We start from the raw sequence: 115343 nt of genomic DNA, 5'->3' as shown, positions 1-115343 counted from the left end.
TGCTCCTGCAGGTTGACCCGGTTCTGCGGGTCGAGCCCGGTGGACGGCTCGTCGAGGAACAGCACCCGCGGCGACTGCACCAGCCCGATCGCGACGTCGAGACGCCGGCGCTGGCCGCCGGAGAGCGTGGAGACGGGGCGGCCGGCCTGCTCGGTGAGGTCGAACGCCTCGAGCAGCTCCTCGGCGCGGGAGCGGGCGGCCGACCGGGACATGCCGAAGGCCCGGGCCTGGCTGACCAGCTCGTCGCGTCCGCGCTGCTGGTGGCCGGCGCCGTTGCCCTGGCCGACGTACCCGATGCTGCGGCGTACGTCGCGGCGGTCGCGGACGACGTCGTACCCCGCCACCTCGGCGGTGCCGGACGTCGGGGCGATCAGGGTGGTGAGCATGCGCAGCGTCGTCGACTTGCCGGCGCCGTTGGGGCCGAGGAGGGCGACGAGCTCGCCGTCGGTGACGTCGAGGTCGAGGCCGCGCACGGCTTCGACCGTCTGCTGGTGACGCGTGAAGTGGCGGGTCAGTCCGCGGGTTCGGATCATCATGAGAGCCACGCTAGAAAGCAATCAGGTCAGTTTCTGGCCGCAATCGGAACTAACCTGGCGTCATGACCACCAGCGCCCGGATGCTCCGGCTGCTCTCGCTCCTGCAGACCCACCGCTACTGGCCCGGCGGCGAGCTGTCGGAGCGGCTCGACGTCAGCCCCCGCACCCTGCGTCGCGACATCGACCGGCTCCGCGAGCTCGGGTACTCCGTCGACGCGGTCCGCGGGGTGTCCGGCGGCTACCAGCTGCGGGCGGGCGGCCAGCTGCCGCCGCTGCTGCTCGAGGACGAGGAGGCCGTCGCGATCGCGGTCGGGCTCCGGACGGCCGCCGCCGGCGCGGTCGCCGGCATGGAGGAGACCTCCGTGCAGGCGCTCACCAAGGTGATCGCGCTGATGCCGCCGCGACTGCGCCGCCAGCTCGACGCGCTGCGCACCCAGACCGAGAACTTCACCTGGGGCGGCGGGCCGGTCGTGGACGCCACGGTGCTGACCACGCTGGCGCAGGGGTGCCGCGACGACGAGCCGCTGCGCTTCGGCTACACCGCCCGCGACGCCGAGCCCACCGAGCGCTGGGTGGAGCCGCACCGGCTGGTCTCGCTCGGCCGGCGGTGGTACCTCGTCGCCTACGACCGCGACCGCCAGGACTGGCGCAGCTTCCGGGTCGACCGGATCTCCGGCCCCCAGCTGTCCGGCGGCCGGTTCCGCCCGCGCGAGCTGCCCGCCCAGGACGCGCTGACCTTCGTGCAGTCGGGGATCCGCCGGATGCCGCAGCGGTACGCCGTCCGGGTGCGCGTCCAGGCGCCGACCGAGGTCGTGCAGCGGGTGGTCCAGCAGTGGGGCACGACCACGCCCGACGAGGACGGCTGCCTGCTGGAGATGAACGTCGACGACCTGCGCTGGCCGCTGATGGTGCTCGCCCAGGTCGGCGCGGACTTCACGATCGAGGGCCCATCCGAGCTCCGGGACAAGGTCGCCGACGCGGCCGAGCGGTTCAGCCGCGCGGCGCGCTGACCAACGGCCCGACGGCGAGCGGCCCGGCCAGCAGGCAGTCCTGCCCGTGGACCCGGCCCGAGGGCAGCAGGTCCTCGAGATGGTCGGGATGGACCCGGACGAACCGGTCCCCGGCCGGCGAGGCGCCCGGCGCCAGCAGCAGTACGGCGTACTCGGCCGCCAGGCCCTCGAGCACGTCGACCGGCAGCTGCTCGACCCGGAGCCTCAGCGCCCACGGGACGGGCGCCGCCAGGGAGCGACGGGCGCCGGCGACGACCGCGCGCTCGAGCCCGCCGGCGTCGACCCGCACGCAGAACGACCCGGGGGTCTCGCCCAGGAGCTCGTCGAGGGCCGGACTCCCGACACCGGCCTCGAGGACGACGTCCCAGTCGAGCGCGCCCCGGGCCCGGCGCCACAGGGTCGTCCGCGCGTCCTCGGTGCGGAGGCTGGTGGCGAGGGTGCTCATCGCGTGAGCGTAGGCAGGGTCCGTGAACGACGGGTGAATGCCGGCGCCGCCGGTGGTGCACCCGAGATGGCAGCTCGACCTCAGCCGGCTCACGCCGCCACCACCCACTCGACCGGCCGCGGGACGGACCGCACCGACCGGGCCAGCGTCGGGATGAGTGCGACGACCGCGGTCAGGACGGCCAGGACCGCGATCGCGCCGGGGCCGCCGAGGGACTCCAGGAGCACTCCGCCGAGGAGCGGCGCGAGCGGGAGCATCGACATCGACACGAACTGCGAGGCCGACTGCACGCGGCCCTGCAGCTCGGTCGGCGTGACCGCGACCCGGTAGGAGCCGATCCCGGCATTGCCGGCGGGGTTGAGGAACAGCCCGACGGAGAGGGCGACGGCGACCACGAGCGGGCTGTTCCAGAAGAGCATCGGCACCAGCAGCGGGACGAAGCTCCAGGCGACCGCCACCGTCAGCCGGCCGGTCGGCACCCGGTCGATCAGCCAGGGCGCCACGATCGCGCCTGCGATCCCGCAGGCACCGGCGGCGACCTCGACGAGCGCGATCTGCAGGGGCGGGAAGCCGGCCTCGATCAGCCGCAGCACCGCCACCAGGAAGAGCGCGTTGACGACCAGGTTGGTGCACGCGGCCCACCCGGTCAGCACCCGGAAGAACGGGCTGTCGGCGATGAACCGGAGTCCCGCGGAGAGGTCGCGCCGGGGGTTGCGCGGCGTGCTCGACCGGGGCGGGCGCAGGTCCGCGCGGATCCGGCCCAGCAGCACCCACGAGACGGCGAACGTCACGGCGTCCGCCGCGAACGGCAGCCAGCGGGCCACCCCGTAGAGCGCGCCGCCGAGCGGTGCGCCCAGCAGGACGGCGACGTGCTGGCGGGCCTGCTGCTGGCTGAGCGCCGTCGGCAGGTCCTCGGTCGGTACGACGGCCCGCACGGCCGCCATCTCGGCCGGCGCGAACACGCCGGCCGCCGCCCCGGTGAGCAGCGCGACGGTCAACAGGTGGGGGAGCGTCAGGGCGTCGTACCAGCCGGCGAGCGCGAGCGAGGCGTAGAGCAGCACGCCCGCGGCACTGGCCCAGCGCATCATCGCGCGCCGGTCCACGCGGTCGGCGACGACGCCGGCCGGCAGCAGGGCTGCGGCCATCCCGAGCAGGTGCACCGCCTCGACGAGGGCGGCGAGCAGGGCCGAGCCGGTGAGGGCGTAGGCGAGGAGCGGGAAGACGAACAGGCTCGTGCGGGTGCCGAGCTCGCTGATCGTCTGGCCGATCCAGAGGGCGGTGAAGTCGTGGTTGCCGAGCAGGCGGCGGTATCCGGTCATGTTCCGCAACATATATTGCGCACGTAATGTTGCGCAATAGTGCGTGCGCAACTTGCTAGGATGGCCGCGTGTCAGAGTCACGCCCCGTCCACGACCCCAAGGTGCTGCGCGCGATCGCCCACCCGGTCCGCAACCGGATCCTCGCCGAGCTCGATGCGGCCGGGTCGTTGCGCGCGGCCGACATCGCCCGCGAGCTCGGCATCCCCGCCAACCAGGCGAGCTTCCACCTGCGTCAGCTCGCGAAGTACGGCCTGGTCGAGGAGGACCCGGAGGCCGCGCGGGACCGCCGCGACCGGGTCTGGCGGTCGAGTGTCGCCGGCGGGCTCGCCCTCGACCTGGGCGAGCTCGAGAAGGCACCCGGCGGTCGCGCCGCCGCGGCGGTCTTCCGCCGCTCGAAGGGCGACTGGGCCCACCAGGTCGTCGATGTCGCGCTCCGGGGCGAGCGCGAGGAGGGCACCTACCGGTCGGTGACCGACGCGGCGTTCCGGCTGACCAAGGAGGAGGCCGCCGCGCTCTCGGAGGAGCTGGGTGAGGTGCTGGCCGCCTGGGGGGAGCGCACCCGCGGGCGGTCCGACGACGCCACGCGGACCTACCTCTACTTCTCGGTGCTGCTGCCCCACCCGGAGCTCGGGGAGACCGACTGATGGCCGCCCGACTGCGCCCCGCGGATCCGGCCGACGTGGCCGCCGCCCTCGCCCGGGTCGCCGCCGACACCGCCGAGCGCGGTGACCTCCGGCTCCTGGTCAAGCACTTCCTCGCCGTCCTGGAGGACCGCGCGCCCGGGCACTCCGTCGAGGTGCGGATCCCGCCGTACGCCGCCGTCCAGGTCATCCCCGGCGTGCGGCACACCCGCGGCACCCCGCCGGCCGTCGTCGAGACCGACGCCGCCACCTGGATCGCGCTCGCCACCGGGGAGCTGCCCTGGGCCGAGGCCGAGCACTCCGCCCGGGTCCGCGCCAGCGGCCAGCGGGCCGACCTGGCGCCGTACCTGCCGCTGGACGGCCGTTAGGGTCGAGCGCATGAGCGACGATCTCCGCGGCAGGGTCCAGGCAGTGCTCCCCTCGGTCCGAGCAGACCTCGAGGACCTCGTCCGGATCCAGTCGGTCAGCGCCGACCCCGAGCGCCTCCCGGAGGTCGAGCGGAGCGCGCAGCGCACCGCCGAGCTCTTCGCGGCCGAGGGGGTCGACGTCGAGATCGTGCGCGCGTTCGACGGCGCCCCGCCCGCGGTCGTCGGGGAGAAGAAGGGGCCCCAGGGCGCCCCGACCGTGCTGCTGTACGCCCACCACGACGTGCAGCCCGAGAACGACCACGCCGACTGGGACTCCCCGCCGTGGGAGCCCACCGAGCGCGACGGCCGCCTCTACGGCCGCGGCGCCGCCGACGACAAGGCCGGGATCATGGCCCACGTCGGCGCCCTCCGCGCACTCGGCGACGACCTGCCCGTCACCGTCCGGCTGTTCATCGAGGGCGAGGAGGAGGTCGCGAGCGCGACGCTGCCCCAGCTGCTCGAGCAGTACCAGGACCGGCTGAGAGCCGACGTCATCGTGATCGCCGACTCCGGCAACTGGGACATCGGCGTACCCGCCCTGACCACCAGTCTGCGCGGCCTGATCCGCGTCGACGTCGAGCTGCGCACGCTCACCCACGCCGTCCACTCCGGCATGTGGGGCGGCCTCGCCCCCGACGCGATCATGGCGCTGATCCGGCTGCTCGACTCGCTGTGGACCGAGGACGGCGCCCCCGCCGTCGCCGGCCTGGCGAGCGGCCCGGCGGCCGACGTGGAGTACCCCGAGGAGCGCCTGCGCGCCGAGTCCGGCGCCATCGACGGCCTCTCGTGGGTCGGCCAGGGCTCCGCCGTGGAGCGGCTCTGGACACAGCCGGCCATCACCGTCACCGGCTTCGACGCTCCCAAGGTCGCCGGCGCCTCCAACACCCTCAGCCCGGTCGCCCGCGCCCGCGTCACCATCCGGATAGCCCCGGGCGACACCGCCGAGAATGCCGTCGCCCGGCTCGAGGAGCACCTGCGCGCGCACGTGCCGTGGGGCGCGTCGCTGTCGACCACCGTCGTCGACACGGGCGAGCCGATCGCGCTCCCGGCCCAGGGTCCGGCGTACGACGCCGCGCGCGCCGCCTTCGCCGAGGCCTGGGACGGCACCGCCCCGGTCGACATGGGCGTCGGCGGCTCGATCCCCTTCATCGCGGAGTTCCTCGAGGCGTTCCCCGAGGCCAGCGTGCTGGTCACCGGCGTCGAGGACCCCGACACCCGCGCCCACGGGGCGAACGAGGGTCTGCACCTGGCCGAGTTCGAGCGGGTCGTCCTCGCCGAGGCGTTCCTGCTGCGGAACCTGGCTCGGTAGCCGCTTCCGCCGTGGTCCAGGCCCGGACCTGCCCTCCCGGCGCAGCCGCAGGCGAGCACCCGACCGCCCCCGACGGGCCCAGGAAGCCGGACAGCCCCCCGCGGGAGCGGAAGCCTAGGCGGCCGGGAGGAACACGCGGAACGTGCTCCCCTTGCCGAGCTCGGACTCGACGGCGATGCGGCCGCCGTGGCGCCGGACGATCCGGCTGACGATGGCGAGGCCGAGGCCGGTGCCGGGCTGGGCGACGGCAGCGGGGTTGGAGGAGCGGAAGAACTCGGTGAAGAGCTGGTCCTGGTCCTCGGGGGAGATGCCGAGCCCCTCGTCGGTGCAGACCAGCTCGACCTGGTCGTCGGTGCGGGTGACGGAGACGGAGATGTGGCCGCCCTCGGGGGTGTACTTCAGGGCGTTGCTGACCAGGTTGGACACGACCCGGTCGAGCTCGACCGCGTCGCCGCTGGCCAGCACCTGCTCGGCGCCGGCGAGGACCTCCACGCTCAGCTGGCGTCGCTCGGCCTCGACCGCGGTCAGCTCGACGACGTCCTCGACGATCGTGCGGAGGTCGACGGGGCGGGCGACGACGAGGTTGTCGGGGTCGCCGACCTGGGCGAGCAGCAGCAGGTCGTCGACGACCCGGCCGAGGCGGCGGGCGCCCCGCTCCATCGCGGTCAGCGAGGTCCGGACCGGGCCGGGGAGCCCGTCGACGGACTCGAGGATCTCCAGGTGGCCCAGCACGGAGGTGAGGGGGTTCTTCAGCTCGTGGGAGACGGTCGCGATCAGCTGGCTGCGGTAGGTGTCGAGCTCCTGCAGCTGCTTGACCAGCTGGTGCTCGCGCTCGTAGGCGCGGACGTTGAGGATGGCACCGCCGAGGTCGCGGCCGACGTCGAGGGCGGCGGCCGCCTCGGTCTCGGTCCAGTCGGGTGCGTAGAGCGGGCGGGTCAGCACCAGGTTGCCGAGGCACTCGTGGCCGGCGCCGAGCGGGACGAAGAGGATGGAGCCGACGTCGATGGAGGTCAGGAAGTCGACGATCATGCGCCCCTGCTGCGGGGTGAGGGGGCCGAGCGGCCGACCCTCGGCGATCACCGTGACCTGCTGCTCGGTCCACAGACCCCGGGCGGCGGTCTCGGCGATCGTCACCAGCTCGTCGGGCAGCACGACCACGGTGCCGTCGGCGGAGTAGATGCTGCCCTTGCCGAGGCCGTCCTCGTCGAAGGTCTGGATCCACATGCCGAGGGCGCGGAAGCCCTCGACCAGGGCCGGGCGGGAGGTCTCCAGGATGTGCTCGAGGGACCGCTGGCCCGAGGCCTGGCGCACGATCCGTCGGGCGGTGTCGGCCAGGCGGACCTGGGCGGCGAGCTCCTCGCGCTCCAGGGCGGTGAGTACGGCGCGGGCGGCCTGCTCGGCGTACGCCTCGAGGACCCGACGCTGGTCGGGGCCGGGGCGGCGCCCGTCGGCGGGGAGGTCGATGGAGAGGCTGCCGCGCAGGGTGCCGTCCTGGTCGCGCAGCGGGGCGACCAGGAGGTCCATCGGGTGCCAGGCGTCCGGGACGTCGAGCGGCTCGATGTCGGGCACCCAGCCCCACTCGCCCTCGCCGAGGTCCAGGCGCTCGTGGGGGACGAACTTCAGCATCCCCCAGTCGTCGGCCTTCTCGAGCTCGTTCAGCAGCTTCTCGGTCGGGGTGCGGATCCCCTCCAGCTGGCGGCGGGCGTCCTCGCTGCCCGCGACCGCCATCACCTGCATCTGGCCGTCGTCGCGCACGACACTGATGGCCGCGACACCCCAGCCGGCGATCGCGGTGACCCCCTCGGCGATCAGCTGGAGCGCGTCGTCGCCGGACCCGGAACGGGTGACGACACGTGCCGCTGGTTCAGGGGCTGGCACGAGGCCTCCAGAGGTGCCGGGAAGGGAGCAGGGTCGATGGTACGGCCAACCCTCGGGCGCGGGGAGTGACTCCGGTGACCTTCGACACCGCGAAGCGGGATCTGGGGGGCCGCGTCGGTACAGTAATGGCGTGCCGTACCTCAGCAGCAGTGGCAGCTCACGCAGGGGAGGGGACGGCCGGCTCACCGCCGCCCTCGATCCCCAGGACCAGGGCCCGCAGGACGCCTGCGGCGTCTTCGGTGTGTGGGCGCCGGGGGAGGACGTCGCCAAGCTGACCTACTTCGGGCTCTACGCGCTGCAGCACCGCGGCCAGGAGTCGGCGGGCATCGCGGTCTCCAACGGCCGCCAGATCCTGGTCTACAAGGACATGGGCCTGGTCTCCCAGGTGTTCGACGAGACCACGCTGGCCTCGCTCAACGGCCACCTGGCGATCGGCCACTCGCGCTACTCCACGACCGGCGCGAGCACCTGGCAGAACGCCCAGCCGACCTTCCGCCCGACCGCGGACGGCTCCATCGCGCTCGGTCACAACGGCAACCTGATCAACACCCACGAGCTGTCGCAGATGGTCGAGGAGCTCCCCGGCCCGAAGGACGAGCTCGACCTGCACACGCGGCCGCAGGAGTCCTCCACCAACGACACCGGCCTGGTCACCGCCCTGCTCGCCCACCACCCCGACACCTCGCTGGAGCAGCGGGCGCTCGAGGTGCTGCCGCTGCTGCGTGGCGCGTTCTGCTTCGTGTGGATGAACGAGAACACCCTGTACGCCGCCCGCGACCCCCAAGGCATCCGGCCGCTGGTCCTGGGCCGGCTGGACCGCGGCTGGGTGGTGGCCTCCGAGGACGCCGCCCTCGCCACCATCGGCGCCAGCGTCGTCCGCGAGGTCGAGCCGGGCGAGATGCTCGTCATCGACGAGAACGGCCTGCGCTCCCACAAGTTCGCCGAGCCCGACCGCAAGGGCTGCGTGTTCGAGTACGTCTACCTCGCCCGCCCCGACGCCACCATCAGCGGTCGCAGCGTCCACGAGTCGCGGGTCGAGATGGGCCGCCAGCTGGCCCGCGAGTTCCCGGTCGAGGCCGACCTGGTCATCCCGGTCCCCGAGTCCGGCACGCCGGCCGCGGCCGGGTACGCCGAGGAGTCGGGCATCCCGTTCGGTCAGGGCTTCGTCAAGAACGCCTACGTCGGCCGCACCTTCATCCAGCCGAGCCAGACCCTGCGCCAGCTCGGCATCCGGCTCAAGCTCAACGCGCTGGACCACATGATCCGGGGCAAGCGGATCGTGGTCGTCGACGACTCCATCGTCCGCGGCAACACCCAGCGCGCCCAGGTCCGGATGCTCCGCGAGGCCGGCGCCCTCGAGGTCCACGTGCGCATCTCGAGTCCGCCGGTGAAGTGGCCGTGCTTCTACGGCATCGACTTCGCCACCCGGGCCGAGCTGATCGCCAACGGCCTGACCCCCGCGGAGATCGCCGCCAGTGTCGGCGCCGACAGCCTCGGCTACATCTCCCTCGACGGGATGGTCGACTCGACCCGCCAGCCGAAGGACTCGCTGTGCCGGGCCTGCTTCACCGGCGAGTACCCCGTCGAGCTGCCCGACGAGTCGCTGCTCGGCAAGCACCTCCTCGAGGCCACCTTGAAGTCGCCGACCCACGGTCGCGCGCTGCCCGTGCTCAACAACCCGTGAGACACCCCCGGACGAAGGACAACCCGTGAACCAGGACGCCCCCACCCCCGGGTCCAACGCGTACGCCGAGGCGGGTGTCGACATCCACGCCGCCGACCGGGCGATCGACCTGATGAAGGGCTGGGTCGAGAAGGCCCGCCGCCCCGAGATGATCGGCGGCCTCGGCGGGTTCGCCGGGCTCTTCGACGCCTCGGCCCTGCTCGCCTACAAGCGCCCGCTGCTGGCGACCTCGACCGACGGCGTCGGGACGAAGGTCGCGATCGCCCAGGCGATGGACGTCCACGACACGATCGGCTTCGATTTGGTCGGCATGGTCGTCGACGACCTGGTCGTCTGCGGCGCCGAGCCGCTGTTCATGACCGACTACATCGCCACCGGCAAGGTCGTCCCCGAGCGGATCGCGGCCATCGTCAAGGGGATCGCCGAGGCCTGTGTCGAGGCCGGCTGCGCGCTGGTCGGCGGCGAGACCGCCGAGCACCCCGGCCTGCTGGCCCCCGACGAGTACGACGTCGCCGGCGCGACCACCGGCGTGGTCGAGGCGGACCGGCTGCTCGGCCCCGGCCGGGTCCGACCGGGCGACGTGGTGGTGGCGATGGCGGCCAGCGGGCTGCACTCCAACGGCTACTCCCTGGTGCGCCACGTGCTGCTCGAGAAGGCCGGCTGGGCCCTGGACCGCAACGTCCCGGAGCTGGGCGGCTCGCTGGGCGAGGAGCTGCTGACGCCGACCCGGATCTACGCCAAGGCCTGCCTGGCGCTCGCCGACCGGACGGCGACCCACGCGATGTCGCACATCACCGGAGGCGGCCTCGCGGCCAACCTGGAGCGGGTGCTGCCGGTCGAGCTGACCGCGACCCTGGACCGCACCACCTGGACGCCTCAGCCGATCTTCGACCTGGTCCGCCAGGTCGGCAACGTCTCGCAGCCCGACCTCGAGATGACGCTCAACTGCGGGGTGGGGATGGTCGCGATGATGCCGGCCGAGGACGTCGACGCCGCGGTTGCGCTGCTCGACGGGTTCGGGATCCGGGCCTGGGCGGCCGGCGAGGTGAGCGTCTCCGACACCGACGGAGGCCGGGTCCGGCTCATCGGTCAACACTCCGGTTGGTGATTTCCGTCCGGTCGCGCGGCGATTCGGGAGGCTCGGTGTGCGGGAACAGCCAGCGAGCAGGTAGCGTTCCCCCCACGAGCAAATCTTCAGGACCAGCCCGGGAGCCACTGTGCCCCGGCCAACGTGCGAGGGGGCTGACCCTATGGGGCGCGGCCGAGCGAAGGCAAAGCAGACGAAGGTCGCACGCGACCTGAAGTACCGCACTCACGAGACGGACTTCGGGAAGTTGGCGCAGGAGCTGCACGGCGGTGAGAACCACGCCGAATCCGACCCGGTGGACCCTGAGGTCCTCGAGAAGTGGTCGGACTACTCAGAACCCCAGCGCGACTGACTCGCACCCGTCGAGGCGGTCCGCGCGAGCGGACCGCCTCGCGGTGGGAGTCAGCTGATCCAGATCCCTCGCAACCGGCCCACGTCGCGCATCCGCGCCTCGGCGAGCCGGTCGGCGGCGAGGGCAGGAGACACGCTGTCGCGGACGGCGAGCGCGAGCACGTCGCGGGTCGTGTCGTAGATGCGGCTGGCGCGCTGCTGGGCACGGTCGAACCGGAAGCCGGCAGGATCGAGCTCGTCGGCGACCTGGATGAGGCCGCCGGCGTTCACGCAGTAGTCGGGCGCGTAGAGGATCCCGCGGTCGGCGAGCGACTTCTCGATCCCCGGGTGGGCGAGCTGGTTGTTCGCCGCGCCGCAGACGACGCGGGCCGTGAGCGCTTCGACCACCTCGTCGGTGAGCGCACCGCCGAGCGCGCACGGCGCGTACACGTCGAGGGGGCCCGCGACCAGGGCCTGCGTCGACGAGGCGACCCGGACACCGGGGTGCTCCTCGAGCACCCGGTCGAGCGCGGGCTGCCAGGTGTCGGTGACGACGACGTCCGCCCCCTCCTCGACCAGGTGGCCCACCAGGTGCCGACCGACCTTGCCGACGCCCGCCACCCCGATCGTGCGGCCGGCCAGCGAGGTGCTGCCCCAGGCGGCCTCGGCCGCGGCGCGCATGCCTTCGAAGACGCCGTACGCCGTCAGCACGGAGCTGTCGCCCGCCCCGCCGTGTGCCGTCGTACGACCGGTGACGAAGGCGCACTCGCGGGCGATGTGGTCCATGTCGTCGCTGTCGGTCCCGACGTCGCAGGCCGTGCGGTAGCGCCCACCGAGGGACCGCACGAACCGGCCGTACGCGCGCAGCAGCGCCTCGGACTTCAGGGTGCGCGGGTCGCCGATGATGACGGCCTTGCCGCCGCCGAGGTCGAGCCCGGCGAGCGCGGCCTTGTAGGACATCCCGCGGGAGAGGTCCAGGACGTCGCGGAGGGCGGCGTCGGTCGACGGATACGGGTGGAAGCGGGTGCCGCCGAGGGCCGGCCCGAGGGCCGTCGAGTGGATCGCGACGATCGCTCGCAGGCCGCTGGCCGGGTCGTTCGCGAAGACGACCTGCTCGTGCTCGGGGCCGAGCTCGAAGGGGTCACTGGAGGGAACGGTCATGGTGGTGTCCGCCTGTTCGGTTGTGGCCACGAGGTGGTGTGGCGTGGGCTGGCCCGCAGGGGTGGCGCGGGTCACAACCAGGTTAGGACATGCTCGTCGGAGCTCAGCGGAGGGCCGCGGTGACGGCGTACGCCGCGGCGAACGCGCCGCCCAGGACAAGCAGCAGGAGCAGGATGAACGCCGGGGTCAGCGCCCCGGTCGGCCGCGGCTCGGGCGCCGGCGGTTCGGTGATCCGGGTCGGCGGGGTCGGCTCCTCGACGGCGGCGCGGAGCGCGTCGACGAAGGACGGGATGTCGGGCCAGCGGTCCTCCGGGTCCGGCTGGAGGGCCCGCAGCAGCACGGCGTCGATGGCCGGGGACGCCTCGACGAGCGAGGACGGGGGCTCCGGGAGGGTCGCGTCCAGGAGCTCGCTGAGGGTGGTGCTGCGCGCCGGCCGCCCGGTGAGCAGCTGGTAGGCGACCGCGCCGAGCGCGTGCACGTCGGCCCGCCGGTCGATGCCGATGCCGCTCACCTGCTCCGGCGCCATGTACGCCGGCGTGCCGACCACCTGGGTGAGGCCGCTGGCGTGCAGCATCGCCTTCGCGACCCCGAGGTCGGCCACCAGCACCCGGTCACCGCCACTCCCGCCGCTGCGCAGCAGCAGGTTCTGCGGCTTCACGTCGCGGTGCACGATGCCCAGCTCGTGCAGCACGGCCAGCCCCGCGCCGGCCTGGGCCACCAGGTCGGCGACTCGGCCCGCGGGGAGCGGCCGGCCGGCCTCCGTCAGGGTCGCCAGGGTGCCGCGGTCGGCGTAGGTCATCACGAAGTACGGCGTCGCGTCGACCTCGCCGACGTCGTACACGCGGACGATGTGGTCGGAGTCGGCACGGCGCAGGATGCGCGCCTCCTCCAGGAACCGCTCGCGGACGTCGAGGCGCTGCGCCCAGTTGTCAGCGAGCGCCTTCACGGCGACGTCGGAGTCCAGCTCGGTGTCGCGGTAGAGCCAGACCGTCGCGAACCCGCCGGCCCCGATCCGCTCGACCCGCTCCAGGCGGCCGAGACGCTCGGGGAGGGACACGGTGGGTATTGTGCCGCAGGCCAGTGGACAACCGGACGACTCTCGGAGGTCGACACGTGAGCGAGGCCCTCGGAGCCGACGAGCTCGACGAGCTCGCGCTGCGGGCCGCCGGCGGTGACCGCGCCGCGCTGGAGGAGCTGCTGGCCCAGGTGCAGCCGCGGGTCCGGCGTACCTGCGGGCGGATGCTGCTCTACCCCGAGGACGCCGAGGAGGCGACCCAGGACGCGCTGCTGCTCGTGGCGACGAAGATCGGTCAGTTCGGCGGGCGCAGCCGGTTCACCACCTGGCTGCACGCGGTCGCGTCCAACAGTGCGCGCTCGACGTACCGCACGCTGCGGCGGCGGGCCGCCGAGCGGCTCAGCGACGAGCTCCCCACCGCGCCCGACCCGCGCACCACGAGCGTGATCGCCGGCAGCCGCCTCGACCTGCTGGACGCGCTCGACGTCGTCGGCAGCTCCCACCCGGAGCTCATCGAGCCCCTGGTGCTGCGCGACGTGCAGGAGCTGGAGTACGCCGAGATCGCGGCGCTGCTCGACATCCCGCTCGGCACCGTGAAGTCGCGCATCCACGCCGCCCGCACCGCCGTCCGCCCCCTCCTCGCCGTCACCGACTAACGGTCGAGTCGTGTCCCCTGACCGTTGAGTCGTGTCCCCTGACGGTTGAGTCGGCGGCGGGCCCGGAACTCCGGACTCAACCGTCAGGGGACACGACTCAACGGGTGGAGCGCATCAGGATGACGTCGCCGTGGGTGCCGTAGCCGGCGATCCGGCCGCCGTACCCCTGGCCGTTGAACGCGATCATCAGCCAGCCGTCGTCGACGGGGACGACGCTCGGCCAGGGGAGGTTCGTGGGGTACGGCGCGTCGAGGCGGCCGGTCTGGGTGAGGGAGAGGTCGTAGACGGGGTACTCGCCACGGCGGTCGCTCGCCAGCACCTGCCAGGCGCCCGAGACCGGGTCGCGGTGCAGCGTGGTCCCCTCGCACGCTCGGCGCGACTCGTCGGCGCCGAGCAGCCGCAGCTCGTCGAGGGTCGGCCCGCCGGCCAGGACCGGGTGGAAGCGGAAGTAGCGGCGGGCGCTGACGTACCCGACCAGCCAGCCGTCGTCGATGCGGACCAGGTGCGGGTCCCAGACCGCGACCGAGGTGAGCCCGTCGGTGGGCAGCGCCAGCACCTCGGTGTCGAGGACGTGCACCCCCGTCGACAGGTCGGCCGTCGACGACGCCAGCAGCACCCGCACCGGGCGCGACTTGTCGAAGTCGCCCCAGCTGCTGGTGGCGACCAGCCAGCGGCCCTCGTCGCGGACCAGGTGCGTGGCGTGGTCGCCGAACACGCCGGGGGCGTCGGGCCGGCGGAAGAACAGGTCGGCACGGTGCGCCAGCTCCAGGGTGTCCGGGTCGAGCGACCACACCGAGGTGTGCGCGGTCGCGAAGAAGCCCGGCCCCGCGCTGGTGGCGGTCAGCAGCAGCACCCGGCCGAGGCGGTACGGCGAGCCGTCGGCGTGGGTCACCAGCCGCAGGTCGCGCAGCCCCAGCTGTCCGAACCGGCCCGCGGTGCCGCCGGTGGCGCTCAGCCCGGCCAGCCACTCCTCGTCACGCGTGTCGACCCGGCCCTCCAGGTCGACCCGGGCGCGGGCGACCCAGCGGTCGTCCTCCCGGGTGAGCAGCGTCGCCTGGGTGCCGGTCAGCGTCAGGCCCAGTGCGTCGACGGGGGCGGTCGCTCGGCCGTGTCGCCGGGCGCGGTGTCGGGTCGGGCGTCGCGCTCCGGTGTCCACGCTGAGCCAGCCGCGGCCGTCGTACCCGGCGGTGATCTGGACCGCGCCACTGGTGAGGGTGAGCGGGCCATCGGTTCCGGTGACGGCGGCGTACGGCGCGGGCGGCAGGTCGCCGGGCAGCACCAGGTCGACCGGTCGGCGCCGGGCGACGACCTCGAACCGGGTCGTGAGCAGGCTCAAGACGTCGCGTTCCGGAGCGCCGTGACGGCTCGGCCGACCTCGCGGTGCAGCTCGGCCATCAGCGGCTCGGTCCGGTCGGTGCGGCCGGCCTCGGCGTGCACCTCCAGGGCGGCCGCGGCGGCGGCGACGAGGGGGAGGCCGAGGTTGAGCGCGCTGCCCTTCACCAGGTGGGAGGAGGTGAAGACCCGGTTGGCGTCGCCGGCCTCGATCGCCTCCTGGATGGCGCGCACCTGCTCGTCGATGCGGCCGATGAAGGAGGCGGCCGTGCGATCGAAGAAGCTGACGCCGTCCTTGCGGAGCTCGTCGAGCATCCGGACCCGGGCGGGGTCGAGGACCATCCCCGAGGCAGGAGCCGCGGCTGCCGCGGCTGCCGGGGCGGTCACGGCGGTCGCGGGCAGCGGCTGCGGCTCGACCTGCGGGCCGGTCCAGCGACGCAGCACCCGCTCGAGCGCGCTGGCGTCGACGGGCTTGGTGAGGAAGTCGTCCATGCCGGCGGCCAGGCAGCGCTCGCGCTCGCCCTCCAGCGCCGAGGCGGTCATCGCGATGATGGGGACCCGGCCGCCGTCGGGCTCGGCGGCCCGGATGGCGCGGGTCGCGTCGAAGCCGTCCATGCGCGGCAGCCGGCAGTCCATGAGCACGGCGTCGAAGCCGTGCGGGTGGGCCAGCTGCGAGGTGGCCTCCACGCCGTCGGAGGCCACGACGACGGAGGCGCCGAGGTGCTCCAGCAGGCCGGTGGCGACCAGCTGGTTGACCGGGTTGTCCTCGACCACGAGCACCCGGATGTCGAGCGTCGGCGCGCTCGTCGACGGCTGGGATCCGGGTCCGTCGGGCACCTCGGCGGCGAGGGTCGAGACCAGGGCGTCGTACAGCTCGGAGTGCTGAACGGGCTTGCTCAGCGAGCCGTCGGCGCCGCACTCCGCCGCGGCGCGGCGTCCGACGTGGTGGTCGGAGGAGAGCAGCAGCAACCGGAGGTCTTCGAGGTCGGCGTCGGCGCGGATCCGGCGGGTCAGCTCGAGACCGCCGGTGCCGGGCATCATCACGTCGAGGATCGCCAGGGCGTAGGGGCGGTTGCTGCGCAGGCCTTCGCGCAGCGTCGCGAACGCCTCGTCGGACGAGGCGACGGCGACCGGCTCCAGCCCCCAGGCCCGGAGCTGCTCGGTGAGGACGAACCGGTTGGTCTCGTTGTCGTCGACCACCAGCACCCGCCCGCCGCGGGGCAGCTCGGGGGTGCCCCGGTGCCCCAGGGGCACGTGGTGGGGGTGGCCGAAGCGGGCCGTGAAGGAGAACGTGCTGCCCAGGGCGGGCCTGCTCCGGACCTCGATGCGGCCCCCGAGCGCCTCGACGAGCTGCTGGGAGATGGCCAGCCCGAGCCCGGTGCCGCCGTGCCGCCGGGTCGTGGACAGGTCGGCCTGCGTGAAGGCGTCGAACAGCGTCGGGACCGCCTCGGGGGCGATCCCGACCCCGGTGTCGATGACCTCGACCCGCAGCACCACGTCGTCGTCGGTCGAGGACGCCACCGTCGCCTGGATGACGACCTCGCCCCGGGCGGTGAACTTCACGGCGTTGGAGCCGAGGTTGGTGATCACCTGGCCGAACCGGGTGACGTCGCCACGCAGGAACGCGGGTACGTCGGGGTGGCAGGCCACGACGAGCTCGAGGCCCTTCTCGTGGGCCGGTCCACCGAGGGCGCCCGCGATCCGGTCGAAGACGTCGCGGACGGCGAAGTCGGCCTCCTCGAGCTCCAGCTTCCCGGCCTCGATCTTGGAGAGGTCGAGGATGTCGTTGATGATCGCCAGCAGGTTCAGCCCGGCGCTCTGGAGACCGTCGGCGAGCCGACGCTGGTGGTGGTCGAGATCGGTCCGCAGCAACAGCTCGTTGAGCCCGATCACGCCGTTCATCGGAGTCCGGATCTCGTGGCTCATGGTCGCCAGGAACTCCGACTTCAACCGGGACGCCTCCATGGCCTGGTCGCGTGCCTCGGCCAGCTCGGCGGCGCTGTTCTCCCGCTCGGCGACCATGGACATCTGAGCGGCGATCTGGGCCATCAGCTCGTGGGAGTTCTCGTCGGGGGGCACCTCGTCGGCCAGCAGCACGATCACTGCGGCGACCACGGTGCCGACGGCGACGGGGAGGGCGATCAGGCTGTGGGTCTCGGCGTCGCGCTCGGGAGCACCGACCACGACCCGGCCCTCGCGGCGGGCGGCGGCGACCAGGTCGAGGTCGCGCGGGACCCGGGACTCGTCGTACACGGCGACCGGGGCGAGGTTGTCGTCGCTCGCGGCGTAGAGGGCGACGACCCGCCAGCCGGGTGCGTTGGCGGGCAGTCCGACCGCGGCCAGGCCGACGGCCTCGACCAGCGTGCCGGCGCGGTTCGCGACCTCGGCCATCTGCTGCAGCAGGTGCAGCCGACGGGTCGCCGCACTCGCGTGCTCGCCGGCGGTCTTGAGATCGGTGATGTCCTGGACGGTGCCGCTCATCCGGACCGCTGTCCCGTCGGGCGCCCGCTCGACGATCCCGAGACCCCGGATCCAGCGCTGCTCGCCGCTCGGCAGCATCCGGCGGCCGGTCCAGGCGAAGTCGTCGTCGCCACCGTCGATCGCCTCGGCGACCACTCGGCGGACCTGGTCGCGGTCGTCGGGGTGGATGGCCTCCAGGAAGGTCGCCCGGGTCACGGCGAAGATGGCGGGGTCGAGGTCGAAGATCCGGTACAGCTGGTCGGACCAGGTCGCGACATCGGCACCGAGATCGAGGTCCCAGCTGCCGAGCCGGGCGATCTCCTGGGCGTGGGCGAGCTGCTGCTCGCGCAGCTGCAGGGTCGCGACCAGGGCCCGCCGGTCGGTGTGCGGCGTGACCCGGTGCAGCCAGCCCAGCAGCCGGCCGTCGTCGTCGCGCACGGCGCTGTGGCTGGCCAGGGCCCAGACGACGGTGCCGTCCGGGCGGCGGAAGGAGGTCTCGACGTTCTCGAGCACGTCGCCGGTGGACTCCAGGTGCTGCATGCGCCGGGCCAGCTCGGCGCTGCCCTCGTCGTCGAGGACGGCGTCGATGGTGCGCCCGACGAGCTCCTCGGGCGTGCGGGTGACGAACGCCGCCATCCGGTCGTTCGCGTAGATGGTCCGGCCGGCGGGGTCGACGAGCCACAGCCCGTCGCTACTGGCCTCGACCATCCGCAGGAACAGGTCGGGGGATCCGTGCATCCACGCCTCCTCTGCCACCCATTGTCCACGCCATCGGGACGCGACGAGTGGGTTCTCCCGGTCTGGACAGGTGGCCTCCCGGGTTCCCCGGGTGGCGACGGGCGCGGGCCCGGCGGGAGGATGCCGTCGTGACCCTCAGCGCGCAGCAGCACCAGCAGCACCGGCAGTACGTCGACGAGCTCGCGCGCGCCACCTCGGTCGAGGCCCTGGTCGCGGTCGTCCGGACCGCCGCGCGCCGGAGGCTGGACGCCGACGGCGCGACGTTCGTGCTGCGCGACGGTGACCAGTGCTTCTACGCCGACGAGGACGCCATCACCCCGCTGTGGAAGGGGCAGCGATTCTCGATGGACCACTGCATCAGCGGGTGGGCGATGCGCCACGGTGCCCAGGCGTCGGTGCCCGACATCCGGCGGGACGCCCGGATCCCGCTGAACGCCTACTTGCCGACCTTCGTGCGGAGCCTGGCGATGACGCCGGTCGGGGTGCCGCCGGTGGGAGCGCTCGGCGTGTACTGGGCGGTCAACCACCAGCCCACGCCGGCGGAGCTGGACCTGCTGAACACGCTGGTCGCCGGAGCCTGGGACGCCATGCAGCGGCTCGCGCCGGTCGACGCCGACTGGCCTCGGCTCGTCACGGCGCGATGACAGGCGGAGGCTCGTGTCCGACCGACCGCTGAACCTGCGGCCCAGCACCCGTCCGACCCTGGTCCGGTGGCTGGTCTGGGTCACCGTGTCCGGGTGTGCGCTGGTGCTGCTCGGCGCACCGGTGTGGTTCTTCATGCACGGCGCGGCCACCGGCTGGCAGCAGGAGCACCGGGTGACCGCGACGGTCGGGCCCGACGCGGAGTGTCGCACCGGCCCGCCGCCCGGCTCGCCGCGCACCTGCGAGGCGAGCTGGCCCGGTGGCTCGGGCGACGTCAGCGACCGGTACGGCGGCCCGCGGCCCGAGCCCGGCGAGCAGGTGCGGGCGAGGGTCGTCGGGGACGACCTGGCCCTGACCGGCTACCGCCCGATCCTGCTGCGCTGGGCGCTGGCGGCGCCGTACCTCACGGGCGCGGGGCTGGTGCTCGGTCTCGGCGCGGGCGCCGTCCTGGTCCGGCTCGACCCCCGGTGGTGGGGTCGGCGCACCGATCTGGGCTAGGCGACTCCTGGTGTCGCGGGTTGGAAGTTGTTGACCGGTTGGCGTGCTCAGAGTGGGTGGCTCGCCAGGCGCCGGCGCGACGTCGTACTCGTTCGTCCTGCGAGCGTCGGCAACGCCGCGAGGTGCGTGCTCTGGGTGCGCGAAGCGCACAAGAACTTCTGACCCGCGGCACTAGGACGGCCTCTTGACGCGGCTCGTCCCGGGAGGCAGCGTGCCGCCATGCGACGCCCTCCGCACGAGAACGTGGCGACCGTCCTGGTCGACCCGGTCGTGCTGCGCGAGCTCGAGGTGCACCTGATGGGCCTGGACCTGCGGCTGTGGCCGATCGCGACCGCCCCGGTCTACGAGGACGGGCCCCGAGCGGCGTTCCAGATCCGCCGGCGGCTGCTGATGTCCCGCCGTGGCGCCTGGGACGACGCGGCCGCGTGGACGCCGGTGTGGATCGCCTTCGGCGACACCTGGTACGACGGAGCCGAGCCGCTGCCCTGGTCGGCCCACGAGACGCTCTGGCAGACCCTCGAGCTGTACGCCGGGCACGTGCGCTACCGGCTCGGACTCGGCGGCATCCCGCGCCTCGACATCCCGCGCGAGCAAACGGTCTGAGGCCGACCCGTCACTTTCTCGGTGCTTTTCGCGGCGTGTCGCGGCCGGATTGACGGGTCGGTGAGCGGACGCCGTACGGCGCTCATCGAACCGTCAATGCTGCGACGACACACCGCAGAAACCGCCGAGAAAGTGACGGGTCGCGCTCAGGGTCAGCGGCTCAGGCTTGGGTCAGCGTGGTGGTCGTTCCCAGGGGGTCGACGGCCAGCAGCGAGCGGGCCGAGCGGAGCAGCTCCCGGGTGATCGTGGCCGGCCGCGCGTCGTGCTCGGCCGCGGCCTGCTCCGAGGCCCAGCTCATGACGGCACCGGCACCCGGGGCGGGTCGCACCCAGCCGCCGGACAGCTCGACCAGGAGCGGGCCGGCGGTGCTGGTGCAGAGCTCGTCGCGGTGGTTCCACCACAGCCCGACCGCAGAGCCGGCCTCGGCGAGGTGCCGCGCCGCGAGGCTCGCCTCGAGGGACGAGATAGTCGGCAGCCCGGCGAGCGCCGACTCGGACGACCACGCCCAGGGCAGGTCGATCGCGTCCGCGACGGCGGAGGTCGCCGCCGGCGACGGCAGGGGTGTGACCCGGGTCCAGGGCGCGCCGTACCCCCGCCGCCCGGCGTCGTACGGCGCGCCACCGCTCACCTCGACCGTGGCGCCGACCGAGCCCGGCTCCAGCGCCGTCCAGGGCACCTCGTCCCACCGGATCCCGAGCACGTCGAACGTCCGCCGGGCCTGGTCGCGCTCGAACGCGACAGCGTCGGGGACGACGGGCAGGACCACCCGGTAGCCACCGCCGAGGAAGGACGTGGCCGCGGCGGCCCAGTCGGCCTCCGCGACCTCGACGCTGTCGCACCAGGACCGGCTCGAGAGACCGGTCACGCAGGCACCACCGTCACGGCCATGAAGCGGCCGCACGGCCGCTGGGCGCGGTCGGAGAAGAACGTGTCGGTGCTGGTGCGGGTGTCGACGGCCATCCGGTGCACGGTGCCGACGCCGAGGTCGGCGAGCTGCCGCTCGACCGCCCCGCCGACGTCGAGGTAGCGGTGCCCGGGCCGGCTGGCCTTCGTGAAGCCCGGCAGTACGGCGTCGAGCGCGTCGGCCTCGGTGTCGCCGACCTCGTAGCTGTCGTAGCCGACGCACGGGCCGACGCCCGCGACCAGGGCGGCCGGGTCGCTGCCGAACTCCGACCGCAGCCGCGCGACGGTCGCCGCCAGCACCCCGCGGACGACGCCCGGCCGACCCGCGTGGGCGGCCCCGACCGCGCGGTGCTCGGGGTCCCAGAACAGCACCGGGGCGCAGTCGGCGACCAGGATCGCCAGCGCGACCCCGGGCACGTCGGTGACCAGGGCGTCCGTGGCCGGGAAGGCGGTCCGGGACGACACGAGCCCGACGTGCCCGAGTCCCGCGAGCTCCGCGGTCACGACCGCGCAGGTCGCGCCGTGCTGCTGGTCGGCGACGGTGAGCGCGGGCACCCCGAGGGCCGCGGCCACCAGGTCCCGGTTGCGACGCACCGCCGCGGGGTCGTCCCCGACGTGGTCGCCGAGGTTGAGGCTGGCGTACACGCCGCCGCTGGTGCCGCCGTCCCGGGTGGTGACGACCGCGCGCACGTGGGCGCCGTCGTACGGGAACGGACGCATCATCACGCCAGCGCCCGCATCGCCGCGGTGAACACCTCGGCCCGCTCGGCGTAGTCGCGGAAGACGCCGAAGCTCGGCGCCGCCGGAGACAGCAGTACGACGCCGTCGGGCTTCGCCCAGGCGTGCCCGGCCCCGACGGCCTCGGCCAGGTCGACGCACTCGCGGACCCACACCGTCGGCGCCGCCGCGCGGATCGTGGCCGCGATCCGGGGGCCGTTGTCGGGCAGGGTCAGCACCAGCACCCGGTCGCCGAACGCGGCCAGCCCCTCGGCGAGCGGCGTGTAGTCGATCCCGCGGTCCTGGCCGCCGACCAGCAGCGCGACCCGGCGGCCGGGGAAGGAGTCCACCGCCGCGAGCGTCGGCAGCGTGTTGGTGCTCAGGCTGTCGTCGACGAACTCCACGTCGCCGACCCGGCCCACCCGGGTGAGCCGGCTCGGCAGCGGCTCGTACGCCGGCGCGGCCGCCGCGAGCGCGGCCTCGTCGTCGGCGCCCGGCACCCCGAGCGCGACCAGGACCTCGCGGGCGAGCAGCGCGTTGCGCAGGTTGTGCCGGCCGATGAGCCCCAGCCCGGAAGCCCAGCCGGCGTCGTTCTCGACCACGCGCTGGACGTGCGGGCCGAGCAGGTCGGCGTACCGCTCCAGCTCGGGATCGGCCGCCGGCGCGACGACGGTCTCGACGCCGGGCCGGGTGCACAGCGAGAGCTTGTCGCGGACGTAGGTGTCGTAGCCGTGGTGCCAGGTCAGGTGGTCCTGGCTGAGCGAGGTGACGGCGACGACCCGCGGGCCGGCCGTCACGTCGTGGGCCTGGTAGCTCGACGTCTCGATCAGGTACAGGTCGGCCGGCGCGACGTCCGGCTCCCACGGCGCCCGGCCGATGTTGCCGCCGACGAACACGTCCTGCCCGAGGCCGCGGGCCAGGGCGCCGGCGATCGCGGTCGCGGTGCTCTTGCCCTTGGTGCCGGTCAGGCAGGCGACCCGGTCGCGCGGGGCGTCCTCCAGCCACAGGCCGAGGCCGCCCGCGAGCTGTACGCCGGCCGCGGCGAGGGTGGTCGCGGGCTCGTCGTACGGGCTGATGCCGGGGCTCTTGACCACGACGTCGCAGGCCAGCAGCCGGTCCAGGCCGCCCTCGTCGAGTGCGAGCACCTGCTGGCCCACCGCCGAGCCGGCGGCCCGATCCACGACGGCGTACGGCGCGACGCCGTCGGCCGCCAGCCGGCGCAGGCTGGCCGAGCCCTCGACGCCGACCCCCCAGACGCCGACCCGCAGGCCGGTCAGGCCGGACCAGCCGGTCACCGGCGGCTCATCGGGTGTCGTCCGCCGGGAGGAAGTGCGGACCCTGCCGGCGGAGGAGCGCCTCCGGCGTGGGGACCGGCTTGCCGGCCGCCTCGAGGGTGGCGACGTGCGCGGCGAGCGCGGCGAGCAGCGGGGTGTCGGTCCGGTCGGGTCGCGCGACCGCGAGGGTGACCGCCGTACGGCACTCGCCCTCGTCGCCGACGCACTCCAGCGGCTTGTCGAGCCCCGGCTGGCCCAGCAGTGACTCGAAGACCGGCGCGAGGGTCTCGTCGCGCAGCGGCTCCGCGCCGCGGAAGATCGCGTCCAGCTCCGCCGGGGAGAGGTACGGGCTGAGGATCAGGTCGATGAAGCAGCACTTGTCGCAGCGGCCGCACCAGGTCGCGTGCCGGCTGTCGGCGTCGACGAAGAAGGCCTTGTTGCAGCTGCGGAAGACCGGGTGGTAATCGGTCAGCTCGGCGAACCGCTCGGCCACCCACAGCTCGCTGTAGGGCCGCAGTGCGGAGTAGTAGTCGACGCCCGTGACGTTCTCGGCGAGCACCTCGCGGAAGGCCCGCTCGAAGTCGAGGCCCTTGCTCCACTGGTGGTTGACCGGGACGCCGTTGGCGACCAGGTCGGTCGGCTCGCTCGCGGAGTGCTCGTTCGACATCACGACCCGGTCGTGGCCGTGGGCGACCGCGCAGAGCACCGCCGCGGCCGACAGCACGCCGGTCACGGGCACGTGGCCGTTGAGGTAGCCGCGCTCCTTCGACGCCAGCACCTTCGGGTCGAGGTGGCGGCGTACCCGGCGAACCGGGAGGCCGGTGATCGCGGCGCTGTCCTCGATCGGCTCGAAGGGCACGTCGGAGGTGTTGGCGACGAACAGGGCGGCCCCCTCGCGGGTCGAGGTGGCGCCGTCGACCACGACGATCGAGTCGATGCCGCCGCCGAACGGCACCAGCGGGCCCCGTCGTACGTCGGCCGCGGCCGGCGCGGGCGTGCGCGGCGCGGCCTCGATCCGCAGGTCGCTGATGTCGACCCCGCTGCGGTAGGAGAACTCCGCCAGGCCGTGCAGGTGGAAGTCGCGCAGGAAGTCGGCCTCGAGCGGGCTGAGCCCGTCGGCCGGACCGACGACCAGCGGCGGGGCGCCGGTCTTGTAGTAGGAGATCCCGGCCAGCAGGAAGACCACCCGGGCCGCCCCCTGGGCGGCCGGCGACGTGAAGTCGGCGCCGTCACCTGCCTCGAAGGCGAACCGCTCGGTGAAGGTCTCGTCGTCGAGCGCGTAGGTGCAGGTCAGCTCACCGTCGGCCGTCAGCTCGAACCGCTCGTAGGAGAAGACCTGGCCCCGCTGCCTCGCCACTTCACTCACCGGCCCAGCCTACCGAGCCGCCGGGGAGCCGACGGCCACCGCTGATGCCTACTCGGCGAGAGGGTCAGCGCTGCTCGGTTGCGCACCACCACGTGGTACGTCCGCCGACGGTGCCGCGGACCATCTCGGCGCCGCAGCGGGGGCAGCGCCCGCCCGGGCGCCGGTGCTCGATGATCTCGCCGGTGTGGACGCCGCCGTACCGGACGGCGCTGCGGATCGCGGCCCGCAGCTCGCGCCGCAGGAGGTCGAGGTCCTCGGTGGTCAGAGTGTCGACGGTGCGGCGCGGATCGAGCGCGCTGCGCCACAGGGTCTCGTCGGCCAGCAGGTTCCCGACCCCGGCCAGCGCGGACTGGTCGAGGAGCCGGGCCTTCAGCGGTGCCCGGCCGCGACCGACGCGGCGCCGGAACTCCGCGCGGTCGATCTCCTCGGCGTCGGGGCCGAGCGCGTCGAGGTCGGGGTCGAGGCGGACCCGGCCGAGCCGCCTCTTGTCGTGCAGGCGCAGCGCGCCGCCGTCCTCGAAGTGGAGCGTGAAGCGGTACCAGGCCGTCGCGCCGGGCCGCGTGGGGCCGTCGCCCCAGTAGTCCCCGCCCGCGTCGGGCTCGGCGTCCGTCCCGGCCGGCGGCGTGACGACGATCCGCCCGGCCATCCCGAGGTGCAGGCCGAGGAGCGGTCCGCCGTCGGTCTCGCACCACATCGACTTGCCGCGCCGGCGGGCGGCCACCAGCCGGTGTCCCACCAGGGCGGACCGGATCTCTCCCGGTGCGTGCGGTCGGCACACGAAGCTGTCGCTGTCGTCGACGTCCGCGACGATCCGGCCCAGGGCGGAGCGCTCGATCGCGGCGCGCGCGGTCTCGACCTCGGGCAGCTCGGGCATGCCCTACACGTGGCCCGAGAGCTGGGCCATCCGCGCCTCGAGGCGGGCCAGGTAGGCGTCGCGGGTCGCGCGGTCGACCCCGCTGGCCTCCTCCAGGTGGCTGCACGCGGGCAGTACGTCGACCGACAGCTTCGCGGCACCGGCCAGCGCGCGCAGCTCGTCGACGCGGTTCCCGAACGGGGTGCCGCTGCCGGGGGAGTAGGACCGGACCACCTCGTCGATCGAGTCGGCGTACAGGTCGGCCTTGGTCACCACGATCACCAGCCAGGTCGGGCGCTCCCGGCGTACCGCCATCGAGGCGATCCGGTGCGCGGTGACCGTCCAGTCCTCCAGCTCGCGGGCGAGCTGCTGCTCGCGGTCGACGAGCGCGCTGCCGGTGGTGCCGGCCGGTCGGCGCCCGGTCGCCAGCCCGTTGGCGACGACGTGCAGTACGCCGTCGACCGGGTCGTCGTGGAAGACCTCGTCGAGCGCGCCGAGCCGGGTGGCGGCGTTCTCGCCGGGCACCACGCGGAAGCGGAAGCCCCGGAGGCGGCGGTCGCGGCGGACCCGGCGCTCCATCACCGCCGAGCCCGACTCGACGGTGGCGCCCGTGTCGGGTCGCCCGCACAGATGGTCGACCAGCTCGGTCTTGCCGACGCCGGTCATGCCGGTGACCGCGACGGTCGGGTAGCGGTGCTGCCACAGGCCCACCAAGCGGTCGCGGCCGCGCTGCACCGGTCGGGTGAGGGAGCGGGGTGGGCGGAGCTCGGGCACGGGACCTCCGGTGGTCCGTCAGGGGCGGGCAGCCCTGACGGTACCCAGGGGGCTTCGACCGGGTGTCCGAGGGAGCGCACCCGGTCGGGCCCGGCCCGGCGAGCCGGGTAGCGTGGGCCCGCGACAAAGGAGGACGGCATGCTCGCGCCCTGGGCGGTCGAGATCACGGATCGGGTCGATCTGGAGGCGCTCCGCGAGCGCGTCGTGCACAGCGACGTCGAGGCGGCCTTCCCCGACCGGGCCGGCACCGAGCCGTTCATCTCCACCCTCCGCGCCAGCGTCGAGGAGAACCTGTCCCTGCTCCGCGCGGTGCTGAACGGCTCGCTCCTCCTCGAGGACGTGCAGCTGCACCAGCCGCTGGTGCTCGGGGCGCTCCAGGCGCAGCTGCGGATCCCGCAGGCGGCGATGCAGCGCTCCTACCGGGTCGGGTTCACGGTCATGTGGGAGGAGTGGACGACGGCACTCGTGGAGCGGGCCCCGGCGGAGGCGGACCCCGACCTGTCCAGCCAGGTCGTCGAGCTGACCCGCCTGATCCTGGCCTACCAGGACCACGTGGCCATCCAGGTCGCCGACCGGCTGAGCGCCGAGGAGCAGGCGCTCAACATGTCCCGGGCGCACGTGCGCCACCGGTTGATCGAGGACGTGCTGGCCAATCCGCACACCCTCCTGTCGCCGGCGGACCTCACGACGATCGGCTACTCCCTCGACCTGCACCACCTCGCGGTGCTGCTGCCGGCGATGGCGGAGGGGGCGGCCAGCCGGTTCGCGGTCGGGATGGCGGACGCCGCCGGCACCCGGCACTCGCTCACCCTGCCCCGGGAGCTGAGCGCCAGCGTGGTCTGGCTCGGTCGGGCGACGGCCTGGACGACGGCGGCGCGCCAGGCGGTCCGCGCCTGCCTGGAGGCGGTCGGTACGACGGCGACGCTCGGCGAGCCGGGCCGGGGGATCGACGGCTTCCGCGAGAGCCTGGCGCAGGCCGAGGAGGCCGAGGTCATCCGCAGGGCGGCGGGTGCCTCGCTGGTCTCCCCGGTGCTCGAGCATGCCGAGGTAGGCCTGGAGATCCTGCTGATGCGCGACCGGCAGCGGGCCGTCCGGTTCGTCCGCGACGAGCTGGGGGCGCTGGCGGGGGACACGCAGGAGGCCGCCCGGCTGCGGGAGACGCTCGAGACGTCGTACCGGCTGGGCAGCCACGTGGCGACCGCGGCACACCTGCACGTGCACGAGCACACGGTCCGCAACCGGCTGCGCAAGGTCGAGGAGGTGCTGGCGCACCCCCTGACCCAGCGCAGCACCGAGGTGCAGGTGGCGCTACGCCTCGCGCGTCTGCTGTGAGCCGCGGACCAGCTCCTCGAAGACGGCGGCGGTGTCGAGGTCGCCTCGGCCGTCCTCCAGCATCGTCCGGTACAGCCGCGCGCACTCGGTGAGCAGCGGCACCGGGGAGTCGAGCCGCGTGGCGTGCTCCTCGATGATGTCGAGGTCCTTGACGAAGTTGTCGACCCGCATCGTGGCGGTGTACTCGCCCCGGGCCATCAGGGGTCCGCGCACCTGCAGCATCCGGGAGCTGCCGGCCCCGTCGCTCACGGCGTCGATCACGGTCGGCAGGTCCAGCCCGGCCCGGGCGGCCAGCAGCAGCGCCTCGGCCGCGGCCACGTTGTGGATCGCGACGAGATGGTTGGCCACCAGCTTCATCCTGGTCCCGTTGCCGAGCCGACCCAGCTGGTACTGGGCCCGGGTGAAGGTGCCGATGACGGGCAGCGCGGCGCTGCAGTCCTCGGGGGACCCGCTGACGTAGGCGATGAGGTCCCGGGTGGCGGCCTGCTGGCTGGTCCCGGACAGCGGCGCGTCGACCATGCCGAGTCCGGCGGCGGCCAGGGTCGCGGCGGCTCGTTCCTTGTCCTCGACCGAGAGGGTGCTGGTCTCGATGACCCCACCCGGCACGAGCCGGTCACCCGCCACGACCTCGGCGACCACGGCGTGCAGCGCGCTCGCGGTCGGCAGGGAGGTGACGATCCACCGGCTCCGGCCCGCGAGGCCGGCGATGTCGGTGACCGCCTCCGCGCCGCGAGCGACGAGCGTCGAGACCCGGGCCGGGTCGAGGTCGTGGACGAGCACCTCCAGCCCGGCCTCCAGCGCGTGCCGGCTGAGCTGGGAGCCCATGGCGCCCAGCCCCACGAAGCCGACGGTCCCGGTCGGGGTCAGCACGGGTGGGCCCGGACGTGGTCGGCGATGGCGGCGGCGGCCTGTTGAGGCAGCTCGAGCAGGCTCGCGTGGTGCCCGCCGCGCAGCCAGGTGACGCCCGTGCCGGGCGCGAGCCGCTCGGCCAGCAGGGCGCTGCCGGTCAGGAACGGCGGCGCGTCCTGGTCCCCGCACAGCACGAGCGTCGGAGCCTCGATCGCGTCGAGGGCGGCCGAGGTGTCCGCATCTCGCAGCCCCAGGCAGGCCCGGGCGTACGACGCGGGGTCGGTCGCCAGCACCTGCTCGCGGCACTGGTCCTCGAGCTGCGCGGAGCGGTCCGGGTCGGCGCCGTACCAGGTCGTGAGCGTCGCGCCCAGGATCGACCCGGTGCCGTGGGCCCGGACGTCCTGGGCCCGCTGGGCCCACATGTCCCGCATCGGCGGGGGATAGCTCACCAGGGTGTCGGCGAGGACCAGGTGCGAGACCAGTGCAGGATGCGTGCTCGCGAGGTGCTGGGCGACCAGCCCGCCGAGCGAGACGCCGACGAGCACCGCGGGGCCGCCGAGGGTCGACGCGAGCGCCACCGCCAGCCCCTCCGCCACCTCGGGCAGCGTGGGACAGGCCTCGGTCGGGTTCACGTCGGCGGTCCAGGCCTCGAGCTCGAGCCGGCCGGGCAGCTGGCCGACCAGCTGGTCGAGCAGCGGGCCGAAGAACCGGGCGTCCGCACCGAGCGGAGGCAGCAGGACGAGCGGGGGCCCGGAGCCCTCGCGCTGGCGGAGGAGCACGCTCACTCGCCGATCGCGCCGTTGATCCGGGGCATGACCTCGGTGGCCATCAGCTCCATCGAGCGCCGCCCCAGTCGCTCGTCGGCCCAGTCGAGCCCGGCGTACACCAGCTCACCGAACGGGCCGGTCTCCTCCCGGAACGCGAGCAGCTTCTCGGCGACCTCGTCGGCGGTCCCGGCCACGACCAGCCTGTCGAGCACGTAGTCGAGCGTGATCTCGTCGTCGGGCTGGTCGCGGTGGGTCTTGAACAGCTCGACCCGCCCGAGCTTCTTCATCTTGGTCAGCATCTGCTGGTAGTAGAAGCGGTAGGGGCTGCCCTCGTCGGCCCCGGCGTAGCGGCGGGCGGTCGCGCTGTCGTCGGCCACGAAGATGGTCCGGGCCACCCGCCAGTCCGCGACCTCGGCGACCTGGCCGACCGACTCCTTGCCCTGGACGTAGTTGCCCCAGTGCGTCGCCACCCACTGCGGCAGCAGGAAGTTCGCCGAGAGCGGGTGGAAGTCCCGGGCCCCCATTGCGATGACCCCCTTGGAGAAGGGGGCCACGACCGTGCCGACGATCTCGGGGCGCGGCTGCTGGAGGGGCCTGCCGACCATGCCGACGCCGAGGTTCTCGTCGTACGTCGTGCGGGTGGTCACCGGCCAGCGACTGCCCTCGCCGCCGATGTCGTACGGCGGCTCCTCCGACCACAGGGAGGTGATGACGTCGATCGCCTCGGCGAACATCGCGTTGCGGTCCTGGTCCAGGAGCCCGAGCAGCTCGGCGTCCGAGGACAGGGCACCCGGGCTGACGCCGAGGATGAACCGCCCGCCGCTCAGGTGGTCGAACATGGCGGAGTTCACCGCGACCAGCGCGGGGTGGGTGTGGGAGAGGTTGGTGGTCCCCGTGGCCAGGCGGATCTGCTCGGTGGCGGGGATCAGGGTGGCCAGGAACAACAGGGCGTTGGTGATGTTCTCGTGCCGGTCCGTCAGGTGCTCGCCGATGAAGGCGTCGTGGTAGCCGAGCCGGTCGGCCAGGATCACCGCCTCGCGGTCCTCCCGCAGCGTGTCGGTCCAGGTCCGACCGGCCGGGTGGAGGGGCATGGCGAAGTAGCCGAGTCTCACGAGGGGGGCTCCTAGGTACGACGGGGCCGGCGGACGGCCCGCCAACGGGATCCATCCGACGCCACGGACCGGGAGGCTCGCACTGGCGGCGACCAGCATGGGCGTCGGGCGGGATTCACAGGATCCGTGACACCCCCGGCAACACGCCTGTTACCTGCCCGACCTCTTCACGGGATCTGCTAGCGCGGACCGGCGAGATTCTCGGATCACGCCAGTGCTCTCGGCGCGCCCTCTGACTTCACTGCTGTCACTGCACTCGGTGTTCTGCTGCGTGCCCGCCGTGATCGAACCCAGGAGAGCGATGACGACCGACACCCACGGGCTGCCACCGTCGCCCGCGCCACCCGCGCCCAGCCAGATCGACTCGGAGGGGTTCCGCGCCGTCGCGGGGCACCTGGCCAGCGGCGTGGCGGTGATCACCACCGAGGCCGGCGGCACCCGCTTCGGGATGACGGCCAGCTCGGTCACCTCGCTGTCGCTCGATCCGCCGCTGATGCTCGTCTGCCTCCACTCCGCGATGCCCACGGCGCAGGCCGTGGCGCAGGCCGGGGCGTACGCCGTCAACGTCCTCGACCGTCAGTCGGCGCACCTCGCCCACCGGTTCGCGAGTGCGCAGGACGACAAGTTCGCGGGCGTGGCGACCAGCCCCGGCGCGACCACGGCCCCCACGCTCGACGGCGCACTCGCGCACATCGAGTGCGAGGTGGTCGAGGAGATCACGGGCGGGACGCACACCATCTTCATCGGCCGCGTCGTCGGGGCGACCGCGCGCGACGGTGAGCCGCTCACCTACTTCCGGGGTGGCTTCGGCCGCTTCGAGCTGGAGCGGGACGAGCGGGTCTACCTCACCCTGCGCACCCACCTCGTCCAGCGCCGGTGGGAGGCGGACAGCGCCCTCGACGTCGACCAGGTGGCGTTCGAGCTCGCGCTGGCCCGGTCCAGCTGCTTCTACGCGATGACCCGACTGAGCGCCGAGGGCATGCTGCGGCGCGAGCAGGGACGGGGCTACGTCGTGGTGCCCTTCGACCTCGCCGACTCCGACCAGGCCTTCGATGCCCGGAGCGCGATCGAGGTCGGCGCCCTCCACCTCGTCGCCCTGCCGCTCGCGCCGGCGACCCAGCGCGAGCTGCACTCGCTCTTCGACGTCATGGCACGGTTCCTCGTCGAGGACCGCTTCGTGGACTTCGACGGCTACCTCGACGCCAACTACGCCTTCCACCGGGCCCTGGTCGCGCTGGCCGGCTCGGCCGCGCTCTCCGCCGCCTTCGAGCAGATCGGCCTGCGCTCGGTCATGGCGTCCAGCTTCGGCGCCACCCCGGGGACGTCCCAGCGGTTCGTCGAGGTGCAGCGCGAGATCCTGCAGGCCCTCGACGCCGGTGACCGCGAGGGCGCCCAGGGCGGCGTACTGACCTACACCGCCCTGGCGAAGCAACGCGCCCGGGAGATCCTCGAGCGCACCGGCGGGGTCCTCTGACCCTGGCCGACGGCACCCCCCCGCTCCAGCCGACTCCGTCTCCGCACCGCATCGATCGAGAGGAACCCTCCTTTTCATGAGCAGCGCACGCACCGTCCACCACGTCCCCGGCGCCGACTTCCCCGCCTGGTATCCCAGCAGCTCCGTCGTCACGGCCGGGCCGTTCGCGTTCTCGGCCTCGATGAGCGCCGTGGACTTCGAGAGGGGCGGCGTCGTGCCGGAGGCGAAGCCGTTGCCGGGGCTGCCGTACTCCAGCGGCCACCCGGTGAAGCTGCAGGTGCGCGAGACCTACCGCCGGCTGGAGGCCGCGCTGACGCAGGCCGGCTCCAGCCTCGAGGGCGGGGTCTCGATCAACCAGTGGCAGCCGAGCTACCACGGTGAGGTCGAGCGGCACGAGCCGCTGCGCGACGCCTACGACCTGTTCTGGGAGGACTGGCGTCGCGTCGCCCACGCCTACATCCAGAGCCGGGACGAGTTCCTGCTCGCGGACCGGCCCGCGAGCTGCCTGATGCCCATCGACCGGCTGGTATCCCCGGAGCAGCACATCGAGGTCCAGCTGGTCTCGCTCCTGGACGACTCCGGCATCACCAAGCGGGCCTACGCCCACGACGTGCACAGTCCCCTCGGCGGCTACTCCGTCGGCGTGGAGGCGGGCCCGTGGGTCTTCAGCGCCGGCTTCATCGCCACCGACTTCGAGTCCGGGCTGCATCCGAACGCCCGGGTCCCGCAGCACATCTGGTACGGCAACCAGGTCGCCCAGGAGACCGAGGAGACCCTCCGGCAGGTCCGCGTCACCATGGAGGCCGCCGGGGCGCACTGGTCCGACGTCGTGAAGGTGGTGCTCTACCTGACCCCCGAGGGGATCCGGAACATGCCGGCCGTCGAGGAGGTCTGGGCGGCGCAGTGGCCCGAGAACCCGCCCGCGCGCGCCGTCGTACCGTGCTCGGGCATCGGCGGCGTCAAGCACGGGAACGTCGAGATCTACGTCATCGTCGCCCGGTCCTCCGAGGGCGGCGAGCGCGACGTCGTCCACACCGACCGGGCGCTCGCGCCGCTGGGCCACAGCGTCCAGGCGATGCGCAGCGGCCCGCTGCTCTTCCTCTCGACCCAGCTCGGCCGGGACGAGAACGGGCTGTCGGCGCAGGCCGTCGCCCTGCGCGACGGCCTCCCGCAGGCCCGCCGGCACATCCACGACCAGGTACGCCGCATCCACGAGGACGTGGCCGCCATCTGCGAGGCCGCCGGGACCTCGATCGACCAGACGGTGAAGGTCGACGCGTTCCTCTCCGACTTCGTCGACCTCTCGACCTTCTTCGAGGCGTGGGCGGACCCGTTCACCGACGGGCTCCCGGCCAGCGGCTTCTTCGAGGTGCCGCCGCGCTCCCACGAGATCCCCGCCTGCGACATCAGCGTCGACCTCGTCGTGGCCGTCCCGGAGGGCCGATGACCGTGACGGCGCAGGAGCTGTCCGGGGTGCCGGTCGACCACCGCGACGGGATGCGGATCCTGTGGGACGTCCCGGTCACCATGGACGACGGCAACGTGCTGCGCGCCGACGTCTTCCTGCCCGCCGCGGACGGCGCCTACCCGACGCTGCTCAGCTACGGGCCCTACGCCAAGGGGCTCGCCTTCCAGGAGGGCTACCCCTCGGCGTGGGAGACGATGGCGACCCAGCACCCCGACGTCGTCGAGGGGTCGACCAACGCCTACCAGAACTGGGAGGTCGTCGACCCCGAGAAGTGGACGGTGCACGGCTACGCGATCGTGCGGGTGGACTCCCGCGGCTGCGGTCGCTCGCCCGGGTTCGTCGACCACTTCTCGCGGCGTGAGACCCAGGACTTCCACGACTGCATCGAGTGGGCCGCCGCCGAGCCGTGGTCGGACGGGAACGTCGGCCTCTCAGGGGTGTCGTACTTCGGCATGAACCAGTGGCTGGTCGCGGCGACCCAGCCGCCTCACCTCCGGGCGATCTGCGTGTGGGAGGGCGCGAGCGACTTCTACCGCGACGCCTCCCACCACGGCGGCATCCTGTCGACGTTCTGGCAGCACTGGTACGACAAGCAGGTCAAGTCGGTCCAGTACGGGCTGGGAGAGCGCGGACCGCGGCACCCGGTGACCGGCCAGCTGGTCTGCGGGGACGAGACCCTCTCCGACGAGGAGCTCGCCGCCAACCGGATCGACTTCGGGGCCGAGGTGCGGGCCCACCCGTTCATCGACGACTACCACCGCGACCGCACGCCCGACTGGGACCGGATCACGGTGCCGCTGCTGACCGCGGGCAACTGGGGCGGCCAGGGGCTGCACCTGCGCGGCAACGTCGAGGGCTTCCTGCAGGCCGGCTCCGAGCAGAAGTGGCTCGAGATGCACGGCCTGGAGCACTGGACGACGTACTACATGGACTACGGCCGCGAGATCCAGCTGCAGTTCTTCGACCACGTCCTGAAGGGGCGCGACAACGGGTGGGCCGGGCGCCCCGCCGTCCAGCTCCAGGTGCGGCACCTCGACGACACGTACGAGGAGCGGTGGGAGGAGGCCTGGCCGGTGCCCGCGACCCGCTGGACGGACCTGCACCTGGACCTGACGGCCCGGTCCCTGGCGGCCGAGCCGGCCGCGGAGCCGGGCAGCCTGTCCTACGACGCCATGTCCGCCGGCGTCGCCTTCCGCACCGAGCCGTTCGCCGAGGCCACCGAGCTCACCGGCCCGGTCGCGGCCGAGCTGCGGGTCTCCACGACCGCGGCCGACGCCGACCTGTTCCTCACGCTGCGGGCGATCGACCCGGACGGCAACCACCGCTCGTTCGTCGGCGCGGTGGATCCGCACATCCCGGCCACCCAGGGCTGGCTGCGGCTCTCGCACCGCGAGCTCGACCCGGAGCGGAGCACGCCGTACCGCCCGGTGCACTCGCACACCGCGGCCGCCGACGTCGTGCCCGGTACGACGTACGACGTGCAGGTCGAGCTGTGGCCGACCAGCCTGGTCCTGCCGGCCGGGTCCCGGCTGGAGCTGATCGTCGGCGGCCGTGACTACGCGGACACCTCGCTGCCACCGATCACCATGTCCAACTTCAAGAACCAGATGACCGGGTGCGGGCCGTTCCTGCATGACGACCCCGAGGACCGTCCGGAGTCGAGGTTCGGGGGCACGGTGACGCTGCACGCCGGCGCGGGGTCCGCGTGTCTGCTGCGCCTGCCCGTCGTGCCGCGGACCACGTGAGGAGCGCCGGTGGCTGACCGACTGAGCCGGCTCACGCCCTCTGGGCTCGACGCCGAGCAGGCCGCGCTGTACGACGCGATCGCCGGCGGCCCGCGCGCGAGCGGGCCCCAGCACTTCGCGCTGGCGGACCGGACGGGGGCGCTCGAGGGGCCGTTCGGCCTGATGCTGCACGCCCCCGGCGTCGGGGCTCCGTTGCAGGAGCTCGGGGCGGCGATCCGCTATCGGACGTCGCTGTCCGACCGGCACCGAGAGGTCGCGATCCTGCTGGTCGCCGTCGCGACGGCGAGCGACTTCGAGTGGTTCGCGCACGTGCGCGTCGGCCTCGCCGCGGGCCTCAGCACCGCCGAGCTGTCCGACCTCGCGGCGGGCTCGTTCGTCCCCGCCGACCCGGAGGAGGCCGCCGTGGTCGCGGTGTGCCGCGCCGTCCTCGACGACGCCGGGCCCGGCGAGGAGGAGTACGCCGCCCACCGGGCGTCGCTCGGTGAGCAGACCCTGCTCGAGCTCGTCGTCCTGGTCGGCTACTACCGGACCCTGGCCTCGATGCTCGCGTTCTTCACCGTCGCGACACCGGTCGACGAGCGCTCCGCCGAGCTCCCGGCGCTGCGCCCGTGAGCGCCCGCGTCGTACCCCGCCGGCTCGCGCTGTGGGGAAGCGTCACTCTCGGCTCCCGGCACTCACGGCCGGCGTGAGTGCCGCGACCCCCCTCGGACGTGTTCGGTTGACCCAGGTGAAGGAGGCCGGTCGCGACGGCGCAGTCGTGGCCACCGCGGTCTCCCGAGAAACCCGCTCCATTCCTTTCTCCAGATGAATACGCCGTTCCAAGTTGGGGCGTTCTCGGGTCCGCCCTAGTGAGACGCGGTGGCTCTCAGACGATGCCTAGCCACCCCTGCACCGCCAGCCACGATCACGGGCGACAGCCCGAAGGAGACGACATGAAGAAGGCACTGGCCCCGAGCCGCACCCGATCGACCACGAGCGCGAGGCGACGCGCCGCCGTACTGGGCGGGTCGGCGCTGCTGCTCCCCGTCCTCCTCGCTGCCTGCGGCGGCGAGGAGGAGACCGCGGCGGCCTCCGAGGACTGCGGCTCGACCGAGAAGGTCACCATCATGATGGGCACCAGCGACATGGACATCTCCTACGCGCCCTACGCCTCGCTCGCCGACGAGCTCGGCTACTTCGCCGAGGAGTGCCTCGACGTCACGGTCACCACCACCGGTGGCTCGACCACGACGCCCCAGGCCGTGATGGGCGGGGTCGCCGACATCGCGATCCAGACGCCCGACAGCCTGATCGCCGCCGCCGAGACCGACCGGCTGCCGATCAAGATCTTCTACAACCTGCTGCCGCGCTCGTCGTACGAGATCGTCACCGCGCCGGGCAGCTCGATCAAGTCCGACGCCGACCTCGACGGCAAGGTCGTCGGGTTCCCGCAGGTCTCGGACTCCAACGTCGGCTACCTGAGCACCCGGATGAAGGAGGCGGGGGTCGACCCCGCCAGCGTCAAGCAGGTCTCGACCGGGTACGGCGCCACCTCGGCCGAGTCGCTCAAGAAGGGCGAGATCGACGCGTTCGTGGGCTGGCCCGGGCTCTGGGCGTCCTTCGAGAACGCGGGCTACGAGATCGACGTGCTGCCCGCTCCGGCCTGGCAGAACGACTTCTACGGCATCGGCCTCGGGGCGACCGACGAGTACATCGCGGAGAACCCCGACGTCATCGAGGGCGTGAGCCGGGCGGTGGCCCGCTCGACGGTGTTCCTGAAGGAGAACCCGGACGCCGCGGTCGAGCTCTTCTGGGAGGAGTACCCCCAGCGCGCGCCCCTCCCGGGTGACGACGAGGACGAGGCCTTCGAGCAGACCCGCAAGGTGCTCCAGGCGACCATCGACACGATGCGGCTCGAGGACTTCGAGCTCGACAACACCTGGGGCGCGCAGTCCGAGGAGCTGTGGGCGGGGCAGGTGGCCTACAACCTCGCGGCCGGCCTGATCTCCCAGGAGCTCGACCCCACGCAGTTCTTCACCGACGAGTTCAACGAGGCCGCGAACGACTTCGACCGCGCCGAGGTCGTCGACCAGGCGAAGGAGGGCGCGTGACCGCGGCGCCCGTGGCTGAGCTTCCGGGGCTGCCCGGCGTCGCCCACGGCGAGTCCATCACCATCGACGGGGCGGCGAAGTTCTTCCGCACCCGGGACGGCCAGGGGATCCACGCCCTGGCGCCCACGGACCTGGAGATCGAGGCCGGCAGCTTCGTCTCGGTGCTCGGCCCCAGCGGCTGCGGCAAGTCCACCCTGATGCGCATCGTCGCCGGCCTGACCACGACGACCAGCGGCCAGGTGCGCATCGGTCAGGACGTCGTCGACGGTCCCAGCCCCAAGATCGGGATCGCGTTCCAGCAGGCGGTGCTGCTGCCCTGGTACACGGTCGAGCAGAACGTCCAGATGCCGGCGCTGCTGAACCGCGTCCGCAGCAAGGCCGAGATCACGCAGCGCTGCGCCGACCTCCTGGAGATGGTCCGCCTCGACGGGTTCGGCAAGAAGTACCCGACCGAGCTCTCCGGAGGCATGCAGCAGCGGGTCGCGATCGCGCGCTCGCTGATCAACTCGCCGCCGATCATCTTGATGGACGAGCCGTTCGGCGCCCTCGACGCCCTCACCCGCGAGGTGATGAACGACGAGCTGCTGCGGATCTGGGAGCACACCGGGGCGACCGTCGTGTTCATCACCCACGACATCGGGGAGGCCGTCTACCTCTCCGACCGCGTCCTCACCATGTCGCCGCGGCCCGGCCGCATCATCAGCGACGTCCAGGTCGAGCTCCCGCGTCCGCGCGGCGAGGAGACCCGCTCGCACCCTCGCTACGTGGAGCTGACCTCCATGTTGCGGTCGCTGATCTCGCACTGACCGACCCGCCGACCTCGCACGGAGCAGGAGCAGAGCCCATGACCACCACCAGCCAGCTTCCCGACACCCATCCGGGGGCCGACGAGCCGGTGATCCCCCCGGGATCCTCGGGCCCGCCGCCGCGGTCCCCACGACGGGCCGCCCGGCGCGCCCTGGGCCAGATCGCCTTCGTCGTCGCGGAGTTCGTCGCCGCCATCGCGCTCTGGCAGCTCCTCGTCACCGTGACCGGCGTGAGCCACCAGGTCGTCCCCGGACCACAGGCCGTCTGGGAGAGCCTGTGGTCGCTCATCCGGTCGGGCTTCCTGCTCGACGCCGGCATCGTCACCATGCAGGAGACCCTGCTCGGCTTCGCCGTCGGCGCCGCGCTCGGCATCGGTCTCGCGGTCGTGATGACCGAGGTGCCGCTCCTCTACAAGGTGCTGAACCCGTTCGTCGTCGCCTTCCAGGCGATGCCGAAGATCGCGGTGGCGCCGCTGCTGCTGATCTGGTTCGGCTTCGGGATCAGCTCGAAGGTGGTGCTGGTGGTGGTGATGGTGTTCTTCCCGATCCTGGTCAACACCTACACCGGCCTGAACAGCGTCCGTCAGGAGCAGCTGGACCTGATGCGGGCCTGCCGGGCCAGCCGCTGGGAGACCTTCCGGCGGCTCCGGTTCTACGCCGCGCTGCCGTTCATCCTCGCCTCGTTCGAGGTGTCGTTCGTCCTCGCCCTGACCGCCGCGGTCGTCGCGGAGATCCTCGGGTCGGGCACCACGGTCGGGCTCGGCACCCTGCTTCAGCTGTTCAACGCGCGCATCGACATGCCCGGCATGTTCGCCACGGTCGTCGTGCTGTCCGTGCTCGGGATGCTGCTGTACGGCTCGGTGAAGCTGCTCTCGCGCTACCTGCTGCGCTGGAACCAGCCGAACGCCGACTGAGGCGTCCTCCACCCCCTCCATCGAAAGGAATCCCATGGCCACCGGACTCAAGCAGCGCGGCCGCGCCGACTTCAACTTCCTCGCCGACCTCGCCCGCTGGTCGGGCATGAGCCTCCAAGGCGCCGCCGAGGAGGACTTCGACCGGCTGATCGACACCGACACGCTGCCCGAGGGCGTCCAGAGCCAGATCCGCGCCGTCACCAAGGTGATGGAGGCGGAGTCGAAGGTCTACCAGTGGGACCGCTTCTACACCCGCTTCTGCGCCGAGCAGCAGTTCCGCTCGGCCCTGCTGGCCTACGAGGACGGGGAGGCGGAGATCCTGGCGGAGTACGAGAAGTACGCCGACCAGGGCGGCACCCTGCACCTGAACCCGGACGTCGAGGCGCCGTCGTACTGGTCCGAGACGGAGTTCCACCTGGCCCCCGGCGGCTGGGAGGGCCACCCGCGGATGGGCTTCATGATCCACGACTACGTCTACGACCTGATCTTCTCCACCGGCGGCGTCGGCGCCGTCCGGGCCGGCGAGAAGTTCACCGACGCCCGCGTCACGACCGCCCGGGGCGGCCTGAAGGACCACTACGACGACATCCTGTCCCTGGGTGTCGGAACCGGCCGCTCGGCGGTGTCGATCCAGGAGGTCTACCCGGACGCCAGGATCACCGGTGTCGAGCTCGGCCGGACCGAGCTGGAGCACGCCAAGGTGGTCGCGGCGCGACACGGCCACGAGTGGGAGCTCTACCAGGCGGCGGCGGAGAACCTGCCGTTCGAGGACGACAGCTTCGACCTGGTCACCGCGTTCATCCTCTTCCACGAGGTGCCCGTCCCGGCGGCGAAGCAGATCCTCGCGGAGGCCTACCGGGTCTGCAGGCCCGGCGGCGAGGTGCTGATCGGCGACGTGGCGCCGTACAAGGACCAGGCCTCGCTGTTCCGCTGCATGGTCCTGGACTGGGAGACCGAGCACCGCGAGGAGCCGTTCTGGCGCGGCTCGCTCCTCGCCGACCGGCCCGGACTGGTCAGCGCGGCCGGCTTCGAGCAGGTCGAGGAGTTCGGGGCGTCGTACCCCTGGGTCACCCGCGGCGTCAAGCCGTCCCGATGAGCAGCACCGACGAGAGGAAGACGACGATGGAGACCCCCCAGTACCTGCACGCGTCCAGCACCGACGACCTGGCCCGGATGATCACCGGGCTCACCGAGGAGCTGTGGGTGCTGCGCGACCGGGTGATGCTGCTCGAGCGCGCCGTCGTGGACGCGGGCGTCCTGGCCGCGGACACGGTCGACGAGCTGGTGCCCGACGCCGAGCTGGGCGAACGGCTCGCGACCGAGCGGATGCGCCTGATCCGGCGGGTCCTCGGAGCACCGCTGGACGCCCGTGTCTGATCGGAGCGCCACTCGGGTCCTCCTGCAGCCGTCGTGGGTGCTGCTCCCGGACGGCTCGGTCGCCAGGGACACCGCGGTCCTGGTCGCCGGTCCTCGGATCGAGGCGGTGCTGCCCGCTGCGGCGGCCGCCGGGGTCGACGCCGAGCGCGTCGACCTGCCGGGCCACCTGCTGATCCCCGGGCTGGTGAACCTGCACACCCACGTCGGGGCCGGGCCGATCGGACGGGCCGTGTCGGAGGACTTCCCGCTGCCCGCCGGGATGCCGTTCTACGTCCCGCTCTCGCGCCTGTGGCAGCACGCGTACGACGAGTCCGTGGTCGAGCGGTACCGCTCGATCGTCGAGTGGGACCTGCTCGGGATGCTCCGGACCGGGACGACCACGGTCCTCAACCACGCCTCGACGGACACCGAGGGCTACCTCGAGCTCGCGGTGCGCTCCGGCGTGCGGACCTTCGCGGGACCCACGGTGCCGATGGACGTCGCGCACCGGCTCGGCCGCCTCGAGGGCGGGGCGACGCGGCGCGACGACTCGACGGCGTCCGAGGTCCAGGCGACCCAGCTGGCCGGGTTCCGGGAGCTGGCCCAGCGCTGGGAGGGCCGCGCGGACCGGATCACCCTGGTGCTCGGCCCCGCCGCGGTGCACGCCGTCGACTACGCGGTCCTCGAGGCCGTCGCCGAGATCTCGGCCGAGCTCGGCAGCCGGGTGACCACCCACCTGTGCCAGGCCCCCGGCGAGCTGGCCGAGACCGACCGGCGCTACGGGCTCACCCCGCTCCGGGTGCTGGAGAAGGTCGGGCTGGCCAACGAGCGGCTGGTCGCCGCCCACGGCACCTACCTGCCGGAGCAGGACCTGGAGCTGGCTGCGAGCAGCGGGATCACCGTCGTCCACTGCGCGTCGCGCAAGGCCAAGGAGGCCGTCGTCTCGCCGTCGGTCGCGTTCCGGGAGGCCGGGATCCGGGTCGGGCTCGGCACCGACGGCTTCAGCTGCGACATGGTCGAGGAGCTCAAGTTCGCGGCGGTGCTGGGGAAGATCGGGACCGGCCGCACCGACACCCCCACCGCGGCCGACGTGCTCCGTACGGCGACCGCCACCAACGCCGACGCGCTCGGCCGGGACGACCTGGGCCGGATCCGGGCGGGTGCGCTGGCGGACCTCGTCGCGGTCGACCTGCGCGGCCCGGCCGTCGCTCCGGTGCTCGACCCGGTGCAGTCGCTGGTCTACTACGGCAACGGGCGGGACGTGAGCTTCTCCATGGTCCACGGCGAGCCGGTGGTCCGCGACGGGCGGGTCCGTACCCTCGACCAGGACCGCGTGGCCACGGCGGCCGCGGACGCCCTGGGCTCGATCTGGACCGAGGCGATCGAGCGCGGCCTGCTCGACGACGTGCTCCAGGCCCCCTCGGGCCTGGCCCTGCCGATGGAGCCTCGTGCCTGACCTCCTCGCCAAGCTCGTGGAGCACGGCGTACGCCGCCCGGAGCAGGTGGCTCTTGTCGATCCCGCCGGCAGGGCGACCACCTGGGCCGAGCTCGACCGCCTCGTCCAGGGACTCGCGGGTGGATTCGTCGACCGGGGCTGCCGGCCGGGGCAGGGCGTCCTCCTCGGTGTCTACGAGGGCGCCCTCCCGGTGCTCGGTTACCTGGCCGCCCAGGCAGCGGGCCTGGTGCCGGTGGTGGTGGGCCCGGGGGCGGGACCGGTGCTGCCGGCGATCGTCTCCAGCCTCGACGTGGTCGAGGCCGTGGTCGGTCCCGAGCTGGCCGAAGACGCGGCGCGGACGCCCGTCCGGGTGCTGACGCCCGACGCCTTCGCCGAGCTCGTCGCGGCACCGATGATCCGGAACGCCCCCCGACCGGACCGACAGGTGAGCGCCGTCCAGTTCTCGACGGGCAGCACCGGCGTGCCCAAGGGCATCGTGCGCACCGTGGCGGGCGAGCACGCCGACGCGGTCGGCCGGGTGCTCTCGATGGGGCTGCGGCCGGGGGACACCTGGCTCTCGCTCGCGTCCACCAACACCAACATCGCGATCGGGGCGCTGCGCTGCGTGCTCCTGCTCGGCGGAACCCTGGCGCTGACCGAGCGCACCGACCCGGCATCGCTCGTCGCCGCCTCGACGGCGGGAGTCCAGGTGCTCGCGCTGCAGCCGCACGACTGGCGCGAGGCGCTCGCGCGCGGTGCGGTCGAGACCCTGGTGGCGCGCGGGCTCCGAGTGGCCGTCATGACCGGGGGGCACGGCGACCCGGAGACGCTCCGGAGCCTGGAGACGGCGCTGGCGGGGCACGGCGACGTGCTCAACATCTACGGCCTCACCGAGGTGGGCAACGTCGCCGTGGCCTCGGCAGCGACCAGGCGGGAGGCCGGACCCTGCCACGTCGGCGTGCCGCATCCCCTGCTCGACGTCAACGTCGAGGGCGGCGCCCGCGGCGAGGTGCTCGTGCGCGGCGCGGCCGTGGCCGAGCAGTACCTCGTCGCCGAGGCCGGCGGCCTGCGCAGCGTGCCGACCCTCCGGGACGGGTGGCTGCCCACCGGCGACCTCGGCTCGTTCGACGGCCGTGGGGGACTGGAGCTCTTCGGACGCCTGCGCGACGTGGTGCCGGTCGGCGGCCGCCAGCTCGTCCCCCGCGAGCTGGAGCTGGCCGTGACCGCCGCCACCGGCCTCCCGGAGGCGGTCGTGCTGCCGGGAGCCGACGACACCGCGGCCCGCCTGGTGCTGCCCGTGCCCGGGCTCGACCCCGAGACGTTGTCTCGCGTCCGCACCGCGCTCGCCGCCGTGCCCGCGGTCTGGGAGGTCGTGGCGTGCCCGACGTTCCCCCGCAACTACGGCGGCAAGACCGACCGCTCCCGACTCGCCGATGCGGCCCACGCCGCCGACTCCGCGATCCTCGACCTCCGCACCCCCACCGGACCACCGTCCCCGACGAAACAGGAACAGCCATGACCTCCTTTGTCCCCGCCGACCAGCACGCGGCCCTGGGCAGCGCCCTGGGCCTCACCGGCCGCACGGTCGTCGTCACCGGCGCCACCAGCGGCATCGGCCAGGCGATCGCCCTCGGCCTGGGCCGCCTGGGCATGCGCGTCGCCGGGGTCGGTCGCCGTGCCGACGCCCTGGAGAAGACGGGCGCCCTGGCGGCCGAGCAGGGGGTGACCTTCAGCGCCCACGTGGCCGACGTGACCGACGAGGACGCCATGGTCGCCGTCATGGCGGACGTGGCGGGCACTCACGGCCGCCTGGACGCGGTCGTCGCCAACGCCGGCATCGCCCACGTCGAGCCGGCGGTCGACCTGCCGGTCGCCGCGTTCCGGGCAGTGCTGGACACCAACGTGACCGGTGCGTTCATCACCGCCCGGGCGGCCCGCCGGCACCTGGGTCGCGGGGGTGCCGTGGTGTTCACCAGCTCCAGCTTCGCCCGGCGCGGCTTCACCGACTGGTCGCCGTACAACGCGAGCAAGGCCGCGGTCGGCATGCTCGTCGAGACCCTCGCCCAGGAGTGGGCGGGCCAGGGCGTGCGGGTCAACGCCCTCGCCCCGGCCGCCACCCTCACCGACGTGAACCGCGGCCTCTTCGACGACCCGGAGTTCACGGCCGGAGTGGTCGCCGGGATCCCCGGCGGCCGGATCATGGACACCGAGGAGTTCGTCCTCCCGGCGGCGTTCCTGCTCAGCCCGCACAACGAGATGCTGCTGGGCCAGACGCTGTTCGTGGACGGCGGGCAGTCCCTCTGAACCGGTCCGGGTCCCGGTGCCGACCGGTGGCGCCGAGGAGGAGCGAGTGATGGTGGAACCGGACGTCGACCTGGTCGTCGCGGGCGCCGGTGGCGGACTCGTCGGGGCGCTCAGGGCGGCCCGCCAGGGTCTCGAGGTGCTGCTCGTCGAGGCGAGCGAGCACTATCGGCAGGGCAACAACACCTCGATGTCGACGGCCATGATCCCCGGCACCGGCACCCGGTGGCAGCGCGAGCAGGGGGTCGAGGACTCGCCCGAGACCTTCGTCGGCGACGTCGCGGCGAAGACCAAGGGCACCGGCGACCTGGCGCTCGCGCGGGCGCTGGCCGAGGCCAGCCCGCGGATGCTCGAGTGGCTGGCCGACGACCTCGGCGTACCCCTCTCGCTCGTGACCGACTTCGGGTATCCGGGGCACTCGGAGTATCGGTGCCACACCGTGCCGGACCGACACGGCTCCACCCTCCTCGGGCACCTGGTCCGGGCAGCGGCGGCCGAGCCGCGGATCCACCAGCTGGTCCCGGCCCGGGTGAGCGGCGTCGAGCTCGACGACAGCGGCCGCGCGGCGATCGTCACCGTGACCCGGCCGGACGGCGAGCTGGAGCAGGTCAGCGCCGGTGCGGTCCTGCTGGCCACGAACGGGTTCGGTGCCGACCGCACCCTGGTCGCCCGGCACCTCCCGGAGATCGCCGACGCCGTCTACCACGGCAGCGAGGCCTCGCGGGGGGACGCGCTGCGCATCGGCGGCGAGCTGGGGGCGGCCACGGCGTTCCTGGACGCCTACCAGGGCCACGCCGCGCTGAGCGAGCGCGGCGCGACCCTGGTCGGCTGGGCGACGGTGATGCACGGCGCGGTGCTGGTCGACCTCGACGGGGTGCGGTTCGGCGACGAGACGGTCGGCTACTCCGAGTACGCCGCCGCCCTCGCGTCGCGTCGCGGCGCCAGCGGCTGGCTCGTGTACGACGAGCGGGTCCACGAGGCGTGCCTGCCGTTCAAGGACTACCGCCAGAGCGTCGAGGTGGGCTCGCTGGTGCGCGGTGCCGACGTCGCCGAGCTGGCCTCGCGCACCGGACTGCCCGAGGCGGCCCTGGCCGCGACGCTCGCGGCGGCCGGCGCCGCGGCCTCGGGCCGCGTCCCCGACCCCTGGGGCCGGCAGCACTTCGAGGCGCCGCTCGACCCGCCGTACGTCGCCGTGCGCGTGGTGCCGGCGCTGTTCCACACCCAGGGCGGCCTGGTCGTCGACGGCGACGCTCGGGTGCTCCGCGCCGACGGCACCCCGATCGACGGTCTCTACGCGTCGGGCGGCGCGGCCGCGGGGATCTCCGGCCACGGGGCATCGGGCTACCTCGCCGGGAACGGGCTGCTGACCGCGCTCGGACTCGCCTTCCTGGCTGCGGAGCACGTGGCTGCGCAGCGGCCGGCGGAGATCGTCTCCTGACGGGCGCGCGGGCGGGCTCACCCAGTGCGCTCAGCCGGCGGACCAGCCGAGCGCGGGCGCGACCTCCCGGGCCAGGTCCCTGAGCAGGCGGACGTTGTCGGGCAGCGCGAAGGCCGGCGGTAGGAACAGCACCAGCTCGTCGGCCGCGGCGAGGCCGGGGTCGTCGAGGACGGCCGCGGCGACCTGGTCCGGCGTGCCGTGGTGCACCGGGCTCACCCGCATCCCGGCCGGCAGGTCGGCCGAGACGACGGGCGTCAGCGCGCCGGCCGGTCGGGAGGCCGCCATGCCCTGCGTACGCCGCTGCTCGTCGTACGACGCGTAGCGCTCGCGCAGGTCGGGCGTGGTGCCGGGCAGCACGGAGGCGGCGACGGCGACCGGCGGCGGCTCGGTGCCCTGCACGGCCTGCCAGCGCGCGCGGAACGCCGCGATCACCCGGGCCTGGTACGCCGGGAACGTCTCGCCCTCGGCCAGGCCGTGCAGGACCGTGCCGCAGATGATCCCGAGGCCGAGCTCGGCGGCGTGCTCGGCGGAGCCGACGCTGGCCACCCCCTGGCGCACCCGCGAGCGCAGGCCCGGACTGTGCGGCGTGACGGCGAGCGGGGTGCCGACCGGCGCGCCCTGGTCCGGACCGTCGACGACGTGCAGGGCCTCGCCGGAGACCGCGCCGAGGAACCGGCGCAGCCGCCGCTGGGCCTCGGTGCGGGCGTCCGTGTCGACGGCACCGAAGACCGCGTCGAAGGCGGCGGTCGCCCCGGCCGACAGGGCCAGCTGGAGCCGCTCGCCGACGAGCAGGTCGGTGACGCCGGCGGCCTCGGCCAGCAGCACCGGCTCCTGGTAGCGCATCGGGAGTACGGCGGTGCCGAGCGCGATCCGCTCCGTGTGCTGGCCGACGGCGGAGAGGAACGGCAGCGGCGAGGACAGGTAGTGGTCGAAGTGCCGCTGGTAGACCCAGCCGGACTGGTAGCCGAGCGCCTCCGCGGCCCGGAACAGCTCGATCCCGTCACGCAGGCCGGCCGCCGGCCCGCGCAGGTCGTCGTACGACACCCGGGTGTTGAAGCCCAGCCGCTGCTTGCTGCGCACGGGGGCCGGTGCCGACGAGACGGCGGCCGTGGTGGTCATGGCTTCTCCGTCGTGCCGGGGATCGAGTCGAGCAGCGTGCGGGTGTAGTCCTCGCGCGGGGTGTCGAAGATCTGCGCGACGGTGCCCTCCTCGACGACCCGGCCGCGCCGGACCACGCTGACCGTGTGCGCGAGCTGCCGGATCAGGGCGAGGTCGTGCGAGACGAAGACGTAGGTGAGCCCGAGCTCGGCCTGCAGACTCAGCAGCACCTGGACGATGTCGGCCTGCACGCTCACGTCGAGCGCGGAGGTCGGCTCGTCGAGCACGATCACGTCGGGCCGCAGCACCAGCGCCCGGGCGATCGCGACCCGCTGCCGCTGCCCGCCGGAGAGCGCGTCGGGCCGGCGGGTCAGCAGGGCGGGGTCGAGTCCGACGGCGTCCAGGGCCCAGCGCACCCGGTCGCGCTGCTCCTCGCGGGTGCCGATCCGGAAGCGGTCCAGGGGCTCGCGGACCAGCCGCTCGACCTTCCAGGTGGGGTCGAGCGAGGTGAACGGGTTCTGGTAGACGAACTGCAGGTGCCGGCGTACCGACCTCAGCGCGGCGTGCGAGCGGCCGTCGACGCGCTCGCCGGCCACGACGATCTCGCCGGAGTCGGGCGTCTCCAGGCCCAGCAGCAGCCGGATCGTCGTGGTCTTGCCCGAGCCGGACTCGCCGACGATGGCGTGCGTGGTGCCGGCCGGCACGGCGAACGACAGGTCGTCGACGGCCGTCAGCCGGCTCCGGTCGACGGTGAACGACTTGGTCACCCCGCGGACCACGATCTTCGGCTCCTCGCCGGCCGCGAGCGCGCGCCGGGCCTCGCCGACGTCGCGCAGCTCGGCGTACCGGTCCGGGTTGAGGGAGGGGACGTCGGCGTGCAACTGACGTGCGTACGCCGAGGTCGGGGCCGTCGAGACCTGCTCGGTCGGACCGGCCTCCTGGACCCGCCCGTCCTTGAGCACGACGAGGGAGTTGGCGCGCTCGGCGGCGATGGCCAGGTCGTGGGTGATCAGCAGCAGGCTGATGTCGAGGGAGTCGCGCAGCTCGCCGAGCAGGTCGAGGATCCGCTTCTGGATCGTCGCGTCGAGGGCCGAGGTCGGCTCGTCGGCGATCAGCAGCGCCGGCTGCGGCAGCACCGCGAGGCCGATCAGCACCCGCTGCAGCATGCCCCCCGACAGCTGGTGGGGGTACGACGCCAGCACCCGCTCCGGGTCGTCCAGCCCGACCCGGGTGAGGATGTCGACGACGGCCTGGCGTCGCTGGGCCGGGGACGGGTCCCCCGGGAGCAGGGCGGCCGCCTCCTTCGCCTGCGACCCGATGGTCCGGACCGGGTTGAGCGAGCTGGCGGGGTCCTGCGGGACGAAGCCGATGGTGCCGCCGCGCAACGGGCGGAAGTGCCGCTCGGGCAGCGAGAGCACCTCCTGGCCCTGCACCTCGATCCGTCCGGTCGCGTGCCCGACCCCGGGCGGCAGCAGCCTCAGCAGGGAGCGGGCGATCGTCGACTTGCCCGAGCCCGACTCGCCGATCAGGGCCAGGCTGTGGCCGCGGGGCAGGTCGAAGGAGACGTCGGAGACCACCTGGTGCCCGCCGTAGGAGACCGAGAGCCCCTCGACCCGGAGCAGGCCGTCGGTGCGCTCGGCGACCGGGCTCTCGAGGGTGGCCGTGGTGCCGGTCAGTCGGTCTTGCGGAGCCATCGGCTGATCCTGTTCGCAGAGAGGACGGTGGCGATCGTGACGAGGGCCGGCGCGTAGACCAGCCAGGGGGCGAGCGGGTAGTCCTTGCCGCTGGAGACCAGCAGGCCCCAGTCCGACGCCGGCGGCGGGTCGCCGTACCCCAGGAAGGCCAGGCCGGCGATCACCAGGATCGACAGCCCGAACTGCAGGACGGCCAGGTTGAGCACCGAGCGCGAGGCGTTGGGCAGCACGTGCCGCAGCAGCACGTGCCACCGCGAGCCACCGAGCAGCAGCGACGCCTCCACGAAGACGGCGCGCCTCGTCTTGAGCACCTCCGCGCGCATCACCCGGGCGAAGACGGCGACGGCCGAGACGCCGGTGGCGATGGCGGCGTTGATGGTCTCGAAGCCGAGCGCGCTGACGACCACGACCGCCAGCAGGAAGCTGGGGATGGCCAGCAGCACGTCGACGACCCGGGCCAGGACCACATCGACGCGACCGCCGAGGAACCCGCCGACCAGGCCGACGAGCCCGCCCACCAGCACCCCGATGGCCACGGCGACCAGCGCGCTCGTCACCGAGGACGCCGAGCCGTGGACCACGCGGGAGAACTCGTCGCGGCCGAGATGGTCGGTGCCGAACCAGTGCGCGAGGCTCGGACCCTGGAACGCGTCGGCGGGTACGCCGCGCGCCGGGTCCTGGCCGGTGAACAGGCCCGGGGCCAGCGACCACCCGACCACGAGGGCCAGCATGACCAGCGAGAGCAGGACGCCGACCGGGACCCGGCCCCGGGTCCGGCCGCGGCGCAGGGCGGACGGGCGCCACCCGCCCGAGGTTCGGGGGGCGCGGCCCTGGCTCACGGTGGTGATGCTCATGCCGGGGTCCCCTCGGAGGCGCGAGCGAAGCGAGTGGCTTCGTGGGGAAGGTTCATGCTGTGACCTCCTCGGCGACGGGGCGCAGCCGGCGGGTGGCGCCGCGCAGGTCGACCCGGGGGTCGAGCAGCGGGTAGACGAGGTCGACGACGAGGTTGACCACGACGAAGGTGACGGCCGAGAGCGCCACCACCGCCTGCAGCACCGGGAGGTCCTGGGTGGTGACCGAGCGCTGGACCAGGCTGCCGATGCCGGTGCGACCGAAGATGGTCTCGGTGATCAGGGCACCGCCGAGCAGCTCGCCGACGGTCAGGGCGATCACGGTCACCACGGGCAGCGACGACGGCTTGAGCAGGTGCCGCCAGAACAGCTGCGAGCGTCTCAGGCCCCGGGAGGTGGCGAAGGTGGCGTACTCCTGACGGGCCTCGTGGTCGAGGTTGGCGATCAGCACCTCCGCCACCTGGGCGGAGACCGGGATCCCGAGGGCCACGGCGGCGAAGAAGGTCCCAGCCAGGCCCTCCGAGTCGGTCACCTGCAGGACACCAAGCTGGAAGGCGAAGATGTTGATCAGCAGCAGCCCGATGACGAAGTTCGGGACCGACAGGAACAGCGAGGGGAAGGCCCGCAGCACCCGGGCCGCGGGGGCCGGCAGGTTGCGGGTGCCGTACGCGATGGCGAAGGCCAGCACCAGGGCGACCACCAGCGCGCTGGCGGCCAGCAGGAGCGTGGATCCCAGCACGTCCCCGACCAGCCTCGTCACCGGCAGGTTCGAGCGCAGCGAGACCCCGAGGTCCCCGGTCAGGAACCGCGACAGCGACTCCCACAGCTGCACCCACACCGGCTGGTCGAGCCCGTAGTAGGCGATGATCCGATCGACCTCGGCCTCGGTGAAGTTGTTCTGCGGATCGCGCAGCGTGCTGCTGACCGGGTCGCCGGGCAGCACGCTGATCACCAGGAAGGTGAACACGTAGGCGAGCAGCACGACGACGACCGCCTGGGCGACCCGCTGCAGCGCGTAGACCGCGTAGGGCCGGGACACGGCGACCTCAGCCCTCGAGGTAGGCGGTGAAGAAGTTCGCGTACGCCACGCCGTTGTAGCTGACGCCCTTCAGCTTCGGCGACTGGAGGTAGAGCCGCTGCACGATCTGGGTCAGGGGCACGAAGTAGGCCTGCTCCAGCACGTGGCTCTGGAGCGTGTCGAGCACCGTGTTGCGCGCGTCGACGTCGACCGCTCCGGCGACCTGTCCGGCGAGGTCGCTGAGCTCGGCGTCGCTGTCGCCCAGATTGAACCAGTCCTCACCGGAACCGACCAGCACGCCGCCGACGGTGCCCGCGTCGATGAAGCTGCGGGTGACCTCGTACGCCGGGACGGCGTCGCTGCCGACCGCCACGCGCTCGCCGTACGTCACGACGTCGTAGGCCTGGATCTCGATGTCGAAGCCCAGGTCGCCGAGCTGCTGGGCGACGAGTTCGTCGACGGCCTGCGAGGTGGCCAGGTAGGGGTTCGGGTAGAGCGTCAGGGCCAGCTTCTTGCCGTCCTTGGCGCGGATCCCGTCGCCGCCGGCCTTCCATCCGGCCTCGTCGAGCAGGCGCTTGGCCTCCTCGACGTCGAAGGCGAACTCGTCGCTGTGGTCGGTCGCGCCCGGCACGTTGCTCTGGATGAAGGACTCGGCGGGCAGCCAGTCGTCGGTGTAGACCGTGGAGAGGATCTCCTCGCGGTCGATGCCGTGCTGCACCGCCTGGCGCACCGCGACGTCGTCGAACGGCGCCACCTGGGTGTTGAGCGCGTAGCCGTTGACGAAGCCGAGGTAGCGCGGTGCAGCGACGGTGAAGCCCTGCTTCTTGAAGGGGTCGAGCTCCTGCGGCGAGGGGTTGTAGGCCACGTCGGCCTGGCCGGACTGCACCGCGGCGGTGCGCACCGACGGCTCGGCGACCAGCTTGTAGGTGACCGAGTCCAGGGTGGCGGGACCCTCGTGGTCGAGGGCCTCCGGTCCCCAGTCGTAGTCGTCGCGCTTCTCGAGGACGACGCTGTCGCCCTCCTTCCACGAGGCGACGGTGAACGGTCCGCTGCCGATGTCGTTGCCGAGGTCGGCCTGCTTCTCGGCGGGCAGCTCGAGCGTCTTCGGCGAGATCAGGATCGACCCGTGGTAGCCGAGGGTCGGGATGAAGCCCAGGGTGGGCGCGGTGAAGGAGACCTTCACGGTGCTCGCGTCGACGGCCTGCGAGCTGTCGTACGTCGTCGGGAAGAGCCCGATCGGGTTGATCCCGTCGTCGGGTCGGCCGTCGGCCCAGATCTCCAGGTTCGCGACCACCGCCTCGGCGTCCACGGGGCTGCCGTCGGAGAAGGTCACGCCGCCCTTCAGGTGCAGCGTGAACTCGGTGGCGTCGTCGTTCTGCTCCCAGGTCTCCGCGACCCAGGGGCTCACCTCGCCCTCCTCGTCGACGTAGACGAGCTTGTCGGTCACGTGGCCCCAGATGTGGCCCTGGAAGCTGGAGATGGCGCTGTTGTTGGGGATCCAGGAGTCGCCGAGGGAGTCGATGAGGAAGGTGACGTCCCCGCCCGCCTTCTTCGTGCCGTCGCCCTGCTCGCTGCCGTTGCCGGAGGCAGCGCAGCCCGCGGCGAGGGCGAGCACGGCGGCGGCGGCGGTCACGGTCCGCAGCTGTCGCGAGCGGAGCGCTCGAGACGCGGCACGGAAGGTCTTCATGGGGGTTCTCCTCGGTGGTCACCCGCGGCCCGGGAAAGTCTTCTCAGGCCGGTAAGTCAATCAGAATACTCATGTTTGAAGGCGCGAGTCTGCGCCGTCCACGACTGTAGGTGGGGGGATCTGCGGGGGTCCAAGAGTAGAAGTGGATGAGAACCCATCGACGAGTGTGATCGCCCTCGGCGCCCGCCCGGCCCCCGGGTGGGACGGTGGCGCGCTAGCGTCGGTCGGCATGATCCGGACCACGGAGACCAGCGCGCACTGGGGCTCGTACCTGGTCGACGTCGACGACGCCGACCGGGTGGTGGCCGTGCGGCCGCACGCCGACGACGAGGCCTCCCCGGCGATGGGCAACGTCGCCGGCGGGCACCGGCACGCCTCGCGGGTCGCGCGGCCGAGCATCCGGCGCGGCTGGCTCGAGCGCGGGCCCGGTCCGGACGGGACCCGGGGCGCGGTCGACGAGGAGTACGTCGAGGTGGACTGGCACACCGCCCTCGACCTGGTCGCGGCCGAGCTGGAACGGGTGCGCACGACCTTCGGCAACCGGGCGGTGTTCGGCGGGTCGTACGGCTGGGGGAGCGCGGGCCGGCTGCACCACGCCCAGAGCCAGGTGCACCGGTTCCTCAACGGCATCGGCGGCTACGTGCGCTCGGTCAACGACTACAGCCGCGGCGCGAGCCTGGTGCTGCTGCCGCACCTGGTCGGCGCCCCGGCCGCCGCGGACGTCCGGCTGCGGCCGGTGTCCTGGCCGCAAGTCGCCGAGCACACCGACCTGCTGGTCACCTTCGGCGGCGTACGCCGGTCCAACGGCTGGGTGGTGCCCGGCGGGCACGCGCGGCACTCCGCCGCCGCGCTCGCCCGCTCGGCCGCGACGACGACGCGGGTCGTCTCCCTCTCGGCCCAGCGCGACGATGCGATGGACGGGCTCGACGCGGAGTGGATCGGGGTGATGCCCGGCACCGACACGGCCGTGATGCTGGCCCTGGTGCACGTCCTGGTCGTCGACGGGCTGGCCGACGAGGCGTTCCTCGCGCGCCACACCGTCGGCGCGGACCGGGTCCGCGCCTACGTCCTCGGGGAGACCGACGGGGTCCCGAAGACGCCGGAGTGGGCGGAGCGGATCTCCCGCGCCCCGGCTGCCCGGATCCGCGAGCTCGCCCACGAGATGGCGGCCGGCCGCACGCTGGTCAACGTCGTCTACGCCCTGCAGCGGGGCGAGCGCGGGGAGCAGCCGGTCTTCGCCGGGCTGACGCTGGCCGCCTTCCTCGGTCAGGTCGGTCTGCCCGGCGGCGGCTTCACGCACGGACTGGGCTCGATGGGCGACTACGGCGGCGGCCGGGTGAGCCCCCGGCTGCCGACCTTCCCCCAGGGTTCGAACCCGGTGGCCGAGCACATCCCGTGCGCTCGGATCGCCGACCTCCTCCTGCACCCCGGCGCCGAGCTGCCGTACGACGGCGGCGTGCTGCGCCTGCCCGACGTGCGGCTGGCCTACTGGGCGGGCGGCAACCCGTTCCACCACCACCAGGACCTGCGCCGCCTGCGCACCGCGCTCGCCCGGCTGGACACGCTGGTGGTGCACGAGACCCATTGGACCGCGACCGCCAAGCACGCCGACGTGGTGCTGCCGGTCGCGAGCAGCCTCGAGCGCGACGACGTGGCGGCCGGCCCCGGCGACACCCGGCTGCGGGCCTCGCCCGCCGCGAGTGCGCCGTACGCCGAGGCGCGCGAGGAGCTGTGGATCTTCGGTCGCCTGGCCGAGCGGCTGGGCTCGGACCACGACGAGGGGCTCGATGCCCGGGCCTGGCTCGAGCGGCTCTACGAGGAGTGGCGTACGGCGCCGGGCGCGCCGCCGGCCCCGCCCTTCGCCGACTTCTGGCGCGACGGCGGGGTCGACCTGGCCGCCGGGCACTACCCGGACCCGGTCTTCACCGCGTTCCGCGCGGACCCGGTCGCCCACCCGCTCGCCACGCCCAGCGGCCGCATCGAGCTGTGGTCGCAGAGCATCGCGGACGCCGCTCTGCCCGACCTGGGCCCGCACGCCGAGTGGCGCGAGCCGCGTCGCTGGTGGCGCTCGCCCGACGCGCACGAGTACGACCTGCACCTGCTGTGCAACCAGCCGTCGACCCGGCTGCACAGCCAGCTCGACATGGGTGCGGCCAGTCGCGCGACCAAGGTCGCCGGGCGCGAGCCGATCCGGCTGCACCCGGACGACGCGGCGGCCCGCGGCCTGCGCGACGGCGACGTCGTCCGCGTCACCGGCGCCCACGGCAGCCTGCTGGCCGGCGTGGTGGTCAGCGACGCGCTGCTCACCGGTGTCGCCCAGATGCACACCGGCGCCTGGTACGACCCCTCCGCGCCGGAGGTCGCCGACTGCGTCCACGGCAACGTCAACGTGCTGACCCCCGACGAGCCCACGTCGTCGTTCTCGCAGGCCACCAGCGGTGCGCACGTGCTCGTCCGCATCGAGCGGTACGACGGCCCGCTCCCGCCGGTGCGCGCCCACGAGCCGCCGCCGCTCGTCCGGCCCGCGGGCCGGTGAGATGCAGAACGCCCCCGCCGGGATCCGGCGGGGGCGTTCTTCGCAGGTCAGAGCCCTGCGTTGCTCGTGGGCAGGGGCGGGGTCGAACCGCCGACCTATCACTTTTCAGGCGATCGCTCGTACCAACTGAGCTACCTGCCCGAGCGACCGATACCTTACATGCGCCGGGCGGGGTGCGCCGAATCAGCGCCGACGCGGGTGAGGTGGGGCCGTCTTGGGACCTCCGCGGCGGCGACCTTATGCTGTGCGAGCAGTCCAGGCCCCCATCGTCTAGCGGCCCAGGACCCCGCCCTTTCACGGCGGTAGCACGGGTTCGAATCCCGTTGGGGGTGCCATCCAGGCGTGTGATCGCCGTCGATTGTGACGGGCCAGCGCGTCTGGGTTAGAGTTCCACCGCTTCGCCGCGCAGAACTGGTGAAGACAATCTGGCCCCGTAGCGCAGTTGGTTAGCGCGCCGCCCTGTCACGGCGGAGGCCGCGGGTTCGAGTCCCGTCGGGGTCGCCGACCAGAAGCCCGGATCATCACGATCCGGGCTTCTGTCATTTCCCTCCCCAGCCGGGGCCGGGCAGACTGTCGCGGTGCCGATCGAGATGGACCCCGAGCGCTTCGACGAGCTCGTCGACGCCGCCCTCGACGACATCCCCGACGAGCTCGCCCGACTGGTGCGCAACGTCGTCGTCCTCGTCGAGGACGAGCCGCCCGAGGGGGAGCCCGACGACCTGCTGGGCCTGTACGACGGCGTCGCGCTGACCGAGCGCGACAGCGGCATGCTGGCGAACCTGCCCGACCGGATCTTCATCTTCCGCGGCCCGCTGCTCGACATGTGCGAGAGCGAGGAGGAGCTGGTCGAGGAGGTCCGGATCACCGTCGTCCACGAGGTCGCGCACCACTTCGGCATCGACGACGACCGGCTCCACGAGCTCGGCTACGCCTAGAAGAGCCGGCTGCCCGCCCAGAACCCCAGGGCGCAGGCCCCGACCGCGAGCACCGTGGTCGCCAGCAGGTACGCCGCGCCCCGCCGCGGGCCGAGCCCGTGCGCCTGGACCGCGAACGCGGAGTACGTCGTGAACCCGCCGCAGAACCCGACGCCGAGCAGCGCCGCCGTGTGGCCGGAGACCGACATTGCGGCCAACAGGCCGAGGAGCAGCGAGCCGAGCACGTTGACCGCGAGGGTGCCGCGCGGGACTCGGCCGTCCCAGCGCTGTGCGACGACGTACCGCAGCGGCGAGCCGACGGCGGCGCCCAGGGCGACCAGCAGGCCGGTCATCCGCGTGACCCGAGCCGGCTCCCGACGGCCACCGCGGCGACGCAGACCAGCGCCGTGCCGACCAGGTAGGCCAGCGCGGTCGCGAGCTGACCGTCGGCGAGCAGGGAACGGGACTGCTCGGCCAGCGCCGAGAGCGTCGTGTAGCCACCGAGGACCCCGGACCCCAGCCCGGCCAGCAGCACCGGGCGGCGGCGTACCGCACCGAGGCCGAGCGCGAGCGCCAGCAGGAAGGAGCCCGACACGTTGATCGCGAAGGTCGTCCAGGGGAAGCCGGAGCCGTCGGGGGCGACCTCGCCGAGACTCCAGCGCAGCACCGCCCCCAGCGCACCACCGAGCGCCACCGCGCCGACGGCGCGGGGGTCGGGGCGGCTCACGACGCCGTGCTCTGCCGACTCGAGGAGGTGGCGGCGTCGGCCCAGGAGAGGGGTGGCTCGCCCCGGCCCTGGCGGACGAACTCGCCGAGGTACCACTGCTGGAAGTCGCGCTGCTCCTCGGTGCGGGCCAGCGACAGCAGCCGCTGCTGGCGGCAGAACTCGTCGGCCAGGTCGAGCATCTCGATGAACCGCTCCATGGTGCGGGTGCTCGCGCGGGAGGTGATCATGTCGACCTCGGTCTCGGACACGCCCGACGCCGCCGCGTTCTCGAGCTGGTCGAGGCCGATCCCCTCGCGCAGCTGCCGCTCGAGGGAGGCGAACAGCTCGGAGAGGTCCTTGGCGAGCGGGTAGTCGCTCTCGTGCGCGAGGGCCAGCAGCCGCACCTCGCGCCGCAGCTCACGGAAGTGCCGCTGGAAGGCGAGGTACAGGTCGACCGGCACGCCGCGGATCTGCACGCCGACGGGGTCCTCGGGGCTGACGGCCGGCGGGTCCTCGTCGCCGGTGATCAGACCCAGCACGCCGTCGTCCTCGGCGAAGCTCCGCGCCGGGGCGAACCAGACGGTCTTGCCGTCCACCTCGATCTCCGCACCCCAGGCGTCGGAGCAGCGGGCGACGATGCTGAGTCCCCGGCCGAAGGTCAGCAGCAGGTCGTTGTCCTCGTCCTGGTCGGTCGTCGGCAGCATCGGGCGATCTCGCGAGCCGTCGCGGACCTCGACGCGCGGGTGCTCGCGGGTGCCGCGCACCCGCACCTGGATCGGGGGAGCCGCGTGCAGCAGCGCGTTGGTGACCAGCTCCGAGACGCCCAGCTCGGCGCACTCGGCCAGCTCGGATCGGCCGATGTCGTGGCACGTGTCGACGACCCACCGCCGTGCGTCCTGCACGCCACGGGGGCCAGCGCCCAGCGACAGGGCAGGCCGGTTCAGCGGCACGGGCGGGGCTCCAGGTTCAGGCCGAGACACGGATAGGGCAGGACGCACCATTCTCGGCTGGTTTACCCCCGATCTGCGCCAACCAAACGCAAAGTTTAAGGATGAACTTCTGGGGGTTCTCGACCGTCCGGCCGCCGGTGAACGACGAGATCGATGGGTACGGCGGTGGTGGTCGTGTGACGAACCACACCTGGTGGACCTACCCGTCGGGGCACCGGGTTGGGGTAAGCGTCTCGGCAGCGTGACAATGGCAGCACCGGATCGGCCGGCTGGGCGCGATCCATCTCGATCGACACGCAGGAAGGCTCGTCATGGCAGCGCCTGACCACCCCCGCGACACCCAGGAGCACGCCGACCGGCACCGGGTCGTCGTGGTCGGCTCCGGCTTCGGTGGCCTCTTCGGGACCAAGGCCCTGCGTCGCTCCGACGTCGACATCACGATGGTCGCGAAGACGACGCACCACCTCTTCCAGCCGCTGCTCTACCAGGTCGCCACCGGCATCCTGTCCGAGGGCGAGATCGCGCCGCCGACTCGCGAGATCCTCTCGGGGCAGTCCAACGCCCAGGTGCTGCTCGGCGAGGTCACCGCCATCGACCTCGAGAAGCGGATCGTGACCTCGCACGTCCTCGGCCGCGAGAACGTCACGCCGTACGACTCCCTGATCGTGGCGGCCGGCGCGGGTCAGTCCTACTTCGGCAACGACCACTTCGCCGAGTTCGCGCCCGGCATGAAGAGCATCGACGACGCCCTCGAGCTCCGGGGCCGGATCTTCGGCGCCTTCGAGATGGCCGAGCTCGGCGCCCAGCGCGGCGAGAACGTCGACCACCTGCTCACCTTCGTAGTCGTCGGCGCCGGCCCGACCGGTGTCGAGATGGCCGGTCAGATCGCCGAGCTCGCCCACCGCACCCTCAAGCGCGACTTCCGCGCCATCAACACCCGCACCGCGCGGGTGGTGCTGGTCGACGCCGCGCCGCAGGTGCTGCCGCCGTTCGGCGAGAAGCTGGGCGGCCGGGCCAAGCGCGAGCTGGAGAAGCTCGGCGTGGAGGTCGTCCTCGGCGCGATGGTGACCGACGTCGACGAGCGCGGCATCGAGATGAAGTTCAAGGACGGCCGCGTCGAGCGGATCAACACCGTGACCAAGATCTGGGCGGCCGGCGTCCAGGCCAACCCGCTCAGCCGGACCCTCGCCGAGCAGACCGGTGCGCCGCTCGACCGGGCCGGCCGGATCGGCGTCAACCCCGACCTCACGCTCCCGGGCCACCCCGAGGTCTTCGTCGTCGGCGACATGATCGCCCTCGACAACCTGCCGGGGGTCGCGCAGGTCGCGATCCAGGGCTCGAAGTACGCCGCCAAGGAGATCGACGGCCGGCTGCGGGGCAAGGCGCCGCAGCCGCCGTTCAAGTACTTCGACAAGGGCTCGATGGCGATCATCAGCCGCTTCCGCGCGGTGGCCATGGTCGGCCGGCTGCGCATCTCGGGGGTGGTGGCCTGGCTGATGTGGCTGGGCCTGCACCTCGTCTACATCACCGGCTTCAAGAGCCGGGTCACCGCGCTGATCCGCTGGGCGGTCTCGTTCATCGGCCGGGGCCGCTCGGAGCGGACCACCACCGAGCAGCAGATCTTCGCCCGCACTGCGCTCGCGCGGCTCAAGCGCGGGGCGACCGACCTGGTCTCCCAGCCCGGGGCGTACGACGCCGCGCGCGAGCTGCTGGAGACCTCGCGGCGTGAGGAGCTGGAGGCGCAGGCGGCCGAGGAGGCCCGGCTCACCGACTCCGGCCAGCGGGGCGCCAACCTCGGCGAGCGGACCGGCTGAGCGCTACTCGAAGTACGACGGCGTCGGCTGCTCGGCGTCCTGGTCGGCGATCGCCTGGCGCGCCCAGCGCGGCAGGATGAAGACGCCCTCCGCCTCGACGGTGACCCCCTCGGGTCCGATGATGTGGCCCTTCGCCCAGGTCTTCACGCCGTCGACGCGGTCGATCCAGGCCTCGGCGCGCAGGTCGCCGAGGGGCGTGCCCTGCCGGTAGGTGAGCGTCAGGGTGCCGGTCATGCCGGGCTTCCCGCCGGCCCCGGCGGCCTCGCCGAGCAGCTGGTCGAGGATCATCGCGGAGACGCCGCCGTGCACCAGGCTCGGCGGCCCCTCGTAGGCCGCACCGAGGTGGAAGTCGGACCAGGCGCGGCCGCTGGGGTCGTGGTCGACGACCAGGGGCGGCGCCGCCGGGTTGCGCAGGCCGACCACCGTGTTGCCCCAGGGGCGACCGCGGCCGGCCGGGCCGAAGCGGACGCCGTACGGCCCGTCGAGCTGCTGCTCGCGCAGCCGGTCGGTGATCGCCTCGATCTCGGCCTGCGCCCGCCGGATCTCGTCGTCGTCGACGAGGGTTCTGATCGTGGCGTCGACCAGCTCGCGCACGGCCTGGGTGAAGGGCCCGTAGAGCGCACGCTGGCGCTCGAGCTCCGATTCGGAGATGTCGTCCTGCACGTAGCCACTCACGGGCGGAGTGTAGAACACGTTCCCATTCGGTTCGGGCGGACGGTGCGCCCGCGGCCGCCCCCCACTGCTGACCGGCTCGAACCACGGACGTCGCCGACCCGACCTGATTGGATGGGCCGGACCGGCCGCGCCGTCTCCTCGCGCGACCGAACAGACCCCCCATCCTCCGGAGTGCTCTTGACCGATCAGGCCGTGTCCGCGCACACCCCGGCGTACGCCGCCGCGGACCTGACCAACTGCGACCGCGAGCCGATCCACCTTCCCGGGGCGATCCAGCCGCACGGCGTGCTGCTCGCGGTCGACGCCGAGCGGTGGCAGGTCGTGATGGCCTCGGACAACGTCGCGACGATGCTGGGCGTCGACCTGACGACGGTGCTGGGTTCCTCACTGGCGTCGCTGCTGGGGACCGAGGCCGAGGACGCGATCCGCGCGTCGGTCGAGGGGGAGCGGGCCGAGGTGCTCAACCTGCACCTCGACGCGTTGGCGACCCGCGGGGCGCGGCTGCCGGCGTACGTCGACGCCGCGGTGCACCGCTCCGGCGACCGGGTGGTCGTCGAGCTGGAGGGGGCCGATCGCCAGGCCGCGGCGCTGCTCTCCTACCGGGCCGCACGGGGCGCGATGCAGCGCCTGGCCCGGACCGGCTCGGTGGTCGAGCTCTCCGAGGGCCTGGTCGCCGAGATCGCCGAGCTGACGGGCTTCGACCGGGTGATGGTCTACCGCTTCGACGAGGACTGGAACGGTGAGGTGATCGCGGAGCGGCGCCGGTCCGACCTCAACGCGTTCGTCGGGCTGCACTACCCGGCCACCGACATCCCGGCCCAGGCGCGCCGGCTCTACACCGCCAACTGGATCCGGCTGATCGCCGACATCTCCTATACCCCGGTCCCGATCGTGCCGGTGCTCGACCCGGGCACGGGCAGTCCCCTCGACCTGTCCCACTCGACGCTGCGCAGCGTCTCCCCGATCCACCTCGAGTACCTCTCCAACATGGGGGTGACGGCGTCGATGTCGGTCTCCCTGGTCGTCGACGGCCAGCTGTGGGGGCTGATCGCCTGCCACCACTACTCGGGGGCACACGCCTTGAGCCTCGATGTCCGGGCGGCGTCGGAGTTCCTCGGCCAGGTCGCCTCGCAGCTGGTCGCCGAGCGGGAGCGGGCCGACGCCCGTGACGACGTGCGCCGGGCCGAGGAGCTACTCGCGGAGGTGCAGGCGGCGACCTCGTCGTCCCCGGCACCCCTGAAGGCGCTGATGGAGACCGCGGAGCTGGCGGAGCTGATGGGCGCCGGAGGCGTGGCGCTGTGCTTCGACGGGCGGGTGACCACGCTCGGCACGGTGCCGGACGAGGCGTCGGTGCGCCGGATCGCCGAGCTGCTGCGGCGGCCCGAGAGCCTTCCGGGGGGCAGCGCGCACCTCGCTGCCCTGGACCCGGAGCTGGCGGCGGTGGCCGAGACGGCAGCCGGGGCGCTGGTGATCGGCTCCGCGCCGGACCGCTGGCTGTGCTGGGTGCGGCCCGAGCTCCCCGAGGTCGTCGACTGGGGCGGCGACCCGACGAACAAGCAGCTCGCCCTGGCCGCGGATCCGCAGGTCCGGCTCAGCCCGCGGAAGTCCTTCGAGAAGTGGCAGCAGGTGGTGCGCGGGCACAGCGCGGGCTGGCGGCCCTGGCACCTCGACAACGCCGTCGCGCTCGCCAGCCACCTGGCGAGCCTGCTGTACGTCAACTCCCGCGAGCAGGTCGGCTTGGCCGAGTCGCTGCAGCGCAGCGTGATCCCGGCCGAGCCGCCCCGGGTCCCCGGTCTGGAGCTCGCGGCCCGCTACCTACCGGCATCGACGTTCCAGCTGGGTGGCGACTGGTGGGACGCCTTCGAGCTGCCCGGCGGCCGGATGGCCTTCGTGGTCGGGGACGTCGCCGGCCACGGCGTCGCGGCCGCGACGACGATGACCCAGCTGCGAGCCGCGGTCCGGGCCCACCTGTTCGGCGACGAGTCGCCGGCGGTCGTCCTGGACCGCACCGATCGCTTCATGGACGGTCTGTTCGAGCAGATCATCGCCACCGCGATCGTCGGCACCGTCGAGCCCGCGACCGGCCGGATGGTCCTCGCCGCGGCCGGTCACCCCCCGCCGTTCCTGATCGTGGACGGGGTGGCGAGCGAGCTGCACGTCGCCACCCGTCCGGTGCTCGGCCTCGGGGTCTCGGGTGCGGTCGAGACCGAGCTGGTCCTCGCGCCCGGTTCGACGCTGCTGCTCTACACCGACGGGCTCATCGAGCGGCGCGGGGTCGACCTCGGGACCTCCCTGGCCATGCTCGCCGACCTCGCCGGCGGGGGCCCGGACGGCGCCGGCATGGAGGCGTGGGTCGACGGCATGCTGCTCGCCGCCCCGGGTGCCCGCGACGACGACACGACCGTGCTGGCGATCAGGCTCGGTCCGGCAGGCTGACGATCGCGCCCTGGTCGGTGGTGTCCAGGCCGCGGGCGATGACGAGGCGCTGGATCTGGTTGGTGCCCTCGAAGATCTGCATGACCTTGGCCTCGCGCATGTAGCGCTCGAGGGGGAAGTCCTTGGTGTAGCCCGCGCCGCCGAGGACCTGGACGGCGTCGGTGGTGACCTTCATCGCCTGGTCGGTGGCGATCAGCTTGGCGATGGAGGCCTCGCGGGAGAACGGCAGGCCGGTGTCCTTGAGGCGGGCGGCGTGCAGGGTGGTGGCGCGGGCGGAGGCGACGGCGGCCTCCATGTCGGCGAGCAGGAAGCCCAGGCCCTGGTGGTCGATGATGCGCTTGCCGAAGGTGGTGCGCTGCTGGGCGTAGGCGATGGCGGCGTCCAGGGCGCCCTGGGCCAGGCCGGTGGCGACGGCGGCGATGCCGAGACGGCCGGAGTCGAGGCCGGCCAGGGCGATCCGGAGGCCCTCGCCCTCGGCGCCGAGGCGTCGCTCGACCGGGACGCGGACGCCGTCGAAGCGCATGGTGGCGGTCGTGGAGCCGGTCAGCCCCATCTTGTCCTCGGGCCGGTCGGCGGTGAGGCCGGTGCTGTCGGCCGGGACGAGGAAGCAGGAGATGCCGTCGCGGCCGCCGGGGCTGGCGGAGGTGCGGGCCATGACCTTGTAGAAGTCGGCCTCGCCGCCGTGGGTGGTCCAGGCCTTGGCTCCGGAGATGACGTACTCGTCGCCGATCAGGCGGGCGGTGGTGGTCATCGCGGCCGGGTCGGATCCGGCGTGCGGCTCGGAGAGGCAGTAGGCGCCGAGCAGGTCGCCGCCGAGCATCTCGGGCAGCCAGCGCAGTCGCTGCTCCTCGGTGCCCCGGGTGGCGAGCCCGAAGCAGGACAGGGCGTGCACGGAGACCCCGACGCCGACGCTGGCCCACACCGCGCCGATCTCCTCCAGCACCTGCAGGTAGACCTCGTACGACAGGCCGCCACCGCCGTACTCCTCGGGGTAGGGCAGGCCGAGCAGCCCGGTCCGGCCGAGCATCCGGAAGACCTCGCGGGGGAACTCGCCGGCGGCCTCGGCCGCGGCGGCGCGTGGGGCGAGCTCGTCGGCGGCGATCCGGCGCACCAGCCGGACCAGGTCGACGGCCTCCTCGGACGGCAGCACACGACGAGCGCTCACGGGTCTTCCCTTCGATCGGTGATCCAGGCCACAGGATGCGCCTCCGTGCCGCGGCAGTCACATCGGCGTCGCGAGGAACCGGTGGCTACCGGTCGCGCACGCGGGCGACCAGGTCGGCGGCGGCCGCGGACCAGTCGGGGTGCTCGAACTCGAACCCGGTCGCCAGCAGCCGGGTCGGTACGACGCGCCGGCTCTTCAGCAGCAGCTCGGTGTCGGTGCGCAGCGCCCAGGCGCCGAGCTCGGCCATCGCGCGGGTCGCGGGCAGCCCCGGGCGGTGTCCCCAGGCCCGTCGCAGGACGCGCATCAGCTCGCGCTGGGGGAGGGGCCCGGGGCGGCCAGATTCACCGGCCCGGCGAGGTCGTCGCGGGCCAGGAGCAGGTCGACGGCCCGCACGAGGTCACGGTCGTGGATCCAGGAGACGTACTGGCCGCCGCCCGCGACCGGCCCGCCGAGCCCCAGGCGGGCCATCCGGAGCAGGTAGTCGAACACCCCGCCGCGGTCGGGGCTCATCACCATCGCGGTCCGCAGGGCGACGCGCCGCGTGTGCGGCAGCGTCGCCTGCTGCTGGGCGGCCTCCCAGTGGCGGGCGATCCGCACGCTGTACTCCCAGTACGCCGGCACGCCGGGCTCGTCGCCGCCGATGATCCCGGTGTGCTCGTCGTTCGGTGCGTCCCGCCGGTCCGCGTAGATCGTGGCGGTGCTCATCTGCAGCCACACTGCCGGCGGCCGGGCAGCCTGTTCGAGTGCCCGCCCGACCGCCCGGGTGGACTCGACCCGGGAGTCCATCATCTGGCGCAGGTGCTCCTCGGTGTAGCGGCAGCTGACCGAGCGTCCGGCCAGGTTGACCAGCGCGTCGGCGCCGTCGAGCTCCTCGGCCCAGTCACCGACGTTCCGGCCGTCCCAGATCCGGTGCCGGACGCCGGGCTCCAGCCGCTCGGGACGACGGCTGAGCACCACGACGTCGTACCCGCGGGCGGCGAGCGAGCGCCGCAGGATGCCGCCGACCTGACCGGTGCCGCCCGGGATCACGATGCGCATGTCCGGGACCTTAACCCATTTTGAACGCGTTCAACATGTCACCATGTCCGGTATGGACCTGGGCGTGACGCTCGTCTTCGTCGCCGTCGTCGGCGCACGCTTCCTGTTGCCCCTGGCGATCCCCTACTGGCCGCTCCCCGCCGTGGTCGCGTGCCTCGTGCTCGACGGCGTCGACCAGACGATCTTCCAGCTCTTCGGCTACGACCCGCCCGGCTACCAGGGCTACGACAAGGCGATGGACGTCTACTACCTGGCGATCGCCTACCTCGCCACGCTGCGGAACTGGGCGAGCATGCCGGCGTTCCGGGTCGGCTGGTTCCTCTACTTCTACCGGTTGGTCGGCGTGGTGGCGTTCGAGCTCACCCATGCCCGCCCGCTGCTGCTGGTCTTCCCCAACACCTTCGAGTACTTCTTCATCGCCTACGAGACCGTGCGCGCCCGGTGGTCCCCGATCGCCCTGGCGCTGAGCTGGTGGCTGAGTGCCGCCGCCCTGATCTGGGTGTTCGTCAAGCTCCCCCAGGAGTGGTGGATCCACATCGCGAGGCTCGACGTGACCGACCTGCTGGGGGAGCACCGGTGGGCCCTCCCGCTGCTGTTCGTCGTGCTCCTCGGCGTGGTCGCGGTCGTCCGGTACGCCGTCACCCCGCGCCTGCCCGCCCCGGACTGGGACTGGCGGATGAGCCCGGAGCCGCTGCCCGAGGAGATCGACGAGGCGCACGAGCAGATCGCCTGGCGCGCGGAGCACGACCGGATCCTGTCCGGGGGCACCGCCGAGAAGATCGTGCTGGTCGGGTTGCTCGCGGTCGTGTTCGCGCAGATGCTGCCGGACTTCACGGGCTCCACGTCCGACCTGTTCGTCGGCGTGGCGGTGGTGGTGGTCCTCAATGCCGGCATCACGCTGGTCGCGGCCCGTCGGCACTGGACGGTCGGCTCCCTGACGGTCACCTTCGTCATCCGGCTGGCCGTCAACGTCGTACTGGTGGTGCTCGCCGACGAGGTGCTGCCGGGTGGCGAGGCGCAGCTGGACGGCTTCGACACGATGTTCTTCCTGTCGCTGATCAGCCTGATCACCACGCTGCACGACCGGTGGCGCCCGGTCCACGAGGTACGGGCGGCGGCCGCGGCCTGATCCCGGTTCAAGTGGACCTCCAGTCCGCTCCCAGTCCCCTGCAAGCGGGCGCGCGTAGTCATGTCCCATGAGCACCGCGACCCTCGCCGAGACCCTCCCCCTGACCCTGACCGCACCCCCGGCCGCCGTCACCCCCGACGTCCTGCCCTGCCACGCCGACCCCGACCTGTGGTTCGCCAAGGACAACGACGAGGCGATGCGCGCCAAGTCGGCCTGCCTGCCCTGCCCGATCCGCTCCGCCTGCCTGTCGGCGGCCGTCGACCGCGGGGAGCCGTGGGGAGTCTGGGGCGGCGAGCTGTTCAGCGCCGGCCAGGTGATCCCGCGCAAGCCGCGTCGCGGCCGTCCGCCGAAGGTCCGGTCGTGACCGAGACGGTCGGTAGGCCCCGTGGGACTCGAACCCACAACCAAAGGATTAAAAGTCCTCTGCTCTGCCAATTGAGCTAGGGGCCCGCGGTATGGAGAGGACCTGGGGAGAACCCGAGGGAGCCCTCATACCGGGTGGAGCATATCGAGGCGCTCCGGAGCCGGTCGCGGTGGCACTCGTGGCCCTGCGGGGGTTGCCTGCGGGAATGACCGACGGACCTCGGGTAGCACATCACTCGCCGACACGGGGGTTTTCCGGCGGTCTCCTCGCGCGAGGGGCGGGAGTAGGAAGACCGCAGTCCGAAGGCGGCAGTCCGAGTACGCTCCCCCGGACCAGCCGCTCAGTTGCACCTCGGAGACGTCTCCTCATGGCGCTACATTCGACACGACCTCACGACGTTGATCCGCGGACTCGCGGACTCGCCGAGCTCGCCTACGTCGCTCCCGCTGCTGTCGTGCTCGAGGCGCTGATCACCTTCCTGATCGTGAAGGTCGGGCCCGAGCCGAGCCCACCTGCCATCAGCAGCGATGTGTTCGCAGCCCATCTGGCGGCCACGCTCCTGGAGCCCCGCGATCGGGTGGTTCTCGTGGGCTGGTGGCTCTCGGTCCCGATGCTCCTCGGGCTGGTGTGGGTCCTGGCCCGACTCCGCCGCGGGCCGGCCCGACTGTTCGTCGACGTACTCGCGCTCGCCGGCGCGGTCGTCCTGGCCGTGGCGGCCGCCCTCTGGTTCGAGGAGGTGGACCCGGGCCTCGCGGCTTGGTTCCCGCGTCTGCAGTGGTGGGAGCTGGTCCTCGGCGTGCTGGCCGCCGTCCTCGCCGTCGCGTCGCTGCTGGTCCGCGGCGTCTGGTTCCGACGCGTCGCCTCGGTCGTGCTGGTGGTCGTGATCCTGGCGTTCCTGCTGCCCGCCCTGGTCCAGACGCCGACCAGCATCGTGGAGCCGTGGCACGCCACCTACACGCTCGACGAGCTGATCGCTCCCGCCGTGGGGCGGGTGCCGCTGGTCGACTACTTCCCGCAGTACGTCAACCTGCTCGGTCTCCCCATCGCCCCGGTGATCCGGTCATCGCCCGACCACGCGCTGGCGATCGCCCTCGGGTGGGTCCTGTTCCTGCAGGTGGTCACCATCGCCGGCGCGGTCCTGGTGGGCGCGATGGTCGGCGGTCGCCGGACCGTGCCGGTCGTGCTCCTCCTCGTGTCCGCGCCGATCATCTTCGCCACTGCCAACGGTGTGTACCCGGCGACCTACTTCGCTTCCGTGCCGTTCCGGACCGTGCTCCCCGTGGTGACCATCGTGGCGGCGCTCGCCCTGTTCAGGCGGAGCGCCGGTCTCGGGACCAGGGGCGTCGCGTGGCGAGCGGCGGTCGTGGGGTTGCTCGCCGGTGTCGCTGCGCTCAACAACCCCGATCACGGGTTGCCCGTCGTGGTGGCGGTGGGCGTGGGGATCGTGTTGGCGCTGACCGGGTGGCGAGACCGAGTGGTCGCCGCGGTCGTGGGCGGGGTCGCCGTCGCTCTGCCGTTCCTCGTCTACGCGACGGTCACGGCGCTCATCGGCGAGTCGGCCGACTGGTCGAAGTTCCTCCTGTTCTCGCAGATGTTCGGGACCATCGGCTACGGGAACGTCGCCATGCCGGCGTTCGGCACCCATGTCGGGGTCGTCGCGTTCTTCGCCGCCGCGACCGTGGTCGGGATCCTCCTTCAGGTACGCCGGAGGGACTCGGACACCTGGCGCATCCAGGGGCTCGCCCTCACTCTCTGCGGCGGGTGGTCGTTGCTGACCCTGCCGTACTACATGGGGCGATCCCTGCCGACGCAGCTGCTCTTCGGATATGCCGTCCAGGTCGGACTGGTGTCTGCCGCGCTGGTGCCCCTGTTCCTGCACGTGGTGAAGCGCATGGCGAGCGGGGACGTCCGGGTCACCGCGGCGGGAGCGACCTCGGTGGCGTTGACCCTCCTGGCCCTGGGTTCTGTCGCCGGATCCCTGTGGAGCGCACCGACCCCGGCCGCGTCCTTCGACCGGCTCGAGGCCGCCGAGGTGGTCGGACCATCGAATCTTCCGCAGGACACCCCCGCGGTCCAAGCCGCCCTGCAGGACCCTGCCAATGGCGATCTGCGTCGTCTGGACGCGCAGGGTCTCCTGGGTCAGGTCGTGGGCTCGCCCTCGGTGGTGGAGCTGACCACGGGCGTGCCGAACGTGACCGTGACCAACCAGCCCACCTATCTGGCGATCGCGGTCGGGATGCTCCGGCTGCAGTGCCAGGTGATGGCGGACCAGACGGTGACCGCGGTGATCATGGCCGACTGGGTGGCCGCCAACCTGAACGCCGTCGAGGACTGTTGCAGCGTCTTCGTGGTGGAGAGCGCGTACCGGCCCGTCGCCCCGGGCTTCGTGGTCGTGGAGGTTCGCGCGGCCGGTGTCCCGACCCCGTGACCGGTAGGTTGCCGCCGTGCCCGAGACCGGAGTCGTCGCTCTCAACCACGTCGGCGTGAGCGTCGCCGACCTCGAGCGCGCTCGCGCGTTCTGGGTCGACGGCCTGGGGGCCGTCGACCACGGCGCGTTCGGCTGGCCGGTCGGGACGACCCCGGCCGACGAGTCGCTGGCCACGGAGGGGACGGCGGCCGAGGTGGCACTGCTGCGCACCGACGCGGCATTCCTGGAGCTGTTCGCGTTCAGCTCGCCGACACCGGCGACCCGCGCCCCCGGTACGCCGGGCGTCGCGGGCCTGGTCTGGGCGGTGCCGGACGTCGCCGCGGTCCGCGCGCGCCTGGGGTACGCCGAGGCTGAGCCGGTCGTCTGCCCGGACGGCACCCCGATCGAGCTCCGGGCGTCCGACGACGGGCCGACCGGTCTGGTGGGGGTGGTGGTGCGGGTCGCCGACCCGGCTGGCCACCCCCTGCCTCCGGTCCCCGGCCCGGTCTCGGTGAGGGTGGCGGGTGGGGCCGGCGCGGCCCCCGCACGACCGGTCGACCTCGGGGTCAATCACGTCTGCCTGGACGTGGACGGCATCGCGGAGGTCCGAGCCGGTCTGGACCGGGTGCGCTGGCACCACGACGTCACGGAGTCCAGCGGCGGGATCGCGGCGGTCTGCTACGGGACGACGGATGACGGCGTACTCGTCGAGCTTCTGGAGAGTCGCAGCCCCGCCGCGTTCCTCGCCCGGTGCCGGCTCGCCTGCGGCTAGCCGCCGCCCAGGGGCGTGCATCCCCCGGGAGACGGGCGGACCGGGTCCGCCCGGCCCGGCCGGTTTCCCGACCTGACACACGCCCGTTGCAGAACCTTCACGTCTCTCGTCGAGAAAGCAGGGGTCTGGGGGGTTTGCTCGGCCGACTTGCTTGGTACTGTCTTTCCTGCAACAGGTGCAAGTTCCAGCTGGTCTGACGCCCGCGGAGTTTGTGATCCAACGGCGTTTCTGCTTTGTGGTCTTACCAATCACGAGTCGGAGCGACGTGTCACCGCATCTGGTGTGGGGCCGTCGATGTGATGGCCTCTCGTTCCGATATCAGGAGTAACGAGCACATGGCTCAAGGCACCGTGAAGTGGTTCAACGCTGAGAAGGGCTTCGGCTTCATTGCGCAGGAGGACGGCGGCGACGACGTTTTCGTGCACTACTCGGCGATCCAGACCCAGGGCTACAAGTCCCTGGACGAGAACCAGAAGGTTGAGTTCGACGTCACCCAGGGCCCGAAGGGCCCCCAGGCGGAGAACGTTCGCGCCGTCTGACAAGACCGGCACTGGTCTGGCACCTGTCTGACCACAGCCACCACGAGGTCCCACCCGTCACGGGTGGGGCCTCGTGCTGTCTTCCGGAGGTCTGTGCGTCACCGGGTGGGCCGGGTCCGGGGTCGCGATCGCGGTTTAGTCGTACTCTGGGTGGGGAACGTATTTCCGGGACGTGCGTCCGGAGTCCCGGGCCCGCGTGAGTGACGATCAGCAGCGACGATCAGGCAGCGACATGAGGCAGTGACATCAGACTGGGAGGCAGGCGTGCACGACCAGTTCGACGTCACCTTGGAAGATGCCGACCTGCTGGGTGAGGTCGAGCTCACGACCAACCTCATCATCGCGGCCAGCGAGGCCGACGATCACCTGTCCCCAGCCGAGATCGACGAGATCCTGGGCGTCGTGCCCGCGCCTCGCGCCGAGAGTTGAGCAGCCCCGCTCCACGAGCGGGGCTTTTCTGCGCCTTGAGGTTGATACCCTAGGGGGGTAGGGTCTTAGGCATGGCAGGCGAGAGCGGACACCAGCACGGCTACATCCACCGCAAGGACGACTACCTGAAGCGGCTGCGCCGGATCGAGGGCCAGGCCCGGGGTCTGCAGCGGATGGTCGAGGAGGAGCAGTACTGCATCGACATCCTGACCCAGGTGGCCGCGATGACGAAGGCCCTCCAGGCCGTCTCCCTCGGCCTGCTCGAGGAGCACATGCACCACTGCGTCGTCGACGCAGCCCGGAGCGGTGACGCCGAGGGGCGGGCGAAGGTCGCCGAGGCCCTCGAGGCGATCACCCGCCTGGTCCGGTCCTGAGCAACCCAGACGAAGGAACGAGAAGATGAGCGAGCAGACCACCTGGAACGTCGGCGGCATGACCTGCGGTCATTGCGAGCTGTCGGTGCGCGAGGAGATCGGTGAGATCCCGGGCGTGACCGCGGTCGAGGCCTCCCACGAGACCGGCCGGGTCGTCGTCACCAGCAACGGCTCCCTCGACCCGGCGGCCGTGGCCGCTGCGGTCGAGGAAGCCGGCTACCGGTTGGTGTGAGCGCGATGGGAGTCATGACCGGGACGCCGGCGCGGGTCGCCGCGTTCGGCGGGATCCTGGCGCTCGTGCTGGGTGCGGGGATCGGTCTGGGCCGCCTGGTGGGTCCGGACGACACCGAGCCGACCGCTCACGAGGCGGGCGGGCACGCGGAGGACGGGCACGCGGGGAGCGGGCAGGAAGCGGCCGGCGGCCATGCCTCGACGACTCCGGCCGGGCTGGAGAGCGCCGCGGGCGGCTACACCCTGCACCTGGTCGAGGACCGGCTGGCGCCGGGACGGCAGCGCCTCGCGTTCCACGTCATGGGTCCGGACGGCGCCCCGGTGACGTCGTACGACGTCCAGCACGAGAAGGAGCTGCACCTGATCGCGGTGCGCCGCGACCTGACCGGCTTCCAGCACGTCCACCCGGACCGCGCGGTCGACGGCACCTGGTCCGTCGACCTCGACCTGACCCCCGGCGTGTGGCGGGTGCTGGCCGACACCGCCCCCACCGGCGGCGAGCCGGTGGTGCTCGGCGCCGACCTGACCGTCCCGGGCGACTTCGACCCCGAGCCGCTGGGCGAGCAGACGCTGAGCTCCTCGGTCGACGGGTACGACGTGACGCTCGGCGGCCTGCTGCAGGCGGGCGTCGAGACGGAGCTCGCGCTCACCGTCCAGCGCCGCGGGGAGCCCGTGACCGACCTGGAGCCCTATCTCGGCGCCAACGGCCACCTGGTCGCGCTGCGCTCCGGCGACCTCGGCTACCTGCACGTCCACCCGGACGAGGGCGACGGGACCGGGCCCGCGATCCGGTTCCACACCAGCTTCCCGAGCGCGGGGACCTACCGGCTCTTCCTGGACTTCCAGCACGAGGGCGTGGTGCGCACCGCGAGCTTCACCGTCGAGGTCGGGGGAGCGGGCGCGACCGATGAGCCCGAGACGGGCCAGCACGGGACAGGCCATGAGCACTGAGACCAGCACTGAGATGGGCACTGAGATGAGCACTGACGTCGAGCTCGACATCACCGGGATGACCTGCGCGTCCTGCGCCAACCGGATCGAGCGGAAGCTGAACAGGCTCGACGGGGTCTCGGCGTCGGTGAACTACGCCACCGAGAAGGCCCGGGTGTCCTTCCCGTCCACGCTGACCCCCGACGACCTGCTGGCGACCGTCGCCGCGGCGGGGTACGCCGCAACCCTGCCCCGGGACGCCGCCGAGCCGGAGGCGGCCGAGGAGACCGGCGACCCCGAGCTCGAGGCGCTGCGGCAGCGGCTGGTGGTCTCGGCGGTGCTGACGGTGCCCGTCGTCGCGATGGCGATGGTGCCGGCGCTCCAGGTCGACCACTGGCAGTGGCTCTCGCTGACCCTGGCCGCGCCCGTCGTGGTGTGGGGCGCCTGGCCGTTCCACCGGGCGGCGGCGCTGAACGCGCGGCACGGCACCTCGACGATGGACACGCTGGTCTCGCTCGGGGTGCTCGCCGCCTTCGGCTGGTCGCTCGTCGCCCTGTTCTGGGGCACGGCGGGCGAGACCGGGATGACCCACCCGTTCCGGCTCACCATCGAGCGCACCGACGGGCTCGGCAACATCTACCTGGAGGCCGCCACCGGCGTCACGACGTTCCTGCTCGCGGGCCGCTGGTTCGAGAAGCGGTCGAAGCGGCGGGCCGGGGCCGCGCTGCGGGCCTTGCTGTCGCTGGGCGCGAAGGACGTCTCCGTGCTGCGCGCCGGGGTCGAGGTGTCGGTGCCGGCGGGCGAGCTCGCGGTCGGCGACCTGTTCGTCGTACGCCCCGGCGAGAAGATCGCCACCGACGGCCGTGTGGAGAGCGGCACCTCCGCGGTGGACGCCTCGATGCTCACCGGTGAGCCGGTGCCCGTCGAGGTCGGGCCAGGCGACGCGGTCACCGGGGCCACGATCAACGCGGGCGGCCGGCTGCTGGTGCGCGCGACCCGGGTCGGCGCCGACACCCAGCTCGCGCAGATGGCCCGGCTGGTCGAGGAGGCGCAGCACGGCAAGGCGCAGGCGCAGCGGCTCGCCGACCGGATCTCCGGCTTCTTCGTGCCGGTGGTGATCGCGCTGGCCGTCGGGACCCTCGGCTTCTGGCTGGGGTCGGGTGCGTCCGCGGCGACCGCGTTCACCGCGGCCGTGGCGGTGCTGATCATCGCCTGCCCGTGCGCCCTCGGGCTGGCCACGCCGACCGCGCTGATGGTCGGCACCGGCCGCGGCGCCCAGCTCGGCATCCTGATCCGCGGGCCCGAGGTGCTGGAGTCGACCCGCCGGATCGACACCGTCGTCCTCGACAAGACCGGCACCGTCACGACCGGTCGGATGACCCTGCTCGAGGTGGTCGCCGCCGACGGCGAGGACCCGGACGACGTCCTCCGTGCGGCGGGTGCCGTCGAGGACGCCTCGGAGCACCCGATCGGGCGCGCGGTCGCGACCGGTGCGCGCGAGCGGCTGGGAGAGCTGCCGTCGGCGACCGGGTTCCGCGCGACGGCGGGCCTGGGGGTCGAGGGCCGCATCGACGGACGGGTGGTCACGGTCGGCCGCGCCGCTGCCGACGTCGACCAGCCGGATGGACACACGGTCGTCCAGGTGAGCTGGGACGGCGTGCCGCGGGGGTGGCTGCACGTGGCCGACCGGGTCAAGGAAACCTCGGCCGAGGCGGTCCGGGAGCTGCGTGCCCTCGGACTGCGGCCGGTGCTGCTCACCGGTGACCACGAGCGCGCCGCGCGGGCGGTGGCGGCCCAGGTCGGCATCGAGGACGTGATCGCGGAGGTGCTGCCCGCCGACAAGGTCGACGTCGTGAAACGGCTGCAGGCCGAGGGCCGGGTCGTCGCCATGGTCGGTGACGGCGTCAACGACGCCGCGGCTCTCGCGCAGGCCGACCTCGGCATCGCGATGGGCACCGGCGCCGACGTCGCGATCGAGGCGAGTGACCTGACCCTGGTGCGCGGCGATCTGCGGGTCGCGGCGACCGCCGTACGCCTCTCCCGGCGGACGCTCGCGACCATCAAGGGCAACCTGTTCTGGGCCTTCGGCTACAACGTGGCGGCGCTGCCGCTGGCCGCCGCCGGGCTGCTCAACCCGATGCTCGCCGGGGCCGCGATGGCGCTGTCGTCGGTGTTCGTGGTCTCCAACAGCCTGCGCCTGCGGCGCTTCCGGTAGGAGCCATCGGGATCAGCAGGTCGCGAAGAGCACCGGGCCGGAGCTGAGGTCGGAGAGCACGTAGGCGCCCTCGGCGGGCCGCAGCGGCAGCGTGACCACGGTCCCGTCGGCCACGACGTCGCCGAGGGTGAACCGATCGGAGAACGAGCCGCCCTGGCCCGGCGCCGGCCCCGAGGCGAGCACGGCGCGGCTGTCGGCGTCGGCCCGGGCCTGGTCGTCGTTCTCGAAGGCCATCGCGACCAGTACGTCGCGGTCGGGCTGCACCGCCATCGCGAAGGCGGTCATCGGGTGCACCTCGCCCGCCGCGGCGAGGAGCTCGTCGGCCTCGGCCTGGTCGGCGGGGTCGGCCTGGCCCATCGCCAGCGCGGAGCAGGCGTAGCTGCCGCGGAAGACCGACGCGGACAGCGGGTCGCCGACCGCGTCGACGACCTCGGTGAGTCGGTCCTCGCCACCACGGTCCTCGATCACCGAGCCGAGGTAGCCCACGTTGTCGCTGAGGGTGAGCAGCTGCTCGTCGGCGTCCAGGGCGACGTACTGGAGCACCGGGCTCGACGGGCGGCCCGCCGCGACCGTGGCCACCAGCTCCTCGCCGCCCTTCCACACGCCCGTGGCGTCGTCGGGGCGGGTGTAGCCGAGGGCCTCCAGCCGGTCGCCGACGTCGTCGACGTCGAGGTCGTCGGGCAGCCCGACCACGACCGCCGCCCCCGCCTCGGACTGGCTGAACAGCTCCCAGTCGACGGTGGCCGGCGACCAGCCGTACTCCTCCTGCAGCAGCGGCGCCGACTCCACGAGCGCGGAGGCCGACGTCAGGTCGGCGTCGTAGCCGGCAGCGAGCAGCTCGTCGAGCTCGTCGACGCCGAGCTCGCGTCGTACCGCCCCCCAGGCCGTCCAGGACGCCCGCTCGATCTCGCTCGGCGCCAGCGAGAAGGCCCGCTCGAGCTCGGTGCGGTGCGCGTCGCGCCACCAGCGGACGCTGAGCACCGCCGCAGTGGCCACGAGCACCAGCACCAGCGTGACGACCAGGACCGGTCGTAGCCGTGCTCGCACACCGTCTCCTCAGCGTTTCGGGGTTCTGTGAGACTAGCCGTATGGGTCAGCTCCCCGATGTGCTCGCCGCGGGCGCGGTCGTCTTCCGGCCGGGTCGCCAGGTCCTCCTCGTGCACCGGGGGAGGTACGACGACTGGTCGTTCCCCAAGGGCAAGCTCGACCGGGGCGAGCACCGCACCGCCGCCGCCGTGCGTGAGGTGGAGGAGGAGACCGGCCTGCGGGTGCGGCTCGGGGTGCCGCTGGGTGGCCAGCGCTACGACACCGGCGCCCGGATGAAGTCGGTCTTCTACTGGACCGGTCGCGCGGTCGGCAGCGACGACGTGAGCGGCTACGCCGCGAACCACGAGATCGACCAGGTGGCCTGGGTCGACGTCGCCGAGGCGCGCAGCCGGCTGAGCTACGACTACGACCGGGTCACCCTCGAGGAGGCTCTCGAGAAGCGCCGCCGGACCCTGCCGCTGCTCGTGTTGCGCCACGCCCGGGCGCGGTCGCGGAAGGCGTGGCGCGACGAGGACCCGGTGCGGCCGCTGCTGGCGGTCGGTCGCACGCAGGCCGAGAAGCTGACGCCGGTGATCGCGGCGTACGACGTCCGTCGGGTGGTCAGCTCGGACGCGACCCGGTGCGCGGAGACCGTGGCGCCGTACGTTCGGGAGACGGGGGCTCGCTCGAAGCTCACCGGCCGGCTGAGCGAGGAGTCCGCGACCGAGGCCTCGGCGGCCCGGGCCGTCGACAAGCTGATCGGCCGGATGGGGAAGGACAGCGTCGGCGGGCTGCTCTGCACGCATCGGCCGGTGCTGCCCTGGGTCTACGACCACCTCGGGGTCGACGACCCGGAGCTGGAGCCCGGCGAGCTGCTCGTCGTACACCTGCGCAAGGGCGAAGTCCGTTCGACCGAACGGCACCCGTTCACCTGACGGAGTGTGGCCGGGTTGGCGGGATAGTCCGTCACACCAGGGGGCCGAATGTGGGAATTGTCCCCACCTGTGTGACGGAGTACCCCGCCGGTACTCGCGGGCCGCGTATCGTCCACAGGCGGCTTCCCCGTCCCCGGATGGTGGGGCGCTGTGGAACCGGACCACCGGCAGAGCGGATCCGGCCGATCCTCGACGGGTGCGTCGACTGGACCGCCTTCCGCCTGCACCTCATCCGGGTCATCCGGATGTGGTCTCGCCAGTCCCCGTCGACCCGAGCGGAGTGGCGGGCCCGACCCGGGACCAGGCACGGGGCGGGAGCTGGCGACGGGTCGCCGCCGGACTGTTCGTCCCGGCCGGCACCGACTCCGAACCGGTGGCGCAGCGGATCGTCGAGGCCGCCGGGGAGCTCCCGCCGTACGGCGGCGTCACCGGCTGGGGCGCCCTGAGCTGGATGGGCGGCCGCTGGTTCGACGGGTCCGATGATCGACCGGTGACGCTCGCCATCGGCGAAGGGAACCTCAGGCCGGATCAGCGACGCGTGCCGAGCAAGGAGCGGCTCGCCCCGGACGAGCTGATCGAGCACGACGGGCTCCTTGTGACGACGCCGGTGCGGTCGGTGTGCTTCGAGATGCGCTATGCCCGAAGCGTGCGCGCGGCGGTCCGGGTCCTCGAGCTCGCGGCGTTCTCGGACCTCGTCTCCGCCGCGGAGTGCCAGGAGCTCGTCGAGGAACGGCTGGCGGGCTGGACGGGCGTCCAACAATGCCGCGACGCCCTTCCGCACGCCGACGAGAACGTCTGGTCGCCGATGGAGCACACGATGCGCTTCGTGTGGATCGACGCAGGCCTGCCCCCTCCACGATGCAACGTGCCGGTGTTCGATCTCGACGGGCGCCATATCGGGACCCCCGACCTGATCGACCCCGCGACCGGAGTCGTCGGCGAGTACGACGGGTTCCTGCACCTGACGGGCTCCCAGAGGGCCAAGGACCTGGCCCGCGAGGAGCGCTTTCGTGGACACGGTCTGCACCCCGTGGCGATGGTCGGCGCCGACGTCGCCGATCCGTCGGCCGTCGTACACCGGCTGCACGCGTCGTACGCCCGGGCGGTGGCGGCACCGGTCACGGATCGGCGCTGGACGTTGCAGAAGCCGAGTTGGTGGCAGTCCACCGAGACCGTCGAGCAGCGTCGAGCCCTCGACGACCTGTCGCGGGCCCGGTTGCTGGCGCACCGGGCGGCCTGATCGCACCGGCCGGCGGGCCGCCGAGCGCATCGGCGGGGTAGTCCGTCACATGAGGGGGGTCTTGACGGAGAAAATCCCCCTGGTGTGACGGACTACCCCACCAACTATCGCCAGCTGCCTACGGCAGCTGGAAGACGAAGTGGCAGATGAGGTACACGGCGGCGGCGACGGCACCGGCCATGGGGAAGGTGAGGATCCAGGCGGCGAGGATCGACTTCGCCACGCCCCAGCGCACGGCGGAGAACCGCTTGGTCGCCCCGACACCCATCACGGCGGAGGTGATGGTGTGCGTCGTGGAGATGGGGGCGTGGTAGATGAACGCCGTGGTGTAGAGCACGGTGGCGGCCACCGCCTCGGCGGCGAAGCCGCGGGCCGGGTCGAGGTGGATGATCCGGCGACCGAGGGTGCGCATGATCCGCCAGCCGCCGGAGTAGGTGCCGAGCGAGATGGCGCTGGCGGCGGAGATGATGACCCACAGCGGGAGGTCGTCGCCCTGGTCCACGAAGCCGCCCGCGAGCAGCGCCAGGAAGATCACGCCCATCGTCTTCTGGGCGTCCTGCAGGCCGTGGCCCAGGGCCATCGCGGCGGCCGAGACGGTCTGCAGGAACCGGAAGTTGCGGTTGACCTTGTGGGGGTTGCGCTTGCGCAGCAACCACATGATCGCGAGCATCAGCGCGAAGCCGGCCGCGAACGCGAACAGCGGCGAGACGATCATCGGGATGACGACCTTGTCGATCACCGTCGACCACTCCACGAGGGTCCCGGACGCGAGCGCCGCGCCGACCAGTCCACCGATCAGGGCGTGGGAGGACGACGAGGGCAGGCCGTAGTACCAGGTGATGAGGTTCCACGCGATGGCGCCGAGGAGCCCGGACATCACCACGACCAGGCCTTGCGACCCGGACGGCGGCGAGATGACGCTGCCGACGGTGTTGGCGACCTCCTGGCCGAGGAACGCACCGACGAAGTTCATGACGGCGGCCATGATCAGGGCCACCCGCGGCGTCAGCGCCCGCGTCGACACCGAGGTGGCGATGGCGTTGGCCGCGTCGTGGAATCCGTTGGTGTAATCGAACGTCAGGGCAACGACGACTACGGCGATGACGAGCGCGAGTTCCACGTGGGTCAGGACTCCTTGACGGCGATCTGCTCCACGATGTTGGCGACCTTCTCGAAGGCGTCGATGGCGTCCTCGAGGGACTCCACGATGTCCTTCAGCTTCAGCACCTCGATGGTCTTGTACTCACCCGAGAAGAGGTTGGCCAGGATCCGGCGGTGGTTCTTGTCGCCGGTGTTCTCCAGCCGGTTGATCTCGATCCAGTACTCCTCGAGGGACTGCATCGACTGCAGCCGCGGCATCCAGGCGGAGGTCAGCTCGGCGCAGCGCTGCAGCACCTCGACCTGGTTCGACAGTGCGGCCGGCAGCTGCCGGACCTCGTAGAGCAGGATCATGTCGACGACCTCGTCCATCATGTCCATGACGTCGTCGAGACCCGAGGCCAGCGAGTAGATGTCCTCGCGGTCGAACGGCGTCACGAAGGTCGAGTTGACCTTCTTGATGATCGCGTGGGTCGTGTCGTCGGCCGCGTGCTCGGCGTCGCGCATGCGCCGGGCGACATCGTCGTGATCGGCGCCTTCGCTGAGCATCTCGGCCAGCAGCGCCGTGCCGGTCACCAGGTGGTTGGCCGAGTCGGTGAAGAGATCGTAGAACGAGGTATCGACCGGCCGGAAGCGGAACGCCACGAAGAACTCCTGGAGAGCGGGAAGCAAACGCCCATCATGCTAGGGGGTCGGCAGACGAACGACACAAGTCGGATGCCCGCCGCGGCCCTCAGGAGTTCGGTCGGCGGCGCCGCTGACGCTCGATCAGGCTCTCCTGGAGATGCACGTCACCCTCGTTGCGCCGCCAGTCGCCGGCGCTGTCGAGGAGCCACGCCGAGGTACTGGGCGCGAAGGCCAGGTCGAGCATGGTGCCGACCGCGGTGACGCTGTCGTCGCCGGGCAGTCGAACCAGGACCTCCACCCGGCGGTCCAGGTTGCGGTGCATCATGTCGGCCGAGCCGATCCAGACGACCGGCTCGCCGCCGTTCTCGAAGGAGAACACCCGGCTGTGTTCCAGGAACCGGCCCAGGATCGAGCGCACCTCGATCGTCTCCGACAGGCCGGGTACGCCAGGGCGCAGGGCGCAGATGCCGCGCACGAGCAGCTGGACCGGGACGCCGGCCTGCGAGGCGAGGTAGAGCGCGTCGATCACCGCCTCGTCGACCACCGAGTTGGCCTTCATCCGGATCCGGGCGGGCCGGCCGGCGGCGTGGTGGGCGACCTCCCGGTGGATCTGGTCGATCAGTCCGTCGCGCACCGAGTCCGGCGCGACGAGCAGCTCGTCGTACGACGCGTTGCGCGACCAGCCCGACAGGTTGTTGAACAGGTGGGCGACGTCCTCGCCGATGGTCTCGTTGGTGGTGATCAGCCCGAGGTCCTCGTACATCCGCGAGGTCTTCGGGTTGTAGTTGCCGGTGCCGATGTGGGTGTAGCGGCGGATGCCGTCGGGCTCGTCGCGCACCACCAGGGCGAGCTTGCAGTGGGTCTTGAGGCCCACCAGGCCGTAGACGACGTGGCAGCCGGCCTGCTCCAGCTTGCGGGCCCACCGGATGTTGGCCTGCTCGTCGAAGCGGGCCTTGATCTCGACGATCACCAGCACCTGCTTGCCGGCCTCGGCGGCGTCGATCAGGGCGTCGATGATCGGGCTGTCGCCGGAGGTGCGGTAGAGCGTCTGCTTGATGGCCAGCACGTGCGGGTCGGCGGCGGCCTGCTCGATGAAGCGCTGCACCGAGGTGGCGAACGAGTCGTACGGGTGGTGCAGCAGTACGTCGTTGCGCCGGGTCGCCTTGAACACGTCCACCGGTGCGGAGGACTCCACCTCGGCGAGCCGGTGGTGGGTGGTGGGCAGGAAGGCGGGGAACTTCAGCTCCTCGCGGCCCAGATCGGCGATCCCGTGCAGGCCGCGCAGGTCCAGCGGGCCGGGCAGCCGGAAGACCTCCTGGTCGACGACGCCCAGCTCGTCCATCAGCAGCTCCAGCACCGAGGTCGAGATCGACTCCTCGACCTCCAGGCGCACCGGCGGCCCGAAGCGCCGCCGCAGCAGCTCCTTCTCCAGGGCGGCGAGCAGGTTCTCGGCGTCGTCCTCCTCGACCTCGAGGTCCTCGTTGCGGGTGACCCGGAAGGTGTGCACCTCCAGCACCTCCATGCCCGGGAAGAGCCGCTTGAGGTGCTCGCGGATGACGTCCTCGAGCGGCACGAAGCGCTGGTTCCCGAGCGGGACGAACCGCGCGAAGATCGGCGGCACCTTGACCCGCGCGAAGTGCTCCTTGCGGGTCTTCGGGTTGCGGATCAGCACCGCCAGGTTGAGCGAGAGCCCCGAGATGTAGGGGAACGGGTGGGCCGGGTCGACAGCCAGCGGCGTGAGCACCGGGAAGATCCGGTCCTTGAACAGCCGCTTGCAGGACTTCTGCTCCTCGCGGTCCAGGTCGTCCCAGCGGACCAGCTCGATCCCGGCTTCGGTGAGCGAGGGCACGATGTCCTCGCGGAAGATCCGGGCGTGCCGCTCGCTCAGTCCGCGGGTCGTCGACCAGATGCTCTCCAGCACCTCGCGCGGCATCATCCCCGAGGCGGCACGCACGGCGAGGCCGGCGGCGATCCGGCGCTTGAGGCCGGCGACGCGCACCATGAAGAACTCGTCGAGGTTGCTGGTGAAGATGGCCAGGAACCGGGCCCGCTCCAGCAGCGGCAGGGTGGGGTCCTCGGCCAGCTCGAGCACCCGCTGGTTGAAGTGCAGCCAGGAGAGCTCCCGGTCGAGGAAGCGGTCGTCGTACTTCTCGACCGCGGCGAGCGCCTCGTGGTCGGGGACGTACGGCGGCTCGACGTCGAAGGGCTCCTCGGGAGCGGCCTCGTTCGACGAGACCGGGACGATCTCGGCTGACATGACGCCATTGTGGCATCGACGGGTGAACGCCAGGTGTCCTCCGGAGCGGCACCGGGGGGCCGGTAGGCGCGGGTCATCTAGGTTGGCGCTCGTGAACCTGCGTCATCGCGTCGAACGCTCGCTGCTGACCGCCGTGCTCGCCCTGCCGGAGCCGGTGCAGCGCCGACTGGGCGGGCGGCCCGTGCACCTCGACGGGCAGACGCTCGCCGCCGACACCCAGCTGATGCTGCGCCTGCAGCGCCTGGCCCGGAAGGCCGGCGTCGAGACGATGCCGATCCCGAGGGCCCGGCTGGCGGCCGTCGACCACACCCGCCTGGCCGGCGGCGACCAGGCGATCGGGTCGGTGCGCGACCTGCGGGTCGCCGGCCTCGGCGCCCGGCTCTACGTGCCCACCGGGGCCGCGACGCCCGGGCCGCTGCTCGTCTTCTTCCACGGCGGCGGCTTCTTCTTCGGCGACCTGGAGACCCACGACGCGGGCTGCCGGTCGCTCGCGGAGCGGTCCGGGGTGCGGGTGCTGGCGGTCGACTACCGGCTGGCGCCCGAGCACCCGTTCCCGGCGGCGTACGACGACGCCCAGGCGGCGTACCGCTGGGTGCTCGACCACACCGACGAACTCGGCACCGAGCCCGGGCGGGTGGCCGTCGGCGGCGACTCGGCCGGCGGCAACCTTGCGGCCGGGGTGGCGATCGAGGCGGCTCGCGACGGGCTGCCGCTGGCGTTCCAGCTCCTGATCTACCCGGTGACCGACCACGCGCACCCCACCCTGAGCGCCCGGCTGTTCGCGCAGGGCTTCTACCTGACCCAGGAGTTCATCGACCTCGCCGCCAGCAGCTACGTCGGCGACGCCGACCCGCTCGACCCGAGGGTCTCGCCGGCGTACGCCGAGCTGCCCGCCGGCCTCGCGCCCGCCCTGGTCGTCACCGCCGGGTTCGACCCGCTGCGCGACGAGGGCGAGGCCTACGCCCGACGGCTGGAGCAAGCCGGCGCCACCGTCGAGCTGCGCCGGTTCCCCGACCAGATCCACGGCTTCTTCAACATCGCCGGTGCGGGGCGCAGCGCCCCGGCCGCGAACGCCGTCGTCGCCGAGCGGCTCCGCGCCGCGCTGCTCCCCTGACGCCGGCCGCCCTGACGGCCGGCGTCCCGATCACAGCTCGGGGCGCCACCTGCGCAGCAGGCGGGTCAGCTCCTCGGGGTCGGCCGAGCGGCGGTCGATGCTGACCGGCGGCATGCTGCGTCGTACGAAGTCGAGGCGCCAGCCGCGGTCGCCCGGCTGGCCGTGGACCTCGATCTGGGTGCGGTCGCTGGTGAGGTCGAAGCGGTGCTGGCTGTCGCCGTCGACGACGACCACGACGCCGTCGTCCACGGTGACGGTCCGGCCGCGGGGCCGGACGGCGAGGCCGAGCAGCACCAGAACCACCGTGGCCGCCGAAAGGGCGATGCCGAGCGGCTGGAGCAGGTCGCGCTCGGAGGCGACGTACGCCGTGCCGGCGGCGGCGGCCAGGGCGGCGACGAGCAGGACCACCGACAGCAGTCGCCGGCCGCTGCCGCGCTTGAAGGTGACCGGGCCGGTCGGCGGGTCCGTCACGGCCTCCTCGGCGGTGGGGGCCGGTCGGGGTCGGCTCCGCTTCGTGCCGGGGTCGACGCCGAGCTGCTGGGCGCGGAGCTCGGCGAGCTGGTGGGCCAGGTCGGCGGCCCGCTGCTCGGCGACGAGCCGCTCCTCGAGCGCCGCCTGGGCCAGCTCGGCCTGGTAGCGCACCGAGGACTCCACGGCCTGCCGCTCGACAGCACGTCGCTCGGCGGCGTCCTCGACCTCCGCCCGGAGCCGGGCGTGCTCGGACGCATCGGCCTCCGCGGCCTCGCGGGCGGTCAGTGCCGCGGCGAGTGCCGCGGCCTGCTCCGCCAGTCGCTGCTCGGCGTCGGTCAGCGCGGCGTGGGCCTGGGCGGCGAGCTCGGCATGGGCCTGGGCGTCGGCCTCCGCGCGGGTGCGGGCCTCGACCGCGGCTGCGGCGACGGCCTCGGCCTCCGCGCGGCCCCGGTGGGCGGCCTCGGCCTGCGTGGCCAGCTCGACGGCCACCAGCTCGGCGGCTGTGCGCGCGCCGTGGGCGGCGGCGGCCGCCTCGGCCTGCTCGGCGGCGGTGGTGTGGGCGACGTGCTCGGCGGCGGCCGCCTGGCCGGCGGCCTCGGCCTGCTCGCGGGCCGTCTGCTCGGCGCCGGTGCGTGCGGCGTGCGCCTGCTCGCTGACGGTGGCGGCCCCGGCGGCGGCCTGCTCGGCCGCGATCCGCTCGGTGAGCGCGCGGGCGGCGGCCGCGGCCTGGGCCCGGGCGGCGTCGTCGGCGGCGGTGCGGGCGGTGAAGGCCTGCTCGGCTGCCTGCTCGGCGGCGGCGCGGGCGTCGTACGCCGCCTGCGCGCCCGCGGCGTGCTCGGCTGCGGTCGCGTCGGCGGCGGCGCGGGCGTCGTGGGCAGCGGCCGCGGCCCGGGCCTGTTCGGTGGCAGTGGTGTGGGCGGCCTGCTCGGCGGCGGCGGCCTGGCCGGCGGCCTCGGCCTGATCGCGGGCGGCCTCCTCGGCTTCGAGGCGGGCGGTGTGGGCGGCCTCGGCCTGCTCCGCGGCCGTGCCGGCGGCCTGCTCGGCGGTGGTGCGTGCGGTGTGGGCCTGTTCGGCGGCGTTAGCGGCGGCGGCGGCGGCCTGGTCGGCGGCGGTGCGCGCCGCGGCCTGCTCGGCGGCCGCGGTCTCGGCGGCCGCGCGGGCGGTGGCCTGCTCGGCAGCGGCCTCGTCGGCGGCGGCGCGGGCGTCGTGGGCCTGTGCTGCGGCCTGGGCCTGTTCTGTGGCGGTGGTGTGGGCGGCGGTCTCGGCGGCGGCGGCCTGGCCGGCGAGGGCGGCCTGGTGACGACCGGCCTCCTCGGCCTGGAGGCGGGCGGCGTTCGCGGCCTCGGCGGCACCGGCCTGGTCGGCCGCGGCCTGCTCCGCGGTGGTGCGGGCGGAGTGGGCCTCGGTGGCGGCGTTCGCCTGGGTGGTCGCGGCCTCGTCGGCGGCGGTGCGGGCCGCGGCCTGCTCCGCGGCCGAGGTCTCGGCGGCCGCGCGTGCGGAGGCCTGCTCGGCCGCGGCCTCGTCGGCGGCGGCGTGGGCCTCGTGGGCCTGTGCTGCGGCCTGGGCCTGCTCGGTGGCGGTGGTGTGGGCGGCGGTCTCGGCGGCGGCGGCCTGGCCGGCGAGGGCGGCCTGGTGACGACCGGCCTCCTCGGCCTGGAGGCGGGCGGTGTGGGCGGCCTCGGCGGCAGCGGCCTGGTCGGCCGCGGCCCGCTCCGCGGTGGTGCGGGCGGTGTGGGCCTGTTCGGCGGCGTTCGCGGCGGCGGTGGCGGCCTCGTCGGCGGCGGTGCGCGCCGCGGCCTGCTCGGCGGCCGCGGTCTCGGCGGCTGCTCGCGCGGTGGCCTGCTCGGCCGCGGCCCGTTCCGCGGCCTCGCGCTGCTCGGTGGCGATCCGGGTGAGCTCCGAGTGCTGCTCGGCCGCGGTCGTGGCGGCGGCGGACGCCTCGCGCAGCGCCTCCTCGGCAGAGGTCCGGTCGCGGTGGGCGGCCTCCGCGTCCTCGGCCAGTCGTCGGGCGGCCTCCTCGGCGGCCAGGCGGGCCTCGTGGGCGGCCTGCGCGGTCACGGCCGCCGTCCGGGCGGCCTCCTCGGCGGCCAGCTGCGCCTCGTGCGCGGCGGTGGCGGCCTCGGCCTGCTCGCGGGCGGCCGTCTCGGCCGCCTGCCGGGCGTCCGCGGCGTCGGTCGCCGCGCGCTCGGCCTCCTCGTGCAGTCGCGCGGCCTCCGTGGCCGCCTCGGCCTGCCGGGTCGCGGCCTGCTCGGCCTCCTCGCGCAGTCGCGCGGTCTCGGCCGCGGACTCGTGCGCGGTCGCGACCTCCTGGGCCGCGCGCGCCGCGGCCTCCTCGGCGGCCGTGCGGACGCCGTACGCCTCCTCGACGGTGGTGCGGTACGACGCCAGCGACTGCTCGGCCGACTCGCGGGCCCGCGTCGCGTCGCGGGCGGCCTCCTCGGCGACCAGCCTCTCGGCGTGGGCCTCGGCCGCCGCGAGCTCGGCCGAGCGGCGCAGTGCGGTCGCCTGCTCGGCCGCGGCCGTCGCCTCGCGCATCAGCCCGGCGAACTCCTCCGGCGAGGGCGCCGCGACGGCAGCCGGAACCGCCGCGGAGGTGGGGGACTGGCGTCGCCGCCAGCGTCGTCCCGCTCCGTCGTCCCCCGGGTGCTGCTCGCCGCTCATGGGCGCTGAGCCTAGTGGTCGTGGGTCGGGTGACCGGGCACGCGCCCGGTCTGGACCATCGCCGCAGGACCGGCCCGATCCGGCCGAACCGTCTTTGCCCGAGGCGGATCGGGATTAGTTTCCCCGCTGTTAGGACCGTCTCTCACCAGGAAGCGAGATCGTGCACCCCCCTTCGACCCGACTCCCCGCCCTGATCCTCGCCGGTGCCGTCGCCGTCGCGGGGGTCCTGGTGCCCACCACCTCCGCCACGGCGGCCGACGGCCTGTCCGAGACCGTGACGGTGAACGTCACCGGTGGCGGCCAGCGTCTGAGCACCACCGGCCAGGTGCTCGTGACGCCGTACCTCAAGGACGGGGAGGACTTCATCCCCCAGGACACCGTCTACGGCGGTGCCGGATATCCGCTGAAGATGACGCTGGAAGAGGGGGAGTACACGTTCCACATCGCCACGGACTCGTCGCTCTGGGCGTCTGAGTTCTACGGCGACACGACCGACCCCGGGCAGGCCGAGGTCGTCACCGTCGAGGACGACGACGTGGTGCTCGACCCGGTCGACCTCGACCCGCGCAGCAACGTCCTCGTGGGTCGGGTCGTCGACGAGGAGGGCGATCCCGTGGTCGGTGGCACCGTCCAGGTCTTCCGGACCTCCGGGGAAGAGCCGGAGCAGTCGGCGCAGACCGACCTCGACGGCGTCTATCGCATCGCCACGACCGGTGCCGCCGACCGCCAGCTGCAGTTCCTGCCGCCGACCGACGGCGACCTGGCCGAGGAGTGGTACGACGACGTCGCCGTGCGCGCTGACAGCGAGTCCCTCAGCCTGCCGACCGGCAGCACGGGGATCCGGGTGCCTGAGGTCGAGCTGCGTCCCGTCGGATCGGTCTCCGGCCGGGTGACCGGTTCCGACGGTGCTCCCGTAGACGACGTACTGGTCGGCGCGTTCGCGGCGACCGGGGCGCCGCTGGGGTCGGTGGAGACCGATGCCGACGGGCGCTACCGGATCGACCGGCTGAAGGCGGGCGCGGTGCGCATCGGCTTCGTGGATCGGATCAGTGGGTTCGCGGCCGAGTACTACGAGGACGCCACGTCCCTTGCCGCGGCCACCCCGGTGACCGTCACGGAGGCGCAGGTCACCACCGGCATCGACGCGACGCTCGCGATCGCCGAGCCGGTCACCGACGGCGCGGCCGTCACGGGCCGGGCGCTGGACCGCGCGGGAGCCCCGATCCCCGGCGTCGAGGTCACGGCCTGGGTGCGGGACGGGGACGGCTGGAAATCGATCGACTGGGGCCGGACGGACCGCTTCGGCCGCTACGCCCTCGACGCCGTCGAGGCGGAGACGGCCGAGGGCGAGGACACCGTGGTACGGGTCGAGTTCCACCGGACCGAGGACCCGGACGGCTTCGACTACCGCAGCATCTACCACGGCCAGCAGCCCACGGTGCGGCGCGCCGCGGAGGTCGTCGTCGGCTGGGACCAGGTCCGCACCGGCATCGACGGGGTCCTGCAGCAGTACGGCGGCCTGCGCGGCACCGTCACCAGCCCCGTGCCCGCCTTCGAGGCCGAGGTGGCCGTCGTCGACGAGGACGGCCGCGAGGTGTGGTCGGGCTGGGCCGAGGAGGACGGCACGTGGAGCGCCGAGGTGGAGCCCGGCCAGTACCGCGTGCACGTCGAGGCCGAGGGCTGGGACTCCGAGACCGGTCGACCGGTCGTGCTCGCACCGAGGTGGTGGCGCGCGGGCAACAACTTCACCACCGCCACGCCGGTGACGGTCGAGGGGGGCGCCTTCGCGCCCGACGTCGACGTCGCGCTGACCGACCAGCTGACGGCGTACGACGTGCCGACGATCGGCGGGAGCGCGATCGTCGGGCAGGTGCTCCGGGCGACGCCGGGCCGGTGGAACGTCAACGTCGGGGTCGAGCACTCCTACGAGTGGCTGCGGGGCGCGACGGTCGTCGGCACCGGCGCGTCGTACCCGCTCGGCGGGGCGGATGTCGGGTCCACCCTGCAGCTGCGGGTCACCGCGCGGTTCTGGGACTGGACCGGCGTCGCCACCTCCGCCCCGACCGCGGCGGTGGTCGCCGCCCCGATCGGCCCGGTGCCGGAGGTGAAGCAGGTCTCCCGCACGACCGTGCGGGCGTCGTACGACAAGAGGAAGCGGGCGGTCCGGCTGAGGATCACGGTCGCCGCCGCCTCGGCGCCGACGGGCACGGTCGCGGTCACCGAGGGGCGTCGTACGGTCAGGGCCCGGGTGGTCCTGAGGAACGGCCGGGCGACGCTGATCGTCAAGCGGCCGTCTGCGGGCAGGCACACCTACGTCGTGACGTACGGCGGCAGCGGGCTCGTGCTGCCGAGCAAGGGCTCGGCGAGGGTCAGGGTGCCGAAGCGGAGGTAGGTGTCGTCAGTGGACGAGGCCGCCGACGCGGGAGACCGGCGGCGTCGCCTCGCTCCGTCATCCCCGGGGTGCTGTGCGCCGCTCATGGGCGCTGAGCCCGGTGCCGCGGGTCGGGCTCAGGCGAGCTGCCCGTCCAGCCACGCGATCCGGCTGGTCAGCCAGCCGGCGAGGTAGGCGACCTCCTCGGCCGGGTTGTCGCCGTGCTCCATGGCCCACCAGGGGTGCTCGGGCCACACCTCGTCGTCGGTCTCCGCGACCGGGGAGAGCTCGGCCCAGCGGGCCTTGACCAGTGCGGCGAACCTCGGGTCGTCGAGCAGCCGGGCGAACCAGTGGGTGTCGTGCAGCGGGTGCTCCGGGAGGGTGTCGGCCAGGTGGCTGCCCCGGACCCACCAACCCGTGGGCTCGCCGTAGGACTGCGCGGTCCCGCCGGGGTACCCGCTGCTCAGGTCGAAGTCCCAGACCGGGCCCATCGCGGACGGCTGACCGGGACGCCAGGTGTGGAAGATGCTGGAGTAGAAGTCGGAGTCGAGGTTCTTGAAGAGCTCCGCGACGAGGTACCAGTCGACGAAGGCCGCGGTGTCGACGTACGGCCCCCCGTCGCCGCCCTCCTCGAGCAGGTCCTCGAACTCCGCGACCCCGTCAGGGCGCGGGGCAGGGCCGGCGCCGCAGTGGCGGTCACGACCCCGACGGTGTCGGGAGCAGGCAGGCCGCCATCGCGAGGATGACGGTGAGCACGGTGGAGCGAAGTGCGGGCACCGGACCATGGTGCTGGCGCCGGGCCGAGGACGTCGGAGGATCGGTGAGATCCTCGGCAGCGGTCTAGTAGACGAGTGCCTGAACCCCGTCGCGCAGCGCTTCCTCGACGAAGACCGCTGCGCCGGCGATCCGGGCGCCCTCGTCGAGGTCTGCCTCGGTGATCCCGCGCCGGGCCGCGCACTGGCTGCACACCGTCACCGTGCCCGCCGCCCGGACCGCCGCGACCAGCTCGCGGGGGGAGGCGGCGTACTCGAGGGTGAACGGGTCCTCGCGACCCGCGACCGCCGTCCACACCGACTCGCCCGACAGCCACAGCGACACCTCGGCCCCCGCGGCCACCCCCAGCGAGGCGACCGTGAAGCCCTGGTTGGCGCGCTCGGGGTCGTCGGCGCCGCAGGTGACCTTGACGAGGAGTGAGCGAGGCATGTCGCGACTCTAGAGGTGGCGCTCCGCATCAGGCGTCACACCGATGTCGGGGAACTCGCTGCTGTGGTGTGAAACATCTCGACAGAGGCGGGAGTTTCTCCGCCTGGGCGGAGAAGCTCCCGCCGCTCCTAGACTGGGCCCCATGCCGTTCGAGATCCCCGAGAACCTTCACCCCGACTGTGGCCCGATCGCCTGGCTGCTGGGGACCTGGCGCGGCAACGGGCACGGCGACTACCCGACGATCGACGGCTTCCAGTTCGGCCAGGAGCTGATCTTCACCCACGACGGGCGGCCGTTCTTCCACTACATGTCGCGCGCCTGGATCGTCGACGAGGCGGGCGAGAAGGTCCGCGAGGGCGCGATCGAGACGGGCTTCTGGCGGGCCAAGCCGGGCGGCCGGCTCGAGGTGCTGCTCACCCACAACACCGGCATCAGCGAGATCTGGTACGGCCAGGCCGAGGGCGGCAAGGTCGAGCTGCGTACCGCGGGGGTGTCCTTCACCGAGACCGCCAAGGAGGTCACCGAGGGACACCGGATGTACGGCAACGTCGAGGGCGACCTGCTCTACGCCAACGACCTGGCGATGGTCGGCCAGGACCTCCAGCCGCACACCTGGGCCCGACTGCAGCGAGCGTGACGTGAGCGACGACCTGAGGTCCAAGCTGCGGGGGAGCGGCTACCGGCTCACTCCTCAGCGCGAGCTGATCCTCGGAGCCGTCGAGAAGCTGCGGCACGCGACGCCCGACGAGGTGTACGCCGAGGTCCAGACCCACTCCACGGCGGTCAACATCTCCACGGTCTACCGCACCCTCGAGGTCCTCGAGGAGCTCGGCCTGGTGCGGCACGCGCACCTGGCCGACCGCGCCCCGACGTACCACGCGGTGACCGGCCACACCCACTTCCACCTGGTCTGTCGGAATTGTGGCCGGGTCGAGTCGGTTGACCCGGAGGTGGTGCAGCCGTTCGTCGACACCCTGCGCACCGATAGGGGCTTCGTCGCCGACGTGGGCCACCTGACCGTGTTCGGCGAGTGCGAGGAGTGCCCCACATGACCAGTCCCCTCCTGGACCTTCCGGGAGCCGTGGCCGGAAACGGGATCGACGGCCCGGTCGCGGCCCACTACGGCTCCCTGTACGGCGAGCAGCGGCTGCTCGACACCGGCGAGGGCTTCGTCGACCTCTCGCACCGCGACGTCTTCCGCGTCACCGGACCGGACCGGTTGACCTGGCTGCACTCCCTCACCACCCAGCACCTCGAGGCGCTGGCGCCGAAGCAGTGGATTGGGGCGCTGGTGCTCAGCCCGCAGGGCCACGTCGAGCACGCCTTCGTCGGCGTCGACGACGGCGAGTCGTTCACCGCCCACACCGAGCCCGGAGCGGCCGCGGCGCTGGTCGCCTGGCTGGACCGGATGCGGTTCATGATGCGGGTCGAGGTCACCGACGTGACCGCCGAGCTCGCGGTGACCTGGCGGCCGTCGTCGGCCCCCTCCGCCACCGACCCGGGCTGGTACGACGCCTACGAGCTCGTCCCGCGCGACCAGCTGACGACGTACGCCGATGCCGCGGGGCCGGCCGCCGGAACCTGGGCCTTCGAGGCTTTGCGGATCGCGCGCGGCGAGCCGCGGTTCGGTCTCGACACCGACGAGCGCACCATCCCCAACGAGGCCGGCTGGATCGGCCCGTCGGTCCACCTCGAGAAGGGCTGCTACCGCGGCCAGGAGACGGTCGCCCGGGTGCACACCCTGGGTCGGCCGCCGCGCCGGCTGACGCTGCTGCACCTGGACGGCTCGGAGAACCGGCTGCCCGCGGTCGGCTCCGATATCACCGTCGCCGGTGAAGCCGGCGGCAAGGTGATCGGCCGGGTCGGCACCTCCGCCCGACACCACGAGCTCGGCCCGATCGCGCTCGCGCTGCTCAAGCGCAACGTCGACGTCGCCGCCACGCTCGAGGTGGACGGGCTGGTCGCCGCCCAGGAGGTCGTCGTCGACCCCGAGGTCGGCCTGCACGTCCGCCCGCGCCGCTGAGAGTCGCCGAGTCAGCACTACTGGTGCTGACTCGGCCCACCATTGCTGCTGACTCGGCGGTACTGGACGTGGGTGTCTGATGCCGCGTGGGTGAAGCCGAGACCGGAGTAGACGCGGACGGCCGGGTGGTTGTCGGACTCGACGTACAGCAGCACCTCGGTGTGGCCGGTGGCGGCGAGGTGGTGCAGCCCCGCGAGGGTCAGCAGCTTGCCGAGTCCGCCGCCCTGGGCGGCGGGGTCGACGCCGACGACGTACACCTCGCCGAGCGCCGCGGTGTGGTGCTTGGTCCAGTGGAAGCCGGCGACGGCACCGTCCCGGACCGCCACCAGCAGCCCGGCCGGGTCGAACCAGTCCTCGGCCATCCGCTCGCGCAGGTTGTCCTCGTCCATCGCGCCCTGCTCGGGGTGGTGGGCGAAGGCGGCGGCGTTGACGCGGACGATCTCGCCCGCGTCGGACGGCCGGTAGCCGCGGACCTCGACGTCGGAGTCGGGCAGCGGCGGCAGGTCGGCCAGCGGTCGGCGCATCACCCACAGGTCGCGCACCTGCGCGAAGGAGTACGACGCCGCGAGCGCGGCCGCCGCCGGGTGGTGGCCGTGCGACCAGGCGAGCAGCTCACCGGGACCCGCGTCGGCCAGGGCCTGCTCGAGGAGGGCCCGGCCGACACCGCGGCCGCGGGAGTCCGGTCGGACGACCAGGCTGAGCTCGCGGTCGAGCCGCAACGCGAAGCCGTCCTCGCTCTCGTGCACGCGCACCCGCTCGGGGTGGTGGCGCAAAGCGAGCAGGGTCGCCTCGTCCAGGGGTGCGGCGCCGTCGTACGCCTCGGCCTCGGCGGCGATCTCCTCGATGCTCACGCGGAGAGCCTAGGCAGATCGCGGAGTGGCGCACGCACCGGATGCGTGCGCGACTCCGCGATGATCCACAGCCCAGCCGAGCGGGGTGGCTCCGACCTGCGGATCCGGGCACGGTGGGGTGATGGATCCCGGGACCATGGCGGAGGTGCGTGCGGTGCTCGCACGCCAGGACGGGGTGGCCTCCTGGTCACAGCTGCGGGCCGCCGGCCTGCAGCGTCACCATCTCGACCGGATGCTGCGGCGGCGCGAGCTGGTCCGGGTGCATCCGCGGGTGTACGCCGACCACTCGGGCCCGCTCACCTGGTCCCAGCGTGCCTGGGCCGCCGTGCTGCACGCTGAACCGGCGGCCCTCTGCTTGGACTCGGCTGAGCCGCAGGCGGACCGGTCGGCGGTCATCCACGTCGCGGTGGCGGCCGAGCGGCGGTGGCGGCACCGGCCGGGGTACGGGTCCACCGCGTGGCCGGCTTCTGGGATCTCGTGCGCTGGTCGGCCAGTCCGCCGCGCCTGAGGGTCGAGCCGAACGTGCTCGAGCGGGTCGACCGGGCCGGCACGGAGAGCGAGGTGATCCGGCTGCTCAGTGACGCGGTCGGCTCACGTCGTACGACGGTGCCGCGCCTGCGGGATCAGCTCGCCACGCGGGGCCGGATGACCCGGCGGGCCTGGGTCGGCCTCGTGCTCGACGATCTGGAGAGCGGGGCGTGCTCGGTGCTGGAGCAGGGCTACCTGACCCGGGTGGAGCGACCACACGGACTGCCGGCTCCACGTCGGCAGGCACCCCGGCGCGGGGAGTCCGGCATCGAGTACCGCGACGCCGTCTACGACGAGCTCGGGGTGGTGATCGAGCTGGACGGGCAGCTGGGCCACGCCGGGTGGCAGGCGGCCGGGCGGGACGCGGACCGGGATCTCGACGCCCGGGCCGAGGGTGACGACAGCGTCCGGATCCGCTGGGCCCAGGTCTTCGACCGGCCGTGTCGGACCGCCGAGCGGTTGGCCCGGTTGTTCCAGCGGCACGGCTGGTCGGGTGGACCGCAGTCGTGTGGCCCCGACTGCAGCGCGGGGCCCGGATGACCGCGGAGCCTGATACGCACCAGGTGCGTATCAGGCTCCGCGATCACGCGTCAGGCCTCAGGCGTCGACCGACGTCGACTCGGTGCTGCGGGCGTCGGCCTCGACCTTGGCGCTCTCCTTGGCGGGGAGCACGAACCGGTACCCGACGTTGCGGACGGTGCCGATCAGGATCTCGTTCTCCGGGCCGAGCTTGGCGCGCAGGCGCCGCACGTGCACGTCGACGGTGCGGGTGCCGCCGAAGTAGTCGTAGCCCCAGACCTCCTGCAGCAGCTGCTGGCGGCTGAAGACCCGCCCCGGGTGCTGGGCCAGGAACTTCAGGAGCTCGAACTCCTTGAAGGTCAGGTCGAGCACCCGGCCCCCGACCTTCGCGGTGTACGTCGCGTCGTCGACCACGACCTCGCCGGAGCGGATGACGTGGGCGTCGGGGTCCGCGGCCTCCCGGCGGGCGTTGAGCCGGCCGATGGCTAGCTTGATCCGGGCCTCGAGCTCGGCGGGGCCGCAGGTGTGCAGGACGACGTCGTCCATGCCCCAGTCGTGGCTGACGACGGCCAGGCCGCCCTCGGTGACGACGAGCAGGACCGGGACGTCGGTGCCGGTGGTGCGGATGAGTCGGCACAGGTCGCGGGCGTGGGCCAGGTCCTGGCGCCCGTCGACGAGGAGCAGATCGGAGTCCGGAGCTTCCAGCAGGGCGCTGCCCTCGGACGGCAGGATCTTGACCTGGTGCCCCAGCAGGGCCAACCCGGGGAGCACCTCGGCAGACGGCTGCAGAGCGCTGGTCAACAGAAGCAGAGTGCTCATCAGGGTTTCCTCCCGACAACGGGGCGGGAACCGAAACGCAACGCTGGGCTCCGGTCTGGTGATCCATCGGGAAGAATACCGAAACGTGGCGGATACATGGGGTGGAGTCCAGGCAAATGAGACGGATCTCATTCGGGTTCGTTACTGGGCGGCTGCGAAGGCGGCCGCCGGCGTACCGGAGGACCGGCTGCGGGTGACGGGCCCGCTGCCGCTGGCCGAGGTGGTACGCCGCGTGCTCGACCTGCACCCCGGCACCCGCCTCGTCGAGGTGGTCAAGGCCTGCTCGGTGCTGGTCGACGACCGGCCGGTCGGGACCGCCGACCCGGAGGCTCTGCTGGTTGAGCCGGGCTCGTCGGTCGAGCTGCTGCCGCCGTTCGCGGGCGGCTGAGCGGCTGGGCAGCGGGGCGTCTGGACGGCTGGGCGACGGGTGGACCAGACCGGTCCGGTGGAGGCGTAAGGGCGCCGTCGTCCGGACGTCTGTGCAGCGTGGACGAGCAGAGGCCCAGTGACCACGGACGATCCGGCCGACCCCGGATCCATCCCGCGGCCCGTCCGAGACCCCGGCTCGCGGAACGGCTGGACCGGTGGCTGCCGCTGACGGTGCTGCACGCCCCGATCGGGGCGGGCAAGACCACGCTGGCAGCGCAGTGGGCGGCGACGGCCCGGGAGCGCGGCGAGCGCGTCGAGTGGTACGACGCCGCCACCGACGGGCCGGACCCCGCGCCGACGCTGGCCGGCCTGGCGCCCGCACTCGAGGCACCGGCGGGCGGCCGCGCCGCGCTGGTGGTGGACCGGGCCGACGCGCTCGGCCTCGACCGGCTGCTCGCCCTGGTGGACCTGGTCCGCCGCCGGCCGGCTCTCCACCTGATCCTCTGCCTGCGCGGCGACCACCGCGTGGTGCACCGGCTCCGGACCGAGGTCGAGAGCCAGGTGCTGACCGCGGTCGATCTCGCCCTGGACGCGGCGGAGCTGCGGGACCTGGTCGAGGTCCCGCACGACGTGCTGGCCTGGACCGGGGGTCACGTCGGCACGGTCGTCAGTGGCCTGCCCGTCCCCGGCGCGGGCGGCGGCTGGTCCCGAGCGTGCGCACGCGCCTATCTCGGCGTGTGCCTGGACGCCGTGGGGAGGAGTTCGGACATGGGGATCGAGCTCCTCTCCGCCCTCGGTCGCACCACGGTCGGCCCGGCGACGCTCACCGAGCTGCTCGCGGGCCTCGGGGGCGATCCGCTGGGCGACCTCGAACAGGTCGGGAGCGTCCAGCTCGCCCACGACGGACTGCTCCTCGGGACGACTCCGGCGCTCCGCGAGGTGCTGCGCGACCGGGTCGGGCTCGGGGCGTGGGGGCCGGACCTGGTCGGGACCGTGCTGCGGAGTCGTTGGTGGGAGCTGCTGCGCGACGACCCGGACCTGCTCCGCGACCTGGTGGCCACCCTGCCGGACGAGCCTGCGGCGGCCGGTCCGCTGGCGACCCAGCTGCGCGCGGAGGGCCTGGTGGGAGCGCCGGTCGCCGCCGGGGACGCGTTCCCGTCCGACCTGGCCGCGGCCACGGTCCGGGCGCTCGCGAGCCGGCGGCGCGGCGACCTGGAGGCGGCGACCCGGGCGGTACGACGCGGCGAGGCGGTGCTCGACGGTGGCGATGGGGACTGCGCTCATCCGGCCGTGGTCCGCAGGTTCGCGCTGGAGGCGGGCCTGGTCGCGCTGGAGACCGGTGAGCTGCCGGCGGCGCGGCGCTGGTGGCTGCGGGCGCACACGGCGGTCGCCGGTGAGACCGAGGCGGCGGCGCTGCTCGCGCTGCTCGCGGCGATCGAGGCGGACCACGACGCCCTGGCGACCTGGCGGGACCGGGCCGGCACCGGCGGCCCCGGCGGCACCGACGCCCTCCGGCTGGCGTGTGCGATCGACGCCCTGGACCGGGGCGAGCTGGCCGAGGCCGGCCGTCAGCTCGCGGCCGCGGCAGGGCCGACACGGCCGGGCCGGCCCGGGGACCTCTGGTACCTGGCGGCGGTCGTCGGGGCCGAGCTCGCGCTGCTGACCCCGGCGCGTTCGGAAGCGCTGCACCTCCTGCGGACCCGACGGGCCGAGCATGCCCGGCGGGCGCCGGCCGGCTCCTTCGTCCGCTGCGCCCTCGACGCTGCCGAGCTCGATCTGCTGCTCGCCTCCGGCCGGGCCACCGAGGCCGCAGCGGGCCTCGACCGCCTGGTCGACAGCGCGGCGGGGCGGCTGCTGCGGGGTCGACTCGCGCTGATGACCGGCCAGCTGGACGTGGCTCTCGCCGAGCTCGCGGCGGTCGTGCACCCGCCGGCGTCCCTGCGCCGGCTCCGGATGGAGGCCCTGCTGCTGACGGCGGAGGCGCACCGGCGTGCGGGCCGGACGGCGGCCGCGCAGGCGGCGTCCGACGAGCTGGCCCGGCGCGCCCCCTGGCCGCGGCTGCTCGACCTGCTCCCCGGGGGGCCGGTCCACCCCGCGTCCGTCGAGGTCGTGCACCTGACCGGCCGCGAGCGCGAGCTGCTCGACCTGCTGCGCGGCTCGCTCCCGCGCGACAGCATCGCGGCCACGCTGTTCGTCTCGACCAACACGGTGAAGACCCAGCTGCAGAGTCTCTACCGCAAGCTCGGCGCCACGACCCGCGAGGAGGCGGTCGCCCGCGCCTACGCGCTCGGCCTGCTCGACCGGCCGGGCTGAGGAGACCTCATCCCGGGCATCTCGCCGTCACCCGCGACTTCACCCGCGAAAGCCGGTCTGGACCGCGTCGAGTCGTGCGTAATGGACGTGGTGTCGTGGCGTTCTCCTGTCCTGGCACCTCGGAGGGAGACCTGATGGCACTCGCCAAGGACATCGCTCGGCTCAGCGATGGCCGAGCGGTGTACGACGCCCGCCGTCGCCGGCTCACGCTCCACGACGACGCGGGCGCCGTCGCGGTCGACGTCGAGGTGGGGGAGACCGAGCTGCGGAACTGGTTGCAGCGGCTGCTGTTCACGATCCCGCACGAGGGCGGCCGGGAGCCCCAGGAGGCCGCGGTGCTGCTCCTGCTGGCGCGCCTGGAGGCGGCCCGGAGCGCACCGGCGACCCGGATGACGCTGGCGACGCTGGTCGGCTGACCGCCCGGCCCACCGCGACCGCGACCTGGGTCGCGGCCGGACCGGTCCGCGTCAGCGGGTCCGGGCGCTGGGCCGTCGTACGACGTCGACGCGGAGCCGGACGACGGTGCGCTTGGCGTCGGAGAGCCGGTAGCCGACGGTCCAGCGGTCCCCGGCCCGGTAGCGGGCCGGCACCTTCACCGTGGCCACCCAGCTGACGATGCCCTCGTTGACCCGGACCGCCCGGAAGACCGGACCCGGGAAGAGCTTGCCCTTGGCCCGGGGCAGCATGAGCTGGGGCTGCGCACCCTCGGTGCGGGCCGCGATCTTCAGCTTGGCGCGCCGCTTGACCTGGAAGCCGCCTGAGACGTCGGGGGCCCCGGTCACCCAGGCCTGCAGCACCTGGAAGCTGGTCGTCGTGGTGCTGGTGTTGCCGGCGGCGTCCGTCGCCCGAGCGGTCGCGGTGACCTCCCCGGCGTACAGGTCGTCCTCGTCCACCGCCGGCGACAGCCGGACCCGACAGGTGGACCCCGAGGTCTGGTCGGAGGTGCGGCAGCCCACGTCGGGCATGGTGCTGAGGTAGCGCCGGCCGCCGGTGACGCCGGTGAGGCCGATCGTCGGTGCGGTCTGGTCGATGTTGATGTCGGTGACGGCGGCCGAGGCCGTGCCGCCGTCGGTCGTCGTCACCGTCGCCGACACGGTTCGGTCGCGCTGGTCGGTGGTGAGGTCCACCGGGTCGGGGCAGTCGCCCGCGACCGCGGGACTGGGCCACGCGCAGGCGAAGGTGATCCGCACCGGCTTGGTCTGCCACCCGCTGACCGACCGGTTGGCCGTCGCCGTGAGGGTCGGCAGCGCGCGCCGGTACCTGCCGAAGCTGAGGTCGTGGTCGCGGTCGCCGCTGTACCGGGCGGTGATGAGCGCGTCCTGGGTGGGCGGGGGCAGGCTCGCCAGCCGCGCGACACCCCCGAGCACCGGGGCGGACCCGAGCACCTGGACCGCGCCCGAACCGTCCGGCGCGGTCCACGAGAACGTGACGGTGCCGCCGAGGGTCGAGGCGGGCGTCCCCAGCCGGGTCACCGCCGCCCGGATCTCGGTCGGAGTCACCGACTGCACCCGGGCCTCCGTTCCGATGCGCCCGATGGGCAGGGCCACGGAGTCGGTGAAGCTCGCGTAGGTCCTCGGCCCGCTCGGGTCGGGCTCGAACGTCGCGGTCACCGTCCGCGGCTCCGCGGTGTCGGGGCGGTAGCCCGTGAAGACCGCCCGACCCGCCGCGTCCACCGCGACCGTCTGCGTAACGACGGGAGTGCCGCTGACCTCGAACGTCACCGTGCCGGAGGGCACGGCCCGGGCGAGGCCGGTCGTGTGCGTCTCGGCCGCCGGCGGGGTGTACGCCGGCGCCGAGACCTGGGCCGTCACGCGCACCGGCTCGCCGATGACGGTCTGCTCGGCGGTCGGCACGACGGTCACGGGCCGCAGGGAGGGCTGCAGCCGGATTCCGACGAAGGGCGCGATCGGCGCGTAGACGTCGTCGCCGGCGACCGTGTACGAGACTTCGCACGCGGTGGTGGATCCGGTGTAGCCGTCGATGGTCACCTTGTCGTCGTCGCTGGAGCAGATCGTGGCCGGTCCCGCCGAGACGGTGACCGGCCGGCCGGAGGCGGTGCTCACCTGGGGCGCCCACGTCTGCCCGACCACCAACCCGTCCGGCGGCGGGTTCAGGTCGGCTACGACGCTCTCGACGGTGCGAGCGACCCGGTACGTCGCCTGGACCGTGGGACTCGCCCAGGCATTGAGGTAGTCGGTCGCGGGCGTGAACCGCGCGCCGATGGTGTGCTGGTCCGGGTCGACACCGTCGACGACCGGACCGCGCAACACCCGGATGGTCGCAGCCGCGGAGCCGTCGTCCGCGACCTCGACCGGGGCGACGCCCGGCACCTCCGCGCCGTCGACGAGGAACGTGAGCATGCCCTTGACCCGGGCGACCGCCGTGGAGTTGCGCGGGCGACCGACGACCCGCGCGCTGACCGAGATGTCCTCGGCGTAGCGCAGGCCCGTCGCCGGGGGGATCACGACGTCGACGTCGACCTCGACCGGGTGCCGGGAGACCGTGATCTCCCGCTCGACCGCCTCGGCGGCGGTCCAGTCGACGATGTCGTCGGTGCCCTTGTCCTCGGCCAGCGTCAGCGCCACTGTGCAGTCGCCGGCCGACCTGAACTCGACGGTGCTGCCGACGCGCGTGCAGGGACCGTCCGCGGGCGTCACCTTGATCGCAACGGTGCCGCCGCTGGTGGCCGTCGCGCCGGGCGTCCACGCGTCGCCCACCCAGGCACCCGGGACCTGGTCGGTGGCGAGCGCGATCACCGGGGTGCCGGCCCAGACGCTGACCGGCACCGTGGAACTGCGCCGGGTGAACGCCTGGAGGTCCGCGGGCGTGAAGTCCACCGCGATCCGCAGCCCGCCCCCGGCCACCCGCGGCGTGAAGACGTAGGTGCCGACCCCGTTGACCCAGGTCCCGCCGGGGGTGCTCAGGGAGATCGCCCCGTCCTGGTCGCGCAGGTCGATCGCGCCGGTGCCGGGGACCGGCGAGCCGCCGGCGCTCGCGCGGACGACGACGGTGGCCCTCTTGCCGACCTCGAGGGAGGCCGGGGGCTCGATCACGAGGTCGGTGTCCGTCTGCTGCACGTCGATGGCGTACGCCGGGCTCCGGCCCTCGCGGTACTTGTCCGGGACCGCGGCCTGCACGTAGGAGAACGTGCACGTGCCCTTGCCCTCGAACTTCAGCACCAGGCCCTCGGCGTGGCAGGCGTAGGGCGGGACGCCCGGCGGCAGCGACACCGGGTCCAGCCCGGTGGTCGCGCTGTTGTCGACCACCAGCCGCACCGGGTTCGAGGAGGCGCCGCCGGTCACCGTGGTGGTCCAGTCCTTGCGCACCTTGCGGCTCGTGGGCGGCTGCTCGGCGGGGGTGATCGGCTGCTTGGCCTCCTCGATCTTGAAGTCGCGGACTTCGGTCGCGCCGGAGAAGGTCACCGGGTCCGTCGGCAGGAAGGTGGCGGTCAAGCGGTAGTCACCGGCGAGCTCGGCGCGGAAGGAGGCGAAGTTGCCGCCACCGAACCACTCCTGGGACTCACCGGTGAAGCCAGGGAGCGGCTGCCCGGCCCGCGACAGGGCGAACGTCCCGGCGCCGACGCCGAAGCGGCCATCGCCGCGGGCGATCGCGGTGACGAGGATGTCCTCGTCGACGGTCGGCCAGGCCGGGTCCGCCGAGCCCTTCGTCGGTACGCCGGGCTCGATGGTCGTGGGGATCCGGGTGACGGTGAGGTCGAGGCGTACGACCGGGGACGCGGAGTACTCGCGCTCGATGGCCGGCAGCTCGGCCAGGACCTCGCAAGGGCCGTCGGCCTGGAAGACGACCGTGTCGTGGATCGTGTCCGGCTCCGGGACCTGCGGCGTGTGCGCGGTGTCCTTCGTGGCGCAGGTGGTCGTCGGGCGCGTCTCCTCGGAGATCCGGGTGTAGTCCGAAAGCCAGGTCGGGTGGGTCACGTCGCCGGCGGAGAGCATCACCGTCCCCAGCGAGGAGGGCCGCTTGAACGGCGGCGTCCACTTCTTCGAGACCTGGTTCAGGGTCGGCACGTTCCCGATCAGCTCGACGGTCTGCGTCGCCAGCGCGACCGTGAACGTCACCGGGGCGGCCGTCTTCGGCTCCCAGTTGGTCTGGTCACCGGGCTGGAAGGTGAAGGTGACGGAGTACGTGCCTGCCTTGAGGGTCTTCTCGGGGAAGACCAGCTCGGCCGTGCCGTTCACCTCGTCGACGGTGAGCTCGCCGACGGAGCTCGGTGCGGTGGGCGTGCCGGGGACGGTGAGGTCGGTGACCATCACCTCCGTGCTGCCCGGGACCAGCGCATTTGGCGCCCGCCGGGCTGTGGCGGCGAGGTCGATCTCGATCCGGCTCTCGAAGTTCAGGGAGTCGCCGGGCCCGGTGACCTTGAGGTCGACCTTGCGGCGCTCGACGAGGATCGTCCTCGGGGTCGGGTCGGCGGCGGCGTAGAACTCGTTGCCGGCCTGGCCGAAGGTCAGCTCGCAGTTCTGGCTGACCTTCGTGAAGCGGACCGGCAGCACCTCGAGATCCGGGGTCGGGATCGGGGTCCCGGCGGGCCGGACCTTCTCGCAGACGTCCGGCGTGGTGACGACCATGGTGACCGGGTTGCCGGAGGCGCCGCGCTGCGGCGCCGGGTCCCAGGTGGTGTCGACGTTCGGGTCTTCCGGTGGATCGGCGAGCCGGATCACCTGCGGGGCGACCTGGACGACGAGCGGGACGTCCGGGATCGCGGCGACGTCGTACACCTGGACCCGGGTCGGGACGAAGGTGGCCCGGAGCGTGTAGGTCTTCGCTTCGGGCGGCGTGAAGCCGGCCGTGGTCGCCACGCCCGCCACGTAGGTGAGCGGGAGGGTCTTCGCGAGCGTGCCGCCCAGCCAGACGGTCAGCTCGCCGGTGCCGGAGCGCTGGACGACGGGGTTGCTGCCGGGGACGGGGGCGTTCGGCACCGGGCCCGGGAGACGGGTGTCGGTCGCGGTGACGGTGAGCTCGGCCGGCTGGTTGTACGTCGGGACGGCGGGCACGCCGATGACCGCGGTCACCGGCCGGAGCCGGGTGGTGAGCACCGCACGGCTGACGTCGGCGTCGTGGTGGAAGTCGCCGCCGTCCTGCGTCGCCGTGACCTGGCAGGTCTCGGCGGCGACGGCCCGGACGACGACGACCTTGCCGGCGACGACCTTGCAGACGGCCGTGTTGACGGGTGTCAGGACGACCGGCTCGCCGGACGGCCCCCCGGTCACCTGCGGGTCCCAGGGCTCGTCGACGTACGCCGAGTCCTGGAACGCCGTGAGGTCGCCGCGCTGGCCGTGCCACAGGATCCGCTGGAAGCCGCGCTCGACCGTGAAGGTGGCCTGCGGGAGGACCGGGTCGGTCGCGACGACGGGCCGGAACCGGTCGACGCCGCCGACGGCGTCGGGGGTGAAGGTGACCGAGACCCGGTGCGTCCCGATGGCCGTCGCCCGGAACGGCCGGTCGGCGACGCCGTTGGTGAACCTGCCCGTCACCAGGACGGCGGAGGGGTCGTCGTACCCCCCGATCCGGATGGTGCCGACGCCGTTGACCGGGACGGTGCTCGACGAGCTCAGCTGGTCGGTGAGGGTGACCCGGACGAGCAGGTCGTCGCCGTAGCGGGGGCTGTCGCCGCTCGTGGTCACGTTGGTCGCGGCCGTCGAGACCAACAGGGGCCGCCGGGCGACCGTGACCGTCTCCGAGACCGTGCGCTCCAAGTAGTTGTTGCTCGCCGGGGCGACCGCCCGGACGGTGCAGGAACCCGGCCGCAGGAACTTCACGTCGGTGGCGTTCTCGACCCGGCAGACCTCCTGGCCCGCGGGAGTGCCGACCGGCGTGACGACGGAGAGGTTCACGCTCGCGCTGGAAACGGTGGTGTTGCCCGCCACGTCCTCCCAGACCTCGTCGACGTACGACGCCGTCGGGTCCCTGAACGCGACCTCCTGGGTCGTCTGGTCGACGGTGAAGGCGGCGGTGTCCTGGGTCGTCCCGAGGACGCCGGTCAACGCCGTCGGCGGCACGTAGGTGACGGTGGCGACGTACGCGTCGGCGTCGAGCAGGTCGCCGACGTCGGAGATGACGAGGTCCGGTCCGCCGTACTCGTAGTCGCCGGCGAGGACCTTGGCGGCCGGGTTGTCGGTGTGGAGGAATACCTGACCGGTGCCGCCCAGCGCGGTGCTGCTGCCGGTCTCGACCGCCTTCGCGCTGACCCGCACCCGGGTGCCGTAGGGGGACTTCACCGGCGTGACCGTGACGGTCACGTCGACCGGCCGCGGGGTGACGGTGATCGGGAGGTCGAAGGTCTTGTCGAAGTGGGTGGCGTCGCCGGCGGCCACGACGGTGACGGTGCAGGTGGGGCCCCGGGTCAGCGTGACGACCGAGCCGTTGACGGAGCAGTACGTGGTGCCGTCCGCGGCCTTCGGGGTGATGGTGACGGCGCCGAAGCTGTTCGCGACGGTCACGGTCGCCGTGGAGCCGGCCCGGTGGATCCCGGACGGGACCGAGGCGGTCGGGTTCTGGTTCGCCTTGACGACGAGGCTCCCGGAGCCGGTCGCGGGGCTCTCGTAGACCGTGGTGTCGCCGGGGACGACGCTCGCCAGGAGCGCCTTCGTGCCGACGGTCCCGGGCCGGTAGGTGGCGGTGCCGACCTTGCCCGCCCAGGCGATGGCGCGGGCGGCCGTGCCACCGGGGGTGAGCGATCCGGAGGCGATCGTGAAGGCGCGGTCGTGGTCGTCCTTGTCCCGCACAGTGACCGTGACCACCTTGTCGGTGTTGACCAGGTGGTCGGCGGAGGCCACGTCGACCTCCAGGATGCGCTTGCGGGGCGTGAGCGTGGTGGCGGGGGCGGACGGGATGCTGCTGGAGGCGTGGAGCTGGGGACCGGTGGCCGGGACGTAGGCGGCGGCGAAGGCGAGCGCGGCGTTCGAGCCGGGGGTGAAGGTGTACTCGGCGGTCGCCTCCCCGTCGGTGTCGCTGGCGACGAGGCTCCGCAGCACGGGGGAGCCGCCGTTGGCGGTGAACGAGACCTGGCCGGTCGGCGTGACCGACCCCTCGCGGGCGCGCACGGTGGCGGTGAGCGTCACCGGGTCCCCGATCAGGGGGTTGGCGGGGACGTCGAGGACAGTCGTGGTCCGGTCCGCGACGCGCACGGCGGCGATGGTCGGGGTCAGCGTCGTCGCGGTGTCGTACGACGCTCCGGCCGGCCGGAAGCCGAGCGCGACGGCTCGCTGGCCGCCGGCGCTCGGGGTCCAAGGGCCGGTGGCGGTGCCCTTCGCGGCTCCGGTGCCCCAGGTCAGGGGGACCGTGTCGCCACCGATCGTGAGGGTGCTGCTGGTCGGGGCGACCGGCTGGCCGTTGTCCCGGTCCTCGGCGGTCACGGTGACCGTGGTGAGCGCGCCGACGGTCGGGAGGGTGGCGGCCACGGCGACGCTCAGGTCGACGCTGCGCAGGACGGGGTTGATCCGGGACGCGGGCGCGGAGTCGCTGCCGACGAAGGTCGCCGCGGCGGTGCTGTCGGGCAGGTACCGCGCGACGTAGTCGCTGACGTCGGTGTCGGTGGTGGGGATGGTGATCGTCACCGCGTCGGAGTGGGCGCCCGGCGCCGTGTTGGCGCTGAGCAACGCACTCGCCACGACGGTCTCGGTGAGCGGCCCGCCCGGCGGCGCGGGGTCGACGACGCGCATCAGCCGCACGGTGCCGGTCGGCACGCCGTGTCCGGAGGTGGACACGGTGGCGGTGAAGGTCAGCTGGTCCTCGACCCGCGGGCTCGAGGTCGGGGACGACAGGGTGGTCGTGGTGCCGCGGCGGACCGCGACCGTGCCGGTGGCGGATTCCACCGCGTAGGCGCCGCTGGCCGGGGCGAAGGACAGGGCGACCGCGGGATCACCGGGCTGGGTCGGCTGGTAGCTGCCGGTCAGCTCGCCGCCGACCAGCGAGAGGACCACCGGCGCGCCGCCGACGGTCAGGGTGGTCGCGGCCGGGTCGGCTTCGACGGCGGACTGGTCCTCGTCGTCGGTGGCCGAGACGGTCACGGTGCTGGTCGCGCCCACGACGGCCGGTCCGGGGTCGAAGGAGAAGGCCGGCGTGTAGGCGCGCGCGGTGACGGTGGCCCCGACGCTCGCCTGGTCGGTGAGCAGCGGGGAGCCGGTCGCGGGCTCGTAGGTCGCGGTGTAGGTGACTGGGCCGGCGACGGGCGGCCGGACCGTCGCGGTGAAGGTCGCCGAGTCCGTGCCGTGGTCGGCGTCGTCGAGGTCGAAGCGCTGACCGGGCCCGGTGTCCCCGTCCCGCAGGACGAGGACGGAACCCGTCGGCACCCCGTTCCCGCCGCTGTCGACCGTGGCGGTCAGCGTCAGGTCCTCCCGCGCGATCACGCTGGTCGCGTCGGCGGTCAGGGTCACGTCGGCCGCACGCCGCACGCCGACGGTGACGGTCTTGCTGCTGCCGACCCAGAGGGTCGGGTCCGCGGGGACGAAGGTCGCGAGGTACTCGTGGTCGCCCGCCGCCGCCGGAGCGGTGACCGACGTCGTGACCGTGACCGCGTTGGCGGACGGTACGCCGCTCGCGAGCTGGACGTCGACGTCGTCGCTCAGGTCGGTGTCGCCGGCGGCGTGGAAGGTGACCTTCCCGGCGGGCACCCCGGTCGCGGTGCTCGCGACCTCGGCGCTGAGCGTGACCGACCCACCGGGCGTCGTCGTGGCGGGCGTGGCCGCCAGCTCGGTCTCCGTCGAGGTCGGGATGGGGTCGGCGGCACTCGCGGGGAGCGCGGTCACCGGCCCGCCCCCGACCAGGAGCGCGGCCCCCAGGGCGAGGGTGAGGAGGCGTCGGGTCACAGCATGCCCTCCGGGGCGTCGGGCACGGTCACGGCGTCACGACTGCGCTGGGGGTGCCGGGGTCCGAGGGCGCGGTCGTCGTGGGGTCCGGCGAGGGTGCCGTCGTCGTCGGGGACGACGAGGGGCTGGTCGGGCCCCCCGACGGCGTCGGCGTGCCGGTGGTCGTCACGAACGGATCGAGCTGCAGGGTCAGGGTCGACCCGGCGAGCACGTCGATGACCGAGCCGCCGGGCCCGGTCGACCAGGCGCCGCGGATCAGCCACTTGCCCCGGGGCAGGTACAGCTTCGCCTGCTTCCCGGCGTCCGTCTCGACGAGGTTGTTCGCCGGCGCGGTGGCGGTCTGTCCGGCGCCGGAGCTGTAGCGGATCTGCGCCTGCTCCGTGCCGGTCAGGCTCGGGACCGTCACGGTCACCTCGAAGAGCACTTCCTTGAAGTGGATCGACGCGGGGGTGGCCGCCGCACTGCCGTCGGGCACGGTCACGCGTGCGGTCGGCGCGGTGATCTGCCAGTACGCCGCATCGCCCGCAGGCACCGCCGCTGTGACGGCGTAGCTGCCCGGCGGCACGAACCGCGAGTTGCCCGTGGTCGCTCCCGTGACGACGATCGGGTCGCCGGTCTCCGGCGTGAGGGTGAGCGTCACCGCCGGCAGCGTCTGCACCAGCTGGGCCTCCCGGGTGAACTTCCAGGGCAGCCGCCCGCTGCGCAGGCTGTAGGAGAGCGTCGTGACCGTCCCCGTGCTGTCGTCGGCGATCACCAGGTCGGCGCCGGCGCACGGCCCGGTGGGGGTCGGGGTCGGCGGCGTCGCCGGACCCACGATCGCACCCTGCCAGGTGGTCGGGCGGTCGAACTCGACGCGGTAGCAGCCCCAGCGAACTCGGGAGAAGCCGGCGGTGAAGGTCCCGCCGCTGCCCGTGACGTCCGCGGTGCCCGCCGAGGGAGTGCCGTTCAGGCCCACCAGCCGGACCTTCAGCCCGCCCAGGGCATCCGACAGGTCGGTGCTGGTGTCCGCCGAGGTCAGCGACATCTTCACCTGCTGCCACTTGCCCTCCAGCGAGACCGGGTCCTGGACGTCGTCGCCGCCCGCGGCGGTGATGACGACGACGGTCTGGGGCGTCGAGCCGTAGCCGCGCTTGTGGTACGTCGCGACGTACGTCCCGACGGCGACGTCGGCGAACGTGTAGCCGCCCTGCTCGTCGGTGGTCCGCTCCAGCGGCTCGCCCTCGATGTCGACCGCCGGCTCCGCGTCACGGCAGTACGCCACCGGGGGCCGGCCGGGCGTCGGGCCGGACGTCGGGCAGGTGAGGGTCACCGTGGCTCCGGGAAGCGGGACCGTCGAGCTGCTCTCGATCGTGGTCACCAGGCCGGTGGCGCCACCGCGCGGGCGGTTCACGGTCACGGTCTCGCTCTGGCCGGTGCTGTTGGTGCGGACCAGGACCCGCTTCCCGTCCCCGATCCCCGGTGCCTTGATCCAGACCGTGGTCCAGCCGGGCACGACCGCCGTGAACCGGTACGCGCCGGCGGTGTTCGTCGCCATGTGCTGGTCGGCCTCGACCCCGGGGGAGGTGACGGCGCGGCGGTGCAGGTAGACCGTCGCGTCGGTCACCGCTCGGCCGGCGTCGTCGACCACGTTGACGGTGAGGCCGACCGAAGCGGCGTACAGGTTGACCGTCAGGTCCGTCCGGTCCTGGCCCTGGGCCAGCGTCACGACCGTGCGGTTGGCGTCGCTCGGCGACTGGTAGCCCGCGGGCAGGTCGCCCGGCTGCACGCGGACCAGGTAGGTGCCCGGCCCCAGCTCGCTGGTGGTCGCCGCGAAGCGGAAGGCGCCGCCGGTCGTGGGGTCGTTGGTGTTGCCGAGGGAGGTCACCCGGGTCATCGGCCAGCCGGACCCGGTGCTGGTGCCGGTGCACGAGACGTCCGTGCACTTGTCCAGGGTGACGGTGACGTTGCCGAGGTTCTCCTCGTTGGACTGGCCCGTCTGGGGGGTCTCGGTCGAGTCCTCGGCCCGCATCAGGCCGACCAGGGTGCCCGCGACCGTGCTCAGCTTCTTGGTCAGGGTCAGGGTGCACGTGGTGACCAGGCCCGGGGCGATGACGACCTGGGTGCCGGTGGAGGTGTCGGTGGTGCCGGGTTTGATGCAGGAGAGCGCGAGCGTCCCGTTGGCGGTGCTGCCGGGCGCGTAGCCGGCCACGTCCGCCACGGTGAACGGGGGGTTGTCCTGGATCACCGGGACCAGCCCCGGGAAGAGGGCCACTCCGGTCGCGTCGGTGTCGTCGGCCGGGCTGCTGGCCCCGGCCCCGTAGGTCACCGAGATGCCCTCCTCCTTGAGGGGGTCGGAGCCCGACGGGTACAGCTGGCCCCTCACCTCGATCTTGAGGGAGCCGCGCTTCTTGAGCTTCGGCGTGGTGGTGGCGGCGTCGCCGTACATCGTCCACGAGCAGGCGCCGCCGCCCACGGGACACACGACCTTCGCGCCGACCACTGGCGCGTAGTCGGCAGGAGTCTCCACGTCGACCGTGTAGGTGCCGGGAAGCACCTGCCCGGGGGCGAGCTTCGAGTCCGACCAGGTCAGCGTCCGGTCCGTCCCGGTGCCGGTCAGCCCCACGGTGATCGTCCCCGCCTTCGACGGCTTGCCGGTCACCTTGACGGCGACCTGCGACCAGTCCGGTCCGTCGGTGGGCTGCGGGTTGGTCGGCACCGGGGTGTAGCCGATCGCGGACGTGGCCGGGAACGCCGTCGGTGCCGGGTCGAGCTTGAACGACGTGAGGGCGATGCTGCTGAACGGGTGGTTCTCGTAGGTCTGGGAGACGTACCCGTCTGCGGAGACGGTGATCTGCTGGACCCGGCTGGTGGCGATGTCCCGGTTGGCGATGGAGCCGGTGGGCCAGGACCTGTCGCCGAGGCCGTCGCCCTTGCACGCGTCCCGGCGCTCGGGGTTGGGGCCGGCCTGGATCGCGCTGACGGCGAAGCAGCCACGGGCGTCGGTGGTGAGTTCGGCGGCGGGCACGGGGTAGACCGGGGCATCGGCGGCGTCGTACGTCCGCGCCAGCTTCAGCGTGGCCTTGGCGCCGACGAGGCTGTCGGCGCCGGGCGCGGCGTCGTCGAGGCTCGTGGTGACCCGGCCGGTGATGCCTTCCATCGGCTGGATCAGCCGGAGCTTGGCCGGCGTCGCCTGGTTCATCCCGGCCGCGAGGCCGGAGGTGGTGCCGGACACGGTGGCCAGGGTGACGTCGTCGGGAGCCTCGCCGTCCACGAGGTCGGTCTCGGCCTTGACGGTGTACTGGACGTTCGGCAGCAGTCCGGTGACCCTCGCGACGCCGCCCGTGGTCGTGACCTCGGTAGTGACCCGCCGCGCGCCGACCGTGACCTCGACCTCGGTCCCGTCGACCACCGCCATCAACTTGTCGTCGTCCGGGCCCGGCTGCAGGACCTGCAGCGTGATCTCGCCGTACCGCGCGAGGGTGAGGTTCGCGGTCTCGGTCTCCCCACGCCCGAGATTGACGTAGCGGGGCTCCGAGGCGGCGTACTCGGGGTTCAGCGGCTGCGCCCACACGGTGTAGTCGCCGACCGTCGGGACCTGGACGCTGTACGCGCCGTCGGCACCGGTCGAGCCGTCCGAGCCGTCGGGGACGCTCGCGGCACACCAGGCGTTGGACGGGACGCCCTCGTTCAGGAACGGGTAGCTGGAGGTGGTGCAGCGCGGCGGCGAAGCGGTCTGGGCGGCCTTGCAGCTGCCGAGCTGGTCCTCCAGCTGGGCGCTGCCGAGGTTGCCGGGGACGACCCACACGCAGCTGGTCGGGTGGGTGCCGTCGTACGACGCGGTCACCAGGCCGGAGACGGTGGGGGCGGGGAAGAGCTGGGCCAGCGGCGCGATCGCGGCGGTCTCGACGCCCAGCTCGACGTCGACGGTGCCGACCTCGTAGCCGGGCACCCGGACGGTCACGGTGTGCAGGCCGGGTCGCAGGAACGCGTCCGCGTTGTCCTCGGGGTCCGGGAGCGTGTAGTTCTCGCCCGGCGCGAACGACGTCGTGAAGGTGTCGTAGGTCTCGGGGGTGGTGCTCGGGACCTTCGGCTGGTTGACCGTCGCGGTCAGGCAGTCCGGCACCGAGCCGGCGAGGGCGCAGATGTTGTCGGGCACCGGCAGCTGGGTGACGGCGTCCAGCACCGAGCCCTCGATGGTGGAGCTGGCGGTCAGGCCGTCGCTGCCGTCGTTCTCGAGCCGGAGGGTCCAGGACTTCGACGGACCGGTCTTCACCTCGACGTTCTGGTGCAGGGTCTTCTTGCCGAAGTACGACGCCGTCAGCACGTAGGAGCCGGGCGTCACGCCCGCGAACTCGTAGCTGCCGCTGCCGCTCTCGTCACCCGGCCGGGTCGCCTCGGTGCTCATCGTCTTGTAGGTGTGGTCGGGGTTGCTGAGCGTCAGGCCGGTGTTCGGCCAGCCCCGCGTGACGCCGTCGGCGTCGGTCGCGAGCACCCGGCCGCTGAGGTGACCGGTCGAGGGGTTCAGGTCGAAGTCGAGCGTGGCGGTGGCCTTGCCCTTCTTCAGGGTGAGCGCCTTGGTCTGCGGCTGGTAGCCGGCGCCGCTCGCGGTCACCGAGTAGGTGCCGGGTGCCGGGAGGGAGGGCATCGAGTAGCTGCCGCGCGGGTCCTGGGTGAGGGTGGTGGCGGTCCGGACGTCGCCCTTGCCGTCGCTCACGGTGATGGTGATGCCGCCGACGCCCGCGCTCCGGCCGCCGAGGCCGGACGCCTCGACGCTGCCGGTGAGGAGCGCGACACCGGAGACGAGCTTGAGCGAGGCCGTCGCGGACCCGCCGGCGCCGAGGGGTACGACGCGGGCCTCGCTGCTCATGTTGTGCTTGGTCGCGGTCACGACGTACGTGCTCGGCGTGGAGAGGCCCTCGATGGACCAGGCGCCGATGTCGCCCTTGGAGTTGCTGTTGGTCACCGCGGTGTTGGTGCCGTCGGTGATGGTGATCGAGGCCCCGCCCTCGGGCTTGCCGTCGGGGCCGGTGATCCGTCCCGACAGGGAGCCCTCTCCCGACTTCAGGTCGAACTCGAGGGGCTCGCCGGCCGCCTCGCTGCTGGAGTCGACGACGAACCGCTGGGTCTGGTAGCCGGGCTTGGTGAAGCTGACCAGGTAGTAGCCGGGCGTCGGCACCGACGGGAACGCCCAGGAGCCGTCCTGGGAGGTCTGCACGCTGCGCTCGGCGACGGCGCGCTCGGGAGCGCTGCGCAGGAACGCCGACGCCAGGCGCATGCCCGTGCCGTCCAGGACGGCGTCCTCGACGCCGACCCCGGTGCCGCCCTGGGCCTTCTCGTTGACGAGCGAGGTGGGCTCCAGCTGCACGGAGACGCCCTCGGGGCTCTCGCCGGCGACGGTGCCGCTGAGCTGGAGGCCCTCCTTCTTCTCCCCGGCGGCGTCCTCCTCGCCCGCGGCGTCCTCGCCGTCCTCTGTCCCGCCGTCCTCGCCGTCCTCGCCGGCGGCCGCGTCGGCGCCCTCGCTCTCGGCGTCCTCACCGCCCGGGGACTCCGCGGCCGCCGACTCCTCCGAGGAGGTCTGCACCCGCTCGGCCAGCGCCGGGATGAACACGATGGCGGCCCCCGCCCACACGGCGATCGCGAGGAGGAGGAAGAACGCCTTGACGCCGGTCGGCCCGATCAGGGACCGCTGGATGATCTGTCCGTCGACGTGGCGCACGGTCTCCGAGCCCCGGGCGCTCACCGTGAACGAGTGCACCGAGCGCGGGCCGACCATGGTGGGTCGCCGGGCCCGGGCCCGGGCGCGGACAGTGACCGTCTCGCTCGGCTTGACCCGGACCACGTCGCGCTGGAGGTGGAAGCTGACGTGCGTGCTCGACTTGAGCTCGAGCTTGACCTCGGCCGTCACCGCGCCGCTGTTGTGGAGCTCGACGGCGAACCGGCGCGCCCCGATCAGGGTCACCGCGGCCGGCTTGACGTCGAGGGACAGCTGCGATCGCGGGTTGACGACGAGCACGGACTCGGCGGTGCCGGTCACCGGGCTCGTGGGCTGGCCGGTCTCGGGGTCGAGCGGCTGGGCGGCGACCACCAGCGGGTAGTGCGCCGGCAGCGTGCCCAGCGGCGGGGAGAGCCGGATCTCGACGACGGCGGAGCCTCCGGGCGCGAGCACGCCGGTGCGCTGCGGCCCCGTGGTCCACGAGGCGTCGAGGCCGACCGCGGCCACCGACAGCACCCGCGGCTGGGCGGCGGCGTTGGTGACCGCGACGCGCAGGGTGGTCGGGACGGCGGCGGCGGTGCCGATCTGCGGGGCCACGCCGACGAGCGGGCGCGGCTCGATTCCGTCGTACCTGTCGTCAGCCATCTGAGCGTGCCTCCACCGTGGCCGTCGCGGACTCGCTCGCGTCGACGCGGATCGTCGTCGATCCGCGTGAGGCACCGCCCCGCGTGGCCTTGATCTGGATGATGTACGCCCCGGGGGCGTCGACGTCTTCGAACGTGACCGTGCTGTTCTGACCAGTACGTCCGAGCCGGTAGACCGAGTCGGGGTACTCCGCGTAGCGGTAGAGCTCGACGACCCAGCCCGGGCCGACGGGCGAGCCCTGCGCGTCGACCACCGTGACGGTCACCGAGGCTGCGACCGAGAGCGTGGTCTCGCCGGTGAAGGTCTGGCCGGCCGTCAGCTCCACGATCTGCGAGACGGGGCTGACCCCGTTGCGGCCGATGCTGAGCGTGTAGGTGCCCGGCGGGACCCCGGCGATCCGGTACTGGCCCGCGTTGCGCTGCGGGACGCTCGCGGTCGTCACGGTGTACGTCGAGGCGTTCGACGTGAGCGTGACGGTGGCCTCGCCGATCGGGACCGCGGCGGGAGTGGTCCCGCCGACGGTGCGCTGGCGCTGCAGGACCGTGCCCTGGACGACCGCCGTGGCGGAGACCATCTGGACCTCCTGCGCAGTGGCGGTGCTGCCGTTGTCGGTCACCAGCCGGCCCTGGGCGTCGAGGGCGAGCGCGACGGTCTGGGGTTCGAGGTCGGAGCGGCTGAACGTCACCGTGTAGTTGCCGGGGAGCGCCAGGCCCGTGACCTTCCAGTGCCCGCCATCCTCGGTCTCCGAGGAGCTGGTGGTGGCCGTCTGCACGGTCTGGACGCCGTTGGTCACCGACACCAGGACACCGGCCGCCGGCTGCTCGTCGGCGGCCGTCAGCACCTGCCCGGAGAGCTGGCCCGAGGAGCTGTCCAGGGTGACGCCGATGCCGGTCAGTCGCTGGCCGTCGGCGAGGGTGACCGTCAGCGTCTGGCTGGCGTAGTCGGCGAGGCTGATCACGACGGTGAAGGTCGCCGGCGTCGGCAGGCCACGCAGGCTGAAGGTGCCCGGGTCGCCCTCGCTCACGGACATCGTCGTAACGGTCGTCTGGCCCGACGTGGCGGTGATCGTCGCCTCTCCGAGCGGGCCTGCCGCGGAGCTGACGATGCCGCTGATCAGGCCGTCGCCCTGGCGCAGCGTGATCTCGACGCCGGTCCGCTCCTCGCCGGCGGAGACGTCGACGCGTTGCGTGGAGGTGGCGAAGCCGGGCTTCTCGACCACCAGGTCGTAGACGCTCGGCGAGGGCACGTTCTCGAGGACGAAGCTGCCGTCGTCGCCGACGGGCACGGTCATGACGACCGCGCCCTGCTGGGCGGTGGACACGTCGCCGGTGTCGGCGGGGCTGACGGTGCCGGCGGCCATGCCGCTCAGCGGGGCCCGGAGGGTCAGGGTCGCGGCGGCGACGTCGGGACCGTCGACGACGCCCGCGATGGAGGCGGGGACCCCGCCCAGGGCCACGTCGAGTCCCTGCTGGTCGGCGCCGGCCTCGACGGTGACGGTCTCGGCGTCGGCAGGGTCCAGGGCCTGGGGATACCAGAGCTGGACGAACCCGGCGCCACGGAAGGTGACCTTGTAGTCGCCGGCGGCGAGCTTCCCGAGGCTCCACGTGCCCTGGTCGGACGTCGCGGTCGTGGCCAGGGGGGCCTCGGTGTCCGCTGCCGAGAAGACGCTCACGGTCACCCCCTCGACGGGGGCGCCGGAGGTGAGCAGGGAGACCGTGCCGGCCAGGCCGGAGGTCCCGGTGCTCGCCCCGCCATCGCGGGCCGCGGCGATCTCGAGCGCCAGGTTGCGGTCGGCGGCGGACTGGCCGACCAGGCGCGACAGCGAGAGGGTGATGACGATCGCGAAGACGGTGACGGCGATCAGCAGGCCGATCAGTGACACCGGACCGCGGGAGATCACCGGCTTCTGGATGAACGTGGCGTTCGCGAGCGACGGGATGGTCTCGTCGTCGATCCGCGGCACGGGGGGCTTGCGGCGCAGCTTCGGACGGGCGAGCTTCGCCGTCTCGTCCTTCTCCTCGGGCGGTGGCGCGGCGGGGACGTAGTCGGGGTCGACCAGCCGGAGCTCCAGGGGTCGGACCACCGGGTTGCCGAGGAACGGCTGCTTGGCGCTGGCCCGCATATCCACCAGGGCGTGCTCGCCGGGCTCGAGCCTGAGGATCGGCGGTTCGAACCTGAACCGCACCCGGCTCTCCGGGTCCTGGCCGTGCAGGCGCCGGTGGATCGGCGTGTTGCCGGTGTTGTCGATGAGCAGGTTCAGCCGGGCCGTCCGGCCGGCGGTCACGGCCATCGGGTCGACCCGCAGCTGGACGGCCGGAGCCTCCGGGACCGTGAACACGACTTCCTCGACCACCGCCCCCTCGGGCGGGGTCAGCTCGCGCACCTGCACGGCGAGCCGGCGCTCGCCCGCGGTCATGCCGTCGGGCACGGAGACCAGCACGCTCACGGTGCGGCTCTCGTCCGGGAAGAGCGAGATCTCGGCGTCGTCGATCGTGATCCAGGACGGGTCGGCGCCGAGGATGCGGACGGCGTACCCGCCGATGACGTCGCTGGTGTTGCTGATCGTGACGTTGATCGGCTGGGGGACGCCCGGCATCAGCTCGAACCGGCGCGGGGTGATGTCGACGTGCATCAGTCGGCCCTCCGCACGCGCAGCCGCTGGGTGGTGTCGACGCCGGCGATGATCGTGACGAGGGCGGTCTGCTGCCTCATGTTGGGTGCGGTGACGGTCGCGGAGTAGCTGCCGGGCGGCAGGCCGTTCACGCGGTAGCCACCGGCCGGCAGGTCGCCGGTGCCGGCGGCGCCCGAGGTGGCCGTCCAGGTCTGCTGGCCGTTGGTGACGGAGACGGTCGCTCCGACGTACGGCGTGCCGGAGGCGTCGACGACCACGCCCGCCAGGCGACCCAGCTCCGTGGTGAGCGTGACCTCGAGGGTGTTGCTCGGTCCGCTCTCGCTGAGCACGACGGGCACCGACTGGGCGGCGTAGCCCTTCAGGCTGAAGGTCAGGGTGTACTCGCCCGGCGCCTGCAGGCCGCTGAGGCTGAAGCTGCCCACGTCACCGGTGGTGAGCGTGGTCGCGGTCGGGACCAGCGGGGTGCTGCCGGTGACGGCGTCCGCGCCGGTGGCGGCCGGCATGCCGCTCGCGCCGCCGACCGTCACCGTGGCGCCGCCGATGCCCTTGCCGTCCAGGTCGTAGAGGTGGCCGGTGATGCTCCCGGTGCCTGCGATCAGCCGGACGTTCAGCCCCGGTCGGGTCTGCCCGGCGTCCAGCTCCACGACCTCCGAGGTCGAGCCGTGACCCTCGGAGGTGAAGGTCAGCACGTAGGTGCCGGGCGTCGGCAGGTCGCCGAGGGTGTACTGCCCCACCACGCCGACGGTCGGGGTGACGATCGAGACGGTCTCGCCGGCGATGGTCGTGGACACCGTGACGCCGCCGAGCGGCTTCCGCCGGCCGTCGGTGACGGTGCCGCTGATGGTCCCCGCCGAGGCGCTCGGCACGATGCTCGGCTGCAGGCGCTGCTCCTCGCCGGAGACCTTCGTGACGACCTTCTTCACGGCGTACCCGACGAACTCGAAGCTCAGCTCGTAGGTCGCGGGCGCGGGCAGCCCGGTCAGCGTGTACGCGCCGTTGGTGGTCGTGGTCTGGGCGACGACCCCGACGGGCAGCCCCTCGGGGGTCAGCATGTCGAGCGGCCGCGCGGTGACCGTCGCCTCGGCCGGTTCGAGCGACGAGCCCTGGTCGATGGTGCCCTGGATCTGCGCGGGCAGGCCGCTGACGACGGCGTTGATGCCGGCGACCTTCCCCTGGGCGGAGACGGGGACCTGGGTCGCTCGGGCGGGGTTCTTCTTGGCGGGGTACCAGACCGGCTCGAAGCCCTTGGCGCTGAACTTCAGCCGGTACGACGTGGGGAACAGCCCGACCAGCGAGTAGGTGCCGTCGGTCTGGCTGGCAGCGGAGCTGACCAGCTGCGGGCCCTTGCGGCCGTCGCGGTAGGCCTCCACCAGGATCCGGCCGACGGGCAGCTCGTTGCTGGTCGCGGTGACGACCCCCTCGATGGTGCCGCCGACGCCCGGCGGCAGCAGGCCGTCCTTGGGCATGGCCCCGGCCGGCGCGGCGGCCGCCGCGTCCCCGCCTCCGGCCGCCTCGCCCTCGGATCCGCCCTCGGACCCTGCGCCGTCGGCCTCGGCCGCGGCCTCCTCGGCGCTGACCGGGAAGAACGATGCGGGCGCGGTCTTGGTGAGCGGGTCGCCGGCGAGGACCTGGGTCAGGCCGAGCAGGAAGACGGCGGCCCACAGGCCGATGATCAGCATCAGGATCAGCGCGGTCAGCACCCCGCGGCTGATCGTCGGCCGCTGGCGCAGGACGACCGTGGTGGCGGCTTCGAGCTCGGGCTCGTTCTCCGCCTCCTGCATCGCCGAGATGACGTTGGTCCGCTTGGCGGTGAGGTTGATCGCCGCGGTGCGGTCGAGCTCGGCGCCCGTGAACATCCGGGGCCCCTTGACGACCAGGATGACGGGGGTGGTGACTCCCGGCTCGACCCGGAGCGTGCGCGGGGTGAACCGGGTCGTCGTACGGCCGTCCTCGACGGTTGCGTCGAGGCTGGCGTCGAGCGCGGTGTTGCCGGTGTTCTCGACCTCGAGCACGAACCGGCCGTTGCGGCGTCCGCGCACGGTGTGCGGCGTGCGGCCGAGGCGGACGGCGGGCCGGGCCGAGACCGACAGGTCGATGTCGACGTGCTGGGAGACCGCTCCGCTGCCGTGCGAGACGACCTCGACGCTCACCGGGTGCGAGCCCGCGGGCTGGGTGGCGGGGACCTCGACGGTCAGCCGGATCTGGCCCTGCGCGGACGGGAAGAGCGGGAGCACCTTCGGCTCGACGTCGACCGTCGCGCCCGGCAGCCCGATGAGGCTCGCGGTGACACCGTCGATGAGGTCGCCGGTGTTGACGACGTCGACGACCAGGTCGATGGTCGAACCCGGCTCCGCCATGACCACCCGGTTCTCGGTGGCTACCCGCACGTCGTACCGCCCTTGGGGGTGCACACTGACGCTGCGCAGG

At 73.2% G+C, this 115343-nt stretch carries 93 protein-coding genes and 4 tRNA genes (1 of these 97 running past the window's edge); 53 read left to right on the top strand and 44 right to left on the bottom strand.

The window, feature by feature from the left end:
- Window positions 1–536, bottom strand: partial view of an ATP-binding cassette domain-containing protein gene (locus MUB56_RS02215; RefSeq protein WP_244930285.1) — the 5' portion only. Its footprint begins 454 nt before the window's first position; only the first 536 of its 990 coding nucleotides appear in the window; its start codon is at window positions 534–536; its stop codon lies off the left edge, out of view.
- A gap of 62 nt (window positions 537–598) precedes the next feature.
- On the opposite strand from MUB56_RS02215, the gene MUB56_RS02210 reads away from it, so the two are divergent.
- A complete protein-coding gene (locus tag MUB56_RS02210) occupies window positions 599–1546 on the top strand; it encodes a YafY family protein (protein WP_244930284.1) in 948 nt (315 codons plus the stop codon).
- Here MUB56_RS02210 and MUB56_RS02205 read toward each other — a convergent pair.
- Window positions 1527–1991, bottom strand: a complete 465-nt coding sequence (locus tag MUB56_RS02205) for a hypothetical protein (RefSeq protein ID WP_244930283.1) — start codon at window positions 1989–1991, stop codon at window positions 1527–1529. The two genes, MUB56_RS02210 and MUB56_RS02205, sit on opposite strands and share 20 nt — an antisense overlap.
- Window positions 1992–2080: 89 nt before the next feature.
- The gene (locus MUB56_RS02200; protein WP_244930282.1) at window positions 2081–3310 is read right to left on the bottom strand and encodes an MFS transporter; all 1230 of its coding nucleotides are present in this window, start codon (window positions 3308–3310) and stop codon (window positions 2081–2083) included.
- Between the two features lie 68 nt (window positions 3311–3378).
- On the opposite strand from MUB56_RS02200, the gene MUB56_RS02195 reads away from it, so the two are divergent.
- The 3 genes from MUB56_RS02195 to MUB56_RS02185 are packed head-to-tail and all read left to right on the top strand — an operon-like array spanning window position 3379 to window position 5667.
- On the top strand, window positions 3379–3954 hold the full coding sequence (locus MUB56_RS02195) for a helix-turn-helix domain-containing protein (RefSeq protein WP_244930281.1): 576 nt from the start codon (window positions 3379–3381) through the stop codon (window positions 3952–3954).
- Complete coding sequence (locus tag MUB56_RS02190; RefSeq protein ID WP_244930280.1) at window positions 3954–4319, top strand: sterol carrier family protein; 366 nt, start codon at window positions 3954–3956, stop codon at window positions 4317–4319. Before MUB56_RS02195 ends, MUB56_RS02190 begins: the two co-directional genes overlap by 1 nt.
- A gap of 10 nt (window positions 4320–4329) precedes the next feature.
- Entirely contained in the window at window positions 4330–5667 is a 1338-nt protein-coding gene (locus tag MUB56_RS02185) for a dipeptidase (RefSeq protein ID WP_244930279.1), read from the top strand.
- Between the two features lie 114 nt (window positions 5668–5781).
- On the opposite strand, the gene MUB56_RS02180 is transcribed toward MUB56_RS02185, so the two are convergent.
- Window positions 5782–7545, bottom strand: coding sequence for a GAF domain-containing sensor histidine kinase (locus MUB56_RS02180; RefSeq protein WP_244930278.1), 1764 nt, complete (start codon window positions 7543–7545; stop codon window positions 5782–5784).
- A gap of 130 nt (window positions 7546–7675) precedes the next feature.
- Here MUB56_RS02180 and purF point away from each other — a divergent pair, with 130 nt between their 5' ends.
- The 3 genes from purF (at window position 7676) to MUB56_RS02165 (ending at window position 10668) form a co-directional block, all read left to right on the top strand.
- A complete protein-coding gene (gene purF / locus MUB56_RS02175) occupies window positions 7676–9229 on the top strand; it encodes an amidophosphoribosyltransferase (protein ID WP_244930277.1) in 1554 nt (517 codons plus the stop codon).
- A gap of 25 nt (window positions 9230–9254) precedes the next feature.
- On the top strand, window positions 9255–10337 hold the full coding sequence (gene purM / locus MUB56_RS02170) for a phosphoribosylformylglycinamidine cyclo-ligase (RefSeq protein WP_244930276.1): 1083 nt from the start codon (window positions 9255–9257) through the stop codon (window positions 10335–10337).
- Between the two features lie 142 nt (window positions 10338–10479).
- Complete coding sequence (locus MUB56_RS02165; RefSeq protein ID WP_244930275.1) at window positions 10480–10668, top strand: DUF3073 domain-containing protein; 189 nt, start codon at window positions 10480–10482, stop codon at window positions 10666–10668.
- 50 nt (window positions 10669–10718) lie between these two features.
- Here the strand turns inward: MUB56_RS02165 and MUB56_RS02160 are convergent, their stop codons facing one another.
- Entirely contained in the window at window positions 10719–11807 is a 1089-nt protein-coding gene (locus MUB56_RS02160) for a Glu/Leu/Phe/Val dehydrogenase dimerization domain-containing protein (protein ID WP_244930274.1), read from the bottom strand.
- A 103-nt stretch (window positions 11808–11910) separates the two neighbouring features.
- Window positions 11911–12864 (bottom strand): serine/threonine-protein kinase, encoded by a 954-nt coding sequence (locus tag MUB56_RS02155; RefSeq protein WP_244930273.1) that lies wholly within the window; start codon window positions 12862–12864, stop codon window positions 11911–11913.
- A 56-nt stretch (window positions 12865–12920) separates the two neighbouring features.
- Here MUB56_RS02155 and MUB56_RS02150 point away from each other — a divergent pair, with 56 nt between their 5' ends.
- The gene (locus MUB56_RS02150) at window positions 12921–13478 is read left to right on the top strand and encodes a sigma-70 family RNA polymerase sigma factor (protein WP_244930272.1); all 558 of its coding nucleotides are present in this window, start codon (window positions 12921–12923) and stop codon (window positions 13476–13478) included.
- Window positions 13479–13575: 97 nt separating this feature from the next.
- Here the strand turns inward: MUB56_RS02150 and MUB56_RS02145 are convergent, their stop codons facing one another.
- Both MUB56_RS02145 and MUB56_RS02140 read right to left on the bottom strand, forming a co-directional pair.
- The gene (locus MUB56_RS02145; protein ID WP_244930271.1) at window positions 13576–14814 is read right to left on the bottom strand and encodes a hypothetical protein; all 1239 of its coding nucleotides are present in this window, start codon (window positions 14812–14814) and stop codon (window positions 13576–13578) included.
- Window positions 14811–18008, bottom strand: coding sequence for a response regulator (locus MUB56_RS02140; protein WP_244930270.1), 3198 nt, complete (start codon window positions 18006–18008; stop codon window positions 14811–14813). The genes MUB56_RS02145 and MUB56_RS02140 overlap by 4 nt, the downstream gene beginning before the upstream one ends.
- 128 nt (window positions 18009–18136) lie before the next feature.
- Here MUB56_RS02140 and MUB56_RS02135 point away from each other — a divergent pair, with 128 nt between their 5' ends.
- The 3 genes from MUB56_RS02135 to MUB56_RS02125 all read left to right on the top strand — a co-directional run bounded on the left by MUB56_RS02135 (window position 18137) and on the right by MUB56_RS02125 (window position 19751).
- The gene (locus MUB56_RS02135) at window positions 18137–18652 is read left to right on the top strand and encodes a GAF domain-containing protein (RefSeq protein ID WP_244930269.1); all 516 of its coding nucleotides are present in this window, start codon (window positions 18137–18139) and stop codon (window positions 18650–18652) included.
- A 13-nt stretch (window positions 18653–18665) separates the two neighbouring features.
- Complete coding sequence (locus MUB56_RS02130) at window positions 18666–19148, top strand: hypothetical protein (protein ID WP_244930268.1); 483 nt, start codon at window positions 18666–18668, stop codon at window positions 19146–19148.
- A gap of 219 nt (window positions 19149–19367) precedes the next feature.
- On the top strand, window positions 19368–19751 hold the full coding sequence (locus MUB56_RS02125) for a hypothetical protein (RefSeq protein WP_244930267.1): 384 nt from the start codon (window positions 19368–19370) through the stop codon (window positions 19749–19751).
- Window positions 19752–19911: 160 nt separating this feature from the next.
- Here MUB56_RS02125 and MUB56_RS02120 read toward each other — a convergent pair whose 3' ends face one another.
- The 6 genes from MUB56_RS02120 to MUB56_RS02095 form a co-directional block, all read right to left on the bottom strand.
- Complete coding sequence (locus tag MUB56_RS02120) at window positions 19912–20616, bottom strand: hypothetical protein (RefSeq protein WP_244930266.1); 705 nt, start codon at window positions 20614–20616, stop codon at window positions 19912–19914.
- Window positions 20613–21377, bottom strand: a complete 765-nt coding sequence (locus tag MUB56_RS02115; RefSeq protein WP_244930265.1) for a polyphenol oxidase family protein — start codon at window positions 21375–21377, stop codon at window positions 20613–20615. Before MUB56_RS02115 ends, MUB56_RS02120 begins: the two co-directional genes overlap by 4 nt.
- Window positions 21377–22666 carry a UDP-N-acetylmuramoyl-L-alanine--D-glutamate ligase gene (gene murD, locus MUB56_RS02110; protein ID WP_244930264.1) on the bottom strand — a complete coding sequence of 430 codons (1290 nt, stop codon included), beginning with the start codon at window positions 22664–22666 and terminating at the stop codon, window positions 21377–21379. Before murD ends, MUB56_RS02115 begins: the two co-directional genes overlap by 1 nt.
- Before the next feature lie 7 nt (window positions 22667–22673).
- The gene (locus tag MUB56_RS02105; protein WP_244930263.1) at window positions 22674–24011 is read right to left on the bottom strand and encodes a hypothetical protein; all 1338 of its coding nucleotides are present in this window, start codon (window positions 24009–24011) and stop codon (window positions 22674–22676) included.
- Between the two features lie 64 nt (window positions 24012–24075).
- Complete coding sequence (locus tag MUB56_RS02100; RefSeq protein WP_244930262.1) at window positions 24076–24885, bottom strand: DNA-formamidopyrimidine glycosylase family protein; 810 nt, start codon at window positions 24883–24885, stop codon at window positions 24076–24078.
- Between the two features lie 3 nt (window positions 24886–24888).
- Window positions 24889–25638 carry a hypothetical protein gene (locus MUB56_RS02095; protein WP_244930261.1) on the bottom strand — a complete coding sequence of 250 codons (750 nt, stop codon included), beginning with the start codon at window positions 25636–25638 and terminating at the stop codon, window positions 24889–24891.
- Between the two features lie 138 nt (window positions 25639–25776).
- On the opposite strand from MUB56_RS02095, the gene MUB56_RS02090 reads away from it, so the two are divergent.
- Window positions 25777–26970, top strand: coding sequence for a helix-turn-helix domain-containing protein (locus MUB56_RS02090; protein WP_244930260.1), 1194 nt, complete (start codon window positions 25777–25779; stop codon window positions 26968–26970).
- Here MUB56_RS02090 and MUB56_RS02085 read toward each other — a convergent pair.
- From MUB56_RS02085 to MUB56_RS02075, 3 genes are read right to left on the bottom strand one after another with little or no spacing between them, the layout of a single operon-like run.
- Window positions 26947–27840: an NAD(P)-dependent oxidoreductase gene (locus tag MUB56_RS02085; RefSeq protein ID WP_244930259.1), complete on the bottom strand. Its 894-nt coding sequence runs from the start codon at window positions 27838–27840 to the stop codon at window positions 26947–26949. The two genes, MUB56_RS02090 and MUB56_RS02085, sit on opposite strands and share 24 nt — an antisense overlap.
- Window positions 27834–28604 (bottom strand): alpha/beta hydrolase, encoded by a 771-nt coding sequence (locus tag MUB56_RS02080; protein ID WP_244930258.1) that lies wholly within the window; start codon window positions 28602–28604, stop codon window positions 27834–27836. Before MUB56_RS02080 ends, MUB56_RS02085 begins: the two co-directional genes overlap by 7 nt.
- On the bottom strand, window positions 28601–29698 hold the full coding sequence (locus MUB56_RS02075; RefSeq protein ID WP_244930257.1) for an LLM class flavin-dependent oxidoreductase: 1098 nt from the start codon (window positions 29696–29698) through the stop codon (window positions 28601–28603). Before MUB56_RS02075 ends, MUB56_RS02080 begins: the two co-directional genes overlap by 4 nt.
- Window positions 29699–29999: 301 nt before the next feature.
- Here MUB56_RS02075 and MUB56_RS02070 point away from each other — a divergent pair, with 301 nt between their 5' ends.
- The 13 genes from MUB56_RS02070 to MUB56_RS02010 all read left to right on the top strand — a co-directional run bounded on the left by MUB56_RS02070 (window position 30000) and on the right by MUB56_RS02010 (window position 44725).
- Window positions 30000–31172 (top strand): flavin reductase, encoded by a 1173-nt coding sequence (locus MUB56_RS02070; RefSeq protein WP_244930256.1) that lies wholly within the window; start codon window positions 30000–30002, stop codon window positions 31170–31172.
- Window positions 31173–31248: 76 nt separating this feature from the next.
- Window positions 31249–32619: a RidA family protein gene (locus tag MUB56_RS02065; protein ID WP_244930255.1), complete on the top strand. Its 1371-nt coding sequence runs from the start codon at window positions 31249–31251 to the stop codon at window positions 32617–32619.
- On the top strand, window positions 32616–34385 hold the full coding sequence (locus MUB56_RS02060; RefSeq protein WP_244930254.1) for a CocE/NonD family hydrolase: 1770 nt from the start codon (window positions 32616–32618) through the stop codon (window positions 34383–34385). Before MUB56_RS02065 ends, MUB56_RS02060 begins: the two co-directional genes overlap by 4 nt.
- Before the next feature lie 9 nt (window positions 34386–34394).
- Window positions 34395–34997, top strand: a complete 603-nt coding sequence (locus tag MUB56_RS02055; RefSeq protein ID WP_244930253.1) for a carboxymuconolactone decarboxylase family protein — start codon at window positions 34395–34397, stop codon at window positions 34995–34997.
- 320 nt (window positions 34998–35317) lie between these two features.
- The gene (locus MUB56_RS02050) at window positions 35318–36475 is read left to right on the top strand and encodes an ABC transporter substrate-binding protein (protein ID WP_244930252.1); all 1158 of its coding nucleotides are present in this window, start codon (window positions 35318–35320) and stop codon (window positions 36473–36475) included.
- Window positions 36472–37281 (top strand): ABC transporter ATP-binding protein, encoded by an 810-nt coding sequence (locus MUB56_RS02045; protein WP_244930251.1) that lies wholly within the window; start codon window positions 36472–36474, stop codon window positions 37279–37281. The genes MUB56_RS02050 and MUB56_RS02045 overlap by 4 nt, the downstream gene beginning before the upstream one ends.
- A gap of 38 nt (window positions 37282–37319) precedes the next feature.
- Window positions 37320–38195 carry an ABC transporter permease gene (locus MUB56_RS02040; protein WP_244930250.1) on the top strand — a complete coding sequence of 292 codons (876 nt, stop codon included), beginning with the start codon at window positions 37320–37322 and terminating at the stop codon, window positions 38193–38195.
- A gap of 34 nt (window positions 38196–38229) precedes the next feature.
- Window positions 38230–39291: a class I SAM-dependent methyltransferase gene (locus tag MUB56_RS02035; protein ID WP_244930249.1), complete on the top strand. Its 1062-nt coding sequence runs from the start codon at window positions 38230–38232 to the stop codon at window positions 39289–39291.
- A complete protein-coding gene (locus MUB56_RS02030; protein ID WP_244930248.1) occupies window positions 39288–39572 on the top strand; it encodes a hypothetical protein in 285 nt (94 codons plus the stop codon). Before MUB56_RS02035 ends, MUB56_RS02030 begins: the two co-directional genes overlap by 4 nt.
- A complete protein-coding gene (locus tag MUB56_RS02025) occupies window positions 39565–41007 on the top strand; it encodes an amidohydrolase family protein (RefSeq protein WP_244930247.1) in 1443 nt (480 codons plus the stop codon). Before MUB56_RS02030 ends, MUB56_RS02025 begins: the two co-directional genes overlap by 8 nt.
- A complete protein-coding gene (locus MUB56_RS02020) occupies window positions 41000–42505 on the top strand; it encodes a class I adenylate-forming enzyme family protein (RefSeq protein WP_244930246.1) in 1506 nt (501 codons plus the stop codon). Before MUB56_RS02025 ends, MUB56_RS02020 begins: the two co-directional genes overlap by 8 nt.
- A complete protein-coding gene (locus tag MUB56_RS02015) occupies window positions 42502–43290 on the top strand; it encodes an SDR family oxidoreductase (RefSeq protein ID WP_244930245.1) in 789 nt (262 codons plus the stop codon). Before MUB56_RS02020 ends, MUB56_RS02015 begins: the two co-directional genes overlap by 4 nt.
- Before the next feature lie 49 nt (window positions 43291–43339).
- Window positions 43340–44725 carry an FAD-binding protein gene (locus tag MUB56_RS02010; RefSeq protein WP_244930244.1) on the top strand — a complete coding sequence of 462 codons (1386 nt, stop codon included), beginning with the start codon at window positions 43340–43342 and terminating at the stop codon, window positions 44723–44725.
- Window positions 44726–44755: 30 nt separating this feature from the next.
- Here MUB56_RS02010 and MUB56_RS02005 read toward each other — a convergent pair whose 3' ends face one another.
- Genes MUB56_RS02005 through MUB56_RS01985 form a run of 5 tightly spaced genes read right to left on the bottom strand, consistent with a single transcriptional unit; the run spans window position 44756 to window position 51073 of the window.
- Entirely contained in the window at window positions 44756–45844 is a 1089-nt protein-coding gene (locus MUB56_RS02005) for an LLM class flavin-dependent oxidoreductase (RefSeq protein ID WP_244930243.1), read from the bottom strand.
- Window positions 45841–47517: an ABC transporter ATP-binding protein gene (locus MUB56_RS02000; RefSeq protein ID WP_244930242.1), complete on the bottom strand. Its 1677-nt coding sequence runs from the start codon at window positions 47515–47517 to the stop codon at window positions 45841–45843. The genes MUB56_RS02005 and MUB56_RS02000 overlap by 4 nt, the downstream gene beginning before the upstream one ends.
- Entirely contained in the window at window positions 47496–48371 is an 876-nt protein-coding gene (locus MUB56_RS01995; RefSeq protein ID WP_244930241.1) for an ABC transporter permease, read from the bottom strand. The genes MUB56_RS02000 and MUB56_RS01995 overlap by 22 nt, the downstream gene beginning before the upstream one ends.
- Window positions 48372–48423: 52 nt before the next feature.
- Window positions 48424–49407, bottom strand: coding sequence for an ABC transporter permease (locus tag MUB56_RS01990; RefSeq protein ID WP_244930240.1), 984 nt, complete (start codon window positions 49405–49407; stop codon window positions 48424–48426).
- Between the two features lie 7 nt (window positions 49408–49414).
- On the bottom strand, window positions 49415–51073 hold the full coding sequence (locus MUB56_RS01985) for an ABC transporter substrate-binding protein (RefSeq protein ID WP_244930239.1): 1659 nt from the start codon (window positions 51071–51073) through the stop codon (window positions 49415–49417).
- Between the two features lie 229 nt (window positions 51074–51302).
- Here MUB56_RS01985 and MUB56_RS01980 point away from each other — a divergent pair, with 229 nt between their 5' ends.
- A complete protein-coding gene (locus MUB56_RS01980) occupies window positions 51303–53609 on the top strand; it encodes a molybdopterin-dependent oxidoreductase (RefSeq protein WP_244930238.1) in 2307 nt (768 codons plus the stop codon).
- Between the two features lie 67 nt (window positions 53610–53676).
- Here the strand turns inward: MUB56_RS01980 and MUB56_RS01975 are convergent.
- A tRNA-Phe gene (locus MUB56_RS01975) sits at window positions 53677–53750 on the bottom strand.
- Window positions 53751–53868: 118 nt separating this feature from the next.
- Between MUB56_RS01975 and MUB56_RS01970 the strand changes: the two genes are divergently transcribed.
- The 3 genes from MUB56_RS01970 to MUB56_RS01960 all read left to right on the top strand — a co-directional run bounded on the left by MUB56_RS01970 (window position 53869) and on the right by MUB56_RS01960 (window position 54544).
- Window positions 53869–53944 (top strand) — tRNA-Glu (locus tag MUB56_RS01970).
- A gap of 92 nt (window positions 53945–54036) precedes the next feature.
- Window positions 54037–54110 (top strand) — tRNA-Asp (locus MUB56_RS01965).
- A gap of 77 nt (window positions 54111–54187) precedes the next feature.
- Window positions 54188–54544, top strand: coding sequence for a metallopeptidase family protein (locus MUB56_RS01960; RefSeq protein WP_244930237.1), 357 nt, complete (start codon window positions 54188–54190; stop codon window positions 54542–54544).
- Here the strand turns inward: MUB56_RS01960 and MUB56_RS01955 are convergent.
- Genes MUB56_RS01955 through MUB56_RS01945 form a run of 3 tightly spaced genes read right to left on the bottom strand, consistent with a single transcriptional unit; the run spans window position 54541 to window position 56131 of the window.
- A complete protein-coding gene (locus tag MUB56_RS01955; RefSeq protein WP_244930236.1) occupies window positions 54541–54876 on the bottom strand; it encodes a CrcB family protein in 336 nt (111 codons plus the stop codon). The two genes, MUB56_RS01960 and MUB56_RS01955, sit on opposite strands and share 4 nt — an antisense overlap.
- Window positions 54873–55250 carry a CrcB family protein gene (locus MUB56_RS01950; protein WP_244930235.1) on the bottom strand — a complete coding sequence of 126 codons (378 nt, stop codon included), beginning with the start codon at window positions 55248–55250 and terminating at the stop codon, window positions 54873–54875. The genes MUB56_RS01955 and MUB56_RS01950 overlap by 4 nt, the downstream gene beginning before the upstream one ends.
- A complete protein-coding gene (locus MUB56_RS01945; protein ID WP_244930234.1) occupies window positions 55247–56131 on the bottom strand; it encodes an ATP-binding protein in 885 nt (294 codons plus the stop codon). Before MUB56_RS01945 ends, MUB56_RS01950 begins: the two co-directional genes overlap by 4 nt.
- Window positions 56132–56490: 359 nt before the next feature.
- Between MUB56_RS01945 and MUB56_RS01940 the strand changes: the two genes are divergently transcribed.
- Complete coding sequence (locus MUB56_RS01940; protein WP_244930233.1) at window positions 56491–57993, top strand: NAD(P)/FAD-dependent oxidoreductase; 1503 nt, start codon at window positions 56491–56493, stop codon at window positions 57991–57993.
- Between the two features lie 3 nt (window positions 57994–57996).
- On the opposite strand, the gene MUB56_RS01935 is transcribed toward MUB56_RS01940, so the two are convergent.
- Entirely contained in the window at window positions 57997–58668 is a 672-nt protein-coding gene (locus tag MUB56_RS01935; protein WP_244930232.1) for a PaaI family thioesterase, read from the bottom strand.
- Between the two features lie 192 nt (window positions 58669–58860).
- On the opposite strand from MUB56_RS01935, the gene MUB56_RS01930 reads away from it, so the two are divergent.
- On the top strand, window positions 58861–61104 hold the full coding sequence (locus MUB56_RS01930) for a SpoIIE family protein phosphatase (RefSeq protein ID WP_244930231.1): 2244 nt from the start codon (window positions 58861–58863) through the stop codon (window positions 61102–61104).
- Here the strand turns inward: MUB56_RS01930 and MUB56_RS01925 are convergent.
- The 3 genes from MUB56_RS01925 to MUB56_RS01915 form a co-directional block, all read right to left on the bottom strand.
- Window positions 61082–62269: an acyl-CoA dehydrogenase family protein gene (locus MUB56_RS01925; RefSeq protein ID WP_244930230.1), complete on the bottom strand. Its 1188-nt coding sequence runs from the start codon at window positions 62267–62269 to the stop codon at window positions 61082–61084. The two genes, MUB56_RS01930 and MUB56_RS01925, sit on opposite strands and share 23 nt — an antisense overlap.
- Window positions 62270–62354: 85 nt before the next feature.
- Window positions 62355–62573 carry a DUF1731 domain-containing protein gene (locus tag MUB56_RS01920; RefSeq protein WP_244930229.1) on the bottom strand — a complete coding sequence of 73 codons (219 nt, stop codon included), beginning with the start codon at window positions 62571–62573 and terminating at the stop codon, window positions 62355–62357.
- Window positions 62573–63307 (bottom strand): NAD-dependent epimerase/dehydratase family protein, encoded by a 735-nt coding sequence (locus tag MUB56_RS01915; protein ID WP_244930228.1) that lies wholly within the window; start codon window positions 63305–63307, stop codon window positions 62573–62575. The genes MUB56_RS01920 and MUB56_RS01915 overlap by 1 nt, the downstream gene beginning before the upstream one ends.
- Window positions 63308–63350: 43 nt before the next feature.
- Between MUB56_RS01915 and MUB56_RS01910 the strand changes: the two genes are divergently transcribed.
- Both MUB56_RS01910 and MUB56_RS01905 read left to right on the top strand, forming a co-directional pair.
- The gene (locus MUB56_RS01910) at window positions 63351–64436 is read left to right on the top strand and encodes a hypothetical protein (RefSeq protein ID WP_244930227.1); all 1086 of its coding nucleotides are present in this window, start codon (window positions 63351–63353) and stop codon (window positions 64434–64436) included.
- A 67-nt stretch (window positions 64437–64503) separates the two neighbouring features.
- Window positions 64504–64800 (top strand): WhiB family transcriptional regulator, encoded by a 297-nt coding sequence (locus MUB56_RS01905; RefSeq protein WP_280637350.1) that lies wholly within the window; start codon window positions 64504–64506, stop codon window positions 64798–64800.
- A gap of 13 nt (window positions 64801–64813) precedes the next feature.
- Here the strand turns inward: MUB56_RS01905 and MUB56_RS01900 are convergent.
- Window positions 64814–64886 (bottom strand) — tRNA-Lys (locus MUB56_RS01900).
- A gap of 368 nt (window positions 64887–65254) precedes the next feature.
- Here MUB56_RS01900 and MUB56_RS01895 point away from each other — a divergent pair.
- From MUB56_RS01895 to MUB56_RS01860, 8 genes are all read left to right on the top strand, one after another.
- On the top strand, window positions 65255–67228 hold the full coding sequence (locus tag MUB56_RS01895) for a hypothetical protein (RefSeq protein ID WP_244930226.1): 1974 nt from the start codon (window positions 65255–65257) through the stop codon (window positions 67226–67228).
- Between the two features lie 16 nt (window positions 67229–67244).
- Window positions 67245–67979, top strand: a complete 735-nt coding sequence (locus tag MUB56_RS01890; RefSeq protein ID WP_244930225.1) for a VOC family protein — start codon at window positions 67245–67247, stop codon at window positions 67977–67979.
- Between the two features lie 335 nt (window positions 67980–68314).
- Window positions 68315–68518, top strand: a complete 204-nt coding sequence (locus tag MUB56_RS01885) for a cold-shock protein (protein WP_068108172.1) — start codon at window positions 68315–68317, stop codon at window positions 68516–68518.
- Between the two features lie 264 nt (window positions 68519–68782).
- Window positions 68783–68947, top strand: coding sequence for a hypothetical protein (locus tag MUB56_RS01880; protein ID WP_244930224.1), 165 nt, complete (start codon window positions 68783–68785; stop codon window positions 68945–68947).
- A gap of 71 nt (window positions 68948–69018) precedes the next feature.
- Window positions 69019–69321, top strand: a complete 303-nt coding sequence (locus tag MUB56_RS01875; RefSeq protein ID WP_244930223.1) for a metal-sensitive transcriptional regulator — start codon at window positions 69019–69021, stop codon at window positions 69319–69321.
- 25 nt (window positions 69322–69346) lie between these two features.
- Window positions 69347–69553: a heavy metal-associated domain-containing protein gene (locus tag MUB56_RS01870; protein WP_244930222.1), complete on the top strand. Its 207-nt coding sequence runs from the start codon at window positions 69347–69349 to the stop codon at window positions 69551–69553.
- Window positions 69554–69567: 14 nt separating this feature from the next.
- Window positions 69568–70503 (top strand): hypothetical protein, encoded by a 936-nt coding sequence (locus tag MUB56_RS01865; RefSeq protein ID WP_244930221.1) that lies wholly within the window; start codon window positions 69568–69570, stop codon window positions 70501–70503.
- On the top strand, window positions 70493–72697 hold the full coding sequence (locus tag MUB56_RS01860) for a heavy metal translocating P-type ATPase (protein ID WP_244930220.1): 2205 nt from the start codon (window positions 70493–70495) through the stop codon (window positions 72695–72697). The genes MUB56_RS01865 and MUB56_RS01860 overlap by 11 nt, the downstream gene beginning before the upstream one ends.
- A gap of 12 nt (window positions 72698–72709) precedes the next feature.
- On the opposite strand, the gene MUB56_RS01855 is transcribed toward MUB56_RS01860, so the two are convergent.
- Window positions 72710–73744, bottom strand: a complete 1035-nt coding sequence (locus tag MUB56_RS01855) for a hypothetical protein (protein ID WP_244930219.1) — start codon at window positions 73742–73744, stop codon at window positions 72710–72712.
- A 41-nt stretch (window positions 73745–73785) separates the two neighbouring features.
- On the opposite strand from MUB56_RS01855, the gene MUB56_RS01850 reads away from it, so the two are divergent.
- Together MUB56_RS01850 and MUB56_RS01845 are read left to right on the top strand one after the other, a co-directional pair.
- Window positions 73786–74658 (top strand): NUDIX hydrolase, encoded by an 873-nt coding sequence (locus MUB56_RS01850; RefSeq protein ID WP_244930218.1) that lies wholly within the window; start codon window positions 73786–73788, stop codon window positions 74656–74658.
- Window positions 74659–74938: 280 nt separating this feature from the next.
- On the top strand, window positions 74939–75898 hold the full coding sequence (locus MUB56_RS01845) for a hypothetical protein (protein WP_244930217.1): 960 nt from the start codon (window positions 74939–74941) through the stop codon (window positions 75896–75898).
- Between the two features lie 118 nt (window positions 75899–76016).
- On the opposite strand, the gene MUB56_RS01840 is transcribed toward MUB56_RS01845, so the two are convergent.
- From MUB56_RS01840 to MUB56_RS01830, 3 genes are all read right to left on the bottom strand, one after another.
- Window positions 76017–77018, bottom strand: a complete 1002-nt coding sequence (locus tag MUB56_RS01840; protein WP_244930216.1) for an inorganic phosphate transporter — start codon at window positions 77016–77018, stop codon at window positions 76017–76019.
- 5 nt (window positions 77019–77023) lie between these two features.
- Window positions 77024–77641, bottom strand: coding sequence for a DUF47 family protein (locus tag MUB56_RS01835; protein WP_244932335.1), 618 nt, complete (start codon window positions 77639–77641; stop codon window positions 77024–77026).
- A gap of 88 nt (window positions 77642–77729) precedes the next feature.
- Window positions 77730–79880 (bottom strand): RNA degradosome polyphosphate kinase, encoded by a 2151-nt coding sequence (locus MUB56_RS01830; protein ID WP_244930215.1) that lies wholly within the window; start codon window positions 79878–79880, stop codon window positions 77730–77732.
- 91 nt (window positions 79881–79971) lie between these two features.
- Here MUB56_RS01830 and MUB56_RS01825 point away from each other — a divergent pair, with 91 nt between their 5' ends.
- Complete coding sequence (locus MUB56_RS01825; protein ID WP_244930214.1) at window positions 79972–80994, top strand: alpha/beta hydrolase; 1023 nt, start codon at window positions 79972–79974, stop codon at window positions 80992–80994.
- 30 nt (window positions 80995–81024) lie between these two features.
- Here MUB56_RS01825 and MUB56_RS01820 read toward each other — a convergent pair whose 3' ends face one another.
- The gene (locus MUB56_RS01820; RefSeq protein ID WP_244930213.1) at window positions 81025–84126 is read right to left on the bottom strand and encodes a hypothetical protein; all 3102 of its coding nucleotides are present in this window, start codon (window positions 84124–84126) and stop codon (window positions 81025–81027) included.
- 160 nt (window positions 84127–84286) lie between these two features.
- Between MUB56_RS01820 and MUB56_RS01815 the strand changes: the two genes are divergently transcribed.
- Entirely contained in the window at window positions 84287–86518 is a 2232-nt protein-coding gene (locus MUB56_RS01815; protein ID WP_244930212.1) for a carboxypeptidase regulatory-like domain-containing protein, read from the top strand.
- Between the two features lie 116 nt (window positions 86519–86634).
- On the opposite strand, the gene MUB56_RS01810 is transcribed toward MUB56_RS01815, so the two are convergent.
- Together MUB56_RS01810 and MUB56_RS01805 are read right to left on the bottom strand one after the other, a co-directional pair.
- Window positions 86635–87282, bottom strand: coding sequence for a CotH kinase family protein (locus MUB56_RS01810; protein WP_244930211.1), 648 nt, complete (start codon window positions 87280–87282; stop codon window positions 86635–86637).
- A 55-nt stretch (window positions 87283–87337) separates the two neighbouring features.
- A complete protein-coding gene (locus tag MUB56_RS01805) occupies window positions 87338–87700 on the bottom strand; it encodes a DsrE family protein (RefSeq protein WP_244930210.1) in 363 nt (120 codons plus the stop codon).
- 142 nt (window positions 87701–87842) lie between these two features.
- Between MUB56_RS01805 and MUB56_RS01800 the strand changes: the two genes are divergently transcribed.
- Genes MUB56_RS01800 through MUB56_RS01790 form a run of 3 tightly spaced genes read left to right on the top strand, consistent with a single transcriptional unit; the run spans window position 87843 to window position 89723 of the window.
- Window positions 87843–88337 carry an FABP family protein gene (locus tag MUB56_RS01800; protein WP_244930209.1) on the top strand — a complete coding sequence of 165 codons (495 nt, stop codon included), beginning with the start codon at window positions 87843–87845 and terminating at the stop codon, window positions 88335–88337.
- Window position 88338: 1 nt separating this feature from the next.
- A complete protein-coding gene (locus MUB56_RS01795) occupies window positions 88339–88752 on the top strand; it encodes a Fur family transcriptional regulator (protein WP_244930208.1) in 414 nt (137 codons plus the stop codon).
- On the top strand, window positions 88749–89723 hold the full coding sequence (locus tag MUB56_RS01790; protein ID WP_244930207.1) for a folate-binding protein: 975 nt from the start codon (window positions 88749–88751) through the stop codon (window positions 89721–89723). The genes MUB56_RS01795 and MUB56_RS01790 overlap by 4 nt, the downstream gene beginning before the upstream one ends.
- A gap of 17 nt (window positions 89724–89740) precedes the next feature.
- Here MUB56_RS01790 and mshD read toward each other — a convergent pair whose 3' ends face one another.
- Entirely contained in the window at window positions 89741–90574 is an 834-nt protein-coding gene (mshD, locus tag MUB56_RS01785) for a mycothiol synthase (protein ID WP_244930206.1), read from the bottom strand.
- A 121-nt stretch (window positions 90575–90695) separates the two neighbouring features.
- On the opposite strand from mshD, the gene MUB56_RS01780 reads away from it, so the two are divergent.
- Both MUB56_RS01780 and MUB56_RS01775 read left to right on the top strand, forming a co-directional pair.
- Window positions 90696–91082 (top strand): type IV toxin-antitoxin system AbiEi family antitoxin domain-containing protein, encoded by a 387-nt coding sequence (locus MUB56_RS01780; protein ID WP_244930205.1) that lies wholly within the window; start codon window positions 90696–90698, stop codon window positions 91080–91082.
- Entirely contained in the window at window positions 91031–91642 is a 612-nt protein-coding gene (locus MUB56_RS01775) for a hypothetical protein (RefSeq protein ID WP_244930204.1), read from the top strand. Before MUB56_RS01780 ends, MUB56_RS01775 begins: the two co-directional genes overlap by 52 nt.
- Before the next feature lie 57 nt (window positions 91643–91699).
- Here MUB56_RS01775 and MUB56_RS01770 read toward each other — a convergent pair whose 3' ends face one another.
- Window positions 91700–92440, bottom strand: coding sequence for a response regulator transcription factor (locus MUB56_RS01770; protein ID WP_244930203.1), 741 nt, complete (start codon window positions 92438–92440; stop codon window positions 91700–91702).
- A gap of 193 nt (window positions 92441–92633) precedes the next feature.
- Between MUB56_RS01770 and MUB56_RS01765 the strand changes: the two genes are divergently transcribed.
- From MUB56_RS01765 to MUB56_RS01755, 3 genes are all read left to right on the top strand, one after another.
- The gene (locus tag MUB56_RS01765; RefSeq protein WP_244930202.1) at window positions 92634–92828 is read left to right on the top strand and encodes a MoaD/ThiS family protein; all 195 of its coding nucleotides are present in this window, start codon (window positions 92634–92636) and stop codon (window positions 92826–92828) included.
- A gap of 98 nt (window positions 92829–92926) precedes the next feature.
- Complete coding sequence (locus tag MUB56_RS25830) at window positions 92927–95122, top strand: LuxR family transcriptional regulator (RefSeq protein ID WP_280637349.1); 2196 nt, start codon at window positions 92927–92929, stop codon at window positions 95120–95122.
- 134 nt (window positions 95123–95256) lie between these two features.
- Window positions 95257–95538, top strand: coding sequence for a hypothetical protein (locus MUB56_RS01755; RefSeq protein ID WP_244930201.1), 282 nt, complete (start codon window positions 95257–95259; stop codon window positions 95536–95538).
- Between the two features lie 51 nt (window positions 95539–95589).
- On the opposite strand, the gene MUB56_RS01750 is transcribed toward MUB56_RS01755, so the two are convergent.
- From MUB56_RS01750 to MUB56_RS01735, 4 genes are read right to left on the bottom strand one after another with little or no spacing between them, the layout of a single operon-like run.
- Window positions 95590–103947: a hypothetical protein gene (locus tag MUB56_RS01750; RefSeq protein ID WP_244930200.1), complete on the bottom strand. Its 8358-nt coding sequence runs from the start codon at window positions 103945–103947 to the stop codon at window positions 95590–95592.
- Window positions 103948–103975: 28 nt separating this feature from the next.
- Window positions 103976–110284 (bottom strand): carboxypeptidase regulatory-like domain-containing protein, encoded by a 6309-nt coding sequence (locus MUB56_RS01745; RefSeq protein WP_244930199.1) that lies wholly within the window; start codon window positions 110282–110284, stop codon window positions 103976–103978.
- Complete coding sequence (locus tag MUB56_RS01740; protein ID WP_244930198.1) at window positions 110277–112916, bottom strand: carboxypeptidase regulatory-like domain-containing protein; 2640 nt, start codon at window positions 112914–112916, stop codon at window positions 110277–110279. The genes MUB56_RS01745 and MUB56_RS01740 overlap by 8 nt, the downstream gene beginning before the upstream one ends.
- On the bottom strand, window positions 112916–115303 hold the full coding sequence (locus MUB56_RS01735) for a carboxypeptidase-like regulatory domain-containing protein (RefSeq protein ID WP_244930197.1): 2388 nt from the start codon (window positions 115301–115303) through the stop codon (window positions 112916–112918). The genes MUB56_RS01740 and MUB56_RS01735 overlap by 1 nt, the downstream gene beginning before the upstream one ends.
- Between the last annotated feature and the right edge of the window lie 40 nt (window positions 115304–115343).

The organism is Nocardioides sp. W7 (genome assembly GCF_022919075.1).
Lineage (GTDB): Bacteria > Actinomycetota > Actinomycetes > Propionibacteriales > Nocardioidaceae > Nocardioides.
The sequence above is the reverse complement of the archived record's forward strand: the minus strand, read 5'-3'. Positions and strand labels throughout refer to the sequence as shown.

What these genes read in the sequence shown, in the direction of transcription:
- MUB56_RS02210 (WP_244930284.1), top strand. Translation starts at nt 599, where the DNA reads ATGACCACCAGCGCCCGGATGCTCCGGCTGCTCTCGCTCCTGCAGACC.
- MUB56_RS02205 (WP_244930283.1), bottom strand. Translation starts at nt 1,991, where the DNA reads ATGAGCACCCTCGCCACCAGCCTCCGCACCGAGGACGCGCGGACGACC.
- MUB56_RS02200 (WP_244930282.1), bottom strand. Translation starts at nt 3,310, where the DNA reads ATGACCGGATACCGCCGCCTGCTCGGCAACCACGACTTCACCGCCCTC.
- MUB56_RS02190 (WP_244930280.1), top strand. Translation starts at nt 3,954, where the DNA reads ATGGCCGCCCGACTGCGCCCCGCGGATCCGGCCGACGTGGCCGCCGCC.
- MUB56_RS02185 (WP_244930279.1), top strand. Translation starts at nt 4,330, where the DNA reads ATGAGCGACGATCTCCGCGGCAGGGTCCAGGCAGTGCTCCCCTCGGTC.
- MUB56_RS02165 (WP_244930275.1), top strand. Translation starts at nt 10,480, where the DNA reads ATGGGGCGCGGCCGAGCGAAGGCAAAGCAGACGAAGGTCGCACGCGAC.
- MUB56_RS02160 (WP_244930274.1), bottom strand. Translation starts at nt 11,807, where the DNA reads ATGACCGTTCCCTCCAGTGACCCCTTCGAGCTCGGCCCCGAGCACGAG.
- MUB56_RS02140 (WP_244930270.1), bottom strand. Translation starts at nt 18,008, where the DNA reads ATGCACGGATCCCCCGACCTGTTCCTGCGGATGGTCGAGGCCAGTAGC.
- MUB56_RS02125 (WP_244930267.1), top strand. Translation starts at nt 19,368, where the DNA reads ATGCGACGCCCTCCGCACGAGAACGTGGCGACCGTCCTGGTCGACCCG.
- MUB56_RS02115 (WP_244930265.1), bottom strand. Translation starts at nt 21,377, where the DNA reads ATGATGCGTCCGTTCCCGTACGACGGCGCCCACGTGCGCGCGGTCGTC.
- MUB56_RS02100 (WP_244930262.1), bottom strand. Translation starts at nt 24,885, where the DNA reads ATGCCCGAGCTGCCCGAGGTCGAGACCGCGCGCGCCGCGATCGAGCGC.
- MUB56_RS02090 (WP_244930260.1), top strand. Translation starts at nt 25,777, where the DNA reads ATGCTCGCGCCCTGGGCGGTCGAGATCACGGATCGGGTCGATCTGGAG.
- MUB56_RS02070 (WP_244930256.1), top strand. Translation starts at nt 30,000, where the DNA reads ATGACGACCGACACCCACGGGCTGCCACCGTCGCCCGCGCCACCCGCG.
- MUB56_RS02065 (WP_244930255.1), top strand. Translation starts at nt 31,249, where the DNA reads ATGAGCAGCGCACGCACCGTCCACCACGTCCCCGGCGCCGACTTCCCC.
- MUB56_RS02060 (WP_244930254.1), top strand. Translation starts at nt 32,616, where the DNA reads ATGACCGTGACGGCGCAGGAGCTGTCCGGGGTGCCGGTCGACCACCGC.
- MUB56_RS02050 (WP_244930252.1), top strand. Translation starts at nt 35,318, where the DNA reads ATGAAGAAGGCACTGGCCCCGAGCCGCACCCGATCGACCACGAGCGCG.
- MUB56_RS02040 (WP_244930250.1), top strand. Translation starts at nt 37,320, where the DNA reads ATGACCACCACCAGCCAGCTTCCCGACACCCATCCGGGGGCCGACGAG.
- MUB56_RS02035 (WP_244930249.1), top strand. Translation starts at nt 38,230, where the DNA reads ATGGCCACCGGACTCAAGCAGCGCGGCCGCGCCGACTTCAACTTCCTC.
- MUB56_RS02030 (WP_244930248.1), top strand. Translation starts at nt 39,288, where the DNA reads ATGAGCAGCACCGACGAGAGGAAGACGACGATGGAGACCCCCCAGTAC.
- MUB56_RS02015 (WP_244930245.1), top strand. Translation starts at nt 42,502, where the DNA reads ATGACCTCCTTTGTCCCCGCCGACCAGCACGCGGCCCTGGGCAGCGCC.
- MUB56_RS02010 (WP_244930244.1), top strand. Translation starts at nt 43,340, where the DNA reads ATGGTGGAACCGGACGTCGACCTGGTCGTCGCGGGCGCCGGTGGCGGA.
- MUB56_RS02005 (WP_244930243.1), bottom strand. Translation starts at nt 45,844, where the DNA reads ATGACCACCACGGCCGCCGTCTCGTCGGCACCGGCCCCCGTGCGCAGC.
- MUB56_RS02000 (WP_244930242.1), bottom strand. Translation starts at nt 47,517, where the DNA reads ATGGCTCCGCAAGACCGACTGACCGGCACCACGGCCACCCTCGAGAGC.
- MUB56_RS01995 (WP_244930241.1), bottom strand. Translation starts at nt 48,371, where the DNA reads ATGAGCATCACCACCGTGAGCCAGGGCCGCGCCCCCCGAACCTCGGGC.
- MUB56_RS01985 (WP_244930239.1), bottom strand. Translation starts at nt 51,073, where the DNA reads ATGAAGACCTTCCGTGCCGCGTCTCGAGCGCTCCGCTCGCGACAGCTG.
- MUB56_RS01980 (WP_244930238.1), top strand. Translation starts at nt 51,303, where the DNA reads ATGATCCGGACCACGGAGACCAGCGCGCACTGGGGCTCGTACCTGGTC.
- MUB56_RS01955 (WP_244930236.1), bottom strand. Translation starts at nt 54,876, where the DNA reads ATGACCGGCCTGCTGGTCGCCCTGGGCGCCGCCGTCGGCTCGCCGCTG.
- MUB56_RS01940 (WP_244930233.1), top strand. Translation starts at nt 56,491, where the DNA reads ATGGCAGCGCCTGACCACCCCCGCGACACCCAGGAGCACGCCGACCGG.
- MUB56_RS01920 (WP_244930229.1), bottom strand. Translation starts at nt 62,573, where the DNA reads ATGCGCGTCCTGCGACGGGCCTGGGGACACCGCCCGGGGCTGCCCGCG.
- MUB56_RS01915 (WP_244930228.1), bottom strand. Translation starts at nt 63,307, where the DNA reads ATGCGCATCGTGATCCCGGGCGGCACCGGTCAGGTCGGCGGCATCCTG.
- MUB56_RS01910 (WP_244930227.1), top strand. Translation starts at nt 63,351, where the DNA reads ATGTCCGGTATGGACCTGGGCGTGACGCTCGTCTTCGTCGCCGTCGTC.
- MUB56_RS01905 (WP_280637350.1), top strand. Translation starts at nt 64,504, where the DNA reads ATGAGCACCGCGACCCTCGCCGAGACCCTCCCCCTGACCCTGACCGCA.
- MUB56_RS01885 (WP_068108172.1), top strand. Translation starts at nt 68,315, where the DNA reads ATGGCTCAAGGCACCGTGAAGTGGTTCAACGCTGAGAAGGGCTTCGGC.
- MUB56_RS01875 (WP_244930223.1), top strand. Translation starts at nt 69,019, where the DNA reads ATGGCAGGCGAGAGCGGACACCAGCACGGCTACATCCACCGCAAGGAC.
- MUB56_RS01870 (WP_244930222.1), top strand. Translation starts at nt 69,347, where the DNA reads ATGAGCGAGCAGACCACCTGGAACGTCGGCGGCATGACCTGCGGTCAT.
- MUB56_RS01865 (WP_244930221.1), top strand. Translation starts at nt 69,568, where the DNA reads ATGACCGGGACGCCGGCGCGGGTCGCCGCGTTCGGCGGGATCCTGGCG.
- MUB56_RS01860 (WP_244930220.1), top strand. Translation starts at nt 70,493, where the DNA reads ATGAGCACTGAGACCAGCACTGAGATGGGCACTGAGATGAGCACTGAC.
- MUB56_RS01850 (WP_244930218.1), top strand. Translation starts at nt 73,786, where the DNA reads ATGGGTCAGCTCCCCGATGTGCTCGCCGCGGGCGCGGTCGTCTTCCGG.
- MUB56_RS01830 (WP_244930215.1), bottom strand. Translation starts at nt 79,880, where the DNA reads ATGTCAGCCGAGATCGTCCCGGTCTCGTCGAACGAGGCCGCTCCCGAG.
- MUB56_RS01820 (WP_244930213.1), bottom strand. Translation starts at nt 84,126, where the DNA reads ATGAGCGGCGAGCAGCACCCGGGGGACGACGGAGCGGGACGACGCTGG.
- MUB56_RS01810 (WP_244930211.1), bottom strand. Translation starts at nt 87,282, where the DNA reads ATGGTCCGGTGCCCGCACTTCGCTCCACCGTGCTCACCGTCATCCTCG.
- MUB56_RS01805 (WP_244930210.1), bottom strand. Translation starts at nt 87,700, where the DNA reads ATGCCTCGCTCACTCCTCGTCAAGGTCACCTGCGGCGCCGACGACCCC.
- MUB56_RS01800 (WP_244930209.1), top strand. Translation starts at nt 87,843, where the DNA reads ATGCCGTTCGAGATCCCCGAGAACCTTCACCCCGACTGTGGCCCGATC.
- MUB56_RS01790 (WP_244930207.1), top strand. Translation starts at nt 88,749, where the DNA reads ATGACCAGTCCCCTCCTGGACCTTCCGGGAGCCGTGGCCGGAAACGGG.
- MUB56_RS01780 (WP_244930205.1), top strand. Translation starts at nt 90,696, where the DNA reads ATGGATCCCGGGACCATGGCGGAGGTGCGTGCGGTGCTCGCACGCCAG.
- MUB56_RS01770 (WP_244930203.1), bottom strand. Translation starts at nt 92,440, where the DNA reads ATGAGCACTCTGCTTCTGTTGACCAGCGCTCTGCAGCCGTCTGCCGAG.
- MUB56_RS01755 (WP_244930201.1), top strand. Translation starts at nt 95,257, where the DNA reads ATGGCACTCGCCAAGGACATCGCTCGGCTCAGCGATGGCCGAGCGGTG.
- MUB56_RS01745 (WP_244930199.1), bottom strand. Translation starts at nt 110,284, where the DNA reads ATGGCTGACGACAGGTACGACGGAATCGAGCCGCGCCCGCTCGTCGGC.
- MUB56_RS01740 (WP_244930198.1), bottom strand. Translation starts at nt 112,916, where the DNA reads ATGCACGTCGACATCACCCCGCGCCGGTTCGAGCTGATGCCGGGCGTC.